This window comes from Amycolatopsis sp. CFH S0740 (genome assembly GCF_004522315.1).
Classification (GTDB): domain Bacteria; phylum Actinomycetota; class Actinomycetes; order Mycobacteriales; family Pseudonocardiaceae; genus Amycolatopsis; species Amycolatopsis nivea.
On sequence record NZ_SDLS01000001.1, the window covers coordinates 1 to 110,633 of the forward strand.

Here is a 110,633-nt window from a genome sequence, read left to right on the forward strand (position 1 = left end):
GTCGCCCGGGGTCGGCGCGGCGCACCCGGCGCGGCCCCTCCGGCCGGGCGCGCGGCGGAGCGGCGGGTGGCACGGCGGAGGACGGGGACGCGGGTTCGCCCGGCACTCGCGGCAGCGGGCCGGTGTCGTCGGGGTCCTGGTCGGGGTAGTCGTGCGGTGCCACGGCGGACATCCTGCCCTCCCGGCTCGCGGTTCACCCGTACCGGGTGGGGGAGGAAGCGGGCGTTTCGTTCAGGCGTGCGCAGAACGCAGGTGCACTCGCCGGTAGGCCGAGGGCGGGGTGTCGAAATGGTCCAGGAACGCTTGCCGGAGCGTCTCCGTGGAACCGAAACCGCAGCGACGCGCGATCGCGGCGAGCGGGAGGTCGGTGCCGGACAACAGGCGGGCGGCGTGTTCCGCGCGCACGGTTCGCACGTATTTCCCCGGCGTGGTGCCGAGATGGGCGTCGAACAGCCGGGTCAGCTGGCGGGTGCTGATGCCGGCCTGGTTCGCGAGCGCGTGGGCGCCAAGGTCGTCGGCGAGGTGTTCGGCGACGTACGCGGTGAGGTCGCGGACCTGCCGGTGCTCGGGCGGCGGACCGGCGAGGAACATGCTCACCTGCGCCTGGTTTCCGGGCCGCTGCAGGTACGTGACCAGCGATCGGGCGGTCTCGCGGGCGAGCGTCGGGCCGTGGTCCTCCTCGACGAACGCGAGGGTGAGGTCGAGCCCGCTGGTGACGCCCGCGGAGGTGTAGACGTCGCCGTGCCGCACGAAAAGCGGCACCGGGTCCACGGTCACCGACGGATACTGCTCGGCGAGCCGCGACGCGTGCGACCAGTGCGTGGTGGCGCGCCGGCCGCTCAGCAGCCCGGCGGCGGCGAGCACAGTCGCCCCGGTGCAGACCGACGCCGTGCGCTTGCTCTGCTGCGAAAGCCGTCGCACGTGGGCGAGCAGCCGCTCGTCCTTGGCGGCGGCGAGATGGCCCAGCCCGCCCGCGACGACGAACGTGTCGAGCGGGCCGCGGACCTGGTCGATCCGGACGTGCGGGGCGAGTGTGAGCCCGGACTGGCAGGCGAAGGGGAGCCCGTCGACGGTGGCGAGCCGGACCTCGTAGGGCCGGGCCGCGCCGAGCCGGGTGGCGGCGTCGAAAACGTCGGACACGCAGGCGATGTCGAGCAGTTCGGCGTCGGGGTACCCGAGGATCACGACCTGCCGGGCGGTACTCGGCATGGCCGCACCGTAGCAGCTCGCCCGGCCGGATCAACCAGGTTCGCAGGATTCCGGACACGCGTGTCCCGCGAGGTCCGCGGGCTCGGGAGGGTGGCGGCATGAGCCAGAAAACCTTCGCGTTCGTCGTCTACCCCGGCCTGACGCCGCTCGACCTGGTGGGACCGCTGCAGGTGATCGCCGGCTACGCGGCCGCCGACCCGTCGGTCCGCGTGGCGGTCGTGGGCGAAACGCTGGAACCCACCGCCACCGACACGCCGTTGCGGATCGCGCCGAGCCACACCTTCGGCCAGGTTCCGGACCCGTCGTGGGTGCTGGTCCCCGGCGGCGGTGCGCCGACGCTGCGCGCGCTCGGCGACGAGAAGCTCATCGGTTATCTCCGCCGCGCCGCGGCCTCCGCTGAGCTGATGACCTCCGTGTGCACCGGTTCGCTGCTGCTGGGCCAAGCTGGCCTGCTCGAAGGCCGCGAGGCGACCACGCACTGGACGTTCCTGGAGACCCTGCGCGCGTTCGGCGCCACGCCGGTCCGGCAGCGCTGGGCGGACACCGGTTCGGTGATCACCGCCGCCGGCGTGTCGGCGGGCATCGACCTGGCGTTGCACCTGGTGGAGCGGATGCGCGGAGCGGACACCGCGCGGCTCGTCCAGTTCGGCATCGAATACGACCCGCAGCCGCCGCTCGGCCCGCTCGACTGGTCGCTCGCGCCGCGCGAGCAGATGCGGCCGTTCGTCGACCACTCGGTCCGGGAGGGTCTGGCCGGTCAGCCGGAGCTGCGGGACAAGCTGCTGGCGCAGCAGTGACGTTCCGGTGAATTGCCCCACCCACCTGGGGCAGCACGGTTTGCCCGGGCCCCGCGAACGCGTACCGTTCCGCCAATGGGTGCTCGCGGGGCTGCCGGTCTGACCGTCTTCACCAGCCGGAGGGACGGCGACATCGTGCTGGTCACGGCGGCGGGGGAGATCGACATCGCGTCGGTGGGGCAGTTTCGCTCCGCGCTCTCGGCCGCCTCCGGGGCAGGCGGCAAACTGGTGGTGGACCTGTCGCGGGTCGGCTATCTCAGCTGTGCCGGGCTGCGCGCGCTCGAAGAGACGAGCCGCGCCCGGCCCGCGCTTTCGATCGTGGCGACCGGACCGCTCGTGCTGCGTGCTTTCGCCGTCTCCGGGATCGAGGCCCCGGTGCGCAGCGGCCTGCGCGAGGCGTGCGCCGCGGCGGGGGCGTGAATCCCCGGCCGGAATCTGGGTACCCGTGGGGTGGAACCGAGATCTGCTGAGGTGATCCCAGATGTCCACCAGCACGATGTCCGGCAAGACCGCGGTCTCCGGGGGCGCAGCGGGCCTCGCTGTGCTGGCCGGGCTGTACCTGATCGCCGCGCCGTGGCTGCTGCGCTTCGGCGGGGCGGCCGAACTCGCGGTGAGCAACACGGTCGCCGGGCTGGCGATCGTCGTTTTCGCAGCCATGCGGGCGCGGGATTCCGGCGGGCAGGCGCTGACCTGGGTGCTGCCGGTGCTCGGGGCGTGGGCCGCGGTGTCTCCGTTTCTGCTTCGCTACGGCGACGAGACGCTGCCGTCGACCGGAGCGGTGATCGGCAACGTGATCGCCGGGGTCCTCGTGGCAGCCGGCGGCGCGGCGTTGCTGCTGCGCCGCCGCTGACGTCAGCTGAGCGCGTCGGCGAGCCAGCGGCTCCAGACCGCGGTTTCGGCGGTCTCGTCGACGTCCGGGCGGAACAGGTGATGTCCGACCGCGACCGGCATGCCGAGCAGCGACCGTTCGTGGAACCGGTAGAGGGCGTCCTCGGTGCGGACTCCGGCGTAGTTCGGGGTCGAGTAGTCGAGGACGCCCTCGACCACCTCGTCGCCGACGCTGAACTGGACCGGTTGCCCCGCTGAGGGTTCGGCGGGCAAACCGAGCGCCGCCAGCAGCTTCGGCCAGGCGTCGCGGCTCGCCGACGAGGCCGGGCCGTCCGCGGTCACGTACGTCGCGAAGCGGCCGGGGAAGTGCGCCAGCAGTTCGGCGAGCGTGTGCAGGTACATCTCCCAGCCGACGGCGAAGGACTCGTGGTATTCGTCGTCCCAGCCGTCCTGGACGAACCCGCGGTGCACGAACCGGAGTACGGAAGTGCCGCCTTCGGCCGCTTCCACGAGGAACTCCATCGCGTCGAACGTGCCGTCCTCGGCGGCTTCGCCCCGGTAGGCGAACCTGCGCGGGGGATCCCAGGCGGTGATCTCCGCCTCGGTGCGCATTTCGCCGAGGCTGAACCGGATCCGCTTCGCCGCGGCGTCGACCTCGTGGCGGCCCATGAACCACGAGTCGATGCCCGGCCCGGTCGCGACGGCCTCCCACACGGCCTCGGGCTCCGCGGGCAGCTGAACCTCTTTGCGCACCTCGAACTCGCGTGGCATCTGCGGCGTCCCTCCTCGTGGTCGTCCTGATCACCGTGCCATTGACAACAATACCTGTCAATGCGGTGGCGGTTCCCCTGATCGGTGCCAGACTGCGAAGGGACTCTCATGAAGGGACGCAGAAGCATGGCGACGGTGGCCGACCAGTTGATCGACGTTCTGGTGCAATCCGGGGTGCGCCGGATCTACGGGGTGGTGGGCGACAGCCTCAACCCGGTGGTGGACGCGGTGCGCCGCACCGGGGGCTCGGCGCGCGGCGGGATCGACTGGGTGCACGTGCGCAACGAGGAGGCCGGCGCGTTCGCCGCCGCGGCCGAGGCGCAGCTCACCGGGCGGCTCGCGGTGTGCGCGGGCAGCTGCGGGCCGGGCAACCTGCATCTGCTGCAAGGGGTTTACGACGCGCACCGCTCGGGCGCGCCGGTGCTCGCGCTCGCGTCGCACATTCCCTCCACGCAGATCGGGACCGGGTTCTTCCAGGAGACCCACCCGCAGCAGCTGTTCGCGGAGTGCTCGCACTACTGCGAGATGGTGAGCTCGCCGGAGCAGATGCCGCGGCTTGCGCGGATCGCGGTGCAGAACGCGGTCGGACGTCGCGGTGCCGCGGTGCTGGTGCTGCCTGGGGACGTGTCGCACGAGCCCGCCGCGCACGCCACCGGGGAGTCGGCTTCGCTGGGGAGCCCGCCTGCTGTGGTGCCTGCCGAGGCTGACATCGCTCGGCTCGCCGATCGGATCGATCGGGCCGAGAAGGTGATGATCATGGCGGGTGCTGGTTGTCGCAATGCGCACGACGAGGTGCTCGCGCTCGCGGAGGCGGTCGGGGCTCCTGTGGGGCATTCGTTGCGGGGCAAGGAGTTCGTGCAGTACTCGAATCCGTTCGACGTGGGGATGAGCGGGTTGCTCGGGTACGGGGCCTGTTACGAGGCGATGCACGAGGCTGATCTCGTGTTGCTGCTGGGCACGGACTTCCCGTACGACAACTTCCTGCCGCAGCGGAATACCGTGCAGGTGGATATCGATCCGGCGCGGATGGGGCGTCGGTCGGTGTTGGAGTTCGGGGTGCAGGGGGACGTCGGGGCGACGATCCGGGCGGTGCTGCCTCGGTTGCGCGAGCGCAGTGACCGGTCGTTCCTGCATGCCATGCTGCGCAAGCACGAGCGGGGGCTGCAGCGGGTGGTCGATGCCTACACCAATGAGGTGTCGAAGCACATTCCGTTGCATCCGGAGTATGTCGCCGACGTGCTGGACGAGGAAGCTGCTGAGGATGCGGTGTTCACTGTGGACACTGGGATGTGCAATGTGTGGGCGGCTCGGTACATCACGCCTAATGGGCGGCGGCGGATTCTTGGGTCGTTTGTGCACGGGAGCATGGCTAATGCGTTGCCGCATGCCATTGGGGCGCAGGCTGCTGATCCTGGGCGGCAGGTTGTCGCTATGTGCGGGGATGGTGGGCTGGCGATGTTGATGGGGGAGTTGTTGACGCTCAAGACGCATGCCTTGCCCGTTAAGGCTGTGGTGTTCAACAACTCTTCGCTCGGGATGGTGAAGCTGGAGATGCTCGTGGACGGGTTGCCGGAGTTCGGCACCGACCATGATCAGGTGGATTTCGCGGGGATTGCCCGGGCGGCTGGGTTGTATGCGCGGCGGGTGGAGAAGCCTGGCGAGGTTCGGGACGGGATCCGGGACATTCTGGCGCATGACGGGCCTGCGGTGCTGGATGTGGTTACGGATCCTAATGCGTTGTCTATTCCGCCTAATATTACTGCTGCGCAGGTTAAGGGGTTTGCGTTGGCGGCTAGTAAGACTGTGTTGAGTGGGGGAGTGGGGAAGATGCTGGAGTTGGCTAAGTCTAATTTGCGGAATATTCCTCGGATTTGAGGGGTTGGTGCTGGGCGGCTCGTCGCCTGGCGGCGACATTGCGCGCGGTGGTTGCGTGGGGCACCCCGAAGTTTGATTGTGCTGACGGTCGGTGGGTGCTTGTCAAGGCGGGAAAGATGCCTTGACAAGCACCCACCGACCGCAGGGGAGCTTCGTATCGGGGTGCGGGGGAGGGCTGGGTGCCTCGCTCGTTGGGTGCATCGGCTGCGGTTTAGGGCCGTGAGGGGAACCCTGAGGGAATTGGATTCCCTCAGGGTTCCCCTCACGTACGTGGGTTTGCTTTTTTTATTCGGTTTCTGCCATGGCTTCTGCGAATTGGGCTGCGTACAGGCGGGAGTAGGCGCCGCCTGCGTTGATGAGGGTTTCGTGGTTGCCTTGTTCTACGATGTTGCCGTTTTCCATTACCAGGATTACGTCTGCGTCCCTGATGGTGGAGAGGCGGTGGGCGATCACGAAGCTCGTGCGGCCGGTGCGCAGGGAGTTCATCGCGTGCTGGATCAGGACCTCGGTGCGGGTGTCCACCGAGCTGGTCGCCTCGTCCAGGATGAGGATCGCCGGCTTTGCCAGGAAGGCTCGGGCGACGGTGATCAGCTGCTTTTCGCCTGCGCTGACGGTGCCGCCCTCGTCGTCCAGGACGGTGTCGTAGCCGTCGGGGAGGGTGCGGACGAAGCGGTCCACGTAGGTTGCCTTCGCGGCTTCGATGACCTCTTCGCGGGTCACGTTGTCCGCGCCGTACGCGATGTTTTCCGCGATCGTGCCGCCGAACAGCCAGGCGTCTTGCAGGACCATGCCCGTCTTCGAGCGCAGTTCCTCGCGGTCCATCGCCTTGATGTCGACGCCGTCCAGAGTGATCCGGCCGCCGTCGATTTCGTAGAAGCGCATCAGGAGGTTGACCAGCGTGGTCTTGCCCGCGCCGGTCGGGCCGACGATCGCGACCGTGTGGCCGGGGTCGACCGACAGCGACAGGTCTTCGATCAGCGGCGTGTCCTTCAGGTAGCGGAACGACACGTGCTCGAATTCGACCTGCCCGCGCACGACCTCCGGGCGCTGCGGGTGCTCCGGCTCCGGTTCCTGCTCCTTGGCGTCCAGCAGCGCGAACACCCGCTCGGCCGAGGCGACGCCGGACTGCAGCAGGTTCGCCATGCTCGCGATCTGCGTGACCGGCTGGCTGAACTGGCGCGAGTACTGGATGAACGCCTGCACGTCGCCCAGCGTCAGCGTGCCCGAAGCGACCCGCAGGGCGCCGACGACGGCGACCAGCACGTAGCTCAGGTTGCCGATGAACATCATGCCCGGCTGGATCGTGCCGGAGATGAACGACGCCTTGAAGCTCGCCTCGTACAGCGCCTCGTTCTGCTGCCGGAAGACCTCCTCGGCCTCCTTGCCCCGGCCGAAGACGTGCACCAGCGAGTGGCCCGAGTACATCTCCTCGATGTGCGCGTTGAGCTTCCCGGTCGTCGACCACTGCCGGATGAACTGCGGCTGCGCGCGTTTGCCGATCTTGGCCGCGACGAACACCGACACCGGCACCGTCAGCAGCACGATCGCGCCCAGCAGCGGCGAGATGACGAACATCATCACCAGCACGCCCAGCACAGTGAACAGCGACGTGACGATCTGCGACAGCGTCTGCTGCAGCGACTGCGCCAGGTTGTCGATGTCGTTGGTGACCCGGCTCAGCACCTCGCCGCGCGGCTGGCGGTCGAAGTAGCGCAGCGGCAGCCGCGCGAACTTCTCCTCGATGTCCTGGCGCAGCCGGAACACCGCGCCCTGCACCAGGTTCGTCGTGAGCCGCGCCTGGATGACGCCCAGGAACGACGCGAAGACGTACAGCGCCAGTACGATCATCAGCACCTGGCCGACCGCGGTGAAGTCGACGCCGTGGCCGGGCATCAGGTCGACGCTGGTGAACATGTCGGCCAGGGTGTTCTCCCCGCGCGCCCGCAGGCCCTCGATCACCTGTTCCTTGGTCGCGCCCGCGGGCAGATGCCTGCTGGTCACGCCGGCGAAGATCAGGTCCGTCGCCCGGGCCAGCACCTTCGGGCCGAGCACGGTCAGCGCGACGCCGATCGCGCCGAGCACCAGCACTCCGGTCAGAGCCGCCCGTTGCGGGCGAAGCAGCCGCAGCAATCGCGCTAGCGAGCCTTTGAAGTCGAGGGCTTTCTCCGCGGGCATGCCCGCGGACATCATCCGGCCGGGTCCCGCTGTGGGTTGCGGCCGGGTCTTGTCGCGCGCGACGGCGGCTGGTTCGTCGTCGTCGTGCGCGGTCGCGGTTTTCGTTTCCTCGCTCACGCCGCCTCCTGCTCGGTCAGCTGCGAAAGCACGATTTCCCGATAGGTTTCGTTGGTGTCCATCAGCTCGTGGTGGGTTCCGGTGCCGACGACGCGGCCGTCGTCGAGCACGATGATCCGGTCCGCGCCGCGGATCGTGCTGACCCGCTGCGCGACGATGACGACCGTCGCGTCCTGGGTTTCTTCGGTGAGCGCACGGCGCAGCGCGGCGTCGGTGGCGTAGTCGAGCGCGCTGAACGAATCGTCGAACAGGTAGATCTCCGGCCGGTGCACCAGCATCCGCGCGATCGCGAGCCGCTGCCGCTGCCCGCCCGAGACGTTGGTGCCGCCCTGGGCGATGGGGGAGTCGAGACCCTGTTCCATCCGTTCGACGAAGTCCTTGCCCTGCGCGACTTCCAGCGCGTGCCAGAGCTCCTCGTCCGTCGCGTCCGGATTGCCGTAGCGGAGGTTGCTGGCGACCGTCCCGGCGAACAGGTACGGCTTCTGCGGCACCATGCTGACCACCGACGACAGCACTGTCGGGTCGAGCCGGCGCACGTCGACGCCGTCCACCCGGACCGAGCCCTCGGTGGCGTCCATCAGCCGCGGGATGAGGTTGAGCAGCGTCGTCTTGCCGCTGCCCGTGCTGCCGATGATCGCGGTGGTCTCGCCCGGCCGGGCGAACAGGGAAACGTCGTGCAGCACCGGCTTTTCCGCGCCGGGGTACCGGAATCCGACGCCGGTCAGGTCGAGGTGACCGCGCTCGGCCGCGGCCGCGACCGGCTCGTCCGGCGGGCGCACGCTCGACTCGGTGTCCAGCACCTCGGTGATCCGCTCGGCGCTGACCTCCGCGCGCGGCACCATCATGAACATGAAGGTGGCCATCATGACCGCCATCAGGATCTGCAGCAGATAGGCCAGGAACGCGGTGAGCGCGCCGATCTGCATCGCCCCGCTGTCGACCCGCTGCCCGCCGAACCACAGCACGGCGACGCTCGACACGTTCACCACCAGCATCACGGTGGGGAACATCAGCGCGATCAGCCTGCCGACCCGCAGCGACACGGTGAACAGCTCGTCGTTGGCGCGGCCGAAACGCTCGCGCTCGTGCTTGTCCCGCACGAACGCGCGGATCACCCGGATGCCCATGATCTGCTCGCGCATGACCTGGTTGATCCGGTCGAGGCGCACCTGCATGAGCCGGAACGCCGAGCGCATCCGCATGACGATGAGCCCGATCGCGACGCCCAGCACCGGCACGATGACGACGAGCAGCGACGACAGCGGGACGTCCTGCTGCAGCGCGAGCAGGATGCCGCCGACGCACATGATCGGCGCGGACACCATCAGCGTGAAGGTGAGCGCGGCGAGCAGCTGGATCTGCTGGACGTCGTTGGTGGTGCGGGTGATCAGCGACGGCGTGCCGAATTTCCCGATCTCGCGGGCGGAGAACGCCTGCACCCGGTGGAAGACTCCGGCGCGGATGTCGCGGCCGACGGCCGAGGCGGTGCGGGATCCGTAGTAGACGGCCCCGATCGACCCGGCGATCTGCACCAGCGTGATCAGCAGCATCACGCCGCCGATCTTCACGATGTAGCCGGTGTCGCCTTTGACGAGGCCGCCGTCGATGATGTCGGCGTTGAGCGTGGGCAGGTACAGCGCGGCGATCGTCTGCACCAGTTGCAGCGCGACGACGACCCACAGCGCCGCCCGGTAAGGGCGCAGGTAGCTGCGCAACAGTTTGACCAGCACGGTCGGGTACTCCCCCAAAAAAAGTGAATGGCGTCGGTTCGGGTCTAGCGGGCCGCGGCGGGCGCGGCGAGTGCCGGCATCCCGGCGGCTGCCTCCCGCAGGAGGCCGGTGAAGGCCGATACGAACTCTTCGTCGGAGTAGTCCGAATTGAGCCAGGTTTCGAAGGCGATGCGCGAAGCGTTCTGCACAATGCTCGCCATCAGCCGGGCGTGCAACGGATTTGCGTGCTCGCCCGCCCGCTCGGCGATGGCGTCGGCCAGCACCCGCTCGACGGTGGCGAACGCGCGCAGCATCTCGGCGAACAGCGCGCCGTTCTCCATCAGCGCGCGGACCCGCCGCACTTGCTCGCGTTTCGGGCGGTCGTCCTCGTTGAACCGGGTGATCGAGGCGTTGACGACCGCGTCCCACAGCGGCTCGTCAGCGGGCCTCGCCAGGAGCGCTTCGCGCACGTTCTCCTGCCGTTCGACGATGAACGCGCAGACAGCTTCCTCCTTGCTGGAAAAGTAGTTGTTGAAGGTGCGCGGGGACACGCCCACCTCGTTCGCGATGTCCTCCACCCGCAACTGGTCGACGCCCCGCTCGAGCGCGATCCGGAGCGCGGCTTCGGCAAGCGCCCTCCGCGCGGCTCGTTTCTTGCGCTCGCGCAGGCCCAGGGGTGCGGTGGTGGTCACCGGGTCGAGAGTAGCAGCGAAAGTTGCGCGATGCGAAAAATTATGCGGACCGCGAAAAGTTGCGTTCTCGCAGGGGGTGGGTCGAGGTGCGGGGACGGCGTTCTCGCTGTGCCAGGATGAACACATGTTCGAGGGACTGCGCACGGTCGTGTATCCCGCCGCCGATCTGGCCGCGGCCAAGGAGTGGTGGACGCGGGTGCTCGGGGTGCCGCCGTACTTCGACGAGCCGTTCTACGTCGGGTACAGCGTCCACGGCTACGAGCTGGCCCTCGATCCGAACGGCTGCGCGGAAAACGGCGACGGGCCGGTGACGTACTGGGGAGTGCCGGACGTGGAAGCCGCCGTGGCGAAGCTGATCGGGGAGGGCGCGGCAGAACACTCGGCGGTGACTGATTTCGGCGGCGGGATCCGCACCGCGCTGGTGCGCGCGCCGGACGGGAACCTGGTCGGGGTGATCGAAAACCCGCATTTCCCGGGCACTCCGGCTTGAGAAGAGCGCTGGCCGCGGCCGTCGTGCTGGTGCTGCTCGGCTCGGGACTGGTCGCGGCTCAGTCGTCGGCGCCGACGCCGCGGACGTATCTTCTCGGCGCGCTGAACCTGCTGCGGACGCATGCGATGGACCGGGACCGGGTGGACTGGCCGCGTGCGGAGGCCGAGGCGTTGCGTGCCGCGGAAGGGGCTTCGACCTTCTCCGAGACCTATCCGGCGATTCAGACGGTGATCTCCGAACTGGGCAATCAGCACACGAAACTGCTCAGCCCCGCGCAAGCGAGGGCACCGCTCGCGACGACGATCGCGGTGCCGTCGAGCCGGGTGGAGAACGGCGTCGCGATGCTGACGATTCCCGGCCTCATCGCCGACCCGGCGGGGGAGCGCCGGTACATCCAGGCCGGGGCGGCGGCGCTGCGGGCGGTTGAAGCGCAGGCCTCGTGCGGGTGGATCGTCGATCTCCGCGACGACACCGGCGGCAGCATGTGGCCGATGCTGACCGTGCTGGCCCCGTTGCTGGGGGACGGCGTCGCGGGCTCGTTCGCCGGGCCGGGGTTGGCTCCGCAGTTCTGGTCCGTCCGCGACGGGCGGTCCTGGTCGGGCGAGCACCCGGGCACGGAAGAGGTCAATCCGGTCCGGCTGAGCCGCTCGGCACCGTCGGTCGCGGTGCTGACGTCGCGTGTCACCGCGAGTTCGGGCGAAGCGACGCTGATCGCCTTCCGCGGGCTCGCCCGGGCCGCGACGTTCGGCGGCCCCACCGCGGGATACGCCACCGGCAACGACGTCTTCGACCTGGCAGACGGGGCGAAACTGCTCGTCACGAGCGTGACCGACGTAGACCGGACCGGGCGGGTATACGGGCCGGTCCCGATCGCGCCCGACTTCCCGACGCAGGACCCGGAGACCGCCGCCGGTGAGTGGCTGCGCACGCGTGGCGCCTGTGCGTAGGGGCCCGGACCTGCGCGGACTGTCGGATTCGGACGATCGCGGCTACGGTGGTCACCGAGCGTGAATACGTACCGGCGGACGGCGGAGGTGCGCGGCATGCGGTCGATGTGGAAGGGCTCGGTGTCCTTCGGGCTGGTCAGCATCCCGATCCAGCTGTACGCGGCGACCGAGAACAAGAACGTGTCGCTGCGCCAGGTGCACGTCGCCGACGGCGGGCGGATCCAGTACAAGCGGTTCTGCTCGATCGACGGCGAGGAGGTGCCCTACTCCGACATCGCCAAGGGCTACGAGCTGCCCGACGGCGAGATGGTCGTGATCACCGACGCCGACCTCGCCGAGCTGCCGCTGCCCACCCAGCGTTCGATCGACGTGCTCGAGTTCGTGCCGCTGGAGTCGATCGACCCGATCCGGTTCGACCGCACCTACTATCTGGAGCCGCAGAAGAACGCGGTGAAGCCGTACGTCGTGCTGCGCGACGCGCTGCAGAAGGCGAGCCACGTGGCGATCGCGAAGGTCGCCGTGCGCCAGCGGGAGAGCCTGGCGCTGCTGCGCGTCGTGGACGACGTGCTCGTGATGACCACGATGCTGTGGGCCGACGAGGTCCGGGTTCCGGATTTCCCGTTCCTGCACGAGGATCCGCCGCAGGTCCGCCCGCAGGAGGTGACGATGGCGGGGTCGCTGATCGACTCGCTGTCGGAGCCGGTGTTCGAACCGGAGAAGTACTCGGACTCCTACCGCGAAGCGCTCGAGGCGATGATCGAGGCGAAGGCGGGCGGCGGCGAGACGGTCGGCGCGCCGAAGCAGGGGGAGAAGGCCGAGGTCGTCGACCTGATGGCGGCGCTGGAGGCGAGCGTGTCGGCGGCGAAGAAGACCCGCGGGCCCGCCAAGGAGACGAAGAAGGCGGCCGGCGACGGCAAGGCGGCGGCGAAGAAACCGGCGTCGCGGGCCCGGCGGCCGAAGAGCGCCTGAGTCCGCCGCCGGATGTTCCGTGCCGCGGAACAGTGAAATTTCACTGCTGCCGTCCGGAAAATGCCGATCGTCACGCCGGGTGAGCGACTGCGGCGGACTTCACCGGACCGGGGCGCCGACACGCCGCCGGGTATCCTGCGACGGCGAGATTTCCAGTGGTACCAAGGAGGAGTCCGGCCCCGGAGCAACGGGGCCGGGGACCCGAATACCTGAGCGGAAGGCGGCTGAGCATGGAGTGCGCGTTCTGCACGAGCGGCATCGACCACTGTCACGGCACCCTGGTGGTCCACCCGGACCGCGGGTTCAGCGAGTGCACCGATCCGTCCTGCCTCGACCTGGACCGGGTCCGGCACGGCCTGATCATCGACTGTCACACCCTCGACGCGGGGTGCGCCTGCACCGGAGCGGAGAAATCCCTGCTGCGGCAGGCTTCCTGACCGTCGCCGGGGCCCCGGCCGCCACGCTGCGCGGCCGGGGCGGCTTTACCCGATCGGGTAGCTTGCCGTGTACAAGCTGCTTGGCGATGTGCTAACACTACCGGGGGTCCTTCGGCTCTCCCTCCCCCTCGGAGCCGGAGGACCCCTTTTTCCCCGGCGAGGCCGGCGGCGCGGTCAGTAGCGGTAATGGTCCAGTTTGTACGGTCCGTCCACGTCGACGCCGATGTACTCCGCCTGTTCCTTGCTCAGCTTGGTCAGCCGGACGCCGAGCGCGTCCAGGTGCAGCCGCGCGACCTTCTCGTCCAGGTGCTTCGGCAGCCGGTACACGTCGTTCGCGTACTCGCCGGGCTTGGCGAACAGTTCGATCTGCGCGAGCACCTGGTTCGCGAACGACGCGGACATCACGAACGACGGGTGCCCGGTCGCGTTGCCGAGGTTCATCAGCCTGCCCTCGGACAGCACGATGATCGCGTGCCCGTCCGGGAACCGCCACGTGTGCACCTGCGGTTTGACCTCGGTCTTGACGATGCCCGGGACCTTCGCCAGCCCGGCCATGTCGATCTCGTTGTCGAAGTGGCCGACGTTCGCCACGATCGCCTGGTGCTTCATCCGCCCCATCTGCGCGGCGGAGATGATCCCGAAGTTGCCGGTGGTGGTGAGGAAAATGTCGGCGCGCTCCACGACGTCGTCGAGTTCGACCACGTCGAGCCCGTCCATCGCGGCCTGCAGCGCGCAGATCGGGTCGATCTCGGTCACCACGACGCGCGCGCCCTGTCCGCGCAGCGCCTCCGCCGCGCCCTTGCCGACGTCGCCGTACCCGCACACGACGGCGTACTTCCCGCCGATCATCACGTCCGTGCCGCGGTTGAGGCCGTCCGGGAGCGAATGGCGGATTCCGTACCTGTTGTCGAACTTCGACTTCGTGACCGAGTCGTTGACGTTCATCGCCGGGAACAGCAGTTCGCCGGTAGCCGCGAGCTGGTACAGCCGGTTCACGCCCGCCGTGGTCTCCTCGGTGACCCCGCGCATCGCGCCGGCGATCCGGGTGAACCGCTGCGGGTCCTCGGCGAGGCTGGCCGCGAGGGTGCGCAGCAGGATCCGGTAGTCCTCTGGGTCGTCCTCGTGCGCGGCGGGCACCGCGCCGGCCTTCTCGAACTCGGCTCCCTTGTGGACGAGCAGGGTCGCGTCGCCGCCGTCGTCCAGGATCATGTTCGGCAGTTCGCCGCCGGGAAAACGGAAAAGCTGATCGGTGCACCACCAGTATTCGTCGAGGGTCTCGCCCTTCCACGCGAATACCGCGGTGCCCTCGGGACGCTCCGGCGTGCCGTTCGGCCCGACGACGACCGCCGCGGCCGCCTCGTCCTGGGTGGAGAAGATGTTGCAGGACACCCAGCGCACCTCGGCGCCGAGCGCGACGAGCGTTTCGATCAGCACCGCGGTCTGCACGGTCATGTGCAGCGAGCCCGCGATGCGCGCGCCCTTGAGCGGCTGGGAGTCCGCGAACTCGCGGCGCAGCGCCATCAGGCCGGGCATTTCGTGCTCGGCGAGGTCGAGCTGGATGCGTCCGGCCGCGGCGAGCGACAGGTCGGCGACCGCGAACTCCAAGGCGTCGACGGTACGCAGGGTGGGCGACATTTTTCCGTTCCTTTCAGGGGTTTTCGGGCATGACGGAGCACGGGCACCGTGCCGGTGCTCGGAAAACGGAGGCGCGCGCGGTGCGGATCAGGCCAGAATGGCGGGCATGGCAGAGCGCGCGTTGAGTTTTGGGGCAGTGGCGGAGGCGTACGAGCGGTACCGCCCGGGATATCCCGCCGAGTTAGCCGAAAAGGTGCTGGACTACGCGGGTGCGCCGGTCTCCGACGCCCTCGAAATCGGGGCGGGCACAGGGAAAGCGACCCGGTTGTTCGCGGGACGGGGGATCGCGGTCACCGCGACCGATCCGGATCCGGCGATGCTCGCCGAACTGCGCAAGCACCTGCCCGCCGACGTCGAGACCCGCCGCGGCGCGCTGGAGGACTTGCGGCCGGATCGGCAGTACGGGCTGGTGTACTCGGCCGCGGCGCTGCACTGGACGGACCCGGCCGGGCGGTGGCCGCGCATCGCCGCCCTGCTCGCGCCGGGCGGGGTGTTCGCGTCGATCGGCGGGCCGATCGGGCCGGCGGATCCCGTTGTGCGGAAAGCGGTCGACGACGCTCAGGCCCCGTTCCTGGAGAGCGCTGAGGTCCGGTCGCCGGACGGCACGCCGCCGGAGAACGCACTGCAGTGGCCGGGCACGGAACTCGAGCAGTCCGAGTTGTTCGCCGACGTCCGGCAGGTCGTCGTCCAGGAACGGATGACGGTGAGCGCGGACGAGCTGATCGGTCTGTTCTCCACGGTTTCGGCGTACCTGGTGCTGCCGATTTCGGTGCGGGAGCAGGTTTTCTCGCGGATCCGGCAGGTCTTGCCGGAGACGGTCGACCTGGTCGCCGACCACACGGCCCACCTCGCGCGACGGCGCTGAGGCGGCCGGGACACCCAGTGGCACGCGACACCTCCTGAACCAGGAGGCGCCCTTCTCTCGAAGTCCCGCGGGCCGAGCGTGGCGGGGGAAACCCCGTCGCAGCGCCTCTCGGCCCGGAGCCGCGCCCCGGCGGGCGCGTCGGTTCCACCTTGGCAAGCCCGGTCGGGACCTGTCAAGCGCGCGGGAATTCGGCGCGGACGCCGAGCAGCCGCACCGGTTTGCCGAAAGCGAAGCGGCCCAACAGGTCTTGCGCCGCCGCGGCGAGCACCGCCGGATCCGACGACGGTGCGGGCAGCGTCACGCTGTGGGTGTGGGTGAGGAACGGCGCGAACCGCACCTTGACCGCGACGCGCGCCGCCGGACGTCCCTCGTTGGCGACGTCCTGTGCGACGCGTCCGGCCAGGGTCGCGGTCTCCCTGGCGATGGCGTCCGGGTCGGTGAGGTCTTGCTGGAATGTCGTTTCCCTGCTTCGGGAACGCGCGACGTACGGGGTCGCGCTCACCTCGGCGTCGCCGATGCCGCCGGCCAGCAGCCGGTACCACGGACCCAGCTTCGGACCGAACCGCGCGGCGAGCGCGTCCGGGTCGGCGGCGGCGAGGGCGAGCACGGTGGAATACCCGGCTTCGGCGAGTTTCTTCGCGGTTTTCCGGCCGATTCCCCATAACGCGTCGGTGGGCCGTTCCGCCATGACGTCCCACCAGTTTTCCTGGGTGAGCCGGTAAATTCCGGCCGGTTTCGCGAACCCGGTTGCGAGTTTGGCGCGGAGTTTGTTGTCGCCGATTCCGACCGACGACGAAAGCCCGGTTTCCTCCTCTATGCCGCGCCGGATTTCGGCGGCGAGCGCTTCGGGATCGTCGGCGGTCGCGCCGAGGAAGGCCTCGTCCCAGCCGAGCACCTCGACGACCACCGGGAACTCCCGCAGCCGGGCCATGACGCGGTCGGAGACCTCCTGGTACGCCGGGGCGTCGACGGGGAGCAGGACGGCGTCCGGGCAGCGTTTGACGGCCAGCCGCAGCGGCATGCCGGAATCGACGCCGAACTCGCGCGCCTCGTACGACGCGGTCGCCACGACGGCGCGCTCGGCCGGATCGCCGTTCCCGCCGACGATCACCGGCCGCCCGCGCAGCTCCGGCCGCCGCGCGACCTCGACGGCGGCGATGAACTGGTCGAGGTCGACGTGCAGCACCCAATCGGACACTGGACCAGTGTGCGGTGCGCGGGCCCGGCGGCGCATCCGGAAAAGTGCGTGAGCGCCACCCTCATTGACTCTGATTGCCCATGCCAGGAACTTACAGTAAGCGGCGTGGCCTCAGTCCCGCTCGCCGTCCACAAGAGACGCCACCGCCGCCGAAATGTCCGATTTACCCTCATCTGCCCGTGTCTTGCGGGCCGTGAGGGCCACCCTGAGGGAATCTGATTCCCTCAGGGTGGCCCTCACGACGGCCCGCACGTCCCGCGTCTCAGGCCAGGCGAGACCTTCGACCTGGGCGGACACGGCTCGAACGCACCTACAGCGCCGCCTTAAGCTCCTGGCATGGGGAATCAGATTTCCTGAGGGTTCCCCTCACGGACTTCTGGCGTCGCGCACCAGGGCGATGGGGCAGGGTTGCGCGCTTACCCGCGGCAGCGCGCGACGTGCGCCGCGACCCCGCCCGCCGCGGCGAAGAGGGCACAGACGGTCAGCGCCGGGCTCGACGCGGCGATCCCGGCGACCAGGAGACCGCACGCGGCGACGTCCAGCAGGATCGCGAACGCGGTCAGCAGCGCGGCTGAGCGGGCCGGTTTGCCGCGGCGCAGGGCGGCGGCCAGCTCCGGGTCGCTGGTTTCGAACCAGCGCTCGATCTTGTCCAGCTCGACGCGTTCGTGGTGACTGAGCATGGAGTCTCCTTCGGCGGCCCGCGTGCCGTCCCGGAGGAAGTACCCGCCCCGTGCCCTGGTGAACCGCGTCACCCTCGATTCACCCGACTGCCCGAACTCCGCGCGGAATCCGGCGGTTCCGGTCACGGTGCGCGGTCGGCCGGACCGTCCACAAAGGTCACGGAGCGCAAGCGGGCTCCGGTCCGGTGTAGCCCTCCCGTGACGAATCGTCGATGCCGACCTCGCACGGGATCGACGGGTCCACGCGGTTGCCTTCGACGTGGGCTCCGGTGGAGTGGATGGCCAAGCCGATCGCGTGGTCCGGGCCCGCCGCGAAGGTGTTGCCGGTGATGGTGGCCTGCTGGACGTCCTCGAACATCAGCGTCTGCGACGCCACGAGCGTTTCGCAGAAATTGTCCTTGATCAGGAAATCCGTGGTGTGGCCTTTTCCGTCGCCTTCGCCGTCGTTCGGGCCTTCCGCCATCAGGCACATGTTGTCGATTTTCTCGCAGCGGTTTCCTTCGATCTGGACGTGATTGCTCGGCGGGCTGTCGCTGGAGAAGGTCTGCATGCAGTCGGCGTGCGCGCCGTCGCGGTTCGAGGTCTGGCTGATCGTGTTGTGCTCGATGGCGATGTAGTCGCCGAAGAACCGGATGCCGTCGCCGTCTCCGCCTTGCGGGGCGGTGATTCTGGTGTTCTTCAGCGTCACGTGATTGCCGCGGATTTCGACGCCGGGCGCGGACGGTCTTTCGAGGGTGAATCCGTCGACGACGACCCAGTCGGCGTCGACGTCGATGCCGGGGACGGACCTTCCGCCGCCGGAATAGACGCGCGGGTGGTCCGGTGTGCCGCCCGCGGTGATGTGCAGCCGGGAACCGGCGTGCGCGGACGGGGCGAAAGCCGCGGCCAGCACCGCGGTGACGGCCAGGACGAGGGTGCGCATGGGTCTCCTCTTCTTCGCTCGGACGGGGGACGCGGCGAAGATAGGGCCGGGCGGCGGGAGGGGTCCCCGGGCCGCTTCCGGCGAACGCGCGTGATGCAGTATCGTTACTGCGAGTTACCTCACAGGGGTCGGACCACGCCGAGGGGAGCGTCGGTGCACGGGGACCAGCTCATCGCGGACCGGTACCGGCTGCTGGAGCGCGTCGGCAGCGGCGGCATGGGCGTCGTCTGGCGGGCGCGCGACGACCGGCTCGGCCGGGAGGTGGCGCTCAAGCAGGCGCGGCTGTCCGACGTGGTGAGCGGGCGGACGCTGCGCCGCGAGGCCCGGCTGGCGGCCGGGGTGCTGCACCCGAACGTGGTCACCTTCTTCGACGTCGCCGCCGACGGGGACGAGCTGTGGCTGGTGATGGAGTACGTCCCGGCGCGCAGCCTCGCGGAAATCCTCGCCGCGGAAGGAAGACTGCCCGCGCGCACGGTCGCCGAGATCGGCGTGCAGATCGCGGCGGCGCTCGGCGCGGTGCACGCGCACGGCATCGTGCACCGCGACGTCAAGCCGGGCAACGTCCTGATCGCCGCCGACGGCCGCGCGAAGCTCACCGATTTCGGCATCTCCCGTTCGGTCCGCACGGACGAGACGGTCACCGATTCGCCGCTCATCGGCGGCACGCCGGACTACCTCGCCCCGGAGGTTGCGCAAGGGCATCCGCCCACCGCGGCCTCGGACATTTTTTCCTTGGGGGCAACGCTTTTCGCCGCCGTCGAGGGCGCGCCGCCGTTCTCCGGCGGCAACGAGTACGCCACCATCCGCCGGGTCGCCGAGGGCGCGGTCCCGCGGGCGCGGCACGCGGACGGTCTAGCGCCGGCGCTGGAACTGCTGATGCGACGCGACCCTGCCGAACGCCCGACCGCGGTGTCGGCGGGGGAACTGCTCGCGGAAGGAATCGACGCGCTGCCGGTCGACGTGCCGAAACGGCGGCGCACCCGGCGCGGGCTGCTGCTCGCCGGAGTGGCGGCCGCGGCGGTCGCGGTCGTGGTCGCCACGTATTTCGTGACGCGCCCGGCCAAGACCGAGGCGACTCCGCCGGCGGCGCAGCCGAAGCTCGGAATCGGTCCCGACCCGCGGGCCGCCGACCCGTGCCGGCTGGTCGATCCCGCCCCGCTCAAGCCGTTCGGCGATCCGGAAGTGGTTCCCGACTACGGGAACTTCAACCGCTGCGACGTGCTCCTGCATCACGGCGACCGCGAAGCGGACGTCCTGGTGGAGCTGGAGGACCCGCCCGGTTCCGCGATCGAGGGCGCGCAGTCGAAGTCCGGTCCGTTCGCGGTTTTCGCCGCGTCGTCGCCGGACCAATGCGAGCGGACGATCCAGCTGCAGGACCGGTTCGCGGTGAAGGTGACAGCCAAGCAGAACGACGGGTACAACCTCGACCTCTGCCGGGCCGCCGACACCGCGGTCGCTTCGGCGACGAAAGCCATGGCCGCGGCTGGGGTTCCGGCGCGCGCGACGGCGTTCCCGGCGGGTTCGCTGGCGTACGTGGACGCGTGCTCGCTGCTGGACTCGATCGGGATCTCCGCCACGGCCGGGGTCGCCGCCCCGGTCCGGATCGAGCGCGGCTTCGGCGGCTGGTGGTGCGACTGGAAGAGCCCGGCGAGCGACCGTTCGGTCACCGTCATGTTCGACCGGGACCAGCCGCCGGACAGCACGACCGGCCAGCTCGTGCAGGTCGGCGGGCACGACGCGTATCTCAAGACCGACGAGTTCGCCGAGAACACCTGCCAGGCGGTCCTCGTCTACCGTTCCTACACCGACGCGCACGGGGACCAGAGGGTGGAACGCCTTCGGGTCGTGGTGCACGGAAAACCGCCCTCGGAGCGGCTGTGCGCGCCAGTGTCCACATTGGCCGGTTCGCTGGCCGGAAAGCTGCCGAAGACATGACCGCGTTTCCCGGCGGCCCGCCGGAAGAGCTGGGCCCGGACCACGGCAGCCTCGCGCACGGCGTCCCGCCCTCGCCGCCGGGCACGATCTTCGCGCTCGCGGTGACCGGCGGCGTGCGGATGCCGCCGCGCGACGGCAGGCAGGTCCTGTTCGGGCGCAACCGCGACGACGTGCACGTGTGCGTCGGCGAGGACGACCGGAAGGTCAGCCGGCAGCAGGGCTTCCTGGTGCGCCGCCGGGATTCCTGGTGGATCCACAACACCGGGAAGCTGCCGATCCGGCTGCCCGGTTCGCGGCTGCTGTTCCCCGAGGAGGAACCGGTGCCGCTGGCCGAGGGCTACACCGCGGCGTTCGTGCGCGGTTCGGCCGGGCGCGAGCACCTGCTGGAGGTGTACGTCGCGGGCGCGGACGGCCGCCGTCCGGATTCGCGGCCGCAGGACGTCACCGAACCGCCGCGGATGTGGCGGCTGACGCCGGACGAACGGCTCGTTCTCGTCTCGCTCGCGCAGCGGTATCTGCTGCAGGACCAGTACCCGCAGCCGCTCGCGTGGCGGCAGGTCGCGGCGCAGCTGTCCGAGCTGAAACCGGAGGGGCGCTGGAGCGGCAAGCGCGTCGAGCATCTCGTCGGCGCCGTGCGCGCCCGGCTGGCCCGCGCCGGGGTGGCCGGGCTGACCAGGGAAGAGGTCGGCGAACCGGTCGGGAACGCGCTCAACGACAACCTCATCAAGGAACTCCTGCTGTCGACCTCGCTGGTCCCGCCGGACCTGGCTTTGCTCGAACCCGGCGATGATCCGGGAGGGGTCCCGGCCCCGCCTGCTTGACTCGCGGTGCGCGGCGGATCCGGCCCCGCGCCCCCGGCGGGCCGTCGCGGCCGACCGGGGTCCGGCAGCGGCTCCGCAGGGGGTGTCCGTGGCAGGGGAGGCGATGCGGACGCTGCCCGCGGGACACCCGAGCCTCGCGCTCGGGTTCGCGTCGCCGCCGGGCACGCTGGTGGTGCTGGGACGCGCGGGGGGAGTCCTGGTGCCGCCGGCGGCGCGGGGGCCGGTCACGTTCGGGCGGAACACCGCCGAGGTGACGGTGCCGCTCGGCGAGGACGACCGCCGGGTCAGCCGCCGCCACGGCGTGCTGGAGCGGCACGCGGGCCGGTGGTGGGTGCGGGCGACCGGCAAGGTGCCGCTGCGGCTGCCGCGGTCGCGGCTGGTGTTCGCCGGGGCCGCGCCGGTTCCGCTGCCGCCCGGCTATCTCCCGGTGTACGCGCGCGGTTCGGGGGACCGCGAGCACGTGCTGGAGATCCGGATCGCCGACGGGACGCCGTCGCCGGTCCCGGCCGGGCGGCTGCGGCCGGACGAACGGCTCGTGCTCGCGATGGTGGCGCGCGGGTTCCTGCGGCGGGAGGAACGGCCGCGCCCGGTGCCGGTCCCGCTGGCCGCGAGCCGGTTGTCCGCGCTGGATCCGGACGGCGGATGGACCTCGGAAACAGTGGCGGGGGTGCTGGATTCGGTGCGGTTCCGGTTCCGGCCGGGCTCGCCGGACGAGGATCTGGTGGCGGCGCTCGTTTCGGCCGCGGTGCTGGTGCCGCCGGACCTGGCGTTGCTGTCGCCCGAGCTGCCGCCGGTGGGGGAGGAAGGGTGGATGCCGTCCACGTGGGGGAGTTAGCCGGTCGTCCGGCCCGGCGGAGCGGAGTACGCTTGCCGCGGCCGCGATCCCGGTGCGGCCCAGATGGGCGATCGGGCGCCGGACACCGGGAGTTTCCGCCGCCCGCGCCCGTACCAGGCGATGTCGCTCCCGGATGGGCGGGGGAGCCGCAGAGGTCCGTGAGGGGAACCCTCACGGAATCAGATTCCGTGAGGGTTCCCCTCACGGACAGCTCGGTCGGGGTGCGGGCGGGGCAGGTTCGCGGGGGCGATGCCTGCGAAGCGATGCGGATCATCGGCCGTCGGCGCTGCCCTCGCCGCTGAGAAACCTCATCGGGCGGAAGCCAGCCATCCGGGGAACGAGCCGTGCGGGATCGGCGGCGAACAATTCCCGGCGTCCGGCCATGCCCGCGAGCCGACGTGACCTTGGCCGCAGTCCGGGACCGCGTTTCTGTCGGTGGTTCTGAGTAGGGTCGGAGTCACCGAGGGGAGAGGAGTTGCCCGATGACGACAGTCCCGCAGGTGCGCACGCGAGTACGGATCCCGTTGCGGTTCGGCGAAGGGCCCGCGGTCGAGTCCGAGGCGGTCACGTTCACCGGGCTGTCCGACGGGCTCGAGCATCTTGCCTTCGTGCTGGGGAAACCCGGTCCGGTGCCGTTGGTGCGGCTGCATTCGGAATGCCTCACCGGCGACGTCTTCGGATCCGCGCGCTGCGATTGCGGCCCGCAGCTGGCGGAGTCGGTCGCGCGGATTTCCGAGGCGGGCGGGTACCTGCTCTACTTGCGCCAGGAGGGTCGCGGGATCGGGCTGTACAACAAGCTCGACGCGTACGCGCTGCAGGATTCGGGACTGGACACCTACGCGGCGAATTCCGCGCTCGGCCTGCCGGAAGACGCCCGCGACTACACCGCGGCCGCGCAAATGCTCAGCCTGTTCGGCGTTCAGCAGCTCGATCTGCTGTCGAACAACCCGGACAAGGCGGCTCAGCTGGCGCGCCACGGCATCGACGTGCGAGAACGGGTCCGCACCGGGGTTTTCGCGAACGAGAACAACGTCCGGTACCTGCGCGCGAAAGCCGAGCAGACCGGGCACACGCTCGCGTTGCCGTTCGAGGACTGGCCGGCTAGTTCGGCGGTGTGAGGGCGGAGATCCGGGTGAGGCCGGCGTCGCCGCGTCGCCAGTCGAGGGTGCGGAGGGCCAGGTAGCGCACTGGCTGGGCGAGCGCGACGGAGGCGGTGCGTTTTCGGTCCGGGCGGGCAGCTTCGGCGTAGGCGAGGCCGTCGGTGCTGGTCTCGACCACGGTGGCAGGCACCCGTCCCGCGGTCCAGGCGAGTTCGACGGTCGCGATCTGCAGCGGTGCGGCTAGGTCCACCACCATCCGGCCGCCAGAGCCGGGTTGCCAGGCTGTCGCCGGGTTGTCGTCGACAGCGGCGTCTGGGCTGGTCATCCCGGGCGGCAGCGGTTCGGCGGGGAAGGTCACGGCCCCGAGCGCGCGGTCGTTCAGCGGGTACGGCCGGATCTCGGCGAAGACGACCGGCACGGTGCGGCGCGGCGGCAGCGTGACGGTGCGCGGACGGCCGCCGGTCGGGGTCACGGTCATCACCGCCGGGAGCAGCCCGGGCGGCGCGGTCAGGTCGACTCGGCTGGCGTCGTGCACTACCGCGGTCAGGCCGGGCGGGACGGCGCTGCCGGACCTGCCGCGCACGGTGAATCGGGGCGGTTCGATCCGGCCTTCGGCGGGAGCCAGTTCGTAGCTGAACGAACTGCCGGACGCGGTGACCTTTTGCGTGCCGCGGTAGAGGAGCAGGGCGGTGCGATCCTGGGGCAGGGAAGCGGTTCCGGTCGCGGCGCGGGCGGAAAGGTTGGCCAGCACCAGGAAATCGTCCGTGACGCTCGCGTGGACTCCGGAGGCGGTGGCGCGAGCGCGGCGGGCGAGCTTCGGCAGGTCCGCGCGGCCGGGGTACAGCTCGGCCAGCAGCGGCGCGGGCGCACCGGCGGACAGCGTGACGTGGTCGTTTGTGACAGTGAGCGGATTCGGGCTGGTGACGACGATTCCGGCCCGGCCGTCGATGTCGAGCCAGCCGCCGGTGCTGTGCAGTGCGGGCTTCGGATAGGTCGCGACAGGCGTCCAGGCGACGCCGTCGGGCGATGTTTCGATCCGGTACTTCCGCCCGGCTGCGGCCTCCCAGCTCAGCCGGACCCGGTCAACCCGTTGTGCCGCACCGAGATCGACGGCAAGCCAGCTGTCCGCGCGTGGACGGTCCGATGTAGACACTGCCCATCGCGTAGCCGAATTGCCGTCGGTGGCGTACTTGGCCTCCTTGCCGGGCGCGGCCGACGACGCGGACGGGGTTCCGGCCAGGGCGAGATCAGGGCCGTCGCCGTCGTGGACTTCGAATGACCAAAGCGAATAGCCGTACTGCGGATCCGGCTGCACGCCGAGCATCCGCACATGCCGCGCCGTCACTGGCGGGAAGGTCAGGTCGTCGGCGCGCGCGCCGGTCGGCCCGGACTGTGCGGGGAGCGTCACCGAGCCCTCGGCGGCGGTGTAGGTGCGGTCGCCGTCGAGGCCGGGAACGCCTGGCATGGCTAGGTTGTAGACGTTGAGCACGCCTTCGTCCGACACGACGCCGGTGCTGGCGTAGACCGCGGCGCCGGTGGGGAGGGTGGCGAGTGCGGCGTACCCGGTGTCGAACCGCAGCACGCCGAGAGTGCCGTCGAATCCGTCGCGGACCTTGCGGTATGTCGTGGCGTGGCGTTCGCGCACAGCGATGTTCGTGGCGGGCAGCAGCATCGGGTTGGCGCCGCCGAGAACGAACAGCCAGTCGTCGTGGTTCGGCTGCCAGGCGAATTTCACGAAGCCGGGTTTGGTGACGGTCGCGGCCCATGCGGCGGGGGAGCGCTGCGCCAGGAGACCCGGCCCGGTCCCGAAATCGGCGGCGCGAGCGGCGTGGGCGTCGAATTCGTCCTTGCGTACCGCGTTGACCGGGCCGCCGTGCCCGGCGCGCCATTCGTGCAGCAGGTAGCTGATGGCGAGTTCGGCGCGGGCCTCCGGTTCGTACTTGGGTTCGCCGGAGAACTTCGTGATCCGGTCGACCGGCGGGTACGCCTGGTACGGCTCCAGCCGCGCGGCCAGCTGGGCCTCGGCGTAGGCGGCGTGCCGGTCGCCGAGGACCTGCGCGCGGAAAGCCAGCGGGATGACGTCCCGGCCGTAGAGGTGTTCGCGGTCGGCGACCATCGGCATCAGCGGTTCGCCCGCGTCGCTGGTCATCAGGAGCATGGTGCGCCACAGCAGTTCGCCGTTCGGCTGCGCGGTGAGCACCTCGGGCAGCGGGACTCCGGCAGTGAGGAAGTGCATCGCGTTGCGGCCGGACGTGCGCCAGAGTTCTTCCTGGTAGTGCGGGCCGAACGAGCCGTGGTTCTCGACGAGGAACGTGTCGTACAGGTTGGTCGCGGTGTTGGCGCTGACCGGCTTTCCGTCGACGAGCCGGGGGTTCGCCAGATCCGCCGCGGGCAGGCCGCCTTCGTTGCGGCTCCAAGAACCGAAAGCCGCGCGCCATTCGGGGGCGCGCGGATCGTCCGGCGCCCAGGCGAGCGCGGGGGCGAGCGACTGCGCGTAGACGCCCATCTCTTCCAGCTTGGTGTCGCCGACGTAGCCGCCGCGCAGGCCGTTGGGCGTCCAGTCGCCGGAGGCGGGGTCGTTGCCGGTGCCGAGGCCGGCCGTGTAGGCGGCCTGTTCGGTGGCGATGCGCTCGACGTTCCGTTGCGTCGCCGCGTCGAGCTCTGTCCACAAGAGACGCGCGGCGAGCTGGAAGTAGGACTGGAAGGTGGTGTCGAAGAACAGTTTCCGGCCCCACTCGGTGCCGCCGGTGAGCCGGTTCGACGCGGCGAAGTGCTTGATGGTGGCGAGGGTGTGCGCGCGGAGAGTTTCGCGGTCGACTCCGGCGACGGCCGGGTCGTAGCCGTCGCGGGTCAGCAGGAGCGCGTTGCCGAGGACGACCGCGAAGGTGAAGTCGCGAGCCGGGTAGATCCCGGCGGCGCGGTCGAACTGCTGCTCGGCCCAGCGGGTGTGCCGGAGCAGGACCCGCAGGTAGGTCGCGGCGACGGGATCCGGAGCGGGCCGGGACGCCGCTCGCGCTGTTCCCGAGGCCAGGAGGACCACGGCTCCGGCGCCCGCGAAACCGAGCGCCTGCCGCCGGGTGAACCCGTCCATCCCGCGTCCTCCCGAACCGTTGACAACCTTGTCAGCGCGGATTCTCTGCGGCGGCCGGGCGACCGGGCAACCCTCCCGGCCGATCCCGTCCGGTTTCGGACAATGTCGTATAACGCCCTATACGTTGCGCCGATGCGCTTCGGCCCGGCTGGCGGGTGCCTGGGGACGGCATGTTGAGATGACAACGTGATCACTGGCCCCGGCGGATTCCTGCTCCTCGTGCTGGCCGGGCTCGGGGCCGGGCTGACCGGCGCGACCGCGGGCCTGGCGTCGCTGGTGTCGTATCCGGCGCTGCTCGCCGCCGGACTGCCGCCGGTCGTCGCCAACATGACCAACACCGTCGCGATGCTGGGCACGACTGCCGGTGCGGCGGTCGGTGCGCGCCCGGAGCTGAAGGGGCAAGGCCGACGGTTGCTGCCGTTGTGCCTGATCACCACGGCAGGCGGGGCGTGCGGCGGGCTGGTGCTGCTGGTCAGCTCGCCGGACGCGTTCACCGTCGTCGTGCCGTGGCTGATCGGCGGCGCGTCGGTCATGCTGATGGCCGGTCCGCGGCTGCGACGCATGGCCGAGCACAGCGAGCACCGGGGAATCGGCCCGCTCACCGGGATCGCCGCGTTCCTGGTCGGGGTGTACGGCGGGTATTTCGGGGCCGCGGCCGGGGTGCTGATGCTCGCGCTGCTGACGACGGTGTGGAGCCAGTCGCTGGCCCGCACGAACGCGGCGAAGAACATCGCGACCGGCACCGCGAACCTGATCGCCGCGCTGGTGTTCGCCTTCACCGGAAAGGTCTTCTGGCCCGCGGCGATCGCGGTGTGCCTCGGCTCGGTCGCGGGCTCGTGGCTGGGCTCGATCCTGGTGCGCTACCTGCCCGCGACGCCGCTGCGCATCGCGATCGGACTGGGCGGGCTTACTTTGGCGGTGGTGCTGGGTTGGCAGGCTTACTCGGGCTGAGCAACAGGCGGATGTCCGGCCGCGACTGCGGGGACAAGACGGAGGGGTGCCGAAATGACTCAGCCAATCGAGTTTGACTACGTCCCCGCCGCCAGAGCACTCCGGCTGCTCCAGCGCGCACACGATCGGTGGCGGGAAGATCTCGCTGCGTTCGACGGCAAACGTTTCGAGGACGGGCTGACCCGCGAGGAGGCGGGACTCCTCCTTCACGGCGGAGCCGTGGAGGCGCTCGTTTTGGGTGCGGGGCCTGTCCGATTGGCGCGACACCATGCCGGGCTACAGCGCTGGGCATATGGCCGGGGCCCGCTATGCGGTGAACCGGTCGATCCACCAGCTGGTCGATTTCACGGAGGTGGCTGGTGCGATGCGCTTCCCGTTGCGGCCTGGCAAGAGCGGCATCTTCACCACGTTCGCAGAGGTCCGTTGGGCAGGGGAGCAGTTCCTGCCTCCTGAGGACAGTGAACTGCGCGGCCAGCTCCCGCTGCGCAGAGCCTATTTGGAGCACCTCGCCGGTCAGAACATCGCGGGCACGCTGAAGTCGCTCCGGACCTGGTTCGAGGAGCGACTCCCAGCGGCGGACCCGCGGTGACGCGGAAGTCGCTTGCCGCGCCCCGGTGATCACCGAACTGCCTCAGCCGCCGACCCGGTCCGGCCCGTGCGCTATCTTCCGCCACGCCGCCGCAGACTCTCCCGCACCGCGGTTTCGGCGTGGCAGACCCGTTCGGGCTGACGCGGGGCGGCACATGCGGGCATAGTCGGCGGGGTACCCGAGCAGGAGGACAGATGAGCATTGTCGGCACCCGGGTGGTGCGCGTCGAAGACGAGAAGCTGATCACCGCGGGCGGAACGTACGTCGACGACCTCAAGGAAGAAGCGCTGGACGGCGCCGTGCACGCGGTCTTCGTGCGCAGCCCGATCGCGCACGCGCGGATCGTCGGCATCGACGTCGAGGAAGCACGCACCGCACCGGGCGTGGTCGGGGTCTACACCGCGGCCGATCTCGATCTCGGACCGGGCAAGGCCGGGCCCGTCGCCGAGCCGTACCTGGCGAAGGACGTCGTGCGGTACGTCGGCGAGGCGGTCGCGCTGGTGCTCACCGAGGAGCGGTACCAGCTCGCCGACGCCGCCGAACTGGTCGATGTGGACTACGACCCGCTGGACGCGGTCGCGGACTTCGACACCGCGCTCGCCGACGAGACGCTGGTGTTCCCGGACCACGGCACCAACGTGGTCCACACGAACGGCCCGGAGGAGTTCGACGATTCGGCGTTCGAGGGCTGCGAAGTCGTCGTCACCGAGGAAATCCTCAACCAGCGCGTGGCCCCGGCCCCGGTCGAGCCGCGCGGGGCGGCGGTCGCGTGGGGCGAGGACGGGCGGGTCACGCTGTGGCTGTCCACGCAGAACGCGCAGATCGGCCGGAGCATGGTGGCCGGCGGGCTCGGCGTCGGCGAGGACCTGGTGCGCGTGATCACGCCGGACGTCGGCGGCGGGTTCGGCGCGAAGATCGGCGCGGATCCGGAAGCGGTGCTGCTCGCCTGGGCGGCCAAGCAGGCCGGACGCGCGGTGCGGTGGGCCGAATCGCGCAGCGAGAACCTCACCTCGATGACGCACGGCCGCGCGCAGCGCAACACCGTCACCATCGGCGGCAAACGCGACGGAACCGTGCTGGCGTACCGGCTCGACGTCCTCCAGGACACCGGTGCGTACCCGCGGGCGCTGTTCCTGCCGGCGCTCACCGAGATGATGGCCCCGGGCGTCTACCGGTTCCCGGTCGTGCAGACGCGCAGCCGCGGCGTGGTCACCACGACCACGCCGATCGCGGCCTACCGCGGCGCGGGCCGTCCGGAAGCGACGGCGGCGGTCGAGCGCGCGATCGACCTGTTCGCCGCGGAAATCGGCATGGACCCGGCCGACGTGCGGCGGGTCAACTTCATCCGTCCCGAGGAATTCCCTTACCAGACACCGACTGGCGGCTCCTACGACACCGGCGAGTACGCCGCGGCGCTCGACAAGGTGCTCGACGCGGCGGGATACGCGCAGCTGCGGGAGGAACAGCAGAAGCGCCGGGCCGCCGGGGATCCGGTGGCGCTGGGGCTCGGCATCGCCGCGTACGTGGAGATCACCGGCGGCGACGCGTCGGGCGAGAGCGGCCGGGTCGACGTGCACCCGGACGGTTCGGTCACCGCGTGGACCGGCAGTTCCCCGCACGGGCAGGGGCTCGGGACGTCGCTGGGGATGCTGCTGTCGGACCAGCTGGGCGTGCCGCTGGACAAGATCACCGTCCGGCACGGCGACACCGACGAGGTCCCGCGCGCGATCGGCACGTTCGGTTCGCGGTCGCTGCAGCTCGGCGGTTCGGCGATCCGGCAGGCGGCCGAGGAGGTCGTGGCGCAGGCCCGCCAGGTCGCGGCCGAACTCCTCGAAGCCGCGCCGGACGACCTGGAGCTGGACGCCGAACGCGGCGTCTGGCAGGTCCGCGGCGCGCCGTCCAGCACCACGCTCGACTGGGCCCGCGTCGCCGCCGAGGCCGACGGGTTCACCGCGGACGTCTGGTTCGGCGACGGTGCGCCGACGTTCCCGTTCGGCGCGCACCTCGCGGTCGTCGAGGTCGACACCGAGACCGGCAAGGTCGAGGTCCGCCGGCTGGTCGCGCTCGACGACGCGGGCCCGATCGTGAACCCGCTGACCTTCCGCGGCCAGCGGCACGGCGGGCTCGGCCAGGGCATCGCGCAGGCGCTGCTCGAGGTGATGAGCTACGACGCGGACGGCAACCCGACGACGGCGACGCTGGCCGACTACTCGTTCGTCACCGCGCCCGAGCTGCCCGATTTCGAACTGGTGGACATGGAGACGCCGACGACCCGGAACCTGCTGGGGGTCAAGGGGATCGGCGAGGCGGCGACCATCGGGTCGACGCCCGCGGTGCACAACGCCGTGGTGGACGCGCTCGCCCACCTCGGCGTGGCGCACCTGGACATGCCGACCACCCCGCTGCGGGTGTGGACGGCCCTGAACGACGCTAGGAAGGCGAACTGACGTGCGGGTCTCGATCGAGGTGAACGGGAAGACGGTCGAGCAGGAGGTGCCGGACCGCACCCTGCTCGTGCACTACCTGCGGGACACCGCGGGGCTCACCGGCACGAACATCGGCTGCGACACCACGTCCTGCGGGGCGTGCACGGTGCTGCTCGACGGCGAATCGGTGAAGTCCTGCACGGTGCTGGCCGCGCAGGCGGACGGGCACGAAGTGACCACTGTGGAGGGTCTCGCCGGGGACGAGGGGCTGCACCCGGTGCAGCGCGCGTTCCGCGAGCAGCACGGCCTGCAGTGCGGGTTCTGCACGCCCGGCATGATGATGGCGACGGTGTCGCTGCTGAAGGAAAACCCGAAGCCGACGCGCGACGAGGCCCGCGCGGCGCTGGAGGGCAACCTTTGCCGCTGCACCGGCTACCACAACATCGTGAGCGCCGTGATCGACGCGTCCGGACAGGAGGTGGCGCAGTGATCCCGGCCGGGTTCGCCTACCGGCGCGCGTCCACTGTGGACGAGGCGCTCGCACTGCTCGCCGAGCACGGCGAGGACGCGAAACTGCTCGCGGGCGGGCATTCGCTGCTGCCGCTGATGAAACTCCGGTTCGCCGCGCCGGAGGTCGTGGTGGACATCGCGCCGCTGCGGGAGCTGAAGTTCGTCCGGACCGACGGCGACGAGGTGGTGATCGGGGCGCTGTCCCGGTACCACGATCTCGAGCACGACCCGGTGCTCGCCGAGCACGCGCCGCTGATCGCGCACGTGTCCGGTTCGGTCGGCGACCCGCAGGTGCGCCATCGCGGGACGATCGGTGGGTCGCTGGTGCACGCCGACTCGGCGGCCGACCTTCCCGCGGCGGTGCTCGCGGCGGACGGCACGCTCGTCGCGCGCGGACCGCGGGGGGAGCGGCGGATCCCGGCCGCGGAGTTCTTCCTCGGGCCGTTCACCACGCCGCTGGAGCCGGACGAACTGCTCACCGAGATCCGGCTGCCGAGCCAGGCCGGACTCGGCTGGGGCTTCGAGAAGTTCACCCGCCGGGCCATCGACTGGGCGATCGTCGGCGTCGCGGTCGCCGGGCGTTCGGTCGGCCTGATCAACATGGGCGGCACGCCGCTGCGGGCGTCGGCGACCGAACGCGCGCTGGCCGCCGGGGCGACCGCGGCGGAGGCGGCGAAACTGGCCGCGGAGGACACCTCGCCGCCGGACGAACCGCACGCCACGGCCGAGTACCGCCAGCACCTCGCGCGTGTCCTCACCGGCCGCGCTCTCGCTGCCGCCGGAATCGCCTGACCGTCCGTGAAGGACTCCTTGCGGGAATCTGATTCCCCCAAGGAGTCCTTCACGGCTTTCCGGGCCGGGAAAGCGACGGCTGATTTCCGCCAGCGACGCACCGGCGGCGGTGGCCAGACTGGGCGCTGTGAACACGACTTTTCCCGCGCACACAGCGATCGAGCCCGGCATCCTCTACTTCGGCACCCCGGTGGTGCTGCTCTCGACGTCCAATGAGGACGGTTCGGCCAACCTGGCCCCGATGTCGTCGGCGTTCTGGCTCGGCTGGCGCGCGATGCTCGGCCTCGGCGCCCGCTCGAAGACCACGCTCAACCTCCTGCGCACGCGCGAATGCGTGCTGAACCTGCCGTCCTCGGCGATGGCCGCCGCGGTGGACCGGCTGGCGCTGACCACCGGGTCCGATCCGGTGCCGCCGCGCAAGGAAGAGCGCGGCTACTTCCACGTCGCGGACAAGTTCGGCCGCGCCGGGCTCACGCCGGTGCCGTCCGAGACGGTCGCGCCGCCGCGGGTCGCCGAGTGCCCGGTCGCGATGGAAGCGGTGCTGGAATCCGTGCACCCGTTCGCGGAGGACGACGAGGCGCAGCGCGGCGGCATCGTCGGGCTGGAAGTGCGCGTGCAGCGGGTGTTCGTGCACGACGACATCCGGACGCCGGGCACGGACGACCACGTCGACCCGGACGCGTGGCGGCCGCTGATCATGAGCTTCCAGAAGCTGTACGGGCTGGGGCCGCAGGTGCACGAATCGACGCTCGCGCGGATCCCGGAGCGGATGTACCGCTCGCCGGACATCGAACGGGCGCGCGGCGTCTCCTGAGCCCGTGTCCACTGTGGAGCGACGACCCGGCGAAACGAGGGCGAAGAACAGGCGAACAACTCGGTAAAACCGGGCACCGCAAGGGGCCGCCGCGATCCGCGGCGGCCTTTTGTCAGCTTTCTCGCATCAAGGAATTTCCGCCGCTTCCGGGTCGCGCGTCAAGCGGCGCGCGCGGCGAAACCGCAGGTCGTGTCTCTTCGGACACGGCCCTCGGTACATTGGGGCAGCCGTCCCCGTGGTGATCACCGCCCCCTGCCGGACTGATAGTCTTTCCCCATTGCGAATCCCAGGCACGGCAACGCAATTCGGCGTCACTCGCAAGAGTGCCGGAGCGGCCGTGCCCGACCCGGCTGTGGGAAGGATGCCCTCGGGATGGCGGACAGGTTCGAGTTCGTTCTCGACGTCGTCGAAGCTTTGGTGATCGGGGAGGCGACCGGCGGGAACATCCGCCAGTTCCCGCTGCGGATCGGTACCGTGCCCGCGGAACCGGACCGGTACGTCCAGGTCGCGAAGGTGGTCAACGACGCGATCGAGGCGCGCAGGCTCTCCAGCGGAGACGAGCTGAGCCCCTACGTGCGCACCGCCTTCGACCTGCTCGCGAAGCCGCGGGTGTCGGTCGCGGTCAGCGGGATCGACGGGCTCGGCGCGGACATCGCGGTGGTCGCGCTCACCGACGGCAGGCAGGCGCTCGGGATCACCCAGGACCCGAAGACCGACGAGCTGCTGTTCTCCCTCTTCGACGACGAGGAGCTCGTCGAGGTGGTCGCCGGCGTGCTGCCCCAGGCGCGCCCGGCGAGCACCGGCGCGCACACGATCCGCCAGGCGGCCTCGCAGGAGGTCTCCGCGATGACCGCGCGCCGGCGGGCCGAGGCGGCCGAGGACGAGGAAGAGACCGACGCGTTCGGGATGATCGAGGTCAGCGGGCGCGTGCAGCCGCGCCGCCCGGACCCGCGGGTCTCCCGCGCCGCCCCCGGCGGGGTCGAGGTGCTCGAACGCGTGCTGGCGCAGCCGCGGCTCGGCGGCGGGCACATCGCGGTGAGCGGCTGGGGCCGGCACGGCGAGCGGCGCGGCGGCGCCCCGATCGGGTGGCTCGACACCGCCGACGGCCGCTACCTGATCAAGTCGGCCGTCAGCGAGGCGGGCGACCTGACCGCGGAGTACGTGCCCGCCGGGAGCCGCGAGCTCAAGCGCGCCGTGCAGCAGGCGGTTTCCGAGGTTTACTGATCATTCCCCCCTTGCAAGCGGCGACAGTTCACGAGGAGAACGAGGTCCCGATGACCGACGAGGCACCGATGGCGATGGAAGCGAGGACGGCCCCCGTGGCCCCGGTGGGCTTCTCGCTGCCCGCGCGCCAGCTGAAGACGCTGGCCGAGCGCGGATCGTTCGCGGTGGACGACAGCACCGGCGACAAGATGATCGCCGCGCTCCAGGGCGTGCTCGACGCGCTCGAGGCGCACGTGCACCTGATCGAGAAGATCGCCGGGGTCCCGGCGATGTCGAAGAGCCCGGCCGGGATGTTCGTCAGCAAGCACATGGCCGAGACCGCGCGCGACCAGCAGGGCCTGGTCACCCAGCTGCAGGCGGCGCACCGGGAGTTCCCGACCTACGTCGAGGCGATCAAGCTCGCGAAGAAGAACTACAAGGAGCGGGAGCACAGCTCGCGGGAGGCCTTCGAGCGCATCCACCGCACCGCCGAGGAACAGGGCTGAAGGGGAGACCAGTGGCCGACAAGAAAGCACCGACCGCCGAGTCGGTCTCCGATCCGTCCTCGACGGACTACGACCCGGGCAACACCGCGCTCTACAACCCGACGCTGGACCCGTCGTCGAAGTACTACATCGGCCCGGTCCGCCCGGACGACGTGGCCTCGGGCGACCAGCTGCGCGAGGACGCGACGACCAAGATCGACGCCATTTTCAACGGCTGGCTGCTGCCGAACGTCCAGGGCAAGGCGCGCGACCAGCTGATCCAGGCGATGTACCAGCGGAACCTGGAAGAATCGAAGAAACATCTCGGCAAAGACCTCGAGATGCGCGATCCGGGCGCCGCGCCGAGCACCGACTGGAAGAACGCGACGCACGAGCAGATGATCCAGGCCATCACCACGGACGCGGACCCGGCCGCGGTGGCCGAGTCGTCGGAGGCGTGGGTGAGCCTCGGCAACGAACTGGCGACGCACCAGAAGAACCTCGGCGACGCGATCAACGCGAGCACCTCGAACTGGAAGGGCGACGCGGGCGACGCGGCGCGCGTGCACCTCGCGAACGTGGGCAAGTGGCTCGGCACCACCGCGCAGGGCGCGACGCTCACCGGGCGCCAGCAGGAGGTGCACTCGCAGGCGCTCAACGAGACGCAGAAGGCGATGAACGCCAACCCGCCGGTGCAGTTCTCGGCGCAGGACGCGAACAAGGTCCTGATGACGATCAAGGACCCGACCGCGTACGTCCTGGCCTACTCCTCGGCGATGAAGACCTTCACCGACCAGCAGGCCGCCCGCGAGCAGGCCGCGCAGATCATGACGCGGTACGACCAGACCATCGGCGGCGCGGTGGCGACGCCGCGGTTCGCCGAGCCGCCGAAGCTGCCCGCCGAGACGGAGCGGTTCCGGCCCACGATCCAGGGCACCCCGATGAAGCCCGGCGGCGGCGCGGGCGCTCCGGGCGGGATGCGGGTCGGCCCGGACGGCCGCCCGATCGGCCCCGACGGCAACCCGATCGGCCCGCCCGGGACCACGGTCGGCCCGAACGGGCAGCTCATCGGTCCGGACGGGCGCCCGCTGGGCCCCGACGGCAAGCCGATCGGCCCGGCGGGGACCACGGTGGGCCCGAACGGGCAGCCGATCGGGCCCGACGGACGGCCGATCGGACCGGACGGCAAGCCGTACGGCGGCGGAAGCGGCGGCCCGGGCAGCGTCACCGGCGGACCCGGCGGGCAGCAGCCCGAGCACAGGTTCGACCCGGCGTCGCTGAAGATCCCGGAGGGCGGCCCCGGCGGCGGAAGCCCGGGCGGCGGCGGCCCCGGCGGGTCGTTCCCGCCGATCCCGGGTTCGGGCGACCCCGGTTCCACGAAGGCGCAGGGCTTCACTCCGCCGAACATCCCGCCCATCCCGGGCGGCGGCGGGCCCGGCGGCTCGAACTTCACTCCGCCGAACATCCCGCCGATCCCCGGCGGCGGCAACCCGGGCGGCGGCCCGACCTTCACCCAGCCGCCCATCCCGACGATTCCGACCGTGCCGACCGGCAAGGACGGCGACCCGTACAAATCGAACCCGTACAAGCCGCAGCCGTTCAAGCCCTCGATCCCCGAGGGCCCCGGCGGGATCAAGCCGTTCAACCCCGGCAAGATCGGCCCGGACGGCAAACCGCTGTTCCCGGGCGGCGGCACCGGTCCGAGCGGGGAGAAGCTCGGCGGCATCGGCAAGGTCGGCGGCGTCAACGGCGAGAGCATCAGCAGCAGGCTCGGCGGCGGCGCGGGCGGACTCGGCGGCGCCAAGGGCGGCCCGGGCTCCGGAGGCGCGTTCAGCGGCGCGGGCGGTTCCGGCCCGGCCGAGGAGGGCGTCGCCGGGCGCGGCGGTTCCGGTTCGGGCGCCGCGGGCGGCAAGGGCGCGGCCGGCGCTCCCGGCATGGGAGCCATGGGCGGCGGCAAGGGCGGCAAGGGCCCGGAGGACAAGGAACACAAGGTCGCGAGCTTCGTCGAGGCGGACGACCCGTCGTTCTTCGCACCGGACGAGGTCGTCGCCCCGCCGGTGATCGGCGACTGGAAGAACAAGGACTGGAAGTGAGGCGGCGATGAGCGGAGGCGCACAGGGGTTCCGCGTAGAACCCGACGACCTCGTGGCGCACGCGAGCCACCTGGACGGCCTGGTGGACCGGCTGAACACCGCGGCGCAGGCGGCCGACTACGCGATGTCCGACGACGCGTACGGGCTGCTGTGCGCGTTCCTCCCGCCGATCATCAACCCGACCGGGGAGAAGGCGAAGGAAGCGATCAGCGGGGCGATCGAGGGCGTCCAGGCGACCGCGGACAACGTGCGGACGGCCGCGAAGTCCTACCAGGAGGGCGACGAAGGCCAGTCGAAGCCCTTCAAGAAGGTGGCGACCGAGGGGATGCTCAGCAAGACCGACAGCGGGGAGCTCAAGGAGCGCTTCCGGGTCGGCGGAGTGCAGGCACCCACCGGGCAGAACGTGCCGTTCACCCGGGACGCCATGCCCGCGGAGGCGCGGTACGAGAGCGCGGAACCGTTGCAGCCGAAGGAACGGGTCGACGTCGCGCCGGACGAGACGTAACAAGGCGGTGGCGCTCTCGCGGCGCGGCGGCGGGCGGGTACCGTCAACGGACGGCCCCGCCCGTCGCGGCGAGGACTAGACCCGCCCGCAGCGGCGCGGGTGACGGGATTCGAGGAGAACGAAAAGCATGACCAGCGCGGGTGGGCTGGGCGACCTGATCAGGGACCCCGACGACGCAATCCGGCGAATGGACGAATGGGCGGCCGGGTTCGCCCGCAAGGCGGAGCGCTACGCGGCGGCCCAGCAGGAAACCGAGCAGCTGCGGCTGACCGCGACGAGCCCGGACGGGACCGTCAAGGTCACCGTCGGGGCCGACGGGGTCGTGTCGGACCTGGTGTTCAGTTCCCGCACGCGCACCATCCCGCCGGAGGAGCTCTCCAGGATGGTGCTCGAGACGATGCGCAAGGCGCAGTCGGGCATCACCGACCGGGTGGCCGAGGTCATGGGCCGCAGCCTCGGCGACGAGGACCCGGACACGCGCGCCGTCATGCTCGATTCGCTCCGCAACCGCTTCCCGGACCCCGACCCGGACCCGGCCGACCAGGCCGACGCCCCGGACGAGCAGCCGGAGCCGCCCGCTTCGCCGCCCCCGGCAGGCGGTGCGGCCCGTCCGCCCGCGTCGCCGCCCGCACCGGGCGGGCCCGCTGCGCCGCCGCCGGGCCGTCGTCCGGGCGGCATCGACCCGGACGAGCAGGACAACAACCCCTGGTGAGTCCTGGCGCTCACTTGCGCAGAAGTTCGTGAGGGGAACCCTCAGGGAATCAGATTCCTTCAGGGTTCCCCTCACGCACGTCAAGACCCGCGCACTGTCCTGTGTGGACTGTCCGATGTGGACGCGAGGTCAGAGAACCTGTTTGCGGTCGGCCAGATAGCGCAGGTACAGCAGCGCCAGCACCGCGCCGCCGACCAGCACCTTGCCCCACTCCGCCGGGTCGGCGTAGGCCGGGCCGCACGAAGGGGGCGAGTCCTGGCCCGGGACGCACTCGCGACCCGGTCCGGCGGCGAAAAGCGGCTGCCACACCAGGAACACCCCCACGGCCAGCACGCCGAACGCCACCAGCACCTGCACTGACCGCCGCGACACCGCAGACCCCCTCCGCCTGAACACGAAGAAGATCGCCGTGCCCCGGCACCGTGTTACCGGGCATGCCGGATAGTCAGAGCTGCGGCAGCGGAACCTCGGCCGCCAGGTCCTCGGGTGCCGACAGCCGCCACGCCTCGTACACGAGTTCGGCCAGTTCGTCGGCCTCGATGCCGCTCAGCTGCACCACCACCCAGCCGAATCCGCCGGATGTGAACTGTTCCTCGAACACGTCCGGCCGTTCGGCGACGAGCGCCTGCTGTTCCGCGATGGTCTGCTTGAGCCCGACCGTGTCCGTGCGCGGCCAGTGGTAGCCGAAGCGCTTTCCGCGCACGCTGAACGACGTGTAGTCGCGGCCGCTGCCGCGTTCGACCTCGCGCAGCTTGCGGATGATCCGTTCGAAATCCTTGCTCGGCACCGGTCCCGGCCCCCTCCGTCGTGGACCCGGCTATCTTACGGCGGCGGATCCGCGCGGTTCGGCTTACGGTGGTGCGCGGAGGTGCCCGAATGTCCGAAGTGGCCGGCGGCATGCCGCCCGCGATCGAGCCGATGCTGGCGTCGCCCGACGGCGGCACGCTGCGCGACGGCCCGGCGTACGCGTACGAGTTCAAATGGGACGGTTACCGGGCGACCATGCGCGTCGCCCCGGACGGAAGCACCCTGCTGACCAGCCGCAACGACAACGACTTCACCACCAGGTTCCCGCAGCTGGCCGGCGCGCTCGGCGACGCGCTCGGGGGACGGCCCGCGGTGCTGGACGGCGAGATCGTCGCCCTCGACGAGCACGGCCGCCCCGACTTCGGGCTCCTGCAGAACCGCACCTGGCAGGCGGTCGCGTACTTCGCCTTCGATCTCCTGAGCTTCGGCGGCGAAAGCCTGCTCGACGCGCCGTACGAGGAACGCCGCGAGCGGCTCGCCGAGATCGAACCGCCGGACCGGCAGCTGGTCGCGATCACGCCCTGGTACCGGCACTGCGATCTCGCTGCCGACGGCATGACCCCGGCCGGTCTGCTGGACGTCGCGCGGAAAATGATGCTCGAAGGCTTGATGGTGAAGGCTCGCACGTCGCGGTACCACCCGGGGCGGCGCAGTCCGGACTGGCTCAAGCATCCGCTGGTGCAGACGACCGAGGTGATCGTCGGCGGCTGGCGCGCGGGCCAGGGCAGGCGCGAGGGCACGATCGGCGCGCTGCTGCTGGGCGCGCACGACCCGGAGTCGGGGGAGCTGCGGTACCTCGGCGACGTCGGCACCGGCTTCACCGACGCGATGCTCAAAGACCTTCAGGCGCAGCTGGTTCCCCTGGAGCGCAAGACAAGCCCGTTCGCCGACCAGGTGCCGCGGGACCGGGCGCGCGGTGCGCACTGGCTGAACCCGGAGGTCGTCGGCGAGGTGGTGTACCGCCGTCTCACCCCGGGGGACGGGCGGTTGCGGCACACGGCGTGGCGGGGGTTGCGGCCGGAACGGCGTCCGGACGAGGTCGAGGTTCCGGCACGGTAGCGGTCACCCGGCGTTGCGCAGGCCGGTGATCAACAGCCCGGCCAGCCGGCGCGCGTCGTAGCTGTCGTCGGCTTCCGCGCCGATGCACAGGTTCCCGACGCCGCGCATCAGGTGCACTGCCTCCAGGTCGGTCTGGATTTCCCCGGCCTTCGTGGCCGCGTCGAGCAGTTCGGTGCACACCGGGACCAGCCGCTCGAGGAAGTACGCGTGCAGTGCCTCGAAGCCGCTGTGGTCGGACTGCATGATCCCGGCCAGCCCGTGCTTCGTGACGAGGAAGTCGACGAACAAGTCGATCCACTGGGCGAGCGCGGCGTGCGGGGACGCGTTGTCCGCCAGCAGTTTCGGGCCCGCGTCGGCGCACGCCTCGACCTGGTGCCGGTAGACCGCGATGATCAGGTCCGCGCGGGTGGGGAAGTGCCGGTAGATCGTGCCCACGCCGACGCCCGCCCTGGTCGCGACGTCGCGCACCGGCGCGTCCACTCCGGACTCGACGAACACCGCCGCCGCCGCGTCGAGCAGGGTTTTCTCGTTGCGCCGGGCGTCCGCCCGTTTCGCCCGGGCCCCCGCGTTCTCGCCCACGTGCCGCTCCCTCCGCATGCCGCCGGTAGACAAGCGGAACAGTGTTCCGTATAGTTACCGGAGCAACGTTCCGTTTGCTCATGATGCCAGACCGGGCCCTCGGCCACCACACCCTTTCGTGCCCGGATGGCGAAAGAAGGTATTCCCATGTCCGCAGTACAGCTCCCCGCTCCGGCCGTCTCGGTGAAGCCGGTGCGGCTCGACGCGCCGGGCCGCGGCGAGGACCTGCTGGTGCGCGTGTCCGCCCCGGCCGCCGGGCTGGACCTGCCGGTGATCGTGTTCTCGCACGGTTTCGGCTCGTCCCTGGACGGTTACGGCCCGCTCGCCGACTACTGGGCCGCGCACGGATTCGTTGTCGTGCAACCGACTCACCTCGATTCGCGGACCCGCGCGCTGCCCGCGGAAGACCCGCGCACGCCGGACATCTGGCGGTTGCGGGTCGAGGACCTGCGGCACGTCATCGACCAGCTCGACACCGTCGAAGCGGCACTGCCCGGACTGGCGGGGCGGGTCGACCACAGCCGGATCGCCGTCGCCGGGCACTCCTGGGGCGCACAGTCGGCGAGCATGCTGCTGGGCGCGCGCATCGTCGAGTCGGACGGCAGCGTCGGCGAGGATCTGTCCGATTCGCGGGTGTCCGCCGGGGTGCTGTTCGCCGTCACCGGCGTCGGCGGCGCGGACCTGTCGCCGTTCGCTGCCGAGCATTTCCCGTTCATGAGCCCGGATTTCACCGGCTTGAAAGCGCCCACGCTGATCGTCGCGGGCGACCAGGACGACTCGATGCTGTCCGTGCGCGGCCCGGACTGGTTCACCGACGCGTACCGGCTCAGCCCGGGGGAGAAGAGCCTGCTGACGCTCTTCGGCGCGGAGCACTCGCTCGGCGGCATCTCCGGCTACGAGGCCAAGGAAACCACCGACGAAAACCCCGAACGCGTCGCACTGCAACAGCGGCTGACCACGGCGTATCTCCGCAGCGCGCTCATTCCCGGCGACGACAGCTGGACCGGCGTCGAAGCCAGCCCGCTCGGCCGCGTCGAATCACACGAGTGAAAGGACTTCCCGCGATGACCACGAAGCCGCAGTTCGGCATCATGACCGCGCCGATGCAGACCAGCTACGCCGCGCTCCAGCAGGTCTGGCGTGAGGCGGACGCGATCCCGGCTATCGAGCACGCCTGGCTGTTCGACCATCTCCTCCCGATCGCCGGAGAACTGGACGGCCCGATTTTCGAAGGCTGGACGCTGCTTTCCGCCCTGGCCGCGCAGACCGAACGGCTCAGGCTCGGGCTTTTGGTGACCAGCAACCGATTCCGCCCGCCGGCGATGCTGGCGAAGATCGCCGCGACCGTCGACGTCGTGTCCGGCGGACGGCTCGACTTCGGCATCGGCGTCGGCTCCCGGCCGAGCCATCCGCTGGCTCGCCGGGAGTACGAAGCACACGGCCTGCCGTACCTGGAAACCGGCGACGCGGTGGGCCGGTTCGCCGAAGCGTGCACCGTGATCCGGAAGCTGTGGACCGAGGACAAGCCGTTCGATTTCGCGGGCGAGCACGTCCAATTGACCGGTGCGTTCGGCAACCCGAAGCCGGTGCAGCACCCGCATCCGCCGTTCGTCATCGGTGGCCGGGCCCGCGCGACGCTGCGGGTGGTCGCCGAGCACGCCGACGTCTGGAACATCCCCGGCGGGGACATCGCGGACGCCGTCGAACGCAACGCGATGCTGAACGAGTGCTGCGCGGAAATCGGCCGCGACCCGGCGGAGATCACGCGCTCGATCCACCTGCCGGTGTCCTACGACGACCCCGCTCTCACCCGCGCGGCGATCGGGGAGGCGCTGGAGGCCGGGTTCAGCCATGTGGTGCTGGGGCTGTCCACGCCGTACCCGGCCGGGGTCGCGCAGTGGGTGGCGGACGAGTTGATCGTGAAGGCGGGTTAGGCGGTTTCTCAGCGGGCGGCTCGCTGGAGCCGAAGCTGCCAGCTCAGCCCGGCGGCCGTGGGCGCCGGAACGGGATCGGGTTTGCTGCCGGCCCAGTCCGGCGTCCACGTTCCGTCCACGGGAGGAACCGAGTTTCGGCGAGAATGGGCCCATGAGCGAACCCGCACCGAAGGTGATCGACGATCTGCTGGCCCTCGCCCCGGTCGAGGAGGGAAAGCTCGGCCACCACACGGTGCTCGACGCCGACGGCGTCCGGGTCATCGTGCTCGCGTTCGAGCAGGGGCACGTCCTCAAAGAACACCGCGCACCCCGCGCGCTCCTGCTGCAGGCCCTCGACGGGCATCTCCGGCTCACCGCCGCCGGACAGACCGTCGACCTGCGGCCGGGCGGGCTGGTGCACCTTCCGCCGTCGATGCCGCACGCGGTGGAAGCGGTCGCGGACTCGCGGTTGTCGTTGACCCTGCTGGGCGGCTGAAGCGCCCGCCTTCCGGTGGTCGACCGGAGGGGATCCGCCGTGCCAAGATGACGCGCCTGAACGAGAAGGGGGCTCGGCAGTGGTGCTTGAGCAGGAAGTGAACACGGCGGGGCGGATCCGGCGGGTGGCGCTCGCCAGCGCGATCGGGACGACCATCGAGTGGTACGACTATTTCGCCTACAGCACGGCGACCGCCCTGGTCTTCAACAAGCTGTTCTTCCCGTCGCTTTCCCCGGCGTCCGGCACGCTCGCCGCGTTCGCGACGCTCGGGGTCGGGTTCGTCGCGCGGCCGCTGGGCGGGATCGTCTGGGGCCACTTCGGCGATCGCGTGGGGCGCAAGGCGATGCTGGTCGCCTCGCTGGTGCTGATGGGGCTCGCGACCGCGGGCGTCGGCGTGTTGCCGACCTACCACCAGGCCGGCGTCATCGCGCCGGTGCTGCTCGTGGTTCTCCGGGTGCTGCAAGGGGTTTCGGCGGGCGGCGAATGGGGCGGCGCGGCGCTCATGGCGGTCGAACACGCGCCGGAGGGCAAACGCGGCCGGTACGGGTCCTTCTCGCAGATCGGCGTCCCGGCCGGGCTGATCCTGGCGCAGCTGGTGTTCTTCGCGGTGAACAATTCGCTGTCCCCGGACGACTTCCGGTCGTGGGGCTGGCGGATCCCGTTCCTGGTCAGCCTCGTGCTGGTGGCGGTCGGGCTGGTGATCCGGCTGCGTGTGGAGGAAAGCCCGGTGTTCGCGAAGCTGCGCAGCAGCGGCGAGCGCAGCCGGCTGCCGATCGTGGAGGTGCTGCGCGCGCGGCCGAAGCAGGTGCTCGCGGCGGCGGTCAGCTTCATCGCGAACACCGCGCTTGGTTACATCTTCTTCGCTTACCTGCTGTCGTACGGCACTTCGGTGCTGAAGCTGTCCAGTACGACGATGCTGGTCGTGGTGATCGTCGGCAGCGTCGTGTGGCTGGTGAGCATCGTCGCGGCGGCGATCTGGTCGGATTCGGTCGGGCGGAAACCCGTCTATCTCGCCGGTTCCGTGCTGCTGGTCGTGTGGTCGATCCCGTTCTTCCTGCTCGTGGACACCGCGCAGCCGTGGCTGCTGATCGTCGCGGTGGTGGTGCTGAACGTCGGCCTCGGCGCGACCTACGGACCGCAGTCGGCGCTGTTCTCTGAGCTGTTCGAATCGCGGTTCCGCTACAGCGGATCGTCGTTCGCGTACGCCGTGGGCGCGGTGCTGGGCGGCGGGTTCGCCCCGCTGATCGCGGCCGCGCTGCAGAGTTCGACCGGGACGTCGTTGTCCGTGTCGCTCTACATGGTGGGCGTCGGCGTGCTCAGTCTCCTTGCCGTGCTGGCGTTCCCGCGCAAACCGCTGGTGCCGGTCACAGCAGAGTGAGCGGCACCGCGTCGGCCATCCGCTGGTACCCGGCGTCGTTCGGGTGCAGGTGGTCGCCGGAGTCGTAGGCGGGAAGCATCGCGAGCGGATCGGCGGGATCGCGCACGGCAGCGTCGAAGTCGACGACGCCGTCGTAGATCCCGCTGGTCCGGATGAACGCGTTCACCGCCTGCCGGGTCTTCTCCAGCGTCGGGTCGTAGATCTTCCAGCCCTTGAACGGCGTCAGCGTGCCGCCGATGACCCGGATGCCCTGCGCCTTGGCCTGCGCGACGACCTGCCGCAGCGCGGAGACGATCATCGCCGGGTCGGTCTGGTGCGGGTTCTGCTGGATGTCGTTGATGCCTTCGAGCACGATCAGCGTGCGGACGTCGCCGCTGGTCAGCACGTCGCCGGCGAGCCGGGAGAGGGCGTTGCGCCCGGAGGTGCCGCCGTCGAGGAGCAGCCGGTTGCCGCTGATCCCGGCGTTGAGGACGCCGAGCCGCCCGTGCAGCCGGTCGCTCAGCAGGTCCGGCCAGCGGCGGTTCGCGCCGGGCGTGGAGTGCGCGCCGTCGGTGATCGAATCGCCGAGCGTCACGACGGTGCCGCGCGCGGGCCCGCGGACGTCGACCTCGCTGACGTAGTGCCACACCGCGGTTTGCTCGGTGAAGGACGCGCCGGATTCCTCGGCCGCGAAATCGCCGGCGCGGGTGAAGAACGACGTCTGCTGGGCGAGCGGATGGTAGGTGACCGGACCGGACGGCGTCGGCACGTACGTGGTCACGAGGAGGTCGGCGTCGGCCGGAACGCGCAGCCACGCCGGGTCGCTCAGCACCTCGGCCCCGGGCGGAACGACCACAGTGGACTGTCCGCCGAACGTCAGCGTGCGCATCGTGCCGCCGGCCGCGCGCGGACCGTCGGCGGCGACGGCGAGCGTGGCGTGGCCGAAGGTGAGCGGTGCGGTGCCGAAGGCGTTGGAAAGCCTTACCCTGGCCTGATTCCCGCCGGCGCTGGTGTGCACGACGTTGCGGATCGAGTAGTTCGGATACCCCTGCGGCGTGTTCGCCACCGCGGCCGCGGGCGACGCCGCCCACGTGCCGACCCAGCCGTGCGCGGCCAGGTCGCCCTCGGCGCTGCTCGACGCGGTGACCGCGCCCAGCGTGAGCACGGCGGCCGCGGCATGAGTCAGGATCCGTTTCATGGAGACACTGTGCGCGCGCCCGCGCGCCGCGGCATCCGCGGTCCCGGTCATCGGGTCGACAGAAAACCGGACAGGTTTTGCCTCCGGACGGGGGATACGACGGTGGTGGACCAGCCGAAAGGGGTTCACCATAGAGTGATGACAGAATCACAATGGGTATCGTTGTCCGGAAGTCTGCGTCCCGCACTGGCCGAGGCCGAGGTGCTCGGCCCGCTCGACGCGGACGCCACCGTCACCGCGACCGTCGTCCTGCGGCGCCGCGCCGAACTGGAGGTGGCCGCGCTGAGCGAGCCGCTCGCCCCGGAGGACTTCGCCGACCGCTACGGAGCCAGCGCCGATGATCTCGATCTGGTGCGCACTGTCCTCACCGATGCCGGGCTCACCGTCACCGACACGCACGCCGGATCGCGCCGCGTCTCGGTCCGGGGGCCGGCGCGGGCGATGACGGCCGCGTTCAAGACCGAGCTGAACCGGGTCCGCCACGGCGAGGCCGGCGAATTCGCCGCGCGCACCGGGGAACTGGAAGTGCCCGCCTCGCTCGGGGACGTCGTCGTCGCCGTGCTCGGCCTCGACGAACGGCCGCAGGCGCGCGCGATGTTCCGGCTGCACAAGGAAGCCGCCGGACAGGGCTACACCCCGGACCAAGTCGGCCAGCTGTACGGGTTCCCGGCCGACGCCGACGGCACCGGGCAGACCGTCGCGGTGATCGAACTTGGCGGGGGCTACAAGCCGGAGGATCTCCAGAAGTACTTCGCCGGCTTGAAGATCACCGAACCGAAGGTGACCGCGGCCGGGGTCGACGGCGGCAAGAACGCGCCGACCGGCGACCCGAATTCGGCCGACGGGGAAGTGCTGCTCGACATCGAGGTGATCGGCGCGCTCGCCCCGGGAGCCGCGCAGGTCGTGTACTTCGCGCCGAACACCGACCAGGGCTTCCTGGACGCGGTGAGCACCGCGGTGCACGCGACGCCGACGCCGGTCGCGGTCAGCATCAGCTGGGGACAGTCCGAGGACCAGTGGACACCGCAGGCCCGCACCGCGATGGACCAGGCGTTCGCCGACGCCGCGGCGCTCGGCGTGACGGTGTGCTGCGCGTCCGGCGACAACGGCAGCGCCGACGGGCAGACCGACGGGGCACAGCACGTCGATTTCCCCGCGTCGAGCCCGCACGCGCTCGCCTGCGGCGGCACCAAACTCGACGGGACCCCACCGTCCACAGTGAACTCGGAGACGGTCTGGAACACCTCCGGCGGCGGGTCGACCGGCGGCGGCGTGAGCGACGCGTTCCCGGTGCCGGACTACCAGCAAGCCGCGGGCGTGCCCGCTCGGGCAGGCGACGGAAAACCGGGTCGCGGCGTCCCGGACGTGGCGGGCAACGCGGATCCGGCGACGGGGTACCAGGTCCTGGTCGACGGACAGCAGATCGTCGTCGGCGGCACGAGCGCGGTTTCGCCGCTGTGGTCAGCGCTGCTGGCGAGGCTGGCGCAGTCGGCCGGGAGCGGCTTCGGACTGGTGCACAGCAAGCTGTACGCCGGAGTCGGCGCGGGCAAGGTGCAGCCGGGATTCCGCGACATCACCGAGGGCAGCAACGGCGCGTACTCGGCCGCCGCCGGCTGGGACGCGTGCACCGGGCTCGGGGTGCCGGACGGGGCGGCGCTGCAGAAGGTTCTGGGAGGTAAAGCGTCCTGAATGGACAGTGGGGACCGGTCGGCGGCTACTGGCTGTCGCGGTCGAGGAGTTCGATGATCCGGCCGAGCGAGGCGTTCACCGAGGCGAAGCCCTGTCGCATCTCTTCTCGGAGGTCGACCTGGTCTTCGCGAAGCGCGTTGAGCGTGCCTGTGTGAGCGCATCCGCGACGAGCGGCGGGATCGCTCGCATCATCGTCAGCCATGCCGTCGATACTACGAAGCCCGTGGCTGCTCACCGCGGACCGGGCAGGCCGATCCGCACTGGCCCCGGCAGCCTGTGGCGACGGACGCGAAATCCGTCCACCGCGAGTTCGTCGTCGTTCGCAACCTTTCGCTCCGCTCGCCCGTAGAGGAGAGGGGAGCGAAAGGCGGGAGCGGACGGATGCGCGGGAAGATCGTCGCGATCGTGCTGGCCGGGGCGGCTGTGGTCGCGGCCGGGTGCGGAGCGCCGGCGGAACCGGAGGCCCAGGCTGCCGGGCTGCCGCTGGCGCCGTCGCCGGAGCTGCCGACGCCGCCGGTGCGGCACACCCCGCCGAGCCCCTCGTGCTCAGTGGTCACCGGTGCGTGCGCGAGCCTCTCGCTGCGGCGCGCGTGGCTGATGGAGAACGGCAGGGCGGTGCGGTCGGTCCCGATGGAGCCGGGCGGGCCTGGCCAGCCGACTCCGGTCGGGACGTTCCGGGTGGCGTGGAAGGACCGCGTCCACCGCAGCGACGAGTACGGCGACGAGATGCCGAACTCGGTGTTCTTCGCCCCGGGCGGCATCGCGTTCCACGCCGGGCCGCTCGACCGTCCCTCGCACGGCTGCATCCACCTCGCCGACGAGGACGCGGCGCTGTTCTTCGACCGGCTGCCGGTGGGGGCCGAGGTCGAGGTGGACAGCTGACCGGCCGGCTCAGCCCGCCTGGCCGATGTTGACCATCCAGGAGATGCCGAACCGGTCGGTGCAGGCGCCGAATTCGTCGCCCCACATCTGCTTTTCGAGCGGAACCGCCACCGTTCCGCCGTCGGACAGCTTTTCCCAGCAGCGGCGCAGCAGGTCGCCGTCGTCGCCGCTGAGGCTGATCGAGATGTTCGTGCCCGGGTTGTGCTCCATGCCGGGCGGCACGTCGGAGCCCATGAGCGTGAAGCCGTTCTCGCCCTCCAGCATCGCGTGCATGATGTTGTTCGCGTAGCCGGAGTCCGCGGGTGCGCCGGACTCTCCGAAGGTGTTCAGCGCCAGGTCGCCGCCGAACAGGTCGTGGTAGTACTCCATCGCCTCCCGTGCGTTGCCCGCGAAGCTGATGTACGGGTTGAGTCTCGAGGCCATCGGGCCCTCCTCAGTGCTGGACGGACTCGTATCGTCGCAGCTCCGAAGGGGCGCGACAACGGGATCCAGCCCGGTCGGGCGACCCCCGTCGCGGGCGTGCTCAGGGGTCGCCGGTGAGCTTGTCGCGCAGTTGTTCGAGAGTCTGCGACAGCAGCCGGGACACGTGCATCTGGGAGATGCCGACCTGCTCGGCGATCTGGGTCTGGGTGAGACCGCCGAAGAACCGCATCACCAGGATCGCGCGCTCCCGCTTCGGCAGTTCGCGCAGCAGCGGCTGGAGGGCCTCGTGGTTCTCGATGTGCTCGATCTCCGGGTCGTCGCTGCCGAGCGTGTCGGCGAGCAGCAGCGGTTCGGCGTCGTCGTGCACCGGCTTGTCCACCGACAAGGTCTGGTACGCGTGGCCCGCGACCAGCCCTTCGTGGACCTCGGAGAGCTCGAGGCCGAGGTGCTCGGCCAGTTCGGTGGGCGTCGGCGCGCGGCCGAGCGTCTGCGACAGGGTCGCCGAACCCCGGCTGAGCGCGAGGTGCAGTTCCTTGAGCCGCCGCGGCACGCGGACCGACCAGCCGGTGTCGCGGAAGTACCGGCGGATCTCGCCCATGATCGTGGGCACGGCGAAGGACAGGAAGTCCGGGCCGCGGTCCGGGGTGAACCGGTCGATCGCGTTGATCAGGCCGATCCGGGCGACCTGGACGAGGTCCTCGCGGGGTTCGCCGCGTCCGGTGAACCGGGTCGCGATGTGCTCGGCGACCGGCAGGAATTCGGTGACGAGCTGTTCGCGCAGCCGCGGCCGCTGCCCGTCGTCGGCGGGCAGAGCGGCGAGCTCCTCGAACAGCGGCGCGGTGTGCGCGTATTCGTCACGGTGGCGGGTGACGGGCTGCTGGTTCACCCGCTCGCCTCCCGGTGCAGGTCGAGGTCGAGGGTCAGCGCGTACCCGTCGTCGGCGGCGTCCGGCACGCAGCGCGCGGACACGTTCGCGGCCAGCGTGGTCAGCACGTGCCAGCCGAAACTTCGCTCGCTCGGCGGCTCCGGCTGCTGGGTGCGCGTCTTGACGGTGAACCGGATCCCTTCGGGCGAGACAGTGAACTGGCAGGTCATCGCCGCCCCGGGGGCGGCCGTCGAAACAACCTGGGCGCACGCCTCGTCGACCGCCATCTTGGCGTCGGCGATGGCGTCGAGCCCGTAATCGGCCCGCGCGGCGACCGCCTGCGCGAGCATGCGGACAAGCGGGATCTGGTAAGTCTCCGCCGGAAGCCGCAGCTCGATCACCTCGTCGAGCAAACGGTCCACGGCTGGCATGCCGCCGCTGGCGCGGCTGCCGGGTCCCTCGTCGTTCATGGCTCCCGCATACCCAGACGAGGCCCGATCGACACGTGCGCCAGGGATTCCGGTTTGTGCGCCGCGGCACGTTTACGGCGGGCTCGTGCCGGTCCGCGCCGGCTGCCCGGGTGAATCCGGCGTGATGCGCGCGGCGATTTCGCGTGACAAAACGCCGGACGTTGGGTAGTCAGCAGGGAGGACCTTTTCGGAAGCGGGGTGACCCCCATGGTGCAGGTGCGCGTGCAGGGACTGGCCGTGGTGGCGCAGGAGTCGGCGCCGGTCGTGCTGCTGCGCGAGGAATCCGGCTCGCGCCGCTGGCTCGCCATCACCATCGGCGCGCCGGAAGCGCAGGAACTGGCCGCCGCGCAGGAGCACGTCGTGTCCGCGCGGCCGGGGACGGTCGAGCTGATCATCGAGGTGCTGGCGGCGCTGGGCCAGAGCGTGGAACGGGTCGAGATCACCCAGCTGCTGGACAGCATCTTCCACGCGGACCTCGTCCTGTCCGGCGGCGCGCGCGTCTCGGCCCGCCCGAGCGACGCGATCGCGATCGGCCTGCGCACGCATGCCCCGCTGGAAGTCGCGGAAGCGGTGCTCGACGAGGCAGCGGTCGACGTGACGGTGGCGGCGGGCGACGAAACCGCTCTCGACGCGGCTGCCGACCTGGAGGAACCGGCCGAGGCGACCGAGGACGAGATCCGCCGCTTCCGGGACTTGCTGGACGACGTGAGCCCGGAGGACTTCCGCGACCCGGACGCGTGAGTCTCGGCCTGTGGTTCGCCGCGACGCGGACGCGTGAGCTTCGGTCCGCTGTCCGCCGCTTGCGGGACCTGCTGGATGACGTGAGCGCGGAGTCTTTCCGCGGACGTCCGTGGTTCGTTGTCCGCCGATTCCGGGATCTGCTGGGCGACGTGAGCCCGGAGTTTTTGTGCGGTCCGGGCGCGTGTGCCTCGGCCCGTGGCTCACTGTGTCCTCAGTGGACGGTCAAGCCGTCCCGGCGGGCCGGGGCAGCGGGATCTCGGTGAGCCCCTCGGCGGCGCCGGACCGCACGCAGTCCAGGGGGAAGAGTGAGAACAGCCGCCGGACCGTGGGGGCGGTGCCCGGGTCGACGTAGAAGTCCTTGTCCGCTCCCGCGGCCAGCAGCTTCAACCGGATCAGGACGCGCAGCCCCGCGACGCCGAGGAAGGTCGTCCGGCGCAGGTCGACGATCACCAGGCTGACGGTGCTCCGCAGCCGCGCCTCGACGACCTCGGCCAGCCGGGGCGCGGTGGCCAGGTCGACCTCCCCGGAAACCTCGACGACGGCGGTCCCCGGAGCGGGGTGGCCCACGCGCAGCCGAAGCATCCCCGTCGGGTCCGAGGGAAGCGCGGGCAGTCGGGCAATGTGCGCGGCGGTCATCACGGCACTCTCTCTGAGCCGCGCACAGGGCTGCGGCGGAATGCCGGACCGGCCGGCACCGGGCATCCCGGCGCGCGGGACGAATCACACGGTGGCTGGAGGCTCAACCACCCTCCACCGTAGCTCTCCCGAGCGGCCGAGGGAAGCCGCCGAAGGGGGACGACCGGCGGGCGGGCGGTGGTTGAACGATCAGGCAACTGCGGGGGATCGCTGGTGTGCGGGCCGGGAACGGTGGCGGGAAAGATAATTCGGCGGCGGCGGGGGAGTTTCTCGCTGGCAGCGGCAGTGGCGGGGGTCGGGTGGGAGAGGTGCTGAGCGGATTTCGTTGCCGCGCACGAGGACACTCGCTGCCGAGTTCGGCTGTGCCTCAACCGAGGGGCGCGGTTGTCCCTCGGCGCGGTGGAAAGCGCTTCCGCGCCCGGCTGGCTCGGATGGCCCCGATCTGTCGCTGCCCGCGCGGGCATTCCCCGACGGCACGGATCCGGTTACCGTGCGCAGCCCAACTGGCTCGGCTGCGCCTCGGTCCGGCTGTCGTGGCGCGGGATTCGGCGACCGCGCGCAAGCTCAACCGGCTCGGCTCTACCGCAACACCTCTGTTCCGGCCCGGTTACTCGCGCCCGGTCCGGCGGCGCCGGTTCGACTGCTTGCGCGCGAGCCCGGCTGGCTCGGCCACGCCTCGATGCGGCTGCTGCGGTCGGTGGGTGTGGTCAGGCGGGGCGGGCTTGGTTGCTGCGGGCGAGCCCACCTGGCTCGGCCGCGCCTCGAGGCGGTTGCTGCGCTCCCGTGGGTGTGGTCGGGCGGCCGTTGCGGGAGAGCTCAACTGGCTCGGCCACACCTCGATCCGACAGGCACCCGCACAGCGCGAACCCCGCCGCCGCAAGCAAAGCTCTGCCCGGTCAACCCCCGATCCGAGGCGGTCCGGCGTCCACGATCTTCAGCGAAAGGTCCAGCGGATCGAAGTGGATCAGCGATTCCATCCACCACGTCATCCCCGCCTCCGCGAGCGCCGCGAGATCCACCGTGGCCGGTTCCTCCCACGCCGGGCTCGCGTTGCCGGACACCGCAACCTCGTAGGGACGGTCCGACGGCTGTACTCGAGCAACCAGGCTGGCCAGCTCCACAGGAGGCAACGGCTGAGGCCCAGGAAGCGGGAAAATCCCGTCGCTCCCCGCGGCACGCCGGAGAACGCGCTCATGCTGGGTCGTGCTGGCAGTCCACACCGGAATGGGGTACGGCTCCGGGTCAGCGGCATCGAGGGACACCCGGTAATGCGAGCCCTCGTGCCGCAAAGCCTCCCCGGCCCACATCGCGCGGATGATCTCCATCGCCTCGTCCGTCCGCGACGACAGTTCGGCGGGCGAGGACGGATCGCCGAAGCGGCTGAAGTCGCCGGTTTCGTCGGAGCCGATGCCGGTTCCCAGGATCAACCGGCCGCGGGACAGGCGGGCGAGCGTCGCGGCTTGCCGGGCCAGGAGCCACGGGCGGCGGCGGCTCGGCGGCGTGACCATCGGGCCCAGCAGGACCGTGCTGGTCGCCTGGGCGATGGCGGCGAGGGTGGTCCACGTGTCGGCGATCGGTGGCATCGCGGGCACCACGTGGTCCCACAGGAACACTCCGTCCCAGCCGGCGGCTTCGGCTCGGACGGCCAGGTCGACCAAGGCGGCCGGATCGCCGAACGGGCCGAAAGGCGGCAAGTAGAGGCCGTAGCGGACGTGGTCGGTCACAGGAGATCCCCCTCCGGATCGGTCGAACAGCACCGTATCGGGAGACACCGACAAAAAACGGGCCGGAGATCTTCTTCCGGCATCCGCCGTTCGGACGTTGCCCGCTCACCGGACCCTAGGTTACGGTGACCTATGTGTGGACCGACGTGCTCCTGCTCGCGAAGCTCGCCGAGCGGCCGTGGCACGGCTACGAACTGCGCAAGCAGATCGAGGAATCCAGCGGCCGCACGCTGTCGAACAACTCGCTTTACCCAGCGCTGCGGCGCTTCGCCGAGGCAGGCGCGGTGACCCGGACCGCCGAGCCGCAGGAGGGCCGTCCGCCGCGGCACGTGTACACGATCACCGACGTCGGGCGGGAGCTGCTGCACGATCTGCTCGCCGACCTGCCGCCGGAGCTGGCGGGCGATCCGGCCGAGTTCCTGGCGCGGCTGGCGGGATTCGGCAGGCTCACCCCGGAGGAACGGCTGCGCGTGCTGGACGCCCGCCAGGCCGCCGTCGCGGCGCAGCGGGACCGGCTCGCCAAGCTCGGCGCGGGGCAGGCCGATCCGTGGAGCCGGCTCGTGCTGGCCGAGGTGCAGCGTCGCGCCGAGAACGAACAGGACTGGCTCGCGTCGTTGCGCACGCGGGCGGGCTGACCCGAGGAGGACCCCGCATGTCTACCCCCACCCAGCTGCCGTTCGCGAGGCCGAACGTCCTGGACATCGCGCCGCTGTACGAAGTCCTGCGCCGCGAAGGCCCGATCGTCCCGGTGACGACCCCGGCGGGCGACCCGGCCTGGCTCGTCACCGCGTACGAGCAGGCCCGGGAAGTGTTCGCGGACAACCGCTTCGGCCGTTCCCACCCGCATCCCGAGGACGCCTCGACGGTCTCCGACGCCGCGGTGCTCAACGGGCCGCAGGGCGATTTCGAGACCGAGGAGCGGGAGCACGCCCGGCTGCGCCGCCTGCTCGTCCCGGCGTTCTCGGCGAACCGGATGCGCCGCCTCGGCAGCCGGATCCAGGAACTGACCGATCGCTGCCTCGACGGGATGGAAGCCGCGGGCTCGCCGGCGAATCTGCACGAGCACCTGTCGTTCCCCTTGCCGGTGCTGGTGATCTGCGAACTCCTCGGCGTCCCGTACGAAGACCGCGAGAAGTTCCGCGACCTCTCCGACCGCATCGGCGTGCTCGACAGCGGCGGCGACGCCGAGGTGGCGATGACCGAGTTCACCGCCTACATGTCCGGCCTCGCCGACGCGAAACGCGCCGACCCGGGCCAGGACGTCGTCTCGGACCTGGTCGCCGCGCAGGCCGACGACCCGACGTTCACCGACGACGACCTCGGCAGGCTCGCCGCCGGATTGCTGTTCGCCGGCCACGAGACCACGTCGAACCGGATCGACCTCGGCGTGTTGTTCCTGCTCACCGACCTCGCCCGCCGCGACGCGCTGGCCGCCGACCCCGATGCGCGCGTGCACGCCACCGTCGAGGAGATCCTGCGGATGTCCGCGCCTGGCGGGCTCGGGCTGCTCCGGTACGCGCACGAGGACGTGGAGATCGGCGGCGTCCGGATCCCGCGCGGCGACGCGGTGATGATCTCGACCGCGTCGGCCAACCGCGACCCGGCGGTGTTCGCCGACGCGCACGAGTTCGACGCGGACCGCAAACCCAACTCCCACATCGCTTTCGGCTACGGCGGCTACTTCTGCATCGGAGCCAGCCTCGCCCGCACGGAGCTGCGCGTGGTGTTCACGACGTTGTTCCGCCGCTTCCCGAACCTCCGCCTCGCCGTGCCCGCGGACGAGCTGGAAGTGCGCTCCAACCGGCTCACCGGCGGGGTTTCGCAGGTCCCGGTCGTGTGGTGACCTCAGACTAACTCGATCGTGGCGCTTCCGGTGTTGACGAACGGATGCGTGGCACTCACGGTGATCGTGCCGGGGGTGCCGCGCATCGAGCGGACCCACACCGCGGCCGCACCGCCGAGCGCGCCGAAGTCCAGGTAGGGGTCACCGATCAGCACGCCGGGCCCCGTCGCCGAGACCGCCAGCACTCCGCGCGCATGCGGCCGCGGAGCGCCGTAGCGATCGAGCAAGCGCAACGCGACCCGGGTGGTGTCCGCGCCGTCGGCGACGAGCTGGTCGTCGTCGGCGGTCACCGCGATCGTGTCGTACGCCGGATCCGCGCTGAATCGCCTGCGCAGCACGGTTTGCCCGCCGATCCGGCCTTCGACGGTCAGCTCCGGGCGCGTTCGGCCGTTCACCCGCAGATCCACGGAGAACGGCGGATACGCCAGGTGCGGAAACCGGGCGCGATCAGGGTGCACGGTGACCGGACGCTTGCCCGCGACAGTCACCACCAGCACCTCGCAGTTCGACCAGATGATCGCGTCGCGACCCGGCCCGCCCGGCGGGGAGCCCGGGCCGAAATCCCAGTAGAAGGCCGGTTCGATCACCGCGCCGCGGGACGGATCGCGTTGCGCCCGGTAGAACGCCGCGCCCAGTTTGGGGATCCGGAAGAAGTCCATCACGCCGGGGTATTTCACGCCGCGATAGTGGTGGTACCAGCCGGAGGGATAGTCGAAACCGCACCAGCCCAGCAGGCCGCTGTAGTGCGGATCGGACGCGGCGTGGTCGTGCACCCAGGCGTGCAGCATGCTCTGTTCCCGTTGCACCGCCGGGGGATCCGTCCGCCGGAAGTACGCGGAGCCGACGAGCGTGCCGATCGCTTCGCTGACCAGGTACGGAACCCCTCGCCGCGGCGGGCGCAGCGGAGGCGGCGAACCCGGCGGACGCGGGCGGCTGTAGTCGTTGAACGAGAACACCCCGCCGGCCGCTTTCACCGGGTACAGCGGCGAAACGTAACCGCGCTCGCCCGCGACCGCGCCGGTGCACGGCCGCATCGGGTCGAGTTCCGCGGCGAGCTGGTCGGTTCTCCCGTACAGCGCGTATTGGCCGAGCGTCTCGTTCACCCGGGTGCCCCACACGATGATCGACGGATGGTTGCGGTCGCGCACGATCATGTCGTGCACGTCGCGCACCGCCAGCTCCTGCCACGCGGTGTCGCCGACGTGGTCCCAGCCCGGCAGTTCCTCCCACACCAGGACGCCGAGTTCGTCGCAGGCGTCGAGGAACGCGGTCGCCTGCGGATAGTGCGAGCAGCGCACCATCGTGCAGTTCAGCTCTTCTTTCAGCAGCTGAGCGTCCCGGCGCTGCACCCGGTCCGGCATCGCGCCGCCGACGAACGGGTACCACTGGTGCCGGTTGAGCCCGAACAGCTTGAGCGGCCGCCCGTTCAGCCGGAAACCGTCCACAGTGAACTGAGCGTCGCGCAATCCGGTGCGCACGGGGTAGGTGTGCACTTTCCGGCCGTCGACCGCGAGCGTGACGAGAATGTCGCACAACGCCGGATCGTCCAGGTCCCACAGCTGCACCGCGTCGAGGCCCTGCAACGACACCGTGACCTGGGTGTCGCCCTTCGGCAGGCCGGTGAGATCGGTGTAGGAGGACGCGACTTCCGCACCGTGCTGGCTGAGCGTGGCGGTAAGCCGAACGGGGCCTTTGACCGCCTTGGCCGAATCCACCGTGCAGTGCAGCAGCACCTCGCGGTTCGGCGTCAGCACGGCGATCTGCTGCGCGTACACATCGGACAGATACGTCTGCGGCACGCCGGTCAGCCGGACTTCGCGGTACAGCCCGGCCGGCTGATAGAAATCGATGGCCGTCGGGTGCGGGAATTCCGGCAGATCCGGCGGCGTGTTCTGCTGCCAGCGGCCGTCGACGACCACCGCGAGCACGTTGTCCTTGTCGGTCAGCAGGCCGGTGACCTCGCAGCGCAGCGGCAGGTAACCGCCGCTGCGCATCGCGACGCGGCGGCCGTTGAGGTACACGATCGCCGCGCTGAGCACCCCGTCGAACTGGAGGAACGCCCGGTTCCGGCGCAGCTGCGCGGGCGCGAGGAAATGTTGCCGGTACACCCAGACGTGCTGCCAGTCCGACGGGTCCCAGTCCTGCCAGGACAGCGGAACCACGCAGTGCGGCACCGAAACCAGCGCCATCGCGCTGTCGTCGAAGTCCGGATCGGTGCTGCCCGCGGTGTACGGCCCGAAAAGCCAGTCCGCGCCGAACCCGTCCCGCGCCACCGGGGGCGCGGGACGGGAAAGCGCGGCCGCGAGCGCGCCCGATCCGGCGAGCACCGCGCCGGCCCCGAGCAGGAAACCTCGCCGGGGGTGCGCGGCGAGCCAGGGGGCCCGCCCGGAAGGTTCGTCCGTCATCCCCGCCGACGGGCGATTCCGGGACGGGGCGCGGAAGATCCGCCGGAAAGCGTCGACGCGTGCATGGGCGCGAGCTTACTTCCCGTGCTGTTCAGAAAAGGTCAGCTGTTCAGCAGAGGTCGGCGAGCCGGTCGACCTGGCCGGGATCGCTGCCCCAGCAGTAGAGCATCACCTCGTCCGCGCCGAGATCGCGGTACGCGCGGATCGCGGCGCGGATGTCGCCGGGCGTGGTGAGCATTCCGCTCACCATGTGCTCCGCCATTTCGGTGAACGCGTAGTACGCGTGCATTGCCGTTTTCGCTTCGTCCGCGACGGAATCCGGGCCGACCGCGACGTTCACCTGCGCGACGAGCCGCGGTTCGCCCTTGCGGCCGTGGTCCCGCCAGTCGCGGCGCACGGCGTCGAACAGCCCGCCGACCCACGACGGGGGAGCGGCGGCGAGCAGCCCGTCGCCCCAGCGGGCGACGCGGGCCAGCGCCTGGGGTTTGAACGCGCCGATCAGCAGCTCCGGGCCGCCTTCGCGGGCCGGTGCCGGGCCGATCGGACCGGCTTCGGCGCTGTACGGCGCGCCGGACCACAGCCGGTACAGGTCGGCGAGCTGCCGGTCGAGACGGCGGCCGCGTTCGCGCAGCGGGGTGCCGGCGGCGTGGTGGTCGTCCTCGCGGCCGCCGACGCCGACGCCGAGCACGAACCGGCCGCCGCTCATCCGGTCGAGCGTGGCGGTCTGCTTGGCGAGCAGCGCGGTCTCGCGCAGCGGGGCGAGCAGGACCTCGGTCTGCAGCCGGATACGGGTAGTCGCGCCGGCCAGCACGGCGAGCGCGGTGAGCGGCTCGGGATTGTCGTAGACGAGGCGGTCGAGCAGCCCGAGCGTGCTGAACGGGCCGGCGTCCGCGCGGCGCGCCCAGTCGAGCAGGACGGCGGGGTCGCTGACGGGCAGGCCAATGCCGAGAGACATCGGAGAACCTCCGGTAAAACGGGTCGACAACTACAGGGTTGCCGCCCGCTCCTGGACCTGGATGTCTTCAGGCTGGCCGGTCCGCTCTGCGGCGTACTTCCGGGGACCGTTCCATCGGAGTGCCCGCAGCTTATCCGGCGGCGCTCGGGCTGGGCAACGCGGTTTCCAGCACGGCAAGCAGCTCGGTGAGCGCGGGGCCGAGCGGCAGGTCCGCGCGGACGGTCGCGTGCTCGTCGCCTCGGGTCTGGCCGCGGTTGACGATCACCACGGGTTTGCCGGCTTTCGCGGCCCGCCGGACAAATCGCAGGCCGGACATGACCGTGAGCGAAGATCCGAGCACCAGCACCGCGGATGCCTCGTCGACCATCCGGTAGCACCGCTCCACGCGGGCGCGCGGCACGTTCTCGCCGAAGAACACCACGTCCGGTTTCAGCACGCCGGAGCAACTGGTGCAGGGCACGGTGCGAAAGGTGCGGACGACCTCCTGGGCCAGTTCGACGTCGCCGTCCGGATTGATCCGCGTTGCCACGGCGCCGAAATCCGGATTCGCCGCGCGCAGCCGGGCGTCGAGGTCTTCGCGCGCGGTGGTGCGGCGGCAGTCGAGGCAGACGACGCGGTCGAGGTTGCCGTGCAGTTCGACTACGCCGGGAGTGCCGGCCGCGCGGTGCAGGCCGTCGACGTTCTGGGTGATGACGCCGGAGACCCAGCCGCCCGCGCGCAGTGCGGAAACGGCTCGGTGCCCGTCGTTCGGCGCGGCCCGTGCGATGGTGCGCCAGCCGAGGTGGCTGCGCGCCCAGTAACGCTGGCGGCCCGCCTCGCTGGCGACGAATTCGCCGTACGTCATGGGCGTGTGGTTGCGGAGACTGCCGGTTTCGCCGCGGTAGTCAGGTATGCCGGATTCGGTGGAGAGGCCCGCGCCGCTGAGCACGAGCACCCGCCGCCCGGCGACGATCTCGGCCACGTCCGCGACCGTGCCCGTGCGCGGCAGCGGTTCGCCAGGTCCGGCCCAGGTCAGCGTCGGTCGCGTGCGCACGCCGCCAGTCTAGCGACCGCCCTCCCGGAAACCGGGCGATTGGTTTTCCGCGCGGCTGGGTACCAAAGGCCACATGTGGTTCGCGCTGGCTACCCCCGTGGTCGTGATGGTCGCCGCCGTGCTCATGGAATCCGTGGAGCGACATTGCCTGCGGACTCCGGGCGGGGCGGTCCGCCGGCCGGTCGAACGGGCGGCGCTTCGGGAAGCGTCGATGCCGGTCGTAGCCGTCGGGGCGGCTCGGCTCAGGCAGCGGACCGCCTGACCGCCCACGGGCCGGAGGGGCCGGTGTTCTTGGGAGGAACACCGACCCTCCAGCCTGCGGGCGAGGCCCGCGCTCTCCCCGTCGGGGTGGGAGAGCGCGGGCCCCTTTTTCTTCAGGCCCGGAACCGGTTCCGGCGAAAACCTAGCGCGCGGCGTCCTGGGTGAGCTGCCGGTACCAGTCGTCGTACGGGTGGTTGGTCGCCGGGTAGTTGACCAGCGGATCGGTGGCCAGGCCCGCGTTGTCGAAGTCCCAGCCGCGGACGACGTGCCCGCTCTTGCGCGCAGCGACCAAAAACGCTGAATCCTTCGCCGGAGCCCCGTAGAACAGCCCGTCCTGGAGTTCGGCCGGGTCGCCCTGCTGGTATTCGTCGAACGCCACCTGCTGGTACTGCACGCGGCCGCCGGTGACGAGATCCGTGGAGTACCGCAGGGTTTGCGCCGGGGTGGAACCGTCGGCGCCGGTGGCGACAGAGATTCGCCCAGCGTTCGCCTTGTCGTAACGCGGATCGGACGTTTTCGCGTTGCCGGTCCAGGTCACGGTCTCGCCGGAGAGGGTGCCGCGCCACTGCCAGTTCTGGTCGCTCGACTGGCTGCGGTGGATTTCGCGGAGCCCGGAGCTGGTGAACGCGACGGTCGGCAGCACGCCGTTGTCGTACTGATGGCTTGCCGACCAGCGGATTTCACCGTCCGCGCCCAGCTGGCCGGTGTGGTACCAGAGGGTGGTGGCGCTCGGCGACTGGTGCACCTCGACGATCCGGCCGGAGCCGTCCAGCGCGACCGCCGGGGTCTGGCCGCTGTCGTAACGGCCGTGGCGCTGCCAGGCGACGCGTCCGTCGGCGCCGAGCTGTCCGGTCCAGTACCAGAGCGCGCCGCCGCCGGAATCGTGCACCTCGACGACCTGGCCGCGGCTGTTGATCGCGACCGCGGGGTGGTACCCGACGTCCCGGCGGTACGCGGCGCGCGTGCCGCCGTCGCCCGACAGCAGCGGAAGGACCCTGCCGCGCAAGGAATCCGTGGTCGCTCCGGTGCGGTAGGCGGCGGGGGAGAGCAGCCGCGGACCGAACGCGGCACTCAGTTCGGCGTTGACCGCGGCCAGGTTTCCGGCGGCGAACGAGTCGTTGTCGGTGAGGTCGTCCTTCAGGTCCAGCATGACGACGATCGGCGCCGCGTCCGGGTGCGCGGCCGACCAGCTGTTCACCACGCCGAGCCAGTCGCGGAGGCTGTCGGACGCGGGGTTGCCCGCGTGGTCGACCAGGTCGCCGGGCGAGCTGTGGCCGATCCCGTAGTCGTGCCGGGTGGCGTAACCGTTGTCGTGAATGTCGAATTCGATGAACCGGATACCGTGGTCGAGCTGGTAGGAGATGGATCCCTTCGCTCCATCGACGTTGCCGGAGTAGCTGTTGTGCGTCGCGGCGAAGACGGTGTCGGAGAAGGGCTGCGCGGCGTTCGCGGGCGCGGCGCCGAGTGCGGTGACGGCGGCAGTGGTGAGCGCGATGGTGCGTAATCGGTGCATTCAAACCCCCAGGTCGGCTGGACAACCGGCGAAATACTGGCGATCTTGGCAGAGATTCATGGCATGTTCTGGGGATGCAGGAAAACGACGAGGAAACCTTCGCCGGGCACGTCGCCGAGCTGTTGTCCGATTTGCCCGGAGTCGAAGCGGTGGCGCTGGGCGGTTCGCGGGCGCGCGGCACCCATCGGCCGGACAGCGACTGGGACTACGCGGTGTACTACCGCGGCGCGTTCGACCCGGACGACCTGCGCGCGCTCGGCCTGCCGGGCGAGGTGTCCGGCCTGGGCGAATGGGGCGGCGGGGTCTTCAACGGCGGCGCGTGGCTGACCGTGCAGGGACGGCCGGTGGACGTGCACTACCGCGACCTGGACGTGGTCGAGCACGAGCTGGCCGAGGCGGAGAAGGGCCGGTTCCATTGGGAGCCGCTGGCGTTCCACCTGGCCGGGATCCCGAGTTACCTGGTGGTGGCGGAGCTGGCGCTGAACCGGGTCGTGCGCGGGGAACTGCCGAGGCCAGAGTATCCGGAGCTGTTGCGGGAAAACGCCCCCAAGTTCTGGCGCGCTTCGGCGGCGCGGACGTTGGAGTACGCGAAGGCCGCGTACGTGCGGCACGGCCGGGTCGCGGAGGCCGCGGCGTCGGTCGGCGTGGCGGCGATGCAGACCGGGCACGCGGTGCTGGCCGCGAAGGGAGAGTGGGTGACGAACGAGAAAACCTTGCTGGAACGGGCGGGTTTGCGCGCACTGGACGACGTGGTGGCGGGGATGGGGCACGACCTGCCGGGGGCGTTCGCGACCGCGTGCGCGTTGCTCGGTCAGGCGGGCGGAGCCGCGTAACCCGGAAAACCCTGATGGCGCAACGGTTTCCGCTCGCCAAACCTCGCCGTACGGCACGGATCCGTTTCATTTCGCCGGTTTCGGGTATATGACCGCAGCACGGCCGTGGCCGCCACGCCGTGGCGAGCCGCACGTGCTGAACGGAGGAACGCCCTATGCCAGAGTCCGAGCCGGTCGCGAAGGACCCGGACAAGGGATACGTAGCGCTGCTCGGCTGGTCGCTCAACGCGGTCGAGGCGCTCGACCGGTTCGACCGCCGCTACGTCGTGGTCGCCCCGGACTGGGCGGAGAAATACTGCGTGGAACACGACATCCCGTACGTGTCGTGGAATTTCGAGCGGCTCAACGACCGGTCGATGGAGATCGCCGAGATCCTGCACGAGGAAGGCGTCGACGTCGCCATCCCGCTGTTCGAGGAGACCGTCGAGTGGGCGGGCGCGATCAACTCGGTGCTGATGGACAACCCGCGCCTGTTCGGCCAGGCGATGCTGCTGCGGGACAAGGCGCTGATGAAGCGGCGCGCGCAGCTCGGCGGCATCCGGGTGGGGATCTTCGAGGAGGCGCACGACCGCGAAGACGTCGTCCGGTTCCTCAAGCGGGTCAACCAGACGCTGCTCAAGCTCGACGGCGACCCGAACGACCCCATCCACCTGAAGGCGTTCGACAAGGCGGGCTGCCTCGGCCACCGCGTCATCCGGACCCCGGACGAGATCGACTCGATCCCGGACGAGGAGTTCCCGGTCCTGATGGAATCGCACCTCGACGGCTGGGAGTTCGCGGTCGAGGCGTGGATCCACAACGGCAAGGTCAAGTTCCTGAACATCTCGGAGTACGTCACGCTCGGCTACTCGGTGTTCGTGCCGGCGACCCCTGAGCTGGAGCGGTACCGGCCGCAGATCACCGCCCAGATCGAGAAGCTCGTCAAGACCTTCGACATCGAGTTCGGCTTCGTGCACCCGGAGTACTTCGTCACCAGCGACGGCGAGATGTACTTCGGCGAGGTCGCCTACCGGCCGCCCGGGTTCAAGGTCTTCGAGCTGCTCGAACGGGCCTACGGCTTCAACGCCTACCAGGCGCTCGTCCTGTCCTTCGACCCGAAAACGACGGAGGAGGAGATCGACGCCTTCTTCCCGCGGGAGGTCGTCGACGCGACCGGCGTCGCGGGCTGTTTCGGTGTGTACCCTCGCCGTCGGGTGGTCAGCGAGCTGCGGATCCCCCAGCAGACCGAGGACGACGACTACTACGAGTCGCACGACCTGACCGCGCCGCTGGAGGAGACGGTCACGAAGAGGACCGCGTTCGGCACGCACTGGGGTCTGCTGTACTTCTTCGGGGACGACGCCTACCGGATGCGCGACCTGCTGAAGGAACAGGAAGAACTGGACTTCTACGTCTGAGCACGGACGAGTCCGCCACCCCGACCGAAGGACGCACTTGGAGCCGAACGCCGACGTCACCGGCACGACTGCGACGCTGGCCAAACGCGTGGCGTCGCTCGACGACGCGGTCGCGGCCATGGCCGCGACCCGCGACTTCGGCAAGCACACGAAGCTGCGCCGGGTGCTGGAGGCGCTGCGGCGGGTGCTGCTCCAGCCGGACGGCGCGGCCGCGGTCCGGGCGAGGGCGCGGGCGCTGGAGGAGGCCGGGGTTTTCCAGGGCACCGACTGGGACACCCCGGAGATCCTGATCCCCGCGCTGGTCGGCCCCGGGCTGCACAGCGGGAACTCCGACACCGTGGTGATCGAGGCGACCAGCGAACTGCGGATGCTCGCGGTCGCGTGCGGCGACTACGAGCATCCGACGCTGCCGGCCGAGGACGCCCGCGTGTTCCTGTCGCAGGTGCTCGGGGCGAACCTGGAGCTGCTGTTCACGCCGCCCAGCGAGGCGGAGCGGACCCGGCAGGGCCGGACCGCGCAGCTGATCCGCGACCTGCTGCGGTACCTCGCCGACCAGATCGGCTACGACAGCATCCTGGACAAGGTCGTCGAGGAGATCTGGCGGATCCTGCGCCAGCGCCCGATCCAGGTCGACCAGGTCAAATCGCTGATCACGCGGATCTCGATCTACCGCGGCGACCCGGACGTCGACCTGGGCGGTTCGTCGGTGCAGGGCCTCGACCGGCTCATCACCAGCCTGTTCGGGACCACCGAGGCGTGCCGGGAGGACCCGGGCGTCGACGTCTTCCGGGCGCGGCTCGAGGCGATGGACGCGGCGAGCCTGCAGTACGAGGCGACCGGGTTCGCCCGGGCCATGCACGACACCGGCCTGGTGTCGCCGTACCACGCCGAACTGCTGCGGTACCTGGCGCACGAGAGCGACTACCTCCTCGGCGAGGCGCTCGGCCTGTCCGACGTGGGCCGGAACTGCCTCATGCGCTACCACGACCTGGTCCACCGGCTGATCGAGGAAGCCGTGCACCCGCAGACCGCGCAGTGCGTCTACGGGCTGGCGCTGCTGCTCGACCGCGGCATCCTCTACGAACCGCCGGTCGTGCCCGCGCTGTGGCGGCAGCTGGCGCTGGAGCTGTCGACCGCCGCCCGGGAACGGCTCGCGCTCGTGTTCGGCGACCAGCCGAGGCCCGAGGCGCGGCTGCTCGCGGGCGTGCTGTCGATGCTGGGCCAGCCGCTCGGCGTCGGACAGGGCGACAACCCGACCTGCCAGTCGGCGCGGGCGCTGTCGATGTGGGCCTACAACGACCCGGACTACCTGCTGCAGGTCGTGGTGTGGGCGGCGCGCGACGACGAGGTCGTCATGCACTTCGAAGGACAGCCGGTGTCGTCGAAGGAAAGCGGGGCCGGGCTGTCCGAGTCGCTGCCCGCCGACCTGGACCCGGTGTCGTCGCTCGTGGTGCCCCATCTCGACCGGATCTACGCCGAGATGGGCCGCCGCTGCGCCGACCGGCCGGGCGATCCGCACCGCTGGGTCAACCCCGAATTCCACGGCTGGTGGGCCTCGCGGGGCTTCCGGATCAACGTCGACGTCGCCACCGGAAAACTGATCGACCTCGACGACTTCCTGCGGCAGTTCCACGCGAGCTACCACCCGTCCTACAACGGCGAGCAGCCGCTGATCCACCCGCAGCCGGCCGGGGTCGCGGTCACCGACAGCGCCGCCCGCTACGTCGGCTGGCACGCGATCACGATCCTGCGCACCGCTCCCGATCCCGACGACGTCATGCGGGTGTACTTCTACAACCCGAACAACGACAGCGGCCAGGACTGGGGCGACGGCGTGGTGGTTTCGACCGCGGGCAACGGCGAGCGGTTCGGCGAGGCCTCGCTGCCGTTCGACCAGTTCGCGTCCCGGCTCTACATCTTCCACGTCGACCCTCGGGAACACGGCGAGCCGGAGAAGGTGCCCGCCGAGGATGTCGCGCGGATCATCGGGTATCTCGAGCGCAGCTGGGGTGCGGATCGGCTGCCTGCTGGGAGTTTGCAGGCGGAGCCGCCGCATCATTGACCCTCTGCTGTCCACAATGGACTGCTTTGGTCGCGGATCCGATTTTTGTCGGTGGTGCCTGTCATCATGGCCGCAGTCGATCTTGGAGGCGTGATGACGGACTTACTGACCGAGTTGGCATGGCTGGATGATTACGGACCGCTGCAGGACATCTTCTGTGTTTCGTTCGTGCGCGGGCTCGATCCGCCCGAGGTGGTGCGGCGGTTCGGTGGCGTCGGCGGCGAGCAGATGACGTTCGGGGAGTTGAACAATCTGGTCGCTGAGTACGTCGCGCAGACCCAAGGCGGGAACGGCGGGGGGTACGTCGGTGTGGTGTCGTCCGGCGAATGGAGTGTCGCCGTCGAACCGTGGGGGTGGCAGGGGAATTTGTCGGAAGTCGTTGCGCGGCTGTCGAAAGAGAGCGAGGTCGTGGCTGTGAACCGGCACGACTACGCGGAGGCGCACTTCGTGCACGCGGTGGACGGCACGGTTGTCGCTGGTTTCACTCCGTGCCTGCCGAGCCGGACGTACGGCAGCGAATCGGAGCGGTTGATCCAGGTGATGCGCGAGGCTGGGTTGGATCCTGGCGGGGATGAACGGCCGTCGAACCCGATAGCTGCGGCTTTCGCGGTGGCGGCGGGGGTGACCGGGGTGGTCTTTACGCCGGAGATGTTGGAGCGGTTGTTGCTGGTGGGGGATATCCGGACCTAGGTGTGTTGCATCTGCTTGCCGCGGTGGGGCATTTGGTGACCGGCGACCTGCGGTTGTCAACGTGTTCGCTGGCCGCGATGTCGTGGTCAGGAGACGAGCACCTGGCGGTTGAGTGTGCGGCAGCTGGTGGACTGCTTCTGGCGCGCTTGTCGAGGCTCGGCGGAGGGCCGGTTAGTGGCGCCTGGTTACCGCATGAATCGGCTCTGCCCGGTGCTGATCGCGCCGTTGCTCCGCGACCTGAGGCGGGTTCCGGGCGGGTGGGCGGTGCGGTTCTCCGGTGTGTTTGCGTGCTTGAGTAGGGAGGTGGGGCGTTACGTCCGGCATTGATTCGGCTTCCCGTGGGGTGAACGGCGGTGCGTCCGGTCCGTTAGGTCGGTGAGCGGCGTGGTTCTGCCCTTCCTGGTGGAGCAACCTCCGCGAGGTTCGTGCGCGACTCTGCGAGTTCGGTTCTGTCCAGCTGCAATTCGGCTCCGGTATCCACGTCGCGGCCTCTGCCGGGTCGAGCGGGGCGGTTCTGCTGTCCGGTTAACCGTCGTGAGGCTTGCGCGCGGTTCAGACGCGAGGTTCGTGTGCGACTCTGCGAGCGAGTTCGGTTCTGTCCGGGAGCAGTTCGGCTCCGGTATCCACGCTGCGGCGTCTGCTGGGCTGAGCGGGGTGGTTCTGCTGTCCGGTTAACCGTCGTGAGGTTCGCGCGCGGTTCAGACGCGAGGTTCGTGCGGGACTCTGCGAGCGAGTTCGGTTCTGTCCGGGAGCAGTTCGGCTCCGGTATCCACGCCGCGTCGTCTGCCGTGCCCAGCTAACCGACGTGAGGCGTGCGCCCGGTTCAGAGCGTGAACTCCACTCCATCCGGCGGCACTTCCGCACCAGCACCCACCACCGCAGCATGCTCCGCGCCCTGCGGGTCCACGACGGGGTTCGTGTTGTTCAGATGCGTGTAAGCCCACCGGCCGACCCCCGGGCGGTTCGCGAGCATCGGCAGCGTCGTGGTGATCGGCACGTGGCCCATCGCCTGCTGGGCGGCTGGGTTGGCGCTGTCGGTGGCCGTCGTGAATTCGCTGCCGCTGTAGAAGGTGCCGTCCAGGAGGACGAGGCTCGCGCCGTCGGTGAACTCGTCGAAGCCGGGTGGCCAGGTGCGCAGGCAGGGCGCGTAGACGAGCGTGCCGCCGGTTGCCGGGTCGTGGATGCGGTAGGCGACGACCCACGGGCCGGGACGGGCGGAAGAGCGGGCGTATTTCGGTTGTTTGTCGCTGATCGGGAAGGAAGTGATCACGAGGCCGTCGAGGGTCGTTTCGGTGGAGGCGTGCCAGGTCCAGTCGTGGTATTCGCCGATGATGGGGCGGGCCGGGAAGTGGTCGGTCAGTGCGTGCAGGGCGGCGGCGGGGGCATGGACGGTCAGCGCCGTCGCCTCGCGGAGCATGAGCAGGCCGAGGGCGTGGTCCAGTTCGGCGTCGGTGAGCAGGACTGTGCGCAGGGGCGTCTCGCGCGGGCCCGGTCCGGCGCGCAACGCTGGTGTGGCCAGGATTTGCGTGCGGATGTCCGGTGAGGCGTTGAGGAGGTGCCAGGTACGGCCGTCTGCGCTGAAGGCGACGCTGTCCTGCGTACGCGAAGGCGAGCCGGAGGTGCATTGCGAGCAGCTGCAATTCCACTGGGGAAAGCCGCCGCCGGCCGCGGTGCCCAGGAGGATGACTTTCATCGGGCTGGGCCACGCATAATCAGGTCCGGAGTGGACGGTGCGGCGAGGATGAGGTCGACCGTGCCGCGGTGTGGGGAGCGGGAGCACACGGGGTCGGCGTTCGCCGCGTCGCCGGTGAGCTGGAATGCCTGGCAGCGGCAGCCGCCGAAGTCGGTGGTGCGGCGGTCGCAGGTGCGGCACGGGTCGCGCATCCAGTCCTCGCCGCGGTAGGCGTTGAAGGACTCCGAGCGGTACCAGATGTCGGCCAAGGCGGTGTCGCGGACGTTGTCGAGCGCGAGCGTGGTGATCGCGCTGGCGGCGGGGCAGGGCAGGACGGTGCCGTCGGGCGCGATGGTGAGTTGCCGTGCGCCCCAGCCGTGCATGCACGGTTTGGGGAACGGCTCGTAGTAGTCGGCGACGACGTAGATGATCTCCATCGTGCCGCGGAGGCGTTCGACGGCTGCGCGGACGATGGGTTCCGCGGCGGCGAGTTGCGCGCGGGTGGGCATCAGCGCGTCGCGGTTGCGCAGGGCCCAGCCGTAGTACTGGGTGTTGGCCAGTTCGAGCCGGTCCGCGCCCATCGACTCGGCGAGCGCGATGATGTCGGGCAGCTGGTCGTGATTGTGCCGGTGCAGCACCACGTTGACGGTCAGCGGCAGGCCCGAGGCTTTCACGAGCTCGGCGGCGGACAGTTTCCGGTCGAAGGCTTTCGCGCCGGCGAGCAGGTTCGCCCGGTCTGGGGTCGCGGCTTGGGCCGAGAGCTGGACGTGCGCGAGACCTCGGTCGACGAGATCGGTCAGCCGGGACTCGGTCAGGCCCAGGCCGGAGGTGACGAGGTTGACGTAGCAGCCGAGGTCGCTCGCGTGCGTGACGAGATGCGGAAGGTCGGGGCGCGCCAACGGTTCTCCGCCGGAGAGGTGGACCTGGAGCACGCCCAGTTCTCGGGCCTGGGATAGCGCGCCGGTCCATTCAGCGGTGGACATTTCCGCGGACCGGCTGACGAGTTCCACCGGATTCGAGCAGTACGAGCAGTGCAGGGGGCAGCGGTGCGTCAGTTCGGCGAGCAGCCCGAGCGGTGCGGTCACGTCCATTCGATCACCCGCCGTTGCCCGAACCGCGCCAATACGGTGAGGACGTCACTCTCCTGGACGCCTTGGTAGCGGCTGCGCAAGGTGGTGACGATGCCGGACACCGGGGTCGCGCCGTCGCAAAGTTCGAGGACCGCGGTGGCGGTGGAATTCGGTACCAGCACGCCTTCCGGGAACAGCAGCACATGCGTCCCGCGCACGTGATCGAACGTCAGGCGGACGCCGACGCGCAGTTTCGGCACCGATTCGGTCGTGATGGTGTCCATCGGCTCACTCCTCGGCCGCGGCGCGTTCGATGGCGTCGAGCATCGACCACAGGACATCGCACTTGAACGACAGCGCGGCCACCGCTTTCTCCTGCTGTTCGCGCGTGACGCAGTGCTGCACGACAATGTCCAAAGTGTCCTTGCCCTCACCGGAAACCTTGTCGATCCGGTTGGTGAAGTACGCCAGGTCGGCCCGGGAAATCCACGAATAGTTCGCCAGGACGTCGACCACCCGCTGCTGCATCAGGTGTCCGGCGAACATCTCGGTCAAGCCGGAGGCGACGGCTTCCACCCAGGGTTTGGTGCGTGCGAAGGTGACGTAGGCGTCGACGGCGAACCGGACACCGGGGGCGACGTGTCGCTCGTCGAGGACTTCGGCGCGGTCCAGGCCGACCGCGGCGCACAGTCGCAGCCAGCGTTCGGCTCCGCCTTCGCCCTCGACGGCACCGTCGTGGTAGACGATCCGGTCGAGCCAAATCCGGCGGATTTCCGGGATCGGGCAATTGCTGATGATGGCCGCGTCTTTCTGCGGCAGGACGCATTGGTAGTACCAGCGGTTCGCGGCCCAGAGCCGCAATTCGCGCTCGGTCAGTTCGCCGGCGTGCATCCGCCGGTGGAACGGATGGCTGCCCCAATACCGGTCGGCGAGGCCGCGCAGGGCTCCGGTGAACTCCGCCGGACTCATCGGGTGCACAGTGGACATTCGCGTCCTCCGGGATTCTCGCTCAGCGGTAAGGTTTTCCGGGACGGACGGGACCGCGGCGGACCGGCCCCGTCCGGCGGGTCACTCCTCCCGGCGGGCCGCGTAGGCGGTGACCTCCATCGGGGTTTCGTACTCGACGAAGTCGGGCGCGGTCCACATCTCGACGGGTTCGGGCATGGGAAACTCGCTTTCCTTCGGTGGTGCACCGGTGAGCGGGGCAGTGGTCCCCGCCCCGAACGCCGTCACCCTAAAAGCGCACGGCGGCCGGTCGCCAGGGGTGCGGGGCGATTTTCCCGCCGACTTTATAAAGGTTCCTTCCTATGGCGCAGCGACGGTCACGCTGGGGCGCCGCCGCCGGTTGTCCGCCCGACAGAAACCTTGCGGCGGCGCGGAAACCTCCTTACGCCGCTTGACATCGGGACCGCGAGCGGCCGAATAATAGGGTTCAAGTGCGGGTGACAACGATGTCAGAGGCTATGGGAGCGACGTGACCCAGGTGAATCGCAGGCGGTTTCTGTCCGGCGGGATTGCTGTCGCGGGCGGCGGTGTGCTCGGCGCGTTCGGGGTGTCCGGCACCGCCGCGGCAGCTCCGGACGCGCGTCCGCCTCAGGCCGGCGGCGGCGAGATCGGCAGCGGCTGGACGTTGGTCGCGGCCGACGGCACGGCTGCGGACGGGAGTGTGCTCGCCAGCGCGAAGGACGTCGCTGGGCTGAAGCCCGCGGTGGTCCCGGGGACTCCGCTGACGAGCATGATCGCCAACGGCGAGTATCCCGATCCGTTGTACGGCCACATCGTGACCGACACCGTCCCGGACACCCTCAAGGACACCGGCTACTGGTACCGGGTCGCGTTCCGGGTGCCGCGGCTGGTGCCGGGGCAGCGGTTCTGGCTGCAGTTCGACGGGATCAACTACCTCGGCACTGTGTGGCTCAACGGGACCAGGGTCGGCACGGTCGAGGGCGCGTTCAAGCGCGCGGTCTTCGAGGTCACGGACATCGTGGCCGAGGCGGACGGGGTCGCTTGGCTGGCGGTGCTGGTCGGGAAGCTCGACTACGCCGATCCGCCCGCGTTGCCGAGTTACGCCAGCGGGGTGACACGCGGCGGGCGCAACGGCGGTCCGACCGGGATCACGCTGAAGAACGGGCCGACGTTCTTCTGCACCGCCGGGTGGGACTGGCTGCCCACCATTCCGGACCGGGATCTGGGGATCTGGCAGCCCGTCACCTGGCGTACCACGGGGCCGGTGCGGGTGGCTGACGTGCAGGTCACCTCGACGCTGTCGCAGGATCTGCGGACGGCGGAGGTCTCGGTCTCGCTCGCGCTGGACAGTTCTGCTGGGAAATCTGTGGTGGTGACGGGGTCCCTTGACGGGCGGGGGTTCCGGCGGACGATCAGTGTTCCGGCGGGGGCGTCGTCGGTGAAGTTGACGTCGAAGGAGATCGCCTGTCTGCGGGTGGATCGGCCGAAGCTGTGGTGGCCCAACGGGTATGGGGAGCCGTATCGGTACCGGCTGACGGTCGGGGTCGAGTCCGGCGGTCAGGTGCACGACGAACGGACGGTGGACTTCGGGATCCGGCGGATCGAGTACACGACGCCGATGCGGTCGCCCTCCGGGGCGGTGACGCAGTGTTTGGCGATCACGGTCAACAATCAGCCGATTCTGGTGATGGGCGGGAACTGGGGGCTGGACGAGGCGCTCAAGCGGATCCCTCGGGAGCGGTTGCGGGCGCAGGTCCGGTTGCATCGGGACGCTAATCTCAACTTGGTCCGGAACTGGAACGGGCAGAGCAGTACTGAAGACTTCTTTGCTGCCTGCGACGAGTACGGCATCCTGGTATGGCAGGACTTCTTCTGTTCCACTGAAGGGCCGCCCGCGGAGAATATTGCGCGGGATCTTGCCAATATCCGGGATTGCATTGTGCGGTTTCGCAATCATCCGTCGATCCTGTTGTGGTGTGGTGGCAACGAGGGGCCGCCGCCGCAGCCGTTGATCGACGGGTTGGACGCGTTGGTTGCCGAGCTGGATCCGCAGCGGGTGGTGTTGACTAGTTCTGCGGGGGATACCGGGGCGAATCCGGTTGACGGGTACCGGTCTGGCGGGCCGTACCACTGGGTGCCGCCTGCCAAGCATTTCGCGTTGAATGACGGTACGCAGTGGCCGCCGTTTCATAATGAGGTCGGGTCTTATTCTATTCCTACGTTGGAGTTCATGCGGAAGATGCTTCCGGAGGCTTCGTGGGAGCATCCGGATGATTTCTGGGCTGATCGGGATGTCAACGGGAACGGCGGGAATGGGGGTGGTGCGGGGTATCTTCGGCTGACTGGCGAGCGGTATGGGGAGGTCCGGAATCTTGCGGATTTCGCGCGTAAGTCGCAGTTGATGAATTACGAGTGTATTCGGGCTATTTACGAGGCTCCGGTTGCTTATATGCGGAGTGTTGGGCCTTATCCGCGTACTGGGGTCATCATGTGGATGACTAATCCTGCGCAGCCTAGTTTTGTCTGGCAGATGTACAGTCATGATTTGGAGGCGCATTCGTCGTTCTATGCGGTTCAGCATGCTTGTCGGCGGGTTAACGTGGTGCTGGATGCGCGGAACTTCGATGTGATTGTGGCTAATCATTCCCGGGCTGTGGTTCGGGGGAGTGTTGAAGCCTCGTTTTACGGGGTCGACGGGGTGGAGTTCGCTCGTGCCTCGATGCCGGTGGGCGGGGTGGCTGGGTCTGACCGTGCTGTGGTTGGGCGGGCGGCTTCGGAGGTTGGTGCTGCGCCGTCTGAGGTTGCTTTTGTTCGGTTGGTGCTTCGGGATTCGCGTGGATCGGAGGTGGTTCGGAGTTTCTATTGGGTGGAGAAGCCTGGGCGGGAGGCTGGGTTTGCCGGGTTGGAGGGGATGCCTGGGGCGGCTGTTTCGGTGATCGCCGGGGTTTCGCGCGGGGGCGACGGGGCTGAGGTGGCGGTGGATGTGCGGAATGTCGGCGAGTCGGTGGCGTTGATGGTGCATTTGCAGGTTTATGACGTGCGGACTGGGGAGCGGGTTCTTCCTGCGACGTTCAGTGACAATTATTTGAATTTGGTCGGCGGGGACGCGGCGAGTGTTCGGGTTCGGTTGGATGAGGGGCAGGTTCGGCGGCATCCGCGGGTTGGGGTTCGGGTGGATGGGTGGAAGCTTGATCAGGGGGCGTCTCGGTTGCGGGGGCGAGGGGTGGAGGTGACGTTCAATCGGGATGCTTTGGAGGTGAGTCCGGAGGTTCGGACGTTTCGGGGGTGAGGCTCGGCTCGTCGCCTGGCGGCGACATTGCGCTCGCTATGGGGGCCCGCCACCCCGAAGTTTTAGTGTGCTGACGGTTCGGGGGTGCTTGTCAAGGCGGGAAAGATGCCTTGACAAGCACCCCCGAACCGCAGATGGGCTTCGGATCGGGGTTGGGGGCGGTGTGGGTGCCTCGGCGGGTGGGTGCATCGGCTGCGGTTGAGGGCGCGCGGGTTGGGTGCGTGGTCGCGACGGATGTGCGGGTGGCGGGGCGGGGTGGCCGCTAGCGCCCCAATGCCACATTGGGTGCATCTGACGCACCCAATGCGGCGTTCGGTGCGTGGGACGCACCCAATGTGGCGTTCGGTGCGTGGGACGCACCCAATGTGGCGTTCGGTGCGTGGGACGCACCCAATGTGGCGTTCGGTGCGTGGGACGCACCCAATGTGGCGTTGGGGCGGCATCTCGAACGGGCGCGAGGCTGGCGGGGGCGGGCCGTGAAGGGCTCCTTGAGGGAATCCAGGTCCGTGAAGGGGCCCCTCGCGAAACCGGCGGCGGGGTCGTGAGGGGAACCCTGGGGGAATCAGAGTTCCGCAGGGTGGCCCTCACGAACCTCGTGGCCGCGCGGTAGCGTCCAGTGTGGACGGTCAGGGGGAACGCGGGTTGCCGTGTTCGCGGGACTGGCGGATGATGGGCGGCCAGTCCCCGTCCTGTTCCACCGCAGCCCCGGAGGCACGCGATCGCCGGCAACGCCGCCGAACCCGGGCGCACGGTCTTGAGCCGCGCGTTCGCGGTGCTGGATTCCTTTCTTTCCGGCCGACCCGAGCAGACTCACGGCGAGATCACCCGGGCGACCGGGCTCGCGCCTGCCACGGTGCATCGGCTGCTGGCCGAGTTGACCGGGTGGGGTGCGTTGGAGCGCACCGGCCGAGGGCGGTACCGGATCGGGCTTCGGTTGTGGCAGCTCGGGGCGCAGGCGCCGGGCGGGCGGGAGTTGCGGGACGTCGCGCTGCCGTTTCTGCAGGATCTGCTGCAGGTGACGCACGAGGTCGTCCATCTGGTCGTGCTGGACGGGGACCGGGCGCTGTATCTGGAAAAGCTCGAGGCGCATCCGGATGTCGTGGTGACCTCGCGGGTCGGGCTGCGGCTTCCGTTGCACGCGGCGGGGCCGGGCAAGGTGCTGCTCGCGCACGCGCCGCCGGAATGTCTCGAGAGCATTCTCGCCGGCGGGCTGGAGCGCAGGGCCAGCGGGACGATCACGGACCCGGCGCGGCTGCGGCAGGTGCTGGCGGAGGTCCGGCTGCAGGGGTTCTGCATCTCCCGCAACGAGATGACCGAGGGCGCGTCGTCGGTCGCGGCTCCGGTGCGCGGGCCCGGCGATCAGGTCGTCGCGGCGATTTCCGTGGTGGTGCCCAGTTGCACGCCGAATCTGTCGCCGCTCGTGCCGGTGGTCCGGATGGCCGCGCTGGGGGTCACGCGGGCGTTGCAAGGCTGAGGAACTTTTCCGCTGAGTGGAAGAGGGGCTGGGCGGCGGAAGATCGAGCCGGGAGACTCCGGACCGCTCGTTGCCGTCACTGCCGAGGAGAAGTCCGTGAGCCCTGCCCCGACCGTTCGCGACGCCGCGTTCGACGTGCTGCGCCGGTTCGGCGCCACGACGGTGTTCGCCAATCCCGGGTCGACCGAGATCGCGCTGCTCACCGACCTGCCCGACGACCTCGAGTTCGTGCTGGCGCTGCACGAGGGTTCGGTGGTCGGCATGGCGACCGGCTGGGCGCTCGCGAACGACCGGCCCGCGGTCGCGATCCTGCACACCACCGCGGGGCTCGGGAACGCGGTCGGCGCGCTCGCGACCGCGCGGGTCAACCGTGCGCCGCTCGTGGTGCTCGTCGGGCAGCAGGACCGCCGCCATCTCGCGCTGGAGCCGTTCCTCACCGGGCATCGGCTCGACGATCTTGCCCGGCCCACGCCGGTGTGGATCGCGGAACCGCCACGGGCGCAGGACGTTCCGGGTGCGCTCGCCCGCGCCTGGCACGAGGCGCGCGAGCACCGCGGCCCGGCGCTGGTGATCGTGCCGATGGACGACTGGTCGGAGCCGGCGGGCGTGGACGAGCCGCTGCCCGCCCCGGCGAAGCTGGTCCGCGCGAACGCCGCCGAGCCCGCGGTGCTGGCCGAGCTGGCGGAATTCCTCGGTACCGCAAGCAATCCGGTGCTCGTGGCGGGTGCCGGGGCCGACGACGCCGAATCGTGGCGCGGCCTGACTGCGCTGGCGGAGAAGCTCGCGTGCCCGGTCTGGCAGGAGGCGTTCGGGGCCCGCGCCGGATTCCCGCAGGACCACCCGCAGTTCGCCGGGCATCTGCCGCCGGGCCGCGAAGAACTGCGGAAAGCGTTGTCCGGACACGACGCGGTGCTGTCGGTCGGCGCACCGGTTTTCCGTCAGTACCCGCGCGAACCGGGACAGCTGACCGAGGCCGGCACGCGCATCGCGGTGGTTACGGACGATCCGAACGAAGCGCACCGCAGCCCGGTCGACCTCGCCGTGCTGGCGCGGCCGTCGGCGGTATGCGGGCCGTTGGCGGAGCTGATTCCGGCACGGGAAGCGGGCACCGAAAAGATCGGCCGGACGGTCGAGTTGCCCGGGGCGCCGGAGGCGGGTGCGCCGCTGGGACCGGACCACGTGTTCGGCCTGCTCGCGCGCCGATTGCCCCAGGACACGGTGCTGGTCGAGGAATCGCCGTCGAGCCGTCCGCTGCTGCACGCGTACGTCCCGGCGCGCGAACCGCTCGGGTTCCTCAGCGCGGCCATGGGCGGGCTGGGCTTCGGCATTCCGGCGGCGATCGGGCTGCGGATGGGCGGGCTGAAGCGTCCGGTGGTGGCGGTGATCGGGGACGGCTCGTCGCTGTACTCGATCCAGTCGATGTGGAGCGCCGCGCACTACGGCGTCGGCGTTCTCGTGATCGTGCTCTCCAACGGCGGCTACGCGATCATGGACAAACTCGCCGTGCGGTACGGCGAACGCACGGCCGGGGGCGGGAAAGCGCCGTGGCCCGGGTTCGACGAGGTGAGCGTGAGCGGGCTCGCGAAATCGCTCGGCTGCCCGGCGCGGCGCGCGGAAACCTACGAGGAACTGGAGTCGGTGTTGAACGAGGTGCTGCCGACGCTGGCCGAGCGCACGGAGCCGCTGGTGCTGGAAGTGGCGGTGACGGCATGACATTGCTCGGAACCGGATGGCAGGGCCGGATCTTCTCCGGTGGCTGGATCCCCGGCGCGGGCGGGGAATACGACGCGGTCGAGCCCGCTACCGGGAACACCCTGGCCCGTGTGGGCGCGGCGGCTCCGGAGGACGTCGCCAAGGCTGCCGCGGCGGCGCAGGAAGCACAGCGGGAGTGGGCTGCGAAGCCGTACGACCAACGGGCCCGAGTGCTGCGCCGGGCTGCGCGGCTTTTCGAGGACCACGGCGACGAGATCGACGACTGGCTCGTCCGCGAATCCGGTGCCACACGGGCGTTCGCGCAGTTCCAGACCCGCGCGGTCGCGGCCGAGGAATGCCACGAAGCGGCGGCGCTCGCCGCGCATCCGTACGGGGAACTGTTGCGTTCCAGCCAGCCTCGGCTGTCGATGGCGCGCCGGGTTCCGGCCGGGGTGGTCGGCGTGATCTCGCCGTTCAACGCGCCGGTGATCCTCTCCATCCGCGCGATCGCGCCCGCCTTGGCGCTCGGCAACGCGGTGCTGGCGAAGCCCGACCCGCGCACGGCCGTGTGCGGCGGTGTCGTGCTGGCCCGGATCTTCGAGGAAGCCGGTCTGCCCGAAGGCCTGTTCCACCTGCTGCCCGGCGGCGCGGACGTCGGCGCGGCGCTGGTCGAGGACCCGCTGGTGCGCGTCATCGCGTTCACCGGTTCGACGAACGCGGGCCGCAAGATCGCCGCGGCGGCGGGGGAGCGGCTCAAGCGCGTGCACCTCGAACTCGGCGGCAACTCGGCGCTGGTCGTGCTCGCGGACGCGGACGTCGAACAGGCCGCGTCGGTCGGCGCGTTCGGTTCGTTCAACCACTCCGGGCAGATCTGCATGGCGACCGGACGCCACCTCGTCGCCGCCGAAATCGCCGACGACTACGCGGCCGCGCTCGCCGAGCACGCGGCCAAGCTGACCGTCGGCAACCCGGCGACCGGCGACGTCGCGCTCGGCCCGCTGATCGACGCGGGACAACGCGACCGCGTGCACTCGGTGGTCACCGGCAGCGCCGAGGCCGGTGCGAAGATCGCGACCGGCGGCACCTACGAGGACCTGTTCTACCGCCCGACCGTCCTCACCGACGTCCCGCTCACCGCGCCCGCCTACGCCCAGGAGGTGTTCGGCCCGGTCGCGCCGGTCGTGCCGTTCTCCACAGTGGACGAAGCAGTGCGCCTGGCCGGCGGTACCGAGTACGGGCTGTCGCTGGGCATCCTGACCCGGGACGCCGCGCGGGGGCTGGCGCTGGCCGAGCGGATCCCGTCCGGTCTGGTGCACATCAACGACCAGACAGTCAACGACGAAGCTCTCGCCCCGTTCGGCGGGGTGGGGGATTCGGGAACCGGCTCCCGGCACGGCGGCGCGCAGGCCAACCTGGAGGCGTTCACCGAAACCCAGTGGGTCACCGTGCGCGGCGACCTTCCGCAGTATCCGTTCTAGAAGCAATCCGGCCCAGGTCCCCTCCGACGACGCAGGTGATGACATGACGGTCTCGACTGATCCCCGGGCGCGCCACGCCCGCTGGGTGGCCCCGCTGTGCTGGACGGCGGTGGCGCTCGAAGGGTTCGACCTGGTGGTGCTGGGCGTCGTGCTGCCCGCGCTGCTCAAGGACAAAGCGTGGGGGCTCGACCCCAACACGGCGTCGCTGATCTCCGCGGTCGGGCTGCTCGGCGTGGCGGTCGGCGCGTTCTCGATCGGCCCGCTCAGCGACCTGTTCGGCCGCCGGGGAATGATGCTGCTGACCGTGACCAGCTTCTCGGTCTGCACGCTGCTCTGCGCGTTCGCGAACGGGCCGTGGCTGTTCGGCGTGCTGCGGTTCCTGGCCGGGCTCGGGCTCGGCGGCGTGCTGCCGACCGCGCTGGCGCTGATCACCGAGTACGCGAGGATCGGCCGCGGCGGCAGCGCGACCACCGTGCTGATGACCGGCTACCACGTCGGCGCCGTGCTCACCGCGCTGCTCGGAATCCTGGTGCTGCAACGGCTCGGCTGGCAGTGGATGTTCGTCATCGGGGCCGCGCCCGCACTGATCCTCGTGCCGCTGATGATGAAGTTCCTGCCCGAATCGAAGGCGCTGGAACGGGCGAAGGAAGCCCGGCGCAACCGCAATCCGCTCGGCGTCCTGTTCCGGCACGGCTACGGCCGCGCGACCATCGCGTTCTGGGTGACGTCGTTCATGGGGCTGCTGCTGGTCTACGGCCTGAACACCTGGCTGCCGCAGATCATGCGCGCGGCGGGCTACGAACTCGGCGCGGCGCTGGCGCTGCTGCTGGTGCTGAACGTCGGCGCGGTGATCGGCCTGCTGGTCGGCGGCCGGGTCGCGGACAAGATCGGCTACCGCCGTTCGACCATCCTGTGGTTCGCCGCGGCGGCGGTCTTCCTGGCGCTGCTGAGCATCAAGCTGCCCGGGGCGAGCGTGTACGCCGGCGTGCTGCTGGCGGGGATCTTCACCTTCAGCTCGCAGGTGCTGGTCTACGTGTACATCGCCCGCGTGTACCCCGCCGAAGCACGCGGCACCGGGCTCGGCGCGGCGAGCGGGATCGGCCGGTTCGGCGCGATGTCCGGGCCGCTGGTGACCGGGCTGCTGCTGTCGGCGGGGCTGGCGTATCCGTGGGGCTTCTACCTGTTCGCGGCGGTGGCGGTGATCGGGGCGCTCGCGATCGCGGCGGTGAACCGGGACCCGGCTCCGGACGCCCCGGCGGACAGTCCGGCGCCGCGCGTGGAGACTGCTCCGGAGAGCTGAGCTATTCGGCGGTCGTCTGGGCGATCCGGTCGCTGTCGGTGTCGTAGTCGAAGAGCTCGGCGTACCGGCCCCAGTCGATCGCCGTGTCCAGTTGCTGCCGGGCGTCGGCGGCGGAGAAACCGCGGCGGAGCAGGTCGAGGAAGAACTCCGCGCGCAGCGTGCCGTCCGAACTGGCGGTGAGCGCGTTGACGATCGTGCGGACCAGCGGCGCCCGGTCGCGGACCTGACCGGCGAAGATCTTCTTGCTGGTCTGGATGTCCGCGGTGGTGAAGGCGGTGCCGACCGGGGTCAGGTGCAGGTCCCCGCCCGCCACGAAGAGGAGGTCGAGCAGGGCGGCGGCATCGACGAGCGGCAGCAGGTCGTCGACCTCGAAGCTCAGTTCGGCGGCGAGATCCGGCAGGTCGGCGTGTCCGCCGCGGGCGTGCACCAGTTCCACGAGCCCGGCGAGGCCGCCGACCGACGCGGGCGGCAGCGGCCGTGCGGTGGGCGTGGCCTGCGCGGGTTCGACGGCCGCCGGATCGCGTCCGGTCAGCAGGTCGTAGAGCCGTTCGACCAGCGCGGCGAACGCGGGGGATTTGCGGTCGCGCGGCCGGGCGAGGTCGATCTCCACCTCCGCACGCAGCTTCCCGGGGTTGGCACCGAGGACCAGCACCCGGTCGGCGAGCAGTACTGCCTCCTCGATGTTATGCGTGACGATGCAGACGGCTTTCGTCGGGAAATCGTCGCGCTGCCACAGGCTCATCAGTTCGGTGCGCAGGTTTTCCGCGGTCAGCACGTCGAGCGCGGAGAACGGTTCGTCCATCAGCAGGACGTCCGGTTCGAGCACAAGCGCACGGGCGAAGCCGACGCGCTGCCGCATCCCGCCGGAAAGTTCCTTGGGGTATGCGGATTCGAAACCGTCGAGGCCGATCAGGTCGATCGCCTGCAACGCACGGTCGCGGCGCGATTTCGGCGGGATGCCGCGCGCGGCGAGGCCGAGTTCGACGTTGTCCTGCACGGTCAGCCACGGCATCAGCGCGAACGTCTGGAACACCATCGCGGTACCCGGATTGGCGCCGTCGAGTTCTTCGCCGCGATAACGCACGGTGCCGCGGGTCGGGCCGATCAGCCCGGCGATCGTGCGCAGCAGCGTCGATTTCCCGCTGCCGGACCGGCCGAGCAGCGCGACGATCTCGCCCGCGCGCAGGTCGAGCGTGATGTCGTCGAGGACGCGCAGTTCGTCACCCGCCGAACCGGGGAAGCTTTTGCTGACGTGCTCGACGGACACGAGGACTTCGGACATGAGGATACCTTTCAGGACAGGGAGAACCGGCGTTCGGCGAGGCGGTACAGCCGCCGCCAGAAGAGCCGGTTGAGGCCGACGACGTACAGGCTCATCACCGCGACGCCGAGCAGGATCCGCCCGGAATCGCCGGAGCCGGTCGCGTCGGCGATGTACGCGCCGAGGCCGGTCGCGGTGAGCGTGACCCCGTTGTAGGACACGATTTCCGCGACGATGGAGGCGTTCCACGCGCCGCCCGCCGCGGTGATCCCACCGGTGACGTAGCTCGGGAAGATCGCGGGCAGCACGAGCCGACGCCACCACAGCGCTCGCGGCAGCCGCAGGTTCGCCGACGCCTCGCGCAGGTCGTGCGGAATGGCCGAAGCGCCCGCGATGACGTTGAACAGGATGTACCACTGGGCGCCGAGGCTCATCAGCAGGATGCCGCCCCAGTCCAGGGAAATCCCGGTCGCCACGAGCACGGCGGTGATCAGCGGGAACAGGAAGTTCGCCGGGAACGACGCGAGCACCTGCACGACCGGCTGGGCGAGCCGCGACACCCGCGGGTTCATCCCGATCCACACGCCGATCGGCACCCACACGAGCGTGCCGACGACCACCAGCGTCACCACCCGTGCGAACGTGATCAGGCCGAGCAGCAGCACGTGCCCGATCTCGCCGTATCCGGTGGTCTCGCCGATGAACAGCACCATGCGCACCGCGCCGTAGAGGATCAGCCCGAAAACCACGACGCTGAACACGATGTCCGCGGCGCGCCGGCGGGCGGGGGAGAACCGCAGCGGGTACTCGGCGAGCCCGAAAACCGCCAGCGCGCGGTCGAGCGGGAACACCAGTTTGCCGAGCACCCGGCCGAGCAGTGCCGGGATCCGCGAGCGGCGCAGCAGGTCGAGTACCAGGCTGCGAGGTGCCTCGGCGGCTTCGGAGTTTTCGATGCGGAACCGCTCCGACCACGCGGTGAGCGGTCGCCAGAACAGCACGTTCACACCGACGACCAGGACCACCATCGCACCGACGGCCAGCAGCACCTTGCCGAGATCGCCCTCTTCGGAAGCGGTCGCGACGTACGCGCCGATTCCGGGCAGCGCGAACTTCTGGTTGTTGACGCTGAGCGCTTCGGAGGCGGTGAGGAAGAACCAGCCGCCGCCGAAGCTCATCATGCCGTTCCAGACCAGCGGGATCAGGCCGCTCGGCACGTCGACGCGCCAGAACCGCTGCCAGCGGGACAGCCGCAGCAGCCGGGACGCCTCGTCGAGGTCGCGCGGCTGCGAGACCAGCGAATGGTGGAACGCGAAGGTCATGTTCCACGCCTGCGAGGTGAAGATCGCGAAGATCGACGCGCATTCCAGGCCCAGTTGCGAGCCGGGGAACAGCGCGATGAACCCGGTGATCGTCACCGACAGGAACCCGAGCACCGGCACCGACTGCAGGATGTCGAGTGCGGGAAGCAGGATCTTTTCCGTGCGCCGCAGCCGGGCCGCCGCGGTCGCGTAGACGAAGGTGAATCCGACCGACAGCACGAGCGCGACGAACATCCGCAGCAGCGAACGTCCGGCGTAGTAAGGGAGTTCGGCCGGATCAGTGGACACTGTGGACGGTGCGGTCGCCGGAGTCCACGCCGTGGCGGCACCGTGCGCGAGCCGCACGATCAGCCACAACGCCGCGGCGGCGCCGAGGAACACCGCCACGTCGGCGACCGTGCGGCGCGGCCGGACGAGCGCGCCGCGGGTGGGGAAGGTACGCAGCATTGGTCTAGTTCTCGCTGTCCTGGTCGGTGTAGGAGAGTTCGGCTTGCCAGCGCACGCTGGTCACCGACGGCTCCATGGACAGCCGGCTCACCGCCGACTCCATTTGCTTGTCGTCGCGCTGATCGGCGGACAGTTCGGCGCGCACCTGCACCTGCCCGGCGGTGTCGGTATTGGTGCTGGTGACCGATTGCAGCGCGAAATCAGTGCGTGCCAACGCCTGCACGAGCAACGCGCGCACGTGCGCTTCGGAATCGTCCTTGGTCACCGCCAGGAAGGTGTACGACGTCGGGGTTTCGCGGCCGGTCGCCGGACGACGGTCGACCACGCGGCCGAGCGGGCGCAGCGCGATGTTCACCGCCATCACCACGGCGGTGCCCGCGCCAGCGGCTGTGTACAGCCCGGCTCCGGCGAGCGCGCCCACCGCGGCGGAGCACCACAATGTCGCCGCTGTGTTGAGCCCGCGCACGGTCAATCCTTCGCGTAGAATCACGCCCGCGCCGAGAAAACCGATTCCGGAAACAATTTGCGCGGCAACCCGGGTGGGGTCGGCGCTCGCTCCGCTGAAACCGTGCGCGGACAGCAGCACGAACAGCGTCGCACCGGCCGCGACCAGCGCGTTCGTCCGCAAGCCGGCCATCCGGGCACGGTATTGGCGTTCAAATCCGATCACTGTGCCGAGGCCCACTCCGGCGCCAAGGCGCAGCAACATCTCCGCAGTCGTCATCTGCGCTCCCACTGGTTGGTGCGAAAAGTTCAGAAATAGTCGGGAAAAACCGGAAAAAGGACGGTTACCACCACGCACGCTGGCGTGCGTAACCGCGTTTCGCTGCTTGGGCGGCCAGCGCGTACCCGGCCAGCACGAGCACCAGCCACAGCAGGTAGCTGGCGGGCAGCGCCTGCATGCGCAACGGTCCGGCGAGCGGCGACAGCGGCACCAGCAAACCGGCGAGCGCGGCGGCTGCCGTCGCCAGCACGACCGGGCGGCTGGCGCGCAGGGGAGTGCCGCGTCCGCGCAGGACGAGCACGACCAGCAGCTGCGAGAGCAGCCCCTCGACGAACCAGCCGGTCTGGAACAGCAACGGGTCCGCGCCCGCGCCGAAGACGTGCCACAGCACGGCGAACGTCGCGAGGTCGAACAGCGACGACAGCGGGCCGAACACGAGCATGAAGCCGGTCAGCCCGCGGGCGTCCCAGCGGCGCGGTTTGCTGAGGTAATCCTCGTCCACCCGGTCCCACGCGAGCGCGAGCTGAGCCAGGTCGTAGAGCAGGTTCGACACCACGAGCTGGATCGGCAGGATGGGCAGGAACGGCAGGAACGCGCTCGCGGCGAGCACCGACAGCACGTTGCCGAAGTTCGACGCGGCGGTGATGTTGACGTACTTCAGCGTGTTGCCGAGCGTCCGCCGTCCTTCGGCCACGCCGCGGGCGAGCACGCCGAGGTCGCGTTCCAGCAGCACCAGGTCCGCCGCGTCCTTCGCCGCGTCGGTGGCGGTGTCCGGAGCGATCCCGACGTCGGCGGTGCGCAGTGCGGTGACGTCGTTGACGCCGTCGCCGACAAAGCCGACCGCACGGCCGTTCTCGCGCAACGCGGTGACCACGCGGGCTTTGTGCGCTGGCGTGAGCTTCGCGAAGACGGTGGTGTCCTTGACGATCTCGCGCAGTTCGGCGTCGTCCGCCGCTTCGACCTGGTGGCCGAGCACGACCTCGCCGACCGGGATGCCCGCCGAATCCGCGACGCGCGCGGCCACGTGCCGGTTGTCGCCGGTCAGCACTTTCAGCGCGACCCCCTGCTCGCCAAGGGTTTTCACCGCGTTGACGACGCCGTCGCGGACCGGGTCGACGAATCCCACGAAACCGACGAGGATCATCTCGTTCTCGTCAGTTTCGTCAAATCCGCCGAGCCTGGGTTCGACTTCCCGCGCGGCCACCGCGAGCACCCGCATGCCGTGTTCGGCGTACGCGCGCACCAGTTCTTCCGCGCCGATGCGGGCGGCGTCGTCGAATTCGGCGACGACACCGTCGCGGCGCGCGTGGCTGCAGCGCGGCAGGATCTCGTCCGGGTCGCCCTTGCTGATCAGCAGGTGCTCGCTGCCGCGCCGGACCACGACGCTGGCCCGGCGGCGCGCGTGGTCGAAGCCGATCTCGGCGACGCCGGTGAAGAGCGCGTCGGCGACCAGGTCGGCTTCGCCGTCGAACAGCGTCTCGATCGCCTCGTCCAGCCGGTCGTGCCGGTCGGTCTGGAAGCGCACCGCGAGGCCCGCGTACTCGGCTGCTTCGCCGTCCGGGCTGCCGGAGTAGTCGACGCTGTGCGCGTAGGCGATCCGGTCCTCGGTGAGGGTGCCGGTCTTGTCTACGCACAGCACGTCCATCGCGGCGAGATCCTGAATGGCGTTGAGCCGCTTGACAATCACCTGCCGCCGGGACAGCGCGGCCGCGCCTCGCGCGAGGTTCGTGGTGACGATGACGGGCAGCATCTCCGGCGTGAGACCGACCGCGACGGCGACCGCGAACATCCCGGCCTGCGCCCAGTCCCCGGTGACCGTGCCGTTGACGACGAGCACGATCGGCACCATCACCAGCATGAACCGCACGAGCGTCCATCCGACGCGGCGCACGCCGGCGTCGAAGCTGGATTCCGCGCGCGGCTCGGCGGATTGCTTGGCGAGCGCGCCGAAGTAGGTTTCGCTGCCCGTTGCGGCGACCACTGCGGTCGCGGTTCCGCCGACCACCGACGTGCCCGCGAAGCCGAGCGCGGGCGTCTCGACGAGTTCGTGCTCCTCGTGCCTGCCGGGCTGGGGTGCCCGCTTCGCGACCGGCAGCGCCTCGCCGGACAGCGCGGACTGGTCGACCACGAAGTCTTTGGCAGCGACAATGCGCACGTCAGCCGGGATCACGTCGCCGGGCCCGAGCAGCACGACGTCTCCCGGGACGAGGTCTCCCGTGGGCACCTCGCGTTCGCTGCCGGGAAACTCCGCCGCCGCGCGCCGACGCACAGTGACAGTGGTGGTGATCTGATCGCGAACCGCGCTGATCGCGCGCTCGGACCGGGACTGCTGCCAGAAGCGGAGGCCGACGCTGAGCACGACCATCACGCCGACGGTCACCGCGCCGCGAATGTCGCCGACGCCAGCGAAAACCACGCCGAGCGCGGTCAGCAACGCGACGAACGGGCTCCGCGCGGCGGCCCAGATTCGGACGGGCGCGCGGTCTGTGCCGTTGATGCGGTTCTCGCCGAAGCGGCGCAACCGTTCGGCCGCCTCGTTTTCGGTGAGGCCTTTGGGCGAGCTGTCGAGATTCCGGAAAAGAGTGAGCACCGGCGCGTCGCCGTGGGCGCGCAGGGCGGGAAAGCGGGTCATCGGTCGTCCCCTCGAGGTCTGCTGGGCGGCAGCGGACCGCGCGGGGTGCGTCCGGACCTAGATGGCTGCCGGGATTCCCGCACGGTCGTGCCGACTACTTCCTTCGCCGGTCACCCGGCTCACCTCCTCCGCAAGACTCATCGGCCGGCGTCAGCGCGCCGGCCGGGGACCAGTAGAGCGCAGATCACGAAAACAGTCAAACACTTGTGCAAGTGATGGGGGCTAAGTCACGCTGAGAGCCCACCCGAGAGGATGTCCGTCGTGTCCACCCCATCCCAGCCCCCGCTGGAACCGCTCCCCGCCGACCTGCTGCAAGACGCCGCCGCGACGTTCGGCCTGCTCTCCGCGACCGTGCGGCTGCACCTGCTGTGGCTGCTGTCGCACGGGGAGCGCGATGTCGGCACGCTCGCCGAGGAGACCGGCCAGACCGTGCCGACCGCCAGCCACCACCTGGGCAAACTCAAACTCGCCGGTCTCGTCCGCGCCCGTCGCGAGGGGAAGCGGCAGGTCTATGTGCTCGATGACCCGCACGTGCGGCACATCGTCCAGCTGGCGGTGCAGCATCACCAGGAACTGTCCGGCGAGGCCGGGCGGCGCAGCAAGGGCGCTTGAGCTTTCCGGGACGTAGAGTCGGGCCATGGCCGAGCTGAACTTCTACTTCGATCCGGTGTGCCCGTTCGCGTGGATGACCAGCAAGTGGGTCCGCCAAGTCGCCCGCCAGCGCTCGTACTCGGTGGACTGGCGGTTCATTTCCCTGCGGTTGCTGAACGCCCATCTGGACTACTCGACGCACTTCCCGCCGGAGTACGACGCTTCGCACACGTCGGGCCTGCGCTTGCTCCGCCTGGCAGCCGCGGTGCGCGCCTCGCAAGGCCGCGAGGCGGTCGGTCCGCTGTACGAGGCGCTGGGGGAGCAGAACTTCGAAAGCGGTCTGGTCGAGGACACCGCCGAGGCCCGGGCCGCGCACAGCACCCGCTCGGCGGCCGCGACGGCCCTTACGCGCGCTGGCCTTCCGACGGACCTCGCGGACGCGGTCGACGATGCGCAGTGGGACGCGGAGATCCAGCGGGAGACGGACGAAGCCCTTTCGCTGACCGGGAAGGATGTCGGGACGCCGATCCTGCACTTCCAGCCACCGGCGGGAGTCGCGTTCTTCGGGCCGGTGATCAGCCGCTTGCCGTCGGACGAGGAGGCGGTGGAGCTGTGGGACCACGTGGTGGGGCTGGCGGCGTTCCCGGGGTTCGCCGAGCTGAAGCGGAGTTTGCGGGAGATGCCGCAGCTGCCGTCGTTCGGGGTGGGGGCGGGGGAGACCGGGCGGGAACAGGATTGGCATGGCGGGAGCCGGAGGCTGAAGAAGTAGGCGGCTTCGCAGCACCAGCTAAGCGGCGTGACCCCGGCGAAGTACGTGAGGGGAACCCTGAGGGAATCACATTCCCTCAGGGTTCCCCTCACGTACGTTTGCGTTGCCCGGCCCGGTTGCGGAGACTGTCGACTTCGTTACACCGTCGGACAATTTCATCCCCCGAACGCGCGAACCTGACACACTGGGAGGTGACGACAACTCCGGGAGTGTCCATGTCGCGCGACAGCTATCGGACAGTTCGTACACCGGACGGCCTCACCCTGGCCAGCACCCTCACCGAGCCGGACGGCAGAGTTCGCCGGGCGGTGCTGCTCGTGCAAGGGGCGAGCGTCACCCGCGAGGAAGGCGGCTTCTTCACTCGCCTCGCCGACCACCTGGCCGAGGCCGGCATAGCGTCGCTGAGAATCGACCTTCCCGGGCATGGCGAAAGCGAAGGCCGCCAGGAAGATCTGACGCTTTTCGCGCTGCTCAACGTGATCCGGGCCAGCATTGAGCACCTTTCCACCGCCGTCCCGGGCGTGCGGACCTCGCTCGCAGCGGCCAGTTTCTCCGGCGGCGTCGCGGCGTACTACGCGGCCAAGCGACCGGACGACGTCGAGCGGCTCATCCTGTTCAACCCTCTCATCGACTACCGCGCGCGGTTCATCGAGGAGAAGTCCGCGTGGTCGGCGGACGGCTACCTCGACGACAACGGCGCCGCCGATCTCAAGCAGCAGGGCTATCTCGGTCACGGGCCTGGCTTCCGGCTCGGCCGCGCGCTGCTCAACGAAGCGTTTTGGTTCGAGGCCCGCGAAAACCTGCCGCGCATCACCGCGCCGACGCTGATTGTGCACGGCACCGAGGACACCTTCGTCCCGGTCGAGTCGTCGCGGGCCGCGGATCGCGAGCTGACCTGCGAACACCGGCTGCTCCAGCTCGACGGCGCACAGCACGGCTTCGCGGTCCACGACGATCCCGGGTACGCCGATCCGCAGACCCAAGCCTGGCAACGGCAGGTGATCGGCAAAGTCCGGGAATGGCTTCGCTGACGGGTCAGCCGTTGAGCGCCTCGCGCAATTCCCGGACGTCCGGGCGGTTGTGCCACGGCTTCAGCACTTCCACGACCCGGCGGAGTTCTTCTTTGGTGCGGCGGGAGTTCGTTTCCGCGGCTCGCTGAGCGGAGATGAGGCCGGTTTTGGCTGCTTGGTCCGGTTCGCCGGAAAGGGCCAGCGAGTTTGCCATGAGGGACAGGAAGAAACCGTAGTCCCGCCGGGAGAATTGGGTTTCCTTCAACGTTTTTTCGTACAGCTCCACCGACCGGCGCGGTTCGCCCGCTTCGGTGTAGCAGATCGCGGTCTGCATATTCAGGAGAGTCGCGTTGAAGTGCGCGCCCAGCGGCGATTCGGCCGGTCCGGCGTCGTCCAGCAGTTTCCACGCGACGTCGAGGGTGCGGTTGACCTGATCGGCCGACGCGCCGAGCATCGCCTCCGCGCGGGCTTCCTGCTGGGCGGCTTCAGCCTGCAGGCGCCGGGGGAGCGACCAGGGGCCGTTGCGCACCGCCCTGGTGAGGATGAGCATCCGCCGCGGATCGCGTTCGTCGTAGGCGACCTGGGCTTTTTTGAGCAGAATGTAGCCCTGCATCGTGCCGTCGCCCGCCGCCTGCGCCCATTCCATCGCGCGGTCGTGCCAGTACAGCGAATCTTCCATCTGCCTGCGGTCGCGGTAGAGCCAGCCGGCGAACTCCGCGCCCTCCGAACCGATTCGCAGCAGGTCCCGCTGGTCCTCGGGCGCCGCGTCGCGGGCGATGCGGTCGATGATGTCCAGCACGCCCAGCGTCATCGGGAGCGTTTTGGCCGGACCGCGTTCGCCGTCCTCGTATTTGTACTGGTCGAGTTGCCGCCGGAAATAGTGCGTGACGGTTTTGTCCATGTACCGCCGGGGATTCTCCAGCGCTCGCGCGACGTGCTCGGCGCTGCCTATTCCCAGCGCGGGCAAAGCCGCGACCGGCAGGCCGTTCTTGAGCAGTGAGCGGCGACTGAGCGGGCTCATGGCGTCCCATTCTGTGGTCGGAACCGCTGGCGGGGCCGCGTCGCCGGGTGCGGGCACGAGCCGGGCGAGGACGCTGGCCGCGACGGTCGCCCGGTCCAGCGGCAGCGCGACCGGACGCCCGTCCACGACGACGGGCAGCAGGACGCTCGGCGCTCCCGGCGGCCTGCGGAGGTCCGCCGGGGTGCCTTCCCGGAGCAGTTCCTCCAGCCGGGCGGGGCTGATGCGCAGCAGCCGGGCGAGCCGGTCGCGGCGGTGCGGACGCGGCTCGGACCGGCCGGATTCCCAGGCGCGGATGCTTTTTTCGTCGGCGGGCAGCAGCGCGGCGAGCTTTTCTTGCGTCAGGTTCGCCGCTTTGCGTGCCCGGACAAGTCCTTCTCGCCGTTCGCCCATGGGCGACACCCCTTCGCAACAACGCGGGGTCGCTAGGTTACCGCAGGTCACCGTGTGCGGGGCAAGACGATTCGCTCGGTTGCCGCCCGCTTTTCGCCCGGTTTGCTGGCTGGTCCAGGCCACTGGCCGGCCCCATGGTGGGGAGGCACCGCGAAGACACTTCCGCAGCTGAGAGGTGGATCGCATGAAGGCGGCAGCGACGCTCGGCGAGGCGGCCCGCACCGGCCATCCGGCGGTGGTCATCGGGTGTTGCGTGCTCTTGCTGCTGGTACTGCTCTCGATGTGGCTCTGGCACGCACGCCGGCCGGTGCGGCCCCCGCGCGGGAAGCTGACCGTCCGCGACCTCCAGGCCCGGCTCGACTACGAGGTCCAGGCCGAGATCGAACAAGCCCGGTTGGCCGAATTCCGCCGGACGGCCGAGGAGGCCGCCGTCGAACGCGCCGGCGAGGACACCGACGTCATCCCGAAAGTCGACGACACCGTTTCGCGGGAGGCCGACAACCCGCGAAAAGGGGAGAAACCCGATAGAGCTCGGTGCGGTTAGGAGCGTCCCGCCCATCGCTCACCGCACCGTTATGCCTGCCCCAGCCTGGCGCGGCACGCCACCTCCCCTGGGCTGGGGCAGGCCTCATCGACGCGGGCCGGACTCGCCGAATCAACGCCACAGGGCCGCCGCGGCGCGGGCGTAGTCGGCGAAGGAGACCGGCGGCCGGCCGGTGATCCGCTGGACGTCGTCGGTCACGTCGGCGGCCCAGTCGTTGCGGATGCCTTCGTACATGGCGGCGTAGAAGTCGGCGACCGGACCGGGCGTGCCCCCGCGGAGCAAGGCGTCGCGGAACTCGGCCGGGTCCATCGCCTGGTACCGCACCGGTTTTCCCGCGGCCTCGCCCACGATCGCGGTCATGTCCGAAAAGGACAGTGAATCGGGTCCGGTCAGCGAGTAGGTCTTGTGCTGATGTCCGTCCTCGGTCAGAGCGGCCGCGGCGGCGGCGGCGATGTCCTCGACGGAGATCGGCGCGACCCGGCCGTCGCCCGCGGGAACCGCGACGACCCCGGTGCGGATGCCGTGCAGGATCGCGGGGTGTTCGGAGAAGTTCTCGGCGAAGACGTTGGGGCGCAGAATGGTCGCGGGCACCGGTCCCGTTTCGAGGAGCCGCTCGGCCTCGTCCAGCGGGAAGCCCTCGCCGGCCAGCCGCGCTGTCGTGGTGGACAGGTGGACAGGTGGACCACCCGGCGAACCCCGGCGCTCTTGGCGTCGTCCAGCAGCGCCGCGACCTCGGTCGTGGGGTCGGGGCTGATCGGAAGCCACTGGTAGATCGCGTCCACGCCGTCCAGCGAGGGCGGGTAGGTCGCCGGGTCGCTCCAGTCGAAGCGGACCGGCGTCGCCGAACCCTCCGGTCTCCCCGGGACCCGGACCGTGTGCCCCTGCTCGGCCAGCAACGACACCACCCGGCGTCCGGTGCGGCCGGCCGCACCGAGGACAAGAACTGTGGTAGGCACGCGTTCCTCGCAAGGTAGGGTCGAATCGGCAACCACTTCACCGTATGAACGGGTCATCGACGCGCGCCATGACAGCTCTCGACAGATTCATATCCGTTCGGTGCGACGGCGGAGCGAATCGGGTATGGCGATGCCGGTGAAAGCGGTCGGCCGTGACCATGTGGCGGACGTCGTGGGCGACATCGTCGCAGCCCTCCGGCGCGGCGGCGTCGTCTACGGCCGGGCGTTGCTGCGGGCGCCTTGGGGCCTCGCGTTCGAGTCGCGTTCGATAGCCACGATCTACGTCGTGATCGCCGGCTCCTGCGTGCTCGTCCCCGACGGCGGAGAGGCGCTGCATCTCGCCCAAGGGGATGTCGCGTTGCTGCCGTCCGGCGCTGGACACGTCGCGGCCGACACTCCAGGCCGGTCAGCGCGCACCGTGCGCGAACTGTTCGGCGCCGACCTGGAGGAGCTGTCGGCCACCGACCTCGTCATCGAGGGCGACGGTCCCGAGACCGTTCTGGTCTGCGGCGCGTACCTGCTCGAACCTTCGCCGCAGCACCCGTTCCTGGCATCTTTGCCCGACGTCGTGCGCGTCACGGCGAGCCAGATGCGCGGCACCTCGCTCGCCGCCGCCGTCCACCTGCTCACTACCGAGGTCGACCACGCCGGCCGCGGCACGCCCGCCGTGGTGGCCTCGTTGCTCGACCTCCTGTTCACCTACACCCTGAGGTCCTGGTTCCTCGGCCAGCCCGACCAGCTGGCCGGGTGGGCCCGCGCGCTCCACGACCCGGCGGTCGGCCCCGCGCTCGCGCTCTTGCACGACGATCCCGGCAAACCCTGGACCGTGGAGGCACTCGCGCACTCCGTCGGCGTCCCGCGGGCCCGGTTCAGCCGCCGGTTCACGTCGACTACCGGGCACACCCCGATGGAGTACCTCGGCATCTGGCGGATGACCGTCGCCGCCCGCCTGCTGCGCGAGGGCCAAGCCCCGCTGCGCCAGATCGCCCGGAAGGTGGGCTACGACTCGGAATTCGCGTTCGCGCGTGCTTTCAAACGGGTCGTCGGTCAGGCTCCCGGTCGTTATCGCGCGATGCACCGTCGCTATGAGGATGCCGCTGATACGCGGTGATGGCGGCAGGTTTATTCGCTGGGCAGGGCGGCGCGACGCGCGATGACGTCCGCGGTTCCGCCTGTCGCTTCGAGCACGCGAGCCAGGACTAGCCGGGCCGCTTCGGCAGCGTCCTTGCCCGCCGATTTCGTCAGCCGCGCATCGAGTTGCTGCCGTATCCGGCGGCTGTCGTCGACGAGCTGCCAACCGCGGTCGGTGAGCTGGGCCCGTCGCACCCGGCTGTCCGTACGATCCGGCACCCTCGCGACATAGCCGAGCCGCTCCAGTTCGAGAAGGTGCTTCGAGGCCGCCTGCTGGGTGACGCCGAGAAGACCGGCGAGTTCGGAAACGGTGGGCGACCGGTCGATCAGGTGCTGGATCACGTACCCGTGGGAGTTGCGCACGCCGACGTGGCCCGCCTCGTGCAGCTCCGTCAGGATCGCCCGGTTCGCGGAACTGCCCGCCAGCCAGGCGAGGGTGGCGAGGTCGAGATCGGCCGGGTCCAGGGGAGTCACGGTGCCTACCATGCAATTGACAACCAAGGTTGTACAACTATAGTTGTTCTTATGGACCGCGACCCGGTTGCCCTGGCGACGTCCCTGCTGCGGGCGCTCGAGGCCGGGCAGTGCGGCGAGAATCTCCGGAAGTACTTCGCCCCGACGGCGTCGACCGTCGAGCATCCGAACCTGCTCAGGCCCGCGGGCGCTCGCGCCACCCTGGATCAGATGCTCGCGGCGTCGGAGCTCGGTGCCGGATTGATGTCGAGCCAGCGGTACGACGTGCGCTCGGCCGCGGCGGTGGGGGACACCGCGATCCTTCGCCTCACCTGGAGCGGGGTGATCGCGCGTGACGCGGGCCCGTTCCGCCGCGGCGACGAACTCGTCGCGCACATCGCCCAGTTCGTCGAGACCGCCGACGGCCTGATCACCTCGATCGAGACCTTCGACTGCTACGAACCGTTCGACACCCAAGTCGTATAACGCCCTATACGCCATCGCAGGAGAGCGTGGCAATCTCCATGCCCGCCAACCGCTCGGCGCTCACCACTACCTCATACGCCTGGAGGAGACCCCCGCGGACCTCGATCCTGAGCACCCCCACCAACCGTCCGGCGGGAGCGAGCACCAGCCCGACATCCCCGTCGATCAGTGCGAGTTCAGCCAACCGCGCAGTCCCGGCGAACAGCTTCGTCCCCTGCGCGACCTCGTCCGCCCCGCGCAACACCGCAGCCGCCCCCGGCGGCAGCATCGCCGGATCGGTGCGCCGGACGACATCCGGGGCGAGCACGGTCAGCAATGTCGCCATGTCCCCGCCCCGGGCCGCTGCCAGGAACGCCGTCACCACTTCCCGGTGCTCAGCCAGCTCCGCCACCGGCACGACCGGTTCGCCGCGCACCCGCAATCGCGCGCGGCTGGCGAGTTTCTTGGCGGTCGCGGGCGTCCGGTCGAGGATCGGGCCGACCGCGTCGAACGGCACCGCGAACAGGTCGTGCAGCACGAACGCCACCCGTTCGGGCGGGGCGAGCCGGTCCAGGACCACCAGCAGCGCCCGCCCGACCTCGCCGGCCAGCAGGATCTCGTCCTCGGGCACAGCGCCGCCGGCGGCGTCAGGCATCGCGGAGACGGGCGTTTCGCGGCGGGCGCGCAGGGCGTCCAGGCACAGCCGGGACACCGCCGTGGTGAGCCAGCCGCCGAGGTTGTCGACGCCGGACGTGCGATTCAGCCGCAGCCACGACTCCTGCACGACGTCCTCGGCCTCGGCCGCGGAACCCAGCATGCGGTAGGCCAGCGCGTGCAGCCGCGGGCGCTCGTCCTCGAAGCGCCGCGCCAGTGCGTCGTCCATCGGTCACCTTTTCCCGTCTCGATCCGTCATGGGAGTGCCGGCCCGAGGACCAAGGACGAGGAGAGGAACCGGATGACCGTCATGCTAGCGCCCTTGCTGCACGTCGATTCGAGCGCCGACCGCGAGGCGTCGGTGAGCAGGCAGCTGGGCGCGTTGTTCGCCGACGAGTGGCGGAGCGGCGGCGGGACCGTGCGGCACCGCGACGTGTCCGCCGAACCGGTGCCGCCGCTGCGCGAGGCGTACGCGCGGCTCGGCCGCCGGGTGGAGCGCAAGGGAGTGCTGTCGCTGGAAGACATCGCGACGCTGATCGCGGACGACGACGAACAGCGCGAATGGGACCTGACGCTGCCGCTGGTGAACGAGGTGCGCGAAGCCCGCGCCGTGCTGATCGGGGTGCCGATGTACAACTTCGGCGTGCCCGCGACGCTCAAGGCGTGGATCGACCGGATCAGCTTCCCCGGCGTGTTCGCCGATCCGGAAACCGGCCGGAAACTGCTGGCGGACAAGGATTTCGTGATCGTCAACGCCCGCGGCGGCGGATACGGTCCCGGCACGCCGCGCGAGGCGTTCGAGTTCCAGGAGTCGTATCTGCGCGCCTATCTCGCCGACAAGGGCGTGAGGCGGCTGGCGTTCGTGTCCCAGGAGTTCACGAGGGTCGGCGACGTCCCCGCGCTGGACGGGCTCGAGGACTTGGCCGCCGCGTCGCGCGAGGCGGCCAGGTCCCGGGTCGTCGAGCTGGCGCGCGCTATCCGGTGAGGTCGGAGCACTTCCGCGCGTCCGGATCCTTCGCCCCGCCGGGCGACCACCGCACGTTCGCGAACGACGCGGAGAACGGGCCGTCGGTGTAGACGAGGAACGGCGTGTCGATGCTCTCGAAGTCCAGCCCGCTCGCGAAGCAGGACAACGGGATCTTCACCGTCGACTTCTGCCCGGCGGGCAGATCGCCGAACAGCTTCGTCGCGTTGACCTCCGACGAGCACGGATAGACGCAGTGCAGGCTGACGACGGTCCGGTTCACCGGCGGCGAATGCACGATCACGTCGAACTCGAGCGCGCCGTCGGCGTTGGGATATCCGCGCAGGTCGTCAGTGCCGCCGGGATGCTGCGAATACAGCTGTGCCGCGCCGGTGCCGGTCCACGTCGCCTTCAGGCCGTCGCCCTGGACGTTGACGTCGGCCGGGACCACGGTGATCTCCGGATGCGAAGCAGTGCCGTCCGCGCCGATCTCGGTGCCGCCCCAATTCGACGCCGAGCCGATGAAGCTCTTGTACGGCGCGACATCCGTGCGGTCGTAGATCGGCAGGTCCTCGGTCGCGGTGCCGCCGCCGTCGGTCGCACCGCAGCGGGCCGGGCCCTCGGTCTCGTCGAGTTTGCCGACGGTGGTCCGCTGGTTCGAGGTGAGGCCGTAGCCGAGCTTGAACAGCGGGTCGTAGCCGGGACTCCACGGGTTGAGCGGCGTCTGGCAGGCACTCTTCGGCCACGAGTAGGAAAGCTTGCCGCGGTATCCGCCGTGGTCCTTGCCGCGCACCAGCATGTCCGCGACGCCCCCGCCTTCGGTGCCGGGCAGCCAAGCGGCGACGAACGCGTCGGAACGGTTGAGCTCCTTGTTGACGTACAGCGGACGGCCGCTGACGTACACCGTCACCACCGGAGTGCCCTTGCCGCTGACTTTGTCCAGCACCGCAAGGTCTTCCGGATACAGCTTCGCCGCTTCAAGGCTCTTCCGCTGCAGATCGCCGACGCCTTCCGCGTACGGAGTCTCGCCGACAACAGCGATGACCGCGTCATAACCCTTGGGATCGACGGTGCCTGTGGGGTCGAAGGTGACGTTGGCGAGATCCTCCTTGAGCCCGGCGAGGATCGAGGTCGCGCCGGGGAAGTCCGCGTTGGTGTTCCCGGTGCCCTGCCAGGTCAGCGTCCAGCCGCCGGTCTGGTTCGAGATGCTGTCCGCGCTCTTGCCGACCACGAGCACCTTCGCGTTGCGCGCCAAGGGAAGCACGTTGCCGTTGTTCTTCAGCAGCGTCTGCGACTTCCGCACCGCGTCGCGCGCGAGTGCCTTGTCCGTCAACGCGTCCGGCGAACCGGCGTACCAGCGCTGCGAAGGCTTGCGCTCCTCGAACAGCCCGGCGCGCATTTTGACCCGCAGGATCCGGGTGACCGCGTCGTCGATGCGGGACATCGGGATCTCGCCCCCGCGCACCTGCGCGACCGTGTTGGCGATGAAGTCTTTCCAGTCGTTCGGGACCATCACGACGTCGATGCCCGCGTTGATCGCGCGCGGGCAGCTGGAGTTGGTGCAGCCGGTCACCTGGCCGATGCCGTTCCAGTCCGACACGACGAGGCCGTCGAAGCCCATCTTGCCCTTGAGGATCTGGTTGAGGACCTTGTCGCTGCCGTGGATCTTGCCCTCGTTGATGCCGAGGTCGGGGTTGGTCCAGCTGTTGAACGACGCCATGACCGTCTGCGCGCCCGCGGCGAGCGCGCCGTAGTAGCCCTGGCCGTGCAGGTTGATCATGTCCGCTTCCGACGAAGCGTTCACGCCCTGGTCCTGGCCGTTGGTCGTGCCGCCGTCGCCGATGAAGTGCTTGGCGGTGCCGATCACGCCGTTCGCGCCGATGCGCAGGCGGGCCCCGGCTTGCAGACCGTTCATGGCCTCGTACCCGTAGGCGCGGGTGATGCGCGGGTCCTCGGAAAAGCCTTCGTAAGTGCGGCCCCAGCGGTCGTCCTGCACGACGGCGAGAGTCGGCGCGAACGCCCAGTCCTGGCCCGTCGCGCGGATCTGCCGCGCGGTCGAGTTCTCGACATCGCGCACCAGGCACGGGTCGTGCGCCGCGCCGAGCGCGATGTTCTGCGGGAAAACAGTGGAGCCGTACACATTGTTATTCCCGTGCACGGCATCTATGCCCCAAATTACCGGGATCTTTGTCCTCGTGGCCTTGGCCGCGTCCCAATAGGAATCCGCGAGCTTCAGCCAGTCCTGCTGGCCGGCGTGCTTGTTCCCGCCCGGCCACGAGCCGCCGCCGTTGAGCACCGACCCGATCGAGTACTGGGTCACCTCGGCCGGCGTGATCGCGGCGATCTCGGGCTGGGTCATCTGCCCGACTTTTTCTTCAAGCGACATGCCGGAGACGATCTGCCTGATCCGCCATTCGTCGACCGGGTTCTTCGGCATCGCGCTGCGCACCTTGGGCCAGTCGGCCAGCTGGGGCAGCGAGTCTTCGATGCGGGCGCACCCGTTGCGGTCGAGCGCGGGACGGCCGATCTCCGGCTGGCGCGGGGGAGGGGCGGCCTGGGCGGCCTGGGCGGGGACGAGCCCGCCCAGGAGGACGAGCGCGGCGAGCGCGACCCGGTTCCGGGCGCGCGGGGAACGTGGAGGTCTGGCCATCGACAGTCCGTTCTGCGGAGGGCGGCCCGGAGCGGGCCCGGTGATCCTGACCGGGCAAACCGGACTCCGTCAATCCGCCGACCGCAGTGGTTCAGTCCAATAACCGGACAGGAAACGGGACATTCGCGCGGCGCGGGCGCAGGGATAGATTGATCTCGTACGCACTGCAATCAATGGAGGACAAAGCGGATGCGCAAGGAAAAGCCAGACGTTCCGGCCGCTGACGGGACCGCGGACGCGTACTTGGCCGTGCCGGACGGCGGGCCGCATCCCGGGGTGCTGCTCTTCCCGGACGCGTTCGGGCTGCGGCCGCGGATCGAGGAGATGGCCGACCGCATCGCCGAGAAGGGCTATGCCGTGCTCGCGCCGAACCTGCTCTACCGCGGCGGCCGGACGCCGCTGGTGGACTTCGCCGCTCTGGAAGACCCGGAGCGGCGGGGCGAGGTCTTCGGCAAGCTGATGCCCATGATCGAGGCCTTGGACACCGAGGCGATCACTCGCGACGCGGAGAAGTACCTGGACTGGTTCGCCGCGCAGGACGGCGTCGCGCCGGGGCCGGTCGTGATCACCGGGTACTGCATGGGCGGCACGAACGCGCTGCGCGTGATCGAGGCGTTCCCGGACCGGGTCAAGGCGATCGCGTCGTTCCACGGCGGACGCCTCGCCACCGACCAGCCGGACAGCCCGCACCTGCGGGTCGGCTCGATCACCGGCGAGGTGTACTTCGGGCACGCCGACCAGGACCCGTCGGCCACCGCCGAGCAGATCAAGACGCTCGAGCACGCGCTCGACGAGGCCGGGGTGACCTACCGGTCGGAGGTGTACGAGGGCGCGTCGCACGGGTTCACGATGTCGGACACGGCCGCGTACCACGCCGAGGGCGAGAAGCGGCACTGGGAGAACCTGTTCGCGCTCCTGGAGCGGGTGCGCTGACCTGCGGAAGAGCAGGGCCCGGCACGCGGCACGCGCGCGCGGCCGGGCCCTGCGCGCGGAATCGGCGGCGGCCGTTTACGCTGGCCGCATGGCCGAAGGTGCGCTGTGCCGCGAACCGGTGGAGCTGACCGGGCGCGAGCGCTCGGTCCTGCGGAGCGTCGCGGTCCGCGGGACGGAGCCCGAGCTGTTCTGCGAGCTGGAGGCCGGGCACGGCCACGAGCACGCGACGCCCGTCGGCGGACGCGGCGAGGAGCCGCTGATGTGGCTGCGCTGGTGGCCCGGCCGCCGCGTGCTGGAGACCCGCGCGCGATGCGGCGCGGAGTCCGACGAGGGCGTTTTCTGCCGGGTTCCCGGCGGGCACGAGGGCAGCCACAGCTACGAGCTGGCCGAGCCCGAGGAGGCCTGGCCGCTGGCCGACGCGGGCCTGTTCGCCGGCCGCCGGTAAAGTCGCTCGACATGCGCGAAGGCTTCCAGGACGACCTGAAACAGCTCGACGGGCGTCTGGCGGCGATGGCCGAGGCGGCGGCGGAGGCGATGCGCCGGGCCACCCGGGCGCTGCTGACCATGGACCTGCCGCTGGCCGAGCAGGTGCTCAGCGGCGATGCCGACCTCGACGACCAGCGCGCCACCTGCGAGGACGAGGCGTATTCGCTGCTCGCCCTGCAAGCCCCGGTGGCCGGCGACCTGCGCGCCGTGCTGGCCGCGGTGTACTGCGCGGAGAAGCTCGAGCGGATGGGCGATCTCGCCGCGCACATCGCGGGCACCGCGCGCCGCGGCCACCCGGAGCCGACCGTTCCCGCCGATCTGGAGGCGGTGTTCGCGGAACTGGGCGAGGTCACCTCGGCGATGGCCGAACGGCTCGCCGACCTCGTGCACGGCGAGGCCCGCGGCGGCTACGCCGAACTGAGCCGCGCCGACGAGCGCGTGGACGAACTGCACGCCCGCGTGATGGCGACGGTCACCGCCCCGGACTGGACGCAGGACCAGCGGATCGCGGTCGCGCTGAGCCTGCTCACCCGTTTCTACGAGCGTTTCGCCGACCAGGCGGTGTCGGTCGCGAAGCGCCTGGAGTTCGCCGCGACGGGCGATCTCCCGGGCTGACCTCCGGCGGCGGACCGGCCTGGGCCTGGTTCGACGGACGCGGCGGCGGCGAACCCGCGGCGCGGCCCTGCGGCGGACCGGCCGGACGCGGCTGCTGCCGAGCCGGACGGACCGGCGGCTGCGCGGGCGGACGGTTCTGCGGCGGGCCGTCGACGGGCCGGGCTTGGGGCATCGGCTGCGAGTTCTGCCGTCCCGGAGCGGGTGCGTCCGTTCCACGAGGCGGCGGAGTCATGCGGGGCGGCTGGGGGATTTGCCGTCCGGGAGCCGGGGCGTCCGCCGCGCGGGGCTGGGGCGCGGCCGTGCGGATCGGCTGGGAGTTCTGCCGTCGCGGCGCCGGTGCGTCCGCCGCACCCGGTTGTGGCGCGGCGGTGCGGAGGGGCTGCGAATTCTGCCGCCGGGGCGGACGGACGGGGCGACCGCTGGCGTCGCGGGCTTCGGGCGGGCCGACGCGGCGAGTGGGAGGCGCACCCGCGTCGCGAGCACCCGGCCGAGCACCTGCGGCCTGGCCTGGCGAAGCGTCGCCGTCCGGATCGGGCCGGGCCGTCGCAGCCTCCGCGCCTTCCGGTGCCACGCCCAGCAACCCGAACGGCACTTTGCCCGCGAACCGCCGCACGAGTCCGGCGGCCGGGCCCAGCGCGTATCGCTGCAGCAGCAAGGCCATCCCGGCTCCGAGCGCGAGCCCGATCAGGACATCGTGCGGGTAATGCGCCCCCACGAACACCCGCGAGAAGCCCATCGTCGCCGCGAAGGCCGCGAGCCACGGCGCACCCTTGTGCCACGCGAAAGCCCCGCCGAGCGCGACCGCGGCCGCGATGGTGGAGTGGTTGCTCGGGAAAGACCAGTCGCCCGGCGGCGGGCAGGCGCCGACGATCGCGTCCGGCGGAAGTCCCCGGCAGGGCCGCTGCTCGTGGACGAAGGCCTTGATGATCTCGCTGAGCACGTAGGCGACCACGGTGGCCGCCGGAACGAGCAGCGCCGCGGCCATCCGCTCAGGCGAGCCGGTCCCGCGCGCCCGCCACCAGAGCCACGCGAAGAACGGGGCCACGAGGACCAGGCCGTAGTGCGTGTACGCCAGCACGAGAGACTGCACCCAGCCCGGCATGGCGTGGGCGAAATGGGTGATCGCGTCGTACGTCTCGCTGCTGGAAGCTCCGGCCGTGGTCGCCATACAACCCCTCTCCGGTCCGCCGGTTCGCCTGGCGGCCATCTCGCGTTCACCCGAAGGTCACGAGCGTACCGAGCGGCGGAGGGGAGCCGGCGACGCCCCGCGAGTCCGCGGGGACGCTCCGGGACGGGTCAGGAGTCGGTGGTGTGCTCGCAGGTCACCGGCTTGCCGGGACCGGGAGCGCTCGCCTTGGCGAGTTCCTTCGTCTTGTCCAGCAGGATCCGGCAGCGCAGCGTCGCGGCGGTCGACGGCGTGGCGGTGACCGAGGCTTTCTGTCCGGCGCTGACCACGACGTCCTGTTTCCACGGCAGCCCGAGCGGACCGGTGAGCTGGTGCGGCGCGACCTTGTCCTCGTAGCGGTTGCCGGATTCGCCGTAGGTGACGCCGGTGGCCGTGGTCTGCTGGTCGGAGGTGATCTCGTAGGTGATCGCCCACGACTTGCCGGTCGGGTTGGAGCACGCGGCCAGCCCGGCGAGCGCGACGGCCGCGCAGGTGGCGGAGAGTGCCTTGGTGATCACGCTGGGACTGTACCGGAGCCCTTCTTCCGCAGCCCGGCGAGGAACGCCCGCGCGGCCGGTTCCTCCCGCGCGGCCTGGGCGAGGATGCCGAACTGCAGCATGGTGACCACGAGCGACGTGCCGCCCGCGGACACGAGCGGCAGCGTCACGCCGGTCACCGGCAGCGCGCCCGCGACGTAGCCGATGTTGATCAGCGCCTGCGCCACCAGCAGCAGGGTGGTGGTCCCGGCGACGAGCCGCACCCACGGATCGGCGACCCGCGCCGCGGTGCGCAGGCCGATCACCGCCAGGTAGCCGAACAGGCCCAGCACCACGAGACAACCGGCGAACCCTAGTTCCTCGCCGACGAGCGCGAAGACGAAGTCGTTCTGGACGTCCGGCAGATAGCTCCACTTCGCCGCACCGCGGCCGAGGCCGACGCCGAACCAGCCGCCGTCGGCCAGGGCGTATTGCGCCTGCTGCGCCTGGTAGCCGCTGCCACTCGCGTCGGGATTCGGCGAAAGAAAAGAAAGGATGCGCGCGAGACGATAACTGGCGAAAAGGGCGAGTGCGACGATTCCGGCGACCCCGCCGGCGAGAATGGCGGCGAACAACCGCTTCGGCGCGTCGGCGAACCACAGCAAGCCCAAGGTGATCAGCGCGAGCGTGACCGTGCCGCTGAGATTCGGCTGGGCCAGCAGCAGCGCGCACAACGCGAGCGTCACCGGGATCAGCGGCACCAGCAGATGCCGCCAATGGTGCAGCACCTTCTCTTTTGACACGAGCAAATGCGCGCCCCAGAACACCAGCGCGACCTTCGCGATTTCCACCGGCTGCAGGGTGAACGGCCCGGCGGAAAGCCAGCGTTGCGCGCCGCCGTGATCGGAACCCAGCGGGGTCAGCACCAGAAGCAGCAGCACCACCGCGGCGGCGAGCGCCGGGGTGGCGGCCTTGCGCAGCCGGGAAAACGGGACGCGCAGACCGAGCACGAAGGCGACGACGCCGAACGCGACGAACGTCAAATGCCGGAAGAAGGCTTGGTACACCCCGGTTCCGGGGGCAGGGGAGGACGACAGCGCCATCACCGCGCCGAGCAGGGTCAGCAGCGCCCAGATTCCGACGATGATGCGGAACGACGCGAGCGGATGCGCGAAAAACTGCCCGATTGCGTGCCGTGCCGGTTTGCGGTCCCGTTCGGTTGGCGATTCCACTTGCGCGAGTGTGTGCCGTATCTGCTTCGCGGTGGCCGACCGACTCGCCGGTGTGCGGAAAATTACCGCTCTGATTTCCGATTGGCCTCGTCGACCTCGGCCATGTGTTCTTCCGCCCACGTGCGCAGCGCCGCGAGCGCGGATTCCAGCGACGTGCCCAGCGCGGTAAGCCGGTAATGCACCCGCGGCGGCACCGTGTCCTCGACCCGCCGCGTGACGAGGCCGTCGCGGACGAGGCTTTGCAGCGTCACCGAGAGCATTTTCTGCGACACCCCGGGGATGCGGCGGCGAAGATCCGCGAAGCGCACCTCGTCCGGCGCGGCCTCGGCGAGGATCTTGACCGTCATCGACGTCCACTTCGTCCCGATCCGGTCGAGCAACCGCCGCGTCGGGCAGGCCGGGTCGAACAGATCGCCGCGGGCGGAGGGGGTCACCTCGGGCTCACCACCTGTCGGGAAAGTGCCGTCTTGGCGGCATCCTTGGAGTTACCTACCGTGTGCTGGTAACCAATGGTAACCACAGGAGGCACGATGAACGCGGTGCGGCAGGTCGAAGCGAACGGGGTCCGGCTGAACGTCGCCGTCGCCGGGAACGGTCCCGCGCTGGTGCTGCTGCACGGATTCCCGCACACCTGGCAGCTCTGGAGCAAGGTCATCCCAGTCCTCGCCGAGCGGTACCGGGTGCTCGCGCCGGACCTGCGCGGGCTGGGCGCGAGCAGCCGTCCGGAGAGCGGCTTCGACGCTGGGACGGTCGCGGCTGACGTCGCGGGCCTGCTCGACGCGCTGGGGGAGCCGGATGCCGAGGTGGTGGCCATCGATCTGGCGGTTTCGAGCGCGTTGCTGCTGGCGTTGCGGCAGCCGGAGCGAGTGCGCCGCCTGGTGCTGATGGAGTCGCTGCCCTGGGGTTTCCCGGCGAGCCCGCCGTGGTGGTTCGGTTTCCACGCGGTGCCGGGACTGGCCGAGACTGTCCTTAATGGACACGAGGCGGAGTACGTCGGCTGGTTTCTCGAACAGGGCACGCTCGGCCGCGGTGTTGCGGCGGAGGTCCAAGCGGCCTTCGCTGAGGCGTACACCGGCACCGACGCGCTCCGTTGCGCTTTCGAGTACTACCGCGCGATGCCGGAAAGCGCCCGGCAGCTGACCGAAGCGGCGGCGAAGCGGCTGACTGTTCCGACGATGGCGATCGGCGCGAACCCCGTGGGCGACGCGCTGGAGCAGCAGTTGCGCCCGATCGCCGACGACCTCACCGGCCACGTGCTGGCGGACTGCGGGCACCTGATCCCGCTGGACCGTCCGCGCGAGTTCCTCGATCTCCTGCTGCCGTTCCTGTCCCGGGAGATACTGGCCGGGTGTCGTTGACGTCCGAACTGGCCGACCCGCGCGGGAAACTCGCGCGCTGGTGCGCCCGCGTCTTCACCGGCACCGCAGCGGCCGCGCGCCGGGTCGAGGAGGCGACGAACGGCGTCCGCCCGGTCCGTCCGGCGCTCGCGCGGCCGCCGCGGCAGCACTGGGCCGAGATCGGCGGCGCGTTCGGCCAGCGGATCGCGGATCTCGTGCAGCCCGCGCCGCCGTATTACGCGCTGCTCGGCATGGTGCGGGCGCAGTGGGGCAGCGGCCCGTGGGCGCACGCGCAAGCCGCGCAGTACCCGACGCACGACGAGCTGCCGCCGGAGTACCAGGCGCGGGCGCTCGGCATCCGTCCGGCGGCGGCGACCTGGCTCGACCTCGGCGACGGGCTGCCGGACGGCGGGGCGCTGCCGGGCGCCGAGGAGCTGTGGGGCGAACTGCTGGGACGCGCGCGCCGCTACCAGGCGCAGCACGCCCCGCCCGGCATGCTCGGCGGACCGGGCGCGGAAGCCGGGCTGGCGCGGACGAACTGGGTGCTGTCGGCGTGCGAGGACATCTACCGTTCGGGCCGCATCGACCCTCGGCTCGCCCGGGTCGTCGACGGCGGCGGCACGATCGCGGACCTGCGCGCCCTGCCCGCCGACGCACAGGTGACCGAGCTGGCGGAACTCGCGAAACGCTTACACGACAACGGTGCGCTGTGGGAACTGCGGCGGCTCGGTGGCGCCCCGCCGGAGGGCTATCCGCTCGGGATCGCCGGGCCGACCATCGTGCCCGGCTGGGCCGACGGCGACCTCTTGCTCGGGAAGCTCGACCCCGAAGCGGGGATCGCCGACGGCACGCTGCTGGACGTGAAGACCGTGCTGACCGTCGGCGATCCGGACCGCGCCGGGCGCTGGCTGTGGCAGATCCTGCTGTATGCCTGGCTCGACGTCGCCGACCTGTACCGGATCCGCGAGGTCGGGCTGCTGCTCGGGCGGCACGGCAAGCTGGTCTGCTGGCCGGTCGACGAGCTGGCGGCGGACCTGCTCGGCGGCGACGGCCTGGTCGATCACCGCCGCGACGAGTTCAGGGACATGGCGCGCGGGCTGCTCGACTCGGCCGGGCTGAGCTTGGCCGACGGCTGAACCGCGGGCTTCTTCCCCGCGCCGCGGCCGGCGAAGCACACCGCGCCGAGCACGATCACGCAGCCGACGAGCTGCAGCGGGCCCGGCCGTTCGCTCAGCAGCAGGAAGCCGAACGCGACCGCGCCGACCGGCTGCAGCAGCATCATCGTCGCGCCGGTCGAGGCCGCCAGCCGCGGCAGCGCCCCGGCGATCAGCAGCCACCCGACGACCTGGCCGACCAGGGCGAGCGCGGCGAACCAGCCGAGCGAGGGCAGGCTCGGCGCCAGGTCGAGGCGGCCGAACGGCAGCCCGAGAACGACGGAGACGAAGCCCGCCGACACGGTGGCCAGCGACAGCGAGCGGACCTGCGTCGCGGGGGTGCTGCTGAGCCGGAGCAACAGCAGGTACGCCGAGTAGCCCGCTCCCGCGGCGAGCGCGAAAACCATGCCCAGCACCGGGTTCGAGCCGGTCATCGACGAGCCGAACACGCCGCCGGCGAGCACGATCCCGCCGATGAGCGTCGGCGCGACGAACTTGAACCGCGGGTCCGGCCGCTCCTTGAGGAACACGAACGCCAGCAGCGGCACGATCACCACCTGCACCGAAAGCAGCATGGTCGCGACGCCCGCGCCGACGCGCGGGATCGCCTCGCCCCACAGGACGAAGTCGAGCCCGAGGCCGAGCCCGGCCAGCAGCGGCAGCAGGATCTTCGCGCGCTTGCGGGTCCGCCGCGCCTCGCTGAACGCGAGGATCGCGAGCAGCGGCAGCGCGAGGGCGCAGCGCCAGAACGCGCTGGTCGCGCCGCTGGCCCCGGAAACCTTGATGAGCACCGAGGTCAGCGCGATGCAGAGGCAGCCCGCCGCGGCCAGCAGCCGGGGGTCGGCGCGGCCGGTGAGCGCGGCGATCGGGCCGGCGGCAGGCAACGAGGCGGATTCGGTGGTCATGCCTTCTATGGTGGGGGCGCTAACTATCAAGGACAAGTGAATGTTCCTGCGGAAAATCCGGTAGCATCGCTACCGTGTTCAGTGTGGATCGGATGCGCGCCCTGCACGCGGTCGCGCAGCACGGCTCGGTCGCCCGCGCGGCGGCCGCGCTGCACGTCACGCCATCCGGGGTGTCGCAGCAACTGGCGAAACTCGAACGGGAAGCGGGGCTGGCGCTTTTGGAGCCGCGCGGCCGGACCGTGCGGCTCACGCGCGCCGGGCAGGTGCTGGTCGGGCATGCCGAACGCGTGCTGGCTCAGCTGGCCGAAGCGCGCACGGATCTCGAGCGGCTGCGCGAGGACGTCTTCGGGCCGTTGCGGATCGGGTCGATCGCGACGTGCGTGCACGCGCTGCTACCGCCCGCGCTCGCCATGCTCACCGAACAGCACCCGCGGCTGAACGTGACGCTGGGCGAGGGCGAAGCCGAACAGACGCTGCCGAAGGTGCTCGCCGGGGACCTCGACGTGGCGGTGTTCGAAAGCTGGGCGGACCGGCCGACCGTGGTGCCGGCGGGGATCACGCAGGTCACGCTGTTCTCCGACGTCGCCGATCTCGCGCTGCCCGCCGGGCACCGGCTCGCGCACCGTCGCACGGTCGATCTCTCCGAGGTGGACGACGTGTCGTGGATCAGCTGGACCGGCCGTTCCGGCTGCTACGAATGGCTCGTGCACGTGCTCCGTTCGCAGGACCTGGAGCCGCGGATCAGTTGCACCATCGGGAGTTACGTGACGCAGCTGGCGCTCGTCGCGGGCAACGTCGGCGCCGCGCTCGTCCCGCGGCTCGCCCGCGGACCGGTGCCGGACGGCGTCCGGATGCTCGCGACGCGGCCGGTGCTGAACCGCACGATCATCGCCGCGTGCCGGTCCGGCGAGGAGGCGCACGGCGGGGTCCGGGCGGCGCTGGAGGCGCTCGGCGAGGCGTCGGCGGCTTATGTGAACCGCTGAATCTCGGTGCGCGGCTGCCTTTTCCGGCCGGTTCGGCCCTAGAGTCGGAATCGACGAGCAGGGGAGCCGCCCATGACTGCCGAGGATGCCGCCCGTGCCTTGCGGGCCCGACTGCCCGCCGGGCAGGTGCACACGTCCGGCCCTCAGTACGAATCGGCGGCGGCGGTCTGGAACGCCGCCGTCGTCGCGCGTCCGGCCGTGGTGGTTGAATGCCGGCGCACGGCGGATGTCCAGGCTTCGGTGCGTGCCGCGCGCGAACTGGGTCTGCCGCTGTCGGTGCGCAGCGGCGGGCACGACTGGGCCGGACGCGCGATCGCGGACGGCGGGATCACGCTCGATCTGCGTCCGCTGAACCGGGTCTCGGTCGATCCAGGACGGCGCGCCGCGGTGGTCGGCGGCGGCGCCCGGGCGAACGATGTGCTGGCGGGAGCGGAGGCGCACGGCCTGACCGCCGTCGTGGGCACGATCGGCACGGTCGGGTTCGCCGGGCTCGCGCTCGGCGGCGGATACGGTCCTTTTCTGGGCAAGTACGGGCTCGCCTCGGACAATCTGCTCGGTGCCGAGGTCGTGCTCGCGGACGGCGAGGTTGTGATCGCCAACGCTTCGCGGTTGCCAGACCTGTGGTGGGCGCTGCGGGGCGGCGGCGGGAATTTCGGCGTGGTGACCGCCCTCGGCGTGCGCTTGCACGAGACACCGCCGATCACGACCGGCCCGGTCTGGTACCCGGCGTCGGACGCGGCGCGGGTTTTCGCTGCGGTAGCCGAACTCCAGGCCGACGCGCCGGACGAACTCACCGTGCAGACTGGCGTCCTCGCCGGTGCCGACGGCTCACTGTGCGTGCTGGTCTGGCCCACCTGGTGCGGGGCCGCGGATCCCGACGGCTTCCTCGCCCGCCTCGGACCCCCGCTCGCCTCGCAAATCGAGCCGGTGTCGTCCTACGCGGCAGAGATCGCCCGGCGGGATGCGATGTTCCCCAACGGCCGTTCAGTCACCATCCGCACGCGGTCGCTTCCGGCGTTCACTCCAGAGGCCGCGTCAGTGCTCGCCTCGGCCGCGGAAGGCCGGACCTCGCCGATGTCCGGACTGTCGATCCACCACTTCCACGGCCTGGCCGCCCGGATTCCGGCCGCGGACACGGCGTTCCCCGTGCGGGAGGACCACCTCATGGTCGAGATCCTCGGGCTGGGGGAGGGCAACGACGACCGAGCCTGGGCGGATGCCACGTCGACGGCGTTGGCCCCCTATGCCTTGCCTGCCGCGTACGCGAACCTGCTGGGCCCGGACGTCCCTTCGGCGAACGTCTTCGGCCCCAACTCGGCCCGGCTGCGGGACGTCAAACACCGCTACGACCCGGACGGGGTTTTCCGCGCCATTCCGCTGGGCTGACCTTTTTGCCGAGTACATTGGTGAAAAAGACGGCGGAAGGAGGCGGGCCGTGGCGTATGTGATCGCGGAGCCGTGTGTGGACGTGATGGACCGGGCGTGCGTGGACGAGTGCCCGGTGGACTGCATCTACGTCGGCGAACGCTCGCTCTACATCCATCCGGACGAGTGCGTCGACTGCGGCGCGTGCGAACCGGTGTGCCCGGTCGAGGCGATCTATTACGAGGACGACCTTCCGGACCGCTGGCGCATCTACGCCGAGGACAACGCGCGGTTCTTCAGCGAAACCCTGCCCGGCCGCGACGCGCCCCTCGACAGCCCCGGCGGCGCGGTGAAACTCGGTGACCTCGGGGTGGACACGCCCTTGGTCGCCGGGCAGCCACGACCGGACGTTTCCGCGCAGCAGTAGTCCGCCCCGCGCGCTTCTGCGGGAGCGAACCCGCCGTACCCCGCTTCGGGCGGAGAAAACCTCATTCAACTCGGTTAAACTGGTCCGCATGAGCGAGCAGACGCTGACCGATCCGCCCGCCTCCCGCGCACTGGGCGAGAGCCGGGCCCGAGTGTTGGCCGCACTGCGGTCGGCGGACGCTCCGGCAGCGGTGCAGGACGTCGCCGAGCAGGTCGGCCTGCACGCCAACACCGCGCGGTTCCACCTGGACGGCCTCGTCGAATCCGGCCTCGCCGAACGCCGAACGGAAGACCGCACCCGCCCCGGACGCCCGCGGACGGTCTACGCCGCGATCGCCGAGGAAGCAGCCGAGGGCCGCCGCAGCTACCGCCTGCTCGCCGAAATGCTGACCGGCCTGATCGCGGAAAACGTCGCCGACCCCGGGAAAGCCGCGGAATCCGCAGGCGAAGCGTGGGGCCGCTACCTGGCCGACCGCCCGCCCCCGACCCGCCGCGTCGACGAGGCCGAGGGGATCCGCCGACTGTCCACCGTGCTGAGCGACGCCGGTTTCGCTCCGGACCCGTCGGGTTCTCCGGAGCAGCCGGTGATCCGGTTGCGGCACTGCCCGTTCCGCGAGATCGCGGAAGAACACCGGGACGTGGTGTGCGGCCTGCATCTCGGGCTGATGCGCGGGGTGCTGGAGGAGGTACGAGCGCCACTGACGGCGGAGCGGTTGGAGGCGTTTGTCGAGCCGTCGTTGTGTTTGGCGCATTTGAAGCCTGTTGGTAAGCGTCGTCGCTGACCATGCGCATCGCTTGATATTCCGTGGCGGGTCGCAGATTCGCGGTGACCAAGTGAGACTCCGTCAGCGAGATGCAGCGGCTACGCTTAGGGAGCGGATTCGAGGGGGCCGACGAAACCCCGCCTGCGAAGTGCGGTGACTGTCTTCTCTTGCACAGCAAGCAGTTCGCGATTGCCGGTTAGATGCGGGCGTGGATTTGCGGTGGTCAATGGATTTTCGTCCGGGAAGTGCGGTGACGCGCAGCAGGCAGGTCTGCGGCGGCCGGTGATGCGCGGATTCGCGGGCGACTAACGAAGTTCCGTCTGCGAAGCGCGTGGCTGCGCGGACTCTCTGATGCACGGGTAAGCCCGTCTGCAACGGCCAGTCAGGCGCGAGACGCGGATTCGCGGTGACCAACGCAATTCCGCCCGCAAAGCGCAGCAGCCGGGTGCGTGTTTCCCGTTGCACAGCAAGCCGGTCCGCGGCGGCCGGGGCGGGGGAGACCGGCCGCCGCGGGGAGGCGCGCCGAAGGGGGGTCGGCGCGGGTATCGGGGGTCAGGCCGGGACCGCGGCGCGGCCGATCCGGACCTGCCACTTCTCCGGCCCGGATTCCACGTACTCCCACGTGAAATCCTCGCCGTGCGTGGCGGTGAACTCGCGGTGCAGTGGCTTCGGGTCGTGGTTGTTGACGAGCACGAACGATTCCCCGGGCGCGAGCCGCGCGTAGCGGCCGAAGATGCGCGGATGCCGGGTGCCGTGCGGGATTTCGCGGACGTCGAGGACTTCCGCGCGGTCCAGTTCGCCGCCGTCGAGGAGCGTGCGGAGGTCGTTGACCAGGATGGGGACGTCCGCGCCGGGGAGGTCGGCCAGCGCGGGCAGCAGGACGCTGGTTTCGGCGTCGAGATAAGCGCCGAGAAGCGCGTCCAATGCCTGCGCGGCATGGCTGACCTGGGCCGAGGTGTCGGATACCCGCAGTTCCTCGACGGTGCGGAGCACGGCGTCCTGAATCCGTCGCAAGGCGCGGACCAGCAGGCGCGTCGCGGGGGCGCCGGCGGCGGTCGCGTTGAGGACGCGGTCCGCGGCGGACAGGTACTCGGTCAACCGGCCCGTCGCGAACTCGATCAGCCGCGCGTTGGCCTCCTCGCGGGCGCTGCCGTCGAGCTGAAGTTCCGTGACCACGGCGGCTTTTTCCCGGTATTGAGCCAGCACGCGTCCGGATTCGGCGCGGAGGGCTTCGCTGGCGCGGAACGCGGGGTCGGTGCTGGTGCCGCTGATGTACACCTCGGACGAGCCGGTCACGGGAACCTCCCGGAAAGAGTATTTACGAGAATACTAGTGCAAAAGAACGGGTTTGCGGGCGTGACCTGGGACTCAGGTCGGGCCGATCCGCGCGAGGACGAGCCCGACCGGGATGCTGATGAGCAGCAGCACGACGAGCGCCCGGAAACCGTGCCGGACCCACCGGGCGCGACCGTCCGGCGAACTGCCGCGTACGCCGAGAACCAACAGTGCCAAGCCGACGACCAGAACCGCGCCGCCGACGTCCACCACGGGCGTCACCCCGGAGAGCGTTCCGCATAGTACGGCGGCATTTCCGAGATTCCAAGCCGCGACCTGAGCGACGACTAGCCGACGGGACGGCAGCGCCGGGGCGAGCAATGCCTGCCCGATTCCGAGGCCGAGCTGGGCGATCTCGCCGACGAGGACCAAGTACGCGACCGCCCACGCGCCATGCGGGGTCGGCTGCGGGGCGATGACCGCGGACGCCAGCCCGCCAGCGATCGCGCACCCGAGGCCGAGCACGGCGAACGGCGCCGCGGCGGCGGTGCGAGGAGTCATATATCCAAGTTAGCCTAGTGAAAAAAGAACGGCTCGAACCGGTCGGCATACTGCGGGCTGGACCGGAAAATTCCCTGCTGTGACGGGATTCGCGCCAGGTCGGCAGCGGGCGCGGACGGCTGTTAGGTTCGCGGACGTGACAACAAACGCGATGCGGGCAGTCGTCCACGAGGGCGCGGCGGGAGTCGGCGGGGTGCGGGTCGCGGAGGTTCCGGCACCGGCACCCGGTCCGGGTGAAGTGCTGGTCCGGCTGAAGGCGGCCGGGCTGAACCACCGGGATCTGTTCATCGTGGACAGTCGCGGCCCGGCTGACCCCTGGACCGTGCTGGGCTCGGACGGTGCCGGAGTGGTCGCCGCCGCGGGCGCGGACGCCGCCGTCGAGGTCGGCGCCGAGGTCGTCATCAACCCGTCTCTCGACTGGGCAGAGCCGGACGTGGTCCCGGAAATCCCCGCCATTCTCGGAGTGCCGACGAACGGCACGCTGGCCGAATACGTCGTCGTCCCGGCGGGCAACGTCGTGCCGAAACCCGAACATCTGAGCTGGACCGAAGCCGCCGCACTCCCGTTGGCCGCGCTCACCGCGTACCGGGCGCTGTTCACTCGCGGCGGGCTGACCGCAGGGGAACACGTGCTGCTGCCGGGCATCGGCAGCGGAGTCGCGACGGTCGCCCTCGCCATGGCGAAAGCCGTGGGCGCGACGGTCAGCGTCACCTCCCGTAGCCTGGAAAAGCTCGCCAGGGCAACGGAACTGGGCGCTGACCGCGCGGTCGGCAGCGGGAGCGACTGGGCCGCCGAACTCGGCGCACCGGTGGACCTGGTCGTGGACAGCATCGGTTCGGCGACCTTCGACGCCTGCCTCTCCGTACTCCGCTCCGGCGGCCGGATGGTGACGCTCGGCGCGACCACCGGCCCGGACGTCGAGCTGTCGCTGCGCAATCTTTTCTTCCGGCAGATCAGCCTGCTGGGCACGTCGATGGGCAGCGCGCGGGAGTTCGCGCAGATGGTCGTGCTGGTCGCGGAACACC

General features: G+C 70.4%; 105 protein-coding genes, 2 pseudogenes and 1 riboswitch (1 of these 108 running past the window's edge). Of the genes and pseudogenes, 61 read left to right on the forward strand and 46 right to left on the reverse strand.

Annotated features, from left to right (window positions below; genetic code table 11):
• Positions 1-231: 231 nt before the first annotated feature.
• The gene (locus EIZ45_RS00005; protein WP_037811315.1) at positions 232-1,209 is read right to left on the reverse strand and encodes a GlxA family transcriptional regulator; all 978 of its coding nucleotides are present in this window, start codon (positions 1,207-1,209) and stop codon (positions 232-234) included.
• Between the two features lie 98 nt (positions 1,210-1,307).
• Between EIZ45_RS00005 and EIZ45_RS00010 the strand changes: the two genes are divergently transcribed.
• From EIZ45_RS00010 to EIZ45_RS00020, 3 genes are all read left to right on the forward strand, one after another.
• A complete protein-coding gene (locus EIZ45_RS00010; protein WP_134661799.1) occupies positions 1,308-2,006 on the forward strand; it encodes a DJ-1/PfpI family protein in 699 nt (232 codons plus the stop codon).
• Between the two features lie 75 nt (positions 2,007-2,081).
• Positions 2,082-2,426, forward strand: coding sequence for an STAS domain-containing protein (locus tag EIZ45_RS00015; RefSeq protein ID WP_037811322.1), 345 nt, complete (start codon positions 2,082-2,084; stop codon positions 2,424-2,426).
• Positions 2,427-2,487: 61 nt separating this feature from the next.
• Positions 2,488-2,856 (forward strand): SPW repeat protein, encoded by a 369-nt coding sequence (locus EIZ45_RS00020; protein WP_134661798.1) that lies wholly within the window; start codon positions 2,488-2,490, stop codon positions 2,854-2,856.
• 2 nt (positions 2,857-2,858) lie between these two features.
• On the opposite strand, the gene EIZ45_RS00025 is transcribed toward EIZ45_RS00020, so the two are convergent.
• Positions 2,859-3,605 (reverse strand): SRPBCC domain-containing protein, encoded by a 747-nt coding sequence (locus tag EIZ45_RS00025; protein WP_134661797.1) that lies wholly within the window; start codon positions 3,603-3,605, stop codon positions 2,859-2,861.
• Positions 3,606-3,731: 126 nt separating this feature from the next.
• Here EIZ45_RS00025 and EIZ45_RS00030 point away from each other — a divergent pair, with 126 nt between their 5' ends.
• The gene (locus tag EIZ45_RS00030; RefSeq protein ID WP_134661862.1) at positions 3,732-5,480 is read left to right on the forward strand and encodes a pyruvate dehydrogenase; all 1,749 of its coding nucleotides are present in this window, start codon (positions 3,732-3,734) and stop codon (positions 5,478-5,480) included.
• Between the two features lie 285 nt (positions 5,481-5,765).
• Here EIZ45_RS00030 and EIZ45_RS00035 read toward each other — a convergent pair whose 3' ends face one another.
• The 3 genes from EIZ45_RS00035 to EIZ45_RS00045 form a co-directional block, all read right to left on the reverse strand.
• On the reverse strand, positions 5,766-7,655 hold the full coding sequence (locus tag EIZ45_RS00035) for an ABC transporter ATP-binding protein (protein WP_205669803.1): 1,890 nt from the start codon (positions 7,653-7,655) through the stop codon (positions 5,766-5,768).
• 113 nt (positions 7,656-7,768) lie between these two features.
• On the reverse strand, positions 7,769-9,502 hold the full coding sequence (locus tag EIZ45_RS00040) for an ABC transporter ATP-binding protein (RefSeq protein ID WP_134661795.1): 1,734 nt from the start codon (positions 9,500-9,502) through the stop codon (positions 7,769-7,771).
• Positions 9,503-9,546: 44 nt separating this feature from the next.
• The gene (locus EIZ45_RS00045; RefSeq protein WP_037811329.1) at positions 9,547-10,173 is read right to left on the reverse strand and encodes a TetR/AcrR family transcriptional regulator; all 627 of its coding nucleotides are present in this window, start codon (positions 10,171-10,173) and stop codon (positions 9,547-9,549) included.
• A 124-nt stretch (positions 10,174-10,297) separates the two neighbouring features.
• Between EIZ45_RS00045 and EIZ45_RS00050 the strand changes: the two genes are divergently transcribed.
• From EIZ45_RS00050 to EIZ45_RS00065, 4 genes are all read left to right on the forward strand, one after another.
• Positions 10,298-10,663 (forward strand): VOC family protein, encoded by a 366-nt coding sequence (locus EIZ45_RS00050; RefSeq protein WP_134661794.1) that lies wholly within the window; start codon positions 10,298-10,300, stop codon positions 10,661-10,663.
• Positions 10,660-11,610 carry a S41 family peptidase gene (locus EIZ45_RS00055; RefSeq protein WP_134661793.1) on the forward strand — a complete coding sequence of 317 codons (951 nt, stop codon included), beginning with the start codon at positions 10,660-10,662 and terminating at the stop codon, positions 11,608-11,610. Before EIZ45_RS00050 ends, EIZ45_RS00055 begins: the two co-directional genes overlap by 4 nt.
• 96 nt (positions 11,611-11,706) lie before the next feature.
• Entirely contained in the window at positions 11,707-12,579 is an 873-nt protein-coding gene (locus EIZ45_RS00060; protein ID WP_037811333.1) for a Ku protein, read from the forward strand.
• Between the two features lie 230 nt (positions 12,580-12,809).
• Positions 12,810-13,016, forward strand: a complete 207-nt coding sequence (locus EIZ45_RS00065) for a hypothetical protein (RefSeq protein ID WP_037811335.1) — start codon at positions 12,810-12,812, stop codon at positions 13,014-13,016.
• Positions 13,017-13,190: 174 nt separating this feature from the next.
• Here the strand turns inward: EIZ45_RS00065 and ahcY are convergent, their stop codons facing one another.
• Positions 13,191-14,651, reverse strand: a complete 1,461-nt coding sequence (gene ahcY / locus EIZ45_RS00070) for an adenosylhomocysteinase (RefSeq protein ID WP_037811337.1) — start codon at positions 14,649-14,651, stop codon at positions 13,191-13,193.
• Between the two features lie 106 nt (positions 14,652-14,757).
• Here ahcY and EIZ45_RS00075 point away from each other — a divergent pair, with 106 nt between their 5' ends.
• Complete coding sequence (locus EIZ45_RS00075; protein ID WP_134661792.1) at positions 14,758-15,516, forward strand: trans-aconitate 2-methyltransferase; 759 nt, start codon at positions 14,758-14,760, stop codon at positions 15,514-15,516.
• A 37-nt stretch (positions 15,517-15,553) separates the two neighbouring features.
• Positions 15,554-15,632: riboswitch (S-adenosyl-L-homocysteine riboswitch) on the reverse strand.
• A gap of 56 nt (positions 15,633-15,688) precedes the next feature.
• Here EIZ45_RS00075 and EIZ45_RS00080 read toward each other — a convergent pair.
• From EIZ45_RS00080 to EIZ45_RS00090, 3 genes are all read right to left on the reverse strand, one after another.
• Positions 15,689-16,750, reverse strand: a complete 1,062-nt coding sequence (locus EIZ45_RS00080; protein WP_134661791.1) for a DNA polymerase IV — start codon at positions 16,748-16,750, stop codon at positions 15,689-15,691.
• Positions 16,751-17,130: 380 nt separating this feature from the next.
• A complete protein-coding gene (locus EIZ45_RS00085) occupies positions 17,131-17,394 on the reverse strand; it encodes a DUF3040 domain-containing protein (protein ID WP_037811598.1) in 264 nt (87 codons plus the stop codon).
• A gap of 157 nt (positions 17,395-17,551) precedes the next feature.
• On the reverse strand, positions 17,552-18,316 hold the full coding sequence (locus EIZ45_RS00090; protein ID WP_134661790.1) for a right-handed parallel beta-helix repeat-containing protein: 765 nt from the start codon (positions 18,314-18,316) through the stop codon (positions 17,552-17,554).
• Between the two features lie 153 nt (positions 18,317-18,469).
• Between EIZ45_RS00090 and EIZ45_RS00095 the strand changes: the two genes are divergently transcribed.
• The 4 genes from EIZ45_RS00095 to ribA all read left to right on the forward strand — a co-directional run bounded on the left by EIZ45_RS00095 (position 18,470) and on the right by ribA (position 23,025).
• A complete protein-coding gene (locus EIZ45_RS00095; protein WP_167756298.1) occupies positions 18,470-20,251 on the forward strand; it encodes a serine/threonine-protein kinase in 1,782 nt (593 codons plus the stop codon).
• A complete protein-coding gene (locus EIZ45_RS00100; RefSeq protein ID WP_134661788.1) occupies positions 20,248-21,072 on the forward strand; it encodes an FHA domain-containing protein in 825 nt (274 codons plus the stop codon). The genes EIZ45_RS00095 and EIZ45_RS00100 overlap by 4 nt, the downstream gene beginning before the upstream one ends.
• Positions 21,073-21,160: 88 nt before the next feature.
• Positions 21,161-21,907 carry an FHA domain-containing protein gene (locus EIZ45_RS00105; protein WP_134661787.1) on the forward strand — a complete coding sequence of 249 codons (747 nt, stop codon included), beginning with the start codon at positions 21,161-21,163 and terminating at the stop codon, positions 21,905-21,907.
• A gap of 482 nt (positions 21,908-22,389) precedes the next feature.
• Complete coding sequence (gene ribA / locus EIZ45_RS00110; RefSeq protein ID WP_134661786.1) at positions 22,390-23,025, forward strand: GTP cyclohydrolase II; 636 nt, start codon at positions 22,390-22,392, stop codon at positions 23,023-23,025.
• Here the strand turns inward: ribA and EIZ45_RS00115 are convergent.
• Positions 23,009-26,098, reverse strand: coding sequence for a discoidin domain-containing protein (locus EIZ45_RS00115; protein ID WP_134661785.1), 3,090 nt, complete (start codon positions 26,096-26,098; stop codon positions 23,009-23,011). The genes ribA and EIZ45_RS00115 overlap by 17 nt on opposite strands.
• A gap of 186 nt (positions 26,099-26,284) precedes the next feature.
• Between EIZ45_RS00115 and EIZ45_RS00120 the strand changes: the two genes are divergently transcribed.
• From EIZ45_RS00120 to EIZ45_RS00170, 11 genes and pseudogenes are all read left to right on the forward strand, one after another.
• Positions 26,285-27,049 carry a sulfite exporter TauE/SafE family protein gene (locus EIZ45_RS00120; protein ID WP_134661784.1) on the forward strand — a complete coding sequence of 255 codons (765 nt, stop codon included), beginning with the start codon at positions 26,285-26,287 and terminating at the stop codon, positions 27,047-27,049.
• A gap of 238 nt (positions 27,050-27,287) precedes the next feature.
• Entirely contained in the window at positions 27,288-27,638 is a 351-nt protein-coding gene (locus EIZ45_RS00125; protein ID WP_134661783.1) for a hypothetical protein, read from the forward strand.
• A gap of 194 nt (positions 27,639-27,832) precedes the next feature.
• On the forward strand, positions 27,833-30,085 hold the full coding sequence (locus EIZ45_RS00130; protein ID WP_134661782.1) for a xanthine dehydrogenase family protein molybdopterin-binding subunit: 2,253 nt from the start codon (positions 27,833-27,835) through the stop codon (positions 30,083-30,085).
• Between the two features lies 1 nt (position 30,086).
• Complete coding sequence (locus EIZ45_RS00135; protein ID WP_037811353.1) at positions 30,087-30,554, forward strand: (2Fe-2S)-binding protein; 468 nt, start codon at positions 30,087-30,089, stop codon at positions 30,552-30,554.
• Positions 30,551-31,366, forward strand: coding sequence for a xanthine dehydrogenase family protein subunit M (locus EIZ45_RS00140; RefSeq protein WP_134661781.1), 816 nt, complete (start codon positions 30,551-30,553; stop codon positions 31,364-31,366). Before EIZ45_RS00135 ends, EIZ45_RS00140 begins: the two co-directional genes overlap by 4 nt.
• A 127-nt stretch (positions 31,367-31,493) precedes the next feature.
• The gene (locus tag EIZ45_RS00145) at positions 31,494-32,180 is read left to right on the forward strand and encodes a flavin reductase family protein (protein ID WP_037811602.1); all 687 of its coding nucleotides are present in this window, start codon (positions 31,494-31,496) and stop codon (positions 32,178-32,180) included.
• A 372-nt stretch (positions 32,181-32,552) separates the two neighbouring features.
• Positions 32,553-33,404: an ESX secretion-associated protein EspG gene (locus tag EIZ45_RS00150; RefSeq protein ID WP_037811357.1), complete on the forward strand. Its 852-nt coding sequence runs from the start codon at positions 32,553-32,555 to the stop codon at positions 33,402-33,404.
• Positions 33,405-33,454: 50 nt separating this feature from the next.
• On the forward strand, positions 33,455-33,889 hold the full coding sequence (locus EIZ45_RS00155; protein WP_134661780.1) for a hypothetical protein: 435 nt from the start codon (positions 33,455-33,457) through the stop codon (positions 33,887-33,889).
• Positions 33,890-33,900: 11 nt separating this feature from the next.
• Complete coding sequence (locus EIZ45_RS00160; protein ID WP_134661779.1) at positions 33,901-35,961, forward strand: PPE domain-containing protein; 2,061 nt, start codon at positions 33,901-33,903, stop codon at positions 35,959-35,961.
• Between the two features lie 7 nt (positions 35,962-35,968).
• Positions 35,969-36,268 (forward strand): annotated as a pseudogene (locus tag EIZ45_RS47495) (type VII secretion target); the annotation flags it as partial.
• Positions 36,269-36,593: 325 nt separating this feature from the next.
• Entirely contained in the window at positions 36,594-37,178 is a 585-nt protein-coding gene (locus tag EIZ45_RS00170; protein ID WP_134661778.1) for a YbaB/EbfC family nucleoid-associated protein, read from the forward strand.
• 129 nt (positions 37,179-37,307) lie between these two features.
• Here the strand turns inward: EIZ45_RS00170 and EIZ45_RS00175 are convergent, their stop codons facing one another.
• Positions 37,308-37,550 carry a hypothetical protein gene (locus EIZ45_RS00175; RefSeq protein WP_134661777.1) on the reverse strand — a complete coding sequence of 81 codons (243 nt, stop codon included), beginning with the start codon at positions 37,548-37,550 and terminating at the stop codon, positions 37,308-37,310.
• A 73-nt stretch (positions 37,551-37,623) separates the two neighbouring features.
• On the reverse strand, positions 37,624-37,965 hold the full coding sequence (locus EIZ45_RS00180; protein ID WP_037811366.1) for an MmcQ/YjbR family DNA-binding protein: 342 nt from the start codon (positions 37,963-37,965) through the stop codon (positions 37,624-37,626).
• Between the two features lie 89 nt (positions 37,966-38,054).
• Here EIZ45_RS00180 and ligD point away from each other — a divergent pair, with 89 nt between their 5' ends.
• On the forward strand, positions 38,055-39,044 hold the full coding sequence (gene ligD / locus EIZ45_RS00185) for a non-homologous end-joining DNA ligase (protein WP_134661776.1): 990 nt from the start codon (positions 38,055-38,057) through the stop codon (positions 39,042-39,044).
• Positions 39,045-39,047: 3 nt separating this feature from the next.
• On the opposite strand, the gene EIZ45_RS00190 is transcribed toward ligD, so the two are convergent.
• Positions 39,048-39,641 (reverse strand): TetR/AcrR family transcriptional regulator, encoded by a 594-nt coding sequence (locus tag EIZ45_RS00190; protein WP_037811368.1) that lies wholly within the window; start codon positions 39,639-39,641, stop codon positions 39,048-39,050.
• Positions 39,642-39,770: 129 nt separating this feature from the next.
• On the opposite strand from EIZ45_RS00190, the gene EIZ45_RS00195 reads away from it, so the two are divergent.
• The 4 genes from EIZ45_RS00195 to EIZ45_RS00215 all read left to right on the forward strand — a co-directional run bounded on the left by EIZ45_RS00195 (position 39,771) and on the right by EIZ45_RS00215 (position 43,410).
• Complete coding sequence (locus EIZ45_RS00195) at positions 39,771-40,673, forward strand: alpha/beta fold hydrolase (RefSeq protein WP_134661775.1); 903 nt, start codon at positions 39,771-39,773, stop codon at positions 40,671-40,673.
• Between the two features lie 14 nt (positions 40,674-40,687).
• The gene (locus tag EIZ45_RS00200; RefSeq protein WP_134661774.1) at positions 40,688-41,557 is read left to right on the forward strand and encodes an LLM class flavin-dependent oxidoreductase; all 870 of its coding nucleotides are present in this window, start codon (positions 40,688-40,690) and stop codon (positions 41,555-41,557) included.
• A 151-nt stretch (positions 41,558-41,708) separates the two neighbouring features.
• Positions 41,709-42,032, forward strand: a complete 324-nt coding sequence (locus tag EIZ45_RS00210) for a cupin domain-containing protein (protein ID WP_134661773.1) — start codon at positions 41,709-41,711, stop codon at positions 42,030-42,032.
• Positions 42,033-42,111: 79 nt separating this feature from the next.
• Entirely contained in the window at positions 42,112-43,410 is a 1,299-nt protein-coding gene (locus EIZ45_RS00215) for an MFS transporter (protein ID WP_134661772.1), read from the forward strand.
• Here EIZ45_RS00215 and EIZ45_RS00220 read toward each other — a convergent pair.
• On the reverse strand, positions 43,397-44,587 hold the full coding sequence (locus EIZ45_RS00220; protein ID WP_134661771.1) for an SGNH/GDSL hydrolase family protein: 1,191 nt from the start codon (positions 44,585-44,587) through the stop codon (positions 43,397-43,399). The genes EIZ45_RS00215 and EIZ45_RS00220 overlap by 14 nt on opposite strands.
• 138 nt (positions 44,588-44,725) lie before the next feature.
• Here EIZ45_RS00220 and EIZ45_RS00225 point away from each other — a divergent pair, with 138 nt between their 5' ends.
• The gene (locus EIZ45_RS00225; protein ID WP_167756299.1) at positions 44,726-46,276 is read left to right on the forward strand and encodes a protease pro-enzyme activation domain-containing protein; all 1,551 of its coding nucleotides are present in this window, start codon (positions 44,726-44,728) and stop codon (positions 46,274-46,276) included.
• A gap of 25 nt (positions 46,277-46,301) precedes the next feature.
• On the opposite strand, the gene EIZ45_RS45890 is transcribed toward EIZ45_RS00225, so the two are convergent.
• Entirely contained in the window at positions 46,302-46,478 is a 177-nt protein-coding gene (locus EIZ45_RS45890) for a hypothetical protein (protein ID WP_167753923.1), read from the reverse strand.
• Positions 46,479-46,657: 179 nt separating this feature from the next.
• Here EIZ45_RS45890 and EIZ45_RS00230 point away from each other — a divergent pair, with 179 nt between their 5' ends.
• Complete coding sequence (locus EIZ45_RS00230) at positions 46,658-47,158, forward strand: L,D-transpeptidase (RefSeq protein ID WP_134661769.1); 501 nt, start codon at positions 46,658-46,660, stop codon at positions 47,156-47,158.
• Positions 47,159-47,167: 9 nt separating this feature from the next.
• On the opposite strand, the gene EIZ45_RS00235 is transcribed toward EIZ45_RS00230, so the two are convergent.
• The 3 genes from EIZ45_RS00235 to EIZ45_RS00245 form a co-directional block, all read right to left on the reverse strand.
• Positions 47,168-47,581, reverse strand: a complete 414-nt coding sequence (locus tag EIZ45_RS00235) for a VOC family protein (protein WP_037811377.1) — start codon at positions 47,579-47,581, stop codon at positions 47,168-47,170.
• 100 nt (positions 47,582-47,681) lie between these two features.
• The gene (locus tag EIZ45_RS00240) at positions 47,682-48,467 is read right to left on the reverse strand and encodes a SigB/SigF/SigG family RNA polymerase sigma factor (protein ID WP_037811378.1); all 786 of its coding nucleotides are present in this window, start codon (positions 48,465-48,467) and stop codon (positions 47,682-47,684) included.
• On the reverse strand, positions 48,464-48,916 hold the full coding sequence (locus EIZ45_RS00245) for an ATP-binding protein (RefSeq protein WP_037811379.1): 453 nt from the start codon (positions 48,914-48,916) through the stop codon (positions 48,464-48,466). Before EIZ45_RS00245 ends, EIZ45_RS00240 begins: the two co-directional genes overlap by 4 nt.
• Positions 48,917-49,123: 207 nt before the next feature.
• On the opposite strand from EIZ45_RS00245, the gene EIZ45_RS00250 reads away from it, so the two are divergent.
• Complete coding sequence (locus EIZ45_RS00250; protein WP_037811381.1) at positions 49,124-49,657, forward strand: bifunctional nuclease family protein; 534 nt, start codon at positions 49,124-49,126, stop codon at positions 49,655-49,657.
• Between the two features lie 222 nt (positions 49,658-49,879).
• On the opposite strand, the gene EIZ45_RS00255 is transcribed toward EIZ45_RS00250, so the two are convergent.
• A complete protein-coding gene (locus EIZ45_RS00255) occupies positions 49,880-50,293 on the reverse strand; it encodes an STAS domain-containing protein (protein ID WP_240690536.1) in 414 nt (137 codons plus the stop codon).
• An 896-nt stretch (positions 50,294-51,189) separates the two neighbouring features.
• Positions 51,190-52,017, reverse strand: a complete 828-nt coding sequence (locus EIZ45_RS00260; protein ID WP_134661768.1) for an LLM class flavin-dependent oxidoreductase — start codon at positions 52,015-52,017, stop codon at positions 51,190-51,192.
• A gap of 125 nt (positions 52,018-52,142) precedes the next feature.
• Here EIZ45_RS00260 and EIZ45_RS00265 point away from each other — a divergent pair, with 125 nt between their 5' ends.
• Positions 52,143-52,652, forward strand: coding sequence for a PadR family transcriptional regulator (locus EIZ45_RS00265; protein ID WP_107051004.1), 510 nt, complete (start codon positions 52,143-52,145; stop codon positions 52,650-52,652).
• Positions 52,653-52,669: 17 nt separating this feature from the next.
• Positions 52,670-53,860: a cytochrome P450 gene (locus tag EIZ45_RS00270; protein ID WP_134661767.1), complete on the forward strand. Its 1,191-nt coding sequence runs from the start codon at positions 52,670-52,672 to the stop codon at positions 53,858-53,860.
• A gap of 2 nt (positions 53,861-53,862) precedes the next feature.
• On the opposite strand, the gene EIZ45_RS00275 is transcribed toward EIZ45_RS00270, so the two are convergent.
• The 3 genes from EIZ45_RS00275 to EIZ45_RS00285 form a co-directional block, all read right to left on the reverse strand.
• The gene (locus EIZ45_RS00275; RefSeq protein WP_134661766.1) at positions 53,863-56,265 is read right to left on the reverse strand and encodes a glycoside hydrolase family 2 protein; all 2,403 of its coding nucleotides are present in this window, start codon (positions 56,263-56,265) and stop codon (positions 53,863-53,865) included.
• A 109-nt stretch (positions 56,266-56,374) separates the two neighbouring features.
• Entirely contained in the window at positions 56,375-57,220 is an 846-nt protein-coding gene (locus tag EIZ45_RS00280) for an LLM class flavin-dependent oxidoreductase (protein ID WP_134661765.1), read from the reverse strand.
• Positions 57,221-57,350: 130 nt separating this feature from the next.
• The gene (locus EIZ45_RS00285; RefSeq protein WP_037811392.1) at positions 57,351-58,253 is read right to left on the reverse strand and encodes an NAD-dependent protein deacetylase; all 903 of its coding nucleotides are present in this window, start codon (positions 58,251-58,253) and stop codon (positions 57,351-57,353) included.
• 73 nt (positions 58,254-58,326) lie between these two features.
• On the opposite strand from EIZ45_RS00285, the gene EIZ45_RS00290 reads away from it, so the two are divergent.
• Positions 58,327-58,515 (forward strand): hypothetical protein, encoded by a 189-nt coding sequence (locus tag EIZ45_RS00290; RefSeq protein ID WP_037811394.1) that lies wholly within the window; start codon positions 58,327-58,329, stop codon positions 58,513-58,515.
• A 141-nt stretch (positions 58,516-58,656) separates the two neighbouring features.
• Here EIZ45_RS00290 and EIZ45_RS00295 read toward each other — a convergent pair whose 3' ends face one another.
• Positions 58,657-60,027 (reverse strand): hypothetical protein, encoded by a 1,371-nt coding sequence (locus tag EIZ45_RS00295; protein WP_134661764.1) that lies wholly within the window; start codon positions 60,025-60,027, stop codon positions 58,657-58,659.
• A 74-nt stretch (positions 60,028-60,101) separates the two neighbouring features.
• Between EIZ45_RS00295 and EIZ45_RS00300 the strand changes: the two genes are divergently transcribed.
• From EIZ45_RS00300 to EIZ45_RS00315, 4 genes are all read left to right on the forward strand, one after another.
• The gene (locus EIZ45_RS00300) at positions 60,102-60,860 is read left to right on the forward strand and encodes a nucleotidyltransferase domain-containing protein (RefSeq protein ID WP_134661763.1); all 759 of its coding nucleotides are present in this window, start codon (positions 60,102-60,104) and stop codon (positions 60,858-60,860) included.
• Between the two features lie 155 nt (positions 60,861-61,015).
• Positions 61,016-62,257, forward strand: coding sequence for an acetyl-CoA carboxylase biotin carboxylase subunit family protein (locus EIZ45_RS00305; protein WP_134661762.1), 1,242 nt, complete (start codon positions 61,016-61,018; stop codon positions 62,255-62,257).
• A 37-nt stretch (positions 62,258-62,294) separates the two neighbouring features.
• Positions 62,295-64,319 carry a hypothetical protein gene (locus tag EIZ45_RS00310; protein WP_134661761.1) on the forward strand — a complete coding sequence of 675 codons (2,025 nt, stop codon included), beginning with the start codon at positions 62,295-62,297 and terminating at the stop codon, positions 64,317-64,319.
• Between the two features lie 66 nt (positions 64,320-64,385).
• On the forward strand, positions 64,386-65,009 hold the full coding sequence (locus EIZ45_RS00315) for a DUF6461 domain-containing protein (RefSeq protein ID WP_134736011.1): 624 nt from the start codon (positions 64,386-64,388) through the stop codon (positions 65,007-65,009).
• 823 nt (positions 65,010-65,832) lie between these two features.
• Here the strand turns inward: EIZ45_RS00315 and pqqB are convergent.
• From pqqB to pqqA, 5 genes are all read right to left on the reverse strand, one after another.
• On the reverse strand, positions 65,833-66,702 hold the full coding sequence (gene pqqB / locus EIZ45_RS00320; protein WP_134661759.1) for a pyrroloquinoline quinone biosynthesis protein PqqB: 870 nt from the start codon (positions 66,700-66,702) through the stop codon (positions 65,833-65,835).
• Positions 66,699-67,772 (reverse strand): pyrroloquinoline quinone biosynthesis protein PqqE, encoded by a 1,074-nt coding sequence (gene pqqE, locus EIZ45_RS00325; protein ID WP_134661758.1) that lies wholly within the window; start codon positions 67,770-67,772, stop codon positions 66,699-66,701. Before pqqE ends, pqqB begins: the two co-directional genes overlap by 4 nt.
• Entirely contained in the window at positions 67,763-68,035 is a 273-nt protein-coding gene (gene pqqD / locus EIZ45_RS00330) for a pyrroloquinoline quinone biosynthesis peptide chaperone PqqD (protein WP_134661757.1), read from the reverse strand. Before pqqD ends, pqqE begins: the two co-directional genes overlap by 10 nt.
• A gap of 4 nt (positions 68,036-68,039) precedes the next feature.
• Entirely contained in the window at positions 68,040-68,738 is a 699-nt protein-coding gene (gene pqqC / locus EIZ45_RS00335; RefSeq protein ID WP_037811409.1) for a pyrroloquinoline-quinone synthase PqqC, read from the reverse strand.
• 81 nt (positions 68,739-68,819) lie between these two features.
• On the reverse strand, positions 68,820-68,915 hold the full coding sequence (gene pqqA, locus EIZ45_RS00340) for a pyrroloquinoline quinone precursor peptide PqqA (RefSeq protein WP_037358081.1): 96 nt from the start codon (positions 68,913-68,915) through the stop codon (positions 68,820-68,822).
• Between the two features lie 310 nt (positions 68,916-69,225).
• Here pqqA and EIZ45_RS00345 point away from each other — a divergent pair, with 310 nt between their 5' ends.
• From EIZ45_RS00345 to EIZ45_RS00370, 5 genes are all read left to right on the forward strand, one after another.
• Positions 69,226-72,006, forward strand: a complete 2,781-nt coding sequence (locus EIZ45_RS00345) for a glycoside hydrolase family 2 TIM barrel-domain containing protein (protein WP_134661756.1) — start codon at positions 69,226-69,228, stop codon at positions 72,004-72,006.
• A 754-nt stretch (positions 72,007-72,760) separates the two neighbouring features.
• Complete coding sequence (locus tag EIZ45_RS00355; RefSeq protein ID WP_078870404.1) at positions 72,761-73,480, forward strand: IclR family transcriptional regulator; 720 nt, start codon at positions 72,761-72,763, stop codon at positions 73,478-73,480.
• A gap of 96 nt (positions 73,481-73,576) precedes the next feature.
• The gene (locus EIZ45_RS00360; protein ID WP_134661754.1) at positions 73,577-75,193 is read left to right on the forward strand and encodes a thiamine pyrophosphate-dependent enzyme; all 1,617 of its coding nucleotides are present in this window, start codon (positions 73,577-73,579) and stop codon (positions 75,191-75,193) included.
• Positions 75,190-76,650: an aldehyde dehydrogenase family protein gene (locus EIZ45_RS00365; RefSeq protein ID WP_134661753.1), complete on the forward strand. Its 1,461-nt coding sequence runs from the start codon at positions 75,190-75,192 to the stop codon at positions 76,648-76,650. The genes EIZ45_RS00360 and EIZ45_RS00365 overlap by 4 nt, the downstream gene beginning before the upstream one ends.
• 43 nt (positions 76,651-76,693) lie before the next feature.
• On the forward strand, positions 76,694-77,950 hold the full coding sequence (locus EIZ45_RS00370) for an aromatic acid/H+ symport family MFS transporter (protein ID WP_134661752.1): 1,257 nt from the start codon (positions 76,694-76,696) through the stop codon (positions 77,948-77,950).
• Position 77,951: 1 nt separating this feature from the next.
• Here EIZ45_RS00370 and EIZ45_RS00375 read toward each other — a convergent pair whose 3' ends face one another.
• From EIZ45_RS00375 to mgtA, 4 genes are all read right to left on the reverse strand, one after another.
• A complete protein-coding gene (locus EIZ45_RS00375; RefSeq protein WP_134661751.1) occupies positions 77,952-79,232 on the reverse strand; it encodes a nitrate/sulfonate/bicarbonate ABC transporter ATP-binding protein in 1,281 nt (426 codons plus the stop codon).
• A gap of 11 nt (positions 79,233-79,243) precedes the next feature.
• Positions 79,244-80,977, reverse strand: coding sequence for an ABC transporter permease subunit (locus EIZ45_RS00380; RefSeq protein WP_134661750.1), 1,734 nt, complete (start codon positions 80,975-80,977; stop codon positions 79,244-79,246).
• A 4-nt stretch (positions 80,978-80,981) separates the two neighbouring features.
• Positions 80,982-81,701: an MgtC/SapB family protein gene (locus tag EIZ45_RS00385; protein WP_037811423.1), complete on the reverse strand. Its 720-nt coding sequence runs from the start codon at positions 81,699-81,701 to the stop codon at positions 80,982-80,984.
• Positions 81,702-81,765: 64 nt separating this feature from the next.
• Positions 81,766-84,333, reverse strand: coding sequence for a magnesium-translocating P-type ATPase (gene mgtA, locus EIZ45_RS00390; RefSeq protein WP_134661749.1), 2,568 nt, complete (start codon positions 84,331-84,333; stop codon positions 81,766-81,768).
• 252 nt (positions 84,334-84,585) lie between these two features.
• On the opposite strand from mgtA, the gene EIZ45_RS00395 reads away from it, so the two are divergent.
• From EIZ45_RS00395 to EIZ45_RS00405, 3 genes are all read left to right on the forward strand, one after another.
• The gene (locus tag EIZ45_RS00395; protein ID WP_051171745.1) at positions 84,586-84,945 is read left to right on the forward strand and encodes a helix-turn-helix transcriptional regulator; all 360 of its coding nucleotides are present in this window, start codon (positions 84,586-84,588) and stop codon (positions 84,943-84,945) included.
• Between the two features lie 25 nt (positions 84,946-84,970).
• Positions 84,971-85,693, forward strand: a complete 723-nt coding sequence (locus EIZ45_RS00400; RefSeq protein WP_134661748.1) for a hypothetical protein — start codon at positions 84,971-84,973, stop codon at positions 85,691-85,693.
• 215 nt (positions 85,694-85,908) lie between these two features.
• Positions 85,909-86,724: an alpha/beta hydrolase gene (locus tag EIZ45_RS00405; RefSeq protein WP_167756300.1), complete on the forward strand. Its 816-nt coding sequence runs from the start codon at positions 85,909-85,911 to the stop codon at positions 86,722-86,724.
• A gap of 4 nt (positions 86,725-86,728) precedes the next feature.
• On the opposite strand, the gene EIZ45_RS00410 is transcribed toward EIZ45_RS00405, so the two are convergent.
• Positions 86,729-88,114: a helix-turn-helix transcriptional regulator gene (locus tag EIZ45_RS00410; protein WP_037811438.1), complete on the reverse strand. Its 1,386-nt coding sequence runs from the start codon at positions 88,112-88,114 to the stop codon at positions 86,729-86,731.
• 184 nt (positions 88,115-88,298) lie between these two features.
• Here EIZ45_RS00410 and EIZ45_RS00415 point away from each other — a divergent pair, with 184 nt between their 5' ends.
• Positions 88,299-88,658: a hypothetical protein gene (locus EIZ45_RS00415; protein ID WP_134661747.1), complete on the forward strand. Its 360-nt coding sequence runs from the start codon at positions 88,299-88,301 to the stop codon at positions 88,656-88,658.
• A gap of 111 nt (positions 88,659-88,769) precedes the next feature.
• Here the strand turns inward: EIZ45_RS00415 and EIZ45_RS46380 are convergent, their stop codons facing one another.
• A complete protein-coding gene (locus tag EIZ45_RS46380; protein ID WP_205671765.1) occupies positions 88,770-89,249 on the reverse strand; it encodes an NmrA family NAD(P)-binding protein in 480 nt (159 codons plus the stop codon).
• Between the two features lie 92 nt (positions 89,250-89,341).
• Positions 89,342-89,671, reverse strand: a pseudogene (locus EIZ45_RS47565) (SDR family oxidoreductase); the annotation flags it as partial.
• A 73-nt stretch (positions 89,672-89,744) separates the two neighbouring features.
• On the opposite strand from EIZ45_RS47565, the gene EIZ45_RS00425 reads away from it, so the two are divergent.
• Positions 89,745-90,725, forward strand: a complete 981-nt coding sequence (locus tag EIZ45_RS00425) for an AraC family transcriptional regulator (protein WP_240690535.1) — start codon at positions 89,745-89,747, stop codon at positions 90,723-90,725.
• 11 nt (positions 90,726-90,736) lie between these two features.
• Here EIZ45_RS00425 and EIZ45_RS45895 read toward each other — a convergent pair whose 3' ends face one another.
• Positions 90,737-91,219, reverse strand: coding sequence for a MarR family winged helix-turn-helix transcriptional regulator (locus EIZ45_RS45895; RefSeq protein WP_167756301.1), 483 nt, complete (start codon positions 91,217-91,219; stop codon positions 90,737-90,739).
• Between the two features lie 51 nt (positions 91,220-91,270).
• Here EIZ45_RS45895 and EIZ45_RS45900 point away from each other — a divergent pair, with 51 nt between their 5' ends.
• The gene (locus EIZ45_RS45900) at positions 91,271-91,684 is read left to right on the forward strand and encodes a nuclear transport factor 2 family protein (protein WP_167756302.1); all 414 of its coding nucleotides are present in this window, start codon (positions 91,271-91,273) and stop codon (positions 91,682-91,684) included.
• A 4-nt stretch (positions 91,685-91,688) separates the two neighbouring features.
• On the opposite strand, the gene EIZ45_RS00435 is transcribed toward EIZ45_RS45900, so the two are convergent.
• Complete coding sequence (locus tag EIZ45_RS00435; RefSeq protein WP_134661744.1) at positions 91,689-92,546, reverse strand: sigma-70 family RNA polymerase sigma factor; 858 nt, start codon at positions 92,544-92,546, stop codon at positions 91,689-91,691.
• Between the two features lie 72 nt (positions 92,547-92,618).
• Between EIZ45_RS00435 and EIZ45_RS00440 the strand changes: the two genes are divergently transcribed.
• On the forward strand, positions 92,619-93,302 hold the full coding sequence (locus EIZ45_RS00440; RefSeq protein ID WP_240690534.1) for an FMN-dependent NADH-azoreductase: 684 nt from the start codon (positions 92,619-92,621) through the stop codon (positions 93,300-93,302).
• Here the strand turns inward: EIZ45_RS00440 and EIZ45_RS00445 are convergent.
• Positions 93,292-95,931, reverse strand: a complete 2,640-nt coding sequence (locus tag EIZ45_RS00445; RefSeq protein WP_134661743.1) for an exo 1,3/1,4-beta-D-glucan glucohydrolase — start codon at positions 95,929-95,931, stop codon at positions 93,292-93,294. The genes EIZ45_RS00440 and EIZ45_RS00445 overlap by 11 nt on opposite strands.
• A gap of 189 nt (positions 95,932-96,120) precedes the next feature.
• Here EIZ45_RS00445 and EIZ45_RS00450 point away from each other — a divergent pair, with 189 nt between their 5' ends.
• The 3 genes from EIZ45_RS00450 to EIZ45_RS00460 all read left to right on the forward strand — a co-directional run bounded on the left by EIZ45_RS00450 (position 96,121) and on the right by EIZ45_RS00460 (position 97,965).
• Entirely contained in the window at positions 96,121-96,864 is a 744-nt protein-coding gene (locus EIZ45_RS00450; protein ID WP_037811449.1) for a dienelactone hydrolase family protein, read from the forward strand.
• 88 nt (positions 96,865-96,952) lie between these two features.
• Positions 96,953-97,309 (forward strand): hypothetical protein, encoded by a 357-nt coding sequence (locus EIZ45_RS00455; protein ID WP_037811451.1) that lies wholly within the window; start codon positions 96,953-96,955, stop codon positions 97,307-97,309.
• Positions 97,310-97,320: 11 nt separating this feature from the next.
• Positions 97,321-97,965: a phosphate uptake regulator PhoU gene (locus EIZ45_RS00460; protein ID WP_134661742.1), complete on the forward strand. Its 645-nt coding sequence runs from the start codon at positions 97,321-97,323 to the stop codon at positions 97,963-97,965.
• Here EIZ45_RS00460 and EIZ45_RS00465 read toward each other — a convergent pair.
• The 4 genes from EIZ45_RS00465 to EIZ45_RS00480 form a co-directional block, all read right to left on the reverse strand.
• Positions 97,877-99,133 (reverse strand): phosphatase PAP2 family protein, encoded by a 1,257-nt coding sequence (locus EIZ45_RS00465; RefSeq protein ID WP_134661741.1) that lies wholly within the window; start codon positions 99,131-99,133, stop codon positions 97,877-97,879. The two genes, EIZ45_RS00460 and EIZ45_RS00465, sit on opposite strands and share 89 nt — an antisense overlap.
• Before the next feature lie 128 nt (positions 99,134-99,261).
• Positions 99,262-99,648, reverse strand: a complete 387-nt coding sequence (locus EIZ45_RS00470) for a hypothetical protein (protein ID WP_134661740.1) — start codon at positions 99,646-99,648, stop codon at positions 99,262-99,264.
• Positions 99,645-100,838, reverse strand: a complete 1,194-nt coding sequence (gene ftsW / locus EIZ45_RS00475) for a putative lipid II flippase FtsW (RefSeq protein WP_134661739.1) — start codon at positions 100,836-100,838, stop codon at positions 99,645-99,647. The genes EIZ45_RS00470 and ftsW overlap by 4 nt, the downstream gene beginning before the upstream one ends.
• A gap of 62 nt (positions 100,839-100,900) precedes the next feature.
• The gene (locus EIZ45_RS00480) at positions 100,901-101,272 is read right to left on the reverse strand and encodes a helix-turn-helix domain-containing protein (RefSeq protein ID WP_037811461.1); all 372 of its coding nucleotides are present in this window, start codon (positions 101,270-101,272) and stop codon (positions 100,901-100,903) included.
• 96 nt (positions 101,273-101,368) lie between these two features.
• On the opposite strand from EIZ45_RS00480, the gene EIZ45_RS00485 reads away from it, so the two are divergent.
• Both EIZ45_RS00485 and EIZ45_RS00490 read left to right on the forward strand, forming a co-directional pair.
• A complete protein-coding gene (locus EIZ45_RS00485) occupies positions 101,369-102,196 on the forward strand; it encodes an alpha/beta fold hydrolase (protein WP_134661738.1) in 828 nt (275 codons plus the stop codon).
• The gene (locus tag EIZ45_RS00490) at positions 102,187-103,311 is read left to right on the forward strand and encodes a hypothetical protein (protein WP_167756303.1); all 1,125 of its coding nucleotides are present in this window, start codon (positions 102,187-102,189) and stop codon (positions 103,309-103,311) included. Before EIZ45_RS00485 ends, EIZ45_RS00490 begins: the two co-directional genes overlap by 10 nt.
• On the opposite strand, the gene EIZ45_RS00495 is transcribed toward EIZ45_RS00490, so the two are convergent.
• Positions 103,236-104,234 (reverse strand): DMT family transporter, encoded by a 999-nt coding sequence (locus EIZ45_RS00495; RefSeq protein ID WP_037811463.1) that lies wholly within the window; start codon positions 104,232-104,234, stop codon positions 103,236-103,238. The genes EIZ45_RS00490 and EIZ45_RS00495 overlap by 76 nt on opposite strands.
• 92 nt (positions 104,235-104,326) lie before the next feature.
• On the opposite strand from EIZ45_RS00495, the gene EIZ45_RS00500 reads away from it, so the two are divergent.
• The 4 genes from EIZ45_RS00500 to EIZ45_RS00515 all read left to right on the forward strand — a co-directional run bounded on the left by EIZ45_RS00500 (position 104,327) and on the right by EIZ45_RS00515 (position 107,790).
• Complete coding sequence (locus tag EIZ45_RS00500; RefSeq protein ID WP_240015261.1) at positions 104,327-105,217, forward strand: LysR family transcriptional regulator; 891 nt, start codon at positions 104,327-104,329, stop codon at positions 105,215-105,217.
• Positions 105,218-105,289: 72 nt separating this feature from the next.
• Entirely contained in the window at positions 105,290-106,603 is a 1,314-nt protein-coding gene (locus tag EIZ45_RS00505; RefSeq protein WP_134661736.1) for an FAD-binding oxidoreductase, read from the forward strand.
• A gap of 49 nt (positions 106,604-106,652) precedes the next feature.
• Positions 106,653-107,009 (forward strand): ferredoxin, encoded by a 357-nt coding sequence (gene fdxA / locus EIZ45_RS00510; protein ID WP_043828753.1) that lies wholly within the window; start codon positions 106,653-106,655, stop codon positions 107,007-107,009.
• An 88-nt stretch (positions 107,010-107,097) separates the two neighbouring features.
• Positions 107,098-107,790 carry a metalloregulator ArsR/SmtB family transcription factor gene (locus EIZ45_RS00515; protein ID WP_134661735.1) on the forward strand — a complete coding sequence of 231 codons (693 nt, stop codon included), beginning with the start codon at positions 107,098-107,100 and terminating at the stop codon, positions 107,788-107,790.
• A gap of 534 nt (positions 107,791-108,324) precedes the next feature.
• Here EIZ45_RS00515 and EIZ45_RS00520 read toward each other — a convergent pair.
• Together EIZ45_RS00520 and EIZ45_RS00525 are read right to left on the reverse strand one after the other, a co-directional pair.
• Positions 108,325-109,068 (reverse strand): DUF2249 domain-containing protein, encoded by a 744-nt coding sequence (locus EIZ45_RS00520; RefSeq protein WP_134661734.1) that lies wholly within the window; start codon positions 109,066-109,068, stop codon positions 108,325-108,327.
• Between the two features lie 72 nt (positions 109,069-109,140).
• Positions 109,141-109,608, reverse strand: a complete 468-nt coding sequence (locus EIZ45_RS00525; protein ID WP_134661733.1) for a hypothetical protein — start codon at positions 109,606-109,608, stop codon at positions 109,141-109,143.
• 136 nt (positions 109,609-109,744) lie between these two features.
• Between EIZ45_RS00525 and EIZ45_RS00530 the strand changes: the two genes are divergently transcribed.
• A protein-coding gene (locus tag EIZ45_RS00530) for a zinc-binding dehydrogenase (protein ID WP_240690533.1) crosses the window boundary here: on the forward strand, positions 109,745-110,633 show its 5' portion. It continues 110 nt past the right edge of the window; 889 of the gene's 999 nt are visible here — the first part of the coding sequence; the start codon lies at positions 109,745-109,747; its stop codon lies off the right edge, out of view.

What these genes read in the sequence shown, in the direction of transcription:
- EIZ45_RS00005 (WP_037811315.1), bottom strand. Translation starts at nt 1,209, where the DNA reads ATGCCGAGTACCGCCCGGCAGGTCGTGATCCTCGGGTACCCCGACGCC.
- EIZ45_RS00010 (WP_134661799.1), top strand. Translation starts at nt 1,308, where the DNA reads ATGAGCCAGAAAACCTTCGCGTTCGTCGTCTACCCCGGCCTGACGCCG.
- EIZ45_RS00015 (WP_037811322.1), top strand. Translation starts at nt 2,082, where the DNA reads ATGGGTGCTCGCGGGGCTGCCGGTCTGACCGTCTTCACCAGCCGGAGG.
- EIZ45_RS00020 (WP_134661798.1), top strand. Translation starts at nt 2,488, where the DNA reads ATGTCCACCAGCACGATGTCCGGCAAGACCGCGGTCTCCGGGGGCGCA.
- EIZ45_RS00025 (WP_134661797.1), bottom strand. Translation starts at nt 3,605, where the DNA reads ATGCCACGCGAGTTCGAGGTGCGCAAAGAGGTTCAGCTGCCCGCGGAG.
- EIZ45_RS00030 (WP_134661862.1), top strand. Translation starts at nt 3,732, where the DNA reads ATGGCGACGGTGGCCGACCAGTTGATCGACGTTCTGGTGCAATCCGGG.
- EIZ45_RS00035 (WP_205669803.1), bottom strand. Translation starts at nt 7,655, where the DNA reads ATGCCCGCGGAGAAAGCCCTCGACTTCAAAGGCTCGCTAGCGCGATTG.
- EIZ45_RS00050 (WP_134661794.1), top strand. Translation starts at nt 10,298, where the DNA reads ATGTTCGAGGGACTGCGCACGGTCGTGTATCCCGCCGCCGATCTGGCC.
- EIZ45_RS00060 (WP_037811333.1), top strand. Translation starts at nt 11,707, where the DNA reads ATGCGGTCGATGTGGAAGGGCTCGGTGTCCTTCGGGCTGGTCAGCATC.
- EIZ45_RS00065 (WP_037811335.1), top strand. Translation starts at nt 12,810, where the DNA reads ATGGAGTGCGCGTTCTGCACGAGCGGCATCGACCACTGTCACGGCACC.
- ahcY (WP_037811337.1), bottom strand. Translation starts at nt 14,651, where the DNA reads ATGTCGCCCACCCTGCGTACCGTCGACGCCTTGGAGTTCGCGGTCGCC.
- EIZ45_RS00075 (WP_134661792.1), top strand. Translation starts at nt 14,758, where the DNA reads ATGGCAGAGCGCGCGTTGAGTTTTGGGGCAGTGGCGGAGGCGTACGAG.
- EIZ45_RS00080 (WP_134661791.1), bottom strand. Translation starts at nt 16,750, where the DNA reads ATGCGCCGCCGGGCCCGCGCACCGCACACTGGTCCAGTGTCCGATTGG.
- EIZ45_RS00085 (WP_037811598.1), bottom strand. Translation starts at nt 17,394, where the DNA reads ATGCTCAGTCACCACGAACGCGTCGAGCTGGACAAGATCGAGCGCTGG.
- EIZ45_RS00090 (WP_134661790.1), bottom strand. Translation starts at nt 18,316, where the DNA reads ATGCGCACCCTCGTCCTGGCCGTCACCGCGGTGCTGGCCGCGGCTTTC.
- EIZ45_RS00100 (WP_134661788.1), top strand. Translation starts at nt 20,248, where the DNA reads ATGACCGCGTTTCCCGGCGGCCCGCCGGAAGAGCTGGGCCCGGACCAC.
- ribA (WP_134661786.1), top strand. Translation starts at nt 22,390, where the DNA reads ATGACGACAGTCCCGCAGGTGCGCACGCGAGTACGGATCCCGTTGCGG.
- EIZ45_RS00115 (WP_134661785.1), bottom strand. Translation starts at nt 26,098, where the DNA reads ATGGACGGGTTCACCCGGCGGCAGGCGCTCGGTTTCGCGGGCGCCGGA.
- EIZ45_RS00130 (WP_134661782.1), top strand. Translation starts at nt 27,833, where the DNA reads ATGAGCATTGTCGGCACCCGGGTGGTGCGCGTCGAAGACGAGAAGCTG.
- EIZ45_RS00150 (WP_037811357.1), top strand. Translation starts at nt 32,553, where the DNA reads ATGGCGGACAGGTTCGAGTTCGTTCTCGACGTCGTCGAAGCTTTGGTG.
- EIZ45_RS00155 (WP_134661780.1), top strand. Translation starts at nt 33,455, where the DNA reads ATGACCGACGAGGCACCGATGGCGATGGAAGCGAGGACGGCCCCCGTG.
- EIZ45_RS00170 (WP_134661778.1), top strand. Translation starts at nt 36,594, where the DNA reads ATGACCAGCGCGGGTGGGCTGGGCGACCTGATCAGGGACCCCGACGAC.
- ligD (WP_134661776.1), top strand. Translation starts at nt 38,055, where the DNA reads ATGTCCGAAGTGGCCGGCGGCATGCCGCCCGCGATCGAGCCGATGCTG.
- EIZ45_RS00190 (WP_037811368.1), bottom strand. Translation starts at nt 39,641, where the DNA reads ATGCGGAGGGAGCGGCACGTGGGCGAGAACGCGGGGGCCCGGGCGAAA.
- EIZ45_RS00195 (WP_134661775.1), top strand. Translation starts at nt 39,771, where the DNA reads ATGTCCGCAGTACAGCTCCCCGCTCCGGCCGTCTCGGTGAAGCCGGTG.
- EIZ45_RS00200 (WP_134661774.1), top strand. Translation starts at nt 40,688, where the DNA reads ATGACCACGAAGCCGCAGTTCGGCATCATGACCGCGCCGATGCAGACC.
- EIZ45_RS00210 (WP_134661773.1), top strand. Translation starts at nt 41,709, where the DNA reads ATGAGCGAACCCGCACCGAAGGTGATCGACGATCTGCTGGCCCTCGCC.
- EIZ45_RS00220 (WP_134661771.1), bottom strand. Translation starts at nt 44,587, where the DNA reads ATGAAACGGATCCTGACTCATGCCGCGGCCGCCGTGCTCACGCTGGGC.
- EIZ45_RS00225 (WP_167756299.1), top strand. Translation starts at nt 44,726, where the DNA reads ATGACAGAATCACAATGGGTATCGTTGTCCGGAAGTCTGCGTCCCGCA.
- EIZ45_RS45890 (WP_167753923.1), bottom strand. Translation starts at nt 46,478, where the DNA reads ATGGCTGACGATGATGCGAGCGATCCCGCCGCTCGTCGCGGATGCGCT.
- EIZ45_RS00230 (WP_134661769.1), top strand. Translation starts at nt 46,658, where the DNA reads ATGCGCGGGAAGATCGTCGCGATCGTGCTGGCCGGGGCGGCTGTGGTC.
- EIZ45_RS00235 (WP_037811377.1), bottom strand. Translation starts at nt 47,581, where the DNA reads ATGGCCTCGAGACTCAACCCGTACATCAGCTTCGCGGGCAACGCACGG.
- EIZ45_RS00245 (WP_037811379.1), bottom strand. Translation starts at nt 48,916, where the DNA reads ATGAACGACGAGGGACCCGGCAGCCGCGCCAGCGGCGGCATGCCAGCC.
- EIZ45_RS00250 (WP_037811381.1), top strand. Translation starts at nt 49,124, where the DNA reads ATGGTGCAGGTGCGCGTGCAGGGACTGGCCGTGGTGGCGCAGGAGTCG.
- EIZ45_RS00255 (WP_240690536.1), bottom strand. Translation starts at nt 50,293, where the DNA reads ATGACCGCCGCGCACATTGCCCGACTGCCCGCGCTTCCCTCGGACCCG.
- EIZ45_RS00270 (WP_134661767.1), top strand. Translation starts at nt 52,670, where the DNA reads ATGTCTACCCCCACCCAGCTGCCGTTCGCGAGGCCGAACGTCCTGGAC.
- EIZ45_RS00275 (WP_134661766.1), bottom strand. Translation starts at nt 56,265, where the DNA reads ATGACGGACGAACCTTCCGGGCGGGCCCCCTGGCTCGCCGCGCACCCC.
- EIZ45_RS00280 (WP_134661765.1), bottom strand. Translation starts at nt 57,220, where the DNA reads ATGTCTCTCGGCATTGGCCTGCCCGTCAGCGACCCCGCCGTCCTGCTC.
- EIZ45_RS00290 (WP_037811394.1), top strand. Translation starts at nt 58,327, where the DNA reads ATGTGGTTCGCGCTGGCTACCCCCGTGGTCGTGATGGTCGCCGCCGTG.
- EIZ45_RS00295 (WP_134661764.1), bottom strand. Translation starts at nt 60,027, where the DNA reads ATGCACCGATTACGCACCATCGCGCTCACCACTGCCGCCGTCACCGCA.
- EIZ45_RS00300 (WP_134661763.1), top strand. Translation starts at nt 60,102, where the DNA reads ATGCAGGAAAACGACGAGGAAACCTTCGCCGGGCACGTCGCCGAGCTG.
- EIZ45_RS00305 (WP_134661762.1), top strand. Translation starts at nt 61,016, where the DNA reads ATGCCAGAGTCCGAGCCGGTCGCGAAGGACCCGGACAAGGGATACGTA.
- EIZ45_RS00315 (WP_134736011.1), top strand. Translation starts at nt 64,386, where the DNA reads ATGGCCGCAGTCGATCTTGGAGGCGTGATGACGGACTTACTGACCGAG.
- pqqB (WP_134661759.1), bottom strand. Translation starts at nt 66,702, where the DNA reads ATGAAAGTCATCCTCCTGGGCACCGCGGCCGGCGGCGGCTTTCCCCAG.
- pqqE (WP_134661758.1), bottom strand. Translation starts at nt 67,772, where the DNA reads ATGGACGTGACCGCACCGCTCGGGCTGCTCGCCGAACTGACGCACCGC.
- pqqD (WP_134661757.1), bottom strand. Translation starts at nt 68,035, where the DNA reads ATGGACACCATCACGACCGAATCGGTGCCGAAACTGCGCGTCGGCGTC.
- pqqC (WP_037811409.1), bottom strand. Translation starts at nt 68,738, where the DNA reads ATGTCCACTGTGCACCCGATGAGTCCGGCGGAGTTCACCGGAGCCCTG.
- pqqA (WP_037358081.1), bottom strand. Translation starts at nt 68,915, where the DNA reads ATGCCCGAACCCGTCGAGATGTGGACCGCGCCCGACTTCGTCGAGTAC.
- EIZ45_RS00365 (WP_134661753.1), top strand. Translation starts at nt 75,190, where the DNA reads ATGACATTGCTCGGAACCGGATGGCAGGGCCGGATCTTCTCCGGTGGC.
- EIZ45_RS00370 (WP_134661752.1), top strand. Translation starts at nt 76,694, where the DNA reads ATGACGGTCTCGACTGATCCCCGGGCGCGCCACGCCCGCTGGGTGGCC.
- EIZ45_RS00375 (WP_134661751.1), bottom strand. Translation starts at nt 79,232, where the DNA reads ATGTCCGAAGTCCTCGTGTCCGTCGAGCACGTCAGCAAAAGCTTCCCC.
- EIZ45_RS00380 (WP_134661750.1), bottom strand. Translation starts at nt 80,977, where the DNA reads ATGCTGCGTACCTTCCCCACCCGCGGCGCGCTCGTCCGGCCGCGCCGC.
- EIZ45_RS00385 (WP_037811423.1), bottom strand. Translation starts at nt 81,701, where the DNA reads ATGACGACTGCGGAGATGTTGCTGCGCCTTGGCGCCGGAGTGGGCCTC.
- mgtA (WP_134661749.1), bottom strand. Translation starts at nt 84,333, where the DNA reads ATGACCCGCTTTCCCGCCCTGCGCGCCCACGGCGACGCGCCGGTGCTC.
- EIZ45_RS00395 (WP_051171745.1), top strand. Translation starts at nt 84,586, where the DNA reads ATGTCCGTCGTGTCCACCCCATCCCAGCCCCCGCTGGAACCGCTCCCC.
- EIZ45_RS00400 (WP_134661748.1), top strand. Translation starts at nt 84,971, where the DNA reads ATGGCCGAGCTGAACTTCTACTTCGATCCGGTGTGCCCGTTCGCGTGG.
- EIZ45_RS00405 (WP_167756300.1), top strand. Translation starts at nt 85,909, where the DNA reads ATGTCGCGCGACAGCTATCGGACAGTTCGTACACCGGACGGCCTCACC.
- EIZ45_RS00410 (WP_037811438.1), bottom strand. Translation starts at nt 88,114, where the DNA reads ATGGGCGAACGGCGAGAAGGACTTGTCCGGGCACGCAAAGCGGCGAAC.
- EIZ45_RS00415 (WP_134661747.1), top strand. Translation starts at nt 88,299, where the DNA reads ATGAAGGCGGCAGCGACGCTCGGCGAGGCGGCCCGCACCGGCCATCCG.
- EIZ45_RS00425 (WP_240690535.1), top strand. Translation starts at nt 89,745, where the DNA reads ATGCCGGTGAAAGCGGTCGGCCGTGACCATGTGGCGGACGTCGTGGGC.
- EIZ45_RS45900 (WP_167756302.1), top strand. Translation starts at nt 91,271, where the DNA reads ATGGACCGCGACCCGGTTGCCCTGGCGACGTCCCTGCTGCGGGCGCTC.
- EIZ45_RS00435 (WP_134661744.1), bottom strand. Translation starts at nt 92,546, where the DNA reads ATGGACGACGCACTGGCGCGGCGCTTCGAGGACGAGCGCCCGCGGCTG.
- EIZ45_RS00440 (WP_240690534.1), top strand. Translation starts at nt 92,619, where the DNA reads ATGACCGTCATGCTAGCGCCCTTGCTGCACGTCGATTCGAGCGCCGAC.
- EIZ45_RS00445 (WP_134661743.1), bottom strand. Translation starts at nt 95,931, where the DNA reads ATGGCCAGACCTCCACGTTCCCCGCGCGCCCGGAACCGGGTCGCGCTC.
- EIZ45_RS00450 (WP_037811449.1), top strand. Translation starts at nt 96,121, where the DNA reads ATGCGCAAGGAAAAGCCAGACGTTCCGGCCGCTGACGGGACCGCGGAC.
- EIZ45_RS00455 (WP_037811451.1), top strand. Translation starts at nt 96,953, where the DNA reads ATGGCCGAAGGTGCGCTGTGCCGCGAACCGGTGGAGCTGACCGGGCGC.
- EIZ45_RS00460 (WP_134661742.1), top strand. Translation starts at nt 97,321, where the DNA reads ATGCGCGAAGGCTTCCAGGACGACCTGAAACAGCTCGACGGGCGTCTG.
- EIZ45_RS00465 (WP_134661741.1), bottom strand. Translation starts at nt 99,133, where the DNA reads ATGGCGACCACGGCCGGAGCTTCCAGCAGCGAGACGTACGACGCGATC.
- EIZ45_RS00485 (WP_134661738.1), top strand. Translation starts at nt 101,369, where the DNA reads ATGAACGCGGTGCGGCAGGTCGAAGCGAACGGGGTCCGGCTGAACGTC.
- EIZ45_RS00495 (WP_037811463.1), bottom strand. Translation starts at nt 104,234, where the DNA reads ATGACCACCGAATCCGCCTCGTTGCCTGCCGCCGGCCCGATCGCCGCG.
- EIZ45_RS00500 (WP_240015261.1), top strand. Translation starts at nt 104,327, where the DNA reads ATGCGCGCCCTGCACGCGGTCGCGCAGCACGGCTCGGTCGCCCGCGCG.
- EIZ45_RS00505 (WP_134661736.1), top strand. Translation starts at nt 105,290, where the DNA reads ATGACTGCCGAGGATGCCGCCCGTGCCTTGCGGGCCCGACTGCCCGCC.
- EIZ45_RS00515 (WP_134661735.1), top strand. Translation starts at nt 107,098, where the DNA reads ATGAGCGAGCAGACGCTGACCGATCCGCCCGCCTCCCGCGCACTGGGC.
- EIZ45_RS00525 (WP_134661733.1), bottom strand. Translation starts at nt 109,608, where the DNA reads ATGACTCCTCGCACCGCCGCCGCGGCGCCGTTCGCCGTGCTCGGCCTC.